Source organism: Paenibacillus campinasensis (genome assembly GCF_002272015.1).
Classification (GTDB): Bacteria; Bacillota; Bacilli; order Paenibacillales; family Paenibacillaceae; genus Paenibacillus_AQ; species Paenibacillus_AQ campinasensis.
In genome coordinates this window covers 57672-170768 of the sequence record NZ_NPBY01000027.1, presented here as the reverse complement: position 1 = coordinate 170768, position 113097 = coordinate 57672, and the positions used below count along the sequence as shown (strand labels likewise).

The window sequence follows — 113097 nt, the reverse complement described above, 5'->3', positions numbered from 1 at the left end:
CATGGTTAAACACACACCTCCTACCTTGTAGTTTACCCGAGAAAGGGACTACTTGTAAAAAGAGTGGTTTCCAATTTGTTTAACAAATGTTCTTGAATGATGCACCGTCAAATCCTGGGCCAATTTCAGCGACAGGAAAAAGTACGTATCGTCAGCGACTTCCTTGTGACCGCGCAGGGCCGCCTCCACTGACCGGATCGTCTCTTCATTCGGCGTAACACGCTTAAGACGCCCGTTGGCAACCGGACTGAATTGGTGCTTTTGATAGATCACATCAGTAATAGTATTGGGAAAATTGGCTGACCGCAGCCGGTTTAAGACAACATTGGCAACTGCCACTTTGCCTTCGTACGGTTCGCCTTCCGCCTCTGCCATGACAATCTTCTCTAGCAGAAGCCGTTCTTCAGCTGACACCTCGTAGGTCCAGGTCGCCTGATCTTTCTCGGCCTGGGTTAACGTTTGGGTTCTTGTGAAGAACAAGGTTGTGGGGGGGTTATGGCTTTCAGCTTGCGCTTTGACAGCTTGGTTCCCCTGCTTATTCTCTGTTTCTCCCCCTACTGCTTGCTTGGCATCTGTCTCTTTGCTCTCCAAGGCAGCAGCTTTGGTCTTATTGTGAGAAGGCAGGTTTTCCGCTTCAGCTGAATCGTCTTCCTTCAGGTTGAGAAGAGATACAATCTCACCTTCTGGTACATTCCAAGGCTGGAAAACAATTGAAGTTAAAAGTTCGATAGATTCCCCGTCATTCGTACTCCTCGCAGCTTCTTCTGTTTTGTTCAGCGCATGGACCGGGTCTGGAGCGGCTGCTTTAAAGCTTGGCATCTCCCGCTGTTCTTCCCCTGTCGTTGCAGTTGTTGTTTGCATTCCAAACATACTTATAAGAGACAAACTCACCAGCAGCACTCCGATCAAAAGAGCGATCCAGCGATTTTGCCTTAACATTCTGATAACCATATTTTTCCTCCTATGATGTCGGCACATTCCTACACTATGTAACCACATTTTTAGGCGGTGAAAACATGGTAATTTTATGAACATTTAAATCCCTTTATTTGGAATGTCCGTGAAGCCGCGCCACATCTAGCTTTTCGTACATTGGGCTATGTCCCAAACGCGTTCGAAATAATGTTAGTTCATCAACCTTCCACTGGATGGGATTGGGTCCAGACCCAAGCAAATCCATCATGAACGGGAATTTCCCTTCGAATTTGCGGGCTACCGTAATATGCGGACGATATGGCCTTGATTCCGGTACATACCCGAAGGCCTCCATCGAGGATACAACCGACCGATGAAGCGCAGACAATGCCTTGATATCTCCGTTCAAGCCTGCCCACAAAATTCTCGGCGAAGCATTCGTTCCGAACACGCCGGCATTCGAGACACCCAGCATAAACGGGGCATGAGCGGACGCAGCGGTTTGCAGCGCCTGAACAATCTCCGGAATACGACCAGCTGGCGTATCTCCCAGAAACTGCACCGTCACATGATAATCGGCAGGATGCACCCATTTTCGAAAGGACGCTTGTCCGGATAATTTCTCTGCCCATTCCCTTATGTTCGCCGATGCCTCTTCAGGAAGATGCACCGCAATAAATAATCGCTCCATCGATTCGCCAAAGCCGCTCATAAGCCACGCTTCCTTCCACATGAAAATATCATCTAAATTTCATCGTTCATTCCGATCTGCCGCGTTAAGGACATCATGTTGGCTCTCAGATGAACATGTCTTCGTTAGTCTGAACCATTGTACAACAATTTACTATGGCGACCAAAAATTGAGGGCGCGTATGCGCACAAGACTGAAATTTGATAAACTATTTCCAAAGAAAGATCGTTCCAAGGCTGCCATCAGCCTGAATTCACGCCCAGGAGGTAGTTTCATGCCCAAAATTTTAGCACTGCATGAGTTGACAACCGAACACAAGAACATGATCCAGGCCGCCGCCCCCGGCTTCGAACTGATCACATCCAAGATCGGCGAGCTTGCTCCCGGCATGGTCCGGGAAGCCGAGATCTTGCTTGGCTGGTCCAGCAAGGTAGAGGGCGAGGCTGTCGCTCCTGACAGCCATACGAAATGGGTTCAGGTATGGTCGGCCGGCGTTGATAAGCTGCCGCTTGACGCTTTTCGGCAAAAAGGAATCTGGCTGACCAATGCCAGCGGCGTACATAGCATTCCGATTACGGAGCATATTTTTGCCATGATTCTCGGCTTTGTCCGCAATTTGCATCACGCCGTCAGACAGCAGACGAACCGCCATTGGGACACGGCAGGCACCTTTACCGAGCTTGCCGGCAAAACCATCGTCATTGTCGGCGTTGGGCAAATCGGAAGGCAGACTGCCCAGGTGGCCAAGGCCTTCGGGATGCGCACGATTGGCGTCCGGAATTCCGGCGAGCCGAGCCCGCACATCGATGTGATGTATAAGGTTGATGAATTGACGAAAGCCCTGTCCGAGGGTGATTATATCGTCAATATTCTTCCTCTGACCCCATTAACAACCCATATCTTTGACCGCGACAAATTTGCAGCCATGAAGGATTCCGCCTTTTTCGTTAATGTGGGCAGAGGACAATCGGTTGTTACAGACGCCATGGTCGAGGCGCTCCAAGCCGGCAAGCTGGCCGGAGCCGGGCTTGACGTATTCGAGAAGGAGCCTCTCCCTCAGGACCATCCGCTGTGGAGTATGGACAATGTGATCATTACGCCCCATAAAGCCGGGGATACAGATCAATATGCCGAGCGGGTCATAGATATTTTCCTGGACAATCTCAAGGCCTATACCCAGGGCCGCCCACTCCACCGGAATGTAATTGATTACGATAAATCGTATTAGTTCTAAATCATGTCACGCATTGGAGGGACTACACTTGCAGCCCTTTACCCGGCGGGTCATCGAAATTATTAAAGCCATTCCGGAAGGATCTGTCATGACTTACGGACAGATTGCCAGGCAGGCCGGAAGCCCGCGCGCGGCCCGGCAGGTCGTTCGAATTCTTCATTCCATGAGCCGGGCCCACCAGCTGCCGTGGCATCGCGTAGTCAACGCGAAAGGAGAGATTGCTCTCCAGGAGCCTGAGTCCAAACTGATGCAGGAGTTGTTCTTGCGTGAGGAAGGAATCGAGCTTACTGCCGACGGCCGCATCGATCTTGGCAAGTACCGCCATGAACCCGGCTTCGATGACCCATAATAACGTCCTGATGATCGCATTATCGTCTGTAACCGCAACAAGGCAGCCCGCAGGATCACATCCTGCAGGGCTGTCTTTCATATCTGACATGATTCGCATGCAACAGCATACCATGAATGTTCGGATTCGCCAAGTCCATGTCCGATTTCTTAGGGATATCTTGCATGTTATACAGAGCAGGTTCAGTAGTCATTACGGTTCTTTAGATGCTCATATCAGGAATCCGCACTTGACTTCCAGAACGGTTTACCGCTCCGGGAAATGGGAGACTTCCGATCGCTCTAGCCCCAGATTGTTAAGTCAACGCCTTAGCCATTGAAAATCGGAGACAAAGGCGAACGCTTCGTTCTCCAGCCCCTCTTCTTCCCCGTAATGAAGTCAATCACATAGCTTAAATTAAGCATCTTTAGAATCATATTTCCGACTTATAAATTCGTATTCACGCAAATTCAGCCGCGATTTTCCCGGATTTTCCGAACTTCCATCCCCGTCCATCCCTTATGATGACAAGCGAAATCCCCAGTACAAAGCCTGCAATGGTAATTCGGTTGTCGCATCCGTTCTGCTTCGGTCCGGGTCTGTTCAGTTCCGTTATTATGGTTATTCACACAGCCACACTTCCCGAACGAAGGAGCCTTTGGTCGTAATCGCCCGACCCAATACGTTCCATCCGGCAAGTCTCAGCTGCTCCTCCAGTGGCTCGGTGCTGACAATCACCGCCCGGCGTGCCAGACGCCGCAGGCTGCGCAGCATTTGAAGCCTGTCCTCCTCCGGCAGAACAGAGCATACATTGTAGGGCAAGTCAAGAATGGACGCTTCGTAGCTGCCGGACAGCTCATTCATATCCTGAATCGATACCAGCTGATCATCATATCCGTAATGGCGAAGATTCACTCTGGCTCCTCGGATCGCCAGCGGGTTGATGTCCGATCCTTGTACCTGAATCCCCATCGACAGAGCCTCGATCAGCACATTGCCCATTCCGCAGCATGGGTCGAGAAGCACAGTATTGTCCGGCTCCGGTACCGCCATGTTCACAAGCGCGCGGGCAACCCGGGAGCTGAGACCGGTCGAATAGTTGTATGGCTTCTGCTTATGCGTGAGCCACGCCCGTTCCGGTTCATGGAGCTCTCCTAGGCTCCAGATTCCTTCCGTTCGGATCAAGCCCAGCGTCACCTCCGGCGATTTCATCTGCGCCGTCCCCTTGATATGCCGACCTACCTGGCGCTCAACATCTCTTCTTTCCTCATACGTAAAAGGATCACCAGCTTTCAGGCACACCACCTTGAAGGTAGCTCCCGATAGCTGTATTTGCCCGGCCTGTGCAGCAATCGCCTCCACCGAATCACCGCTCAGCCCAACCTCCAGCCGTGCTGACACAAAGGGGCTTCGGTCGGGGTCTACCCGGCGGCTCGTCTGCAGCCAATCCTCACCCGACTTCAAGGGAGTCCCTAATAATTGGGCCAGCTCCAAATGGCATAGCTCCCGTTCAGTTTCATGACAGGCGAATGTATATACATATTGCGGCTTGTCCGATGTAGACGGATACAAGTGCCTAGCCGTTCGGCTTGAATTCGACATAGCTTCAACATCTTTCTTCTATAATATAGGTGCAGACTCCCCCGCTAATAGCCGGTAGCAGTTCAGCCTCTCTTCGTAGTCGGCAACCGGAACCGTAACCAAAAATTCATCATTTCCATACCGCTCCTTCATCTCCAGCAGCTGTTCTCTGACAGCGGATGGCGTGCCTGTAATGACATGTTTCAACATGCCCTGTCCTTGAGGAACCGATAGCGCTGACTGCGAACTCGGCATACCATGACGTTCTTTGGAGTCACATTGTTCGTTACGTTTGCGCTGCTCATTGGGTTCATGCTGGTTGTTGGATTCATGCTGGTTCTTGGGTTCATGCTGGTTGCTGGATTCACGCCCCGTCGTGCCACGGGTTGCTTGAGCTTGCATTGCCAGCTCTTGCGCACGCCGCTCGGTGTCTCCACAGATGATGCTGACTGCGACCATGCTGTGCGGCTCGCGCATGGCAGCTGAGGGGCGGAAATGCTCCCGGTAAGACTTCAATACATCCGCCCCGTCCACCTCACTCATAAAGTGTCCGAAAACAAAGCCGGCCCCGAATTCAGCTGCAAAGCCGGAACTCTTCGTGTTGGTGCCGAGCATCCACATCACCGGGGGCTTCGCCGGGACTGGACGTGCAGCTACGGGAACGTCCTCGTAACGATAACGATCCTCCAGCAGCTCCGTCAGCGCCCGGATCCGGTTCGGCAGATCGGCCACATGGCCGAGATAGTTACCGCTCAGCGCCATGCTCGTATGGGCAGAGCCGCCCGGGGCCCGCCCGATCCCGAGGTCGATGCGGCCGGGATACAGCGCGGCAAGCATCCGGAAATTCTCCGCTACCTTGAGCGGGCTGTAATGCGGAAGCAGCACGGCTCCCGACCCCAGCCGGATGCGCGTGGTCTGCGCCCCGATATGGGCCAGCAGAACTTCCGGGGAGGCGCAGGACAAGTGCTCCAGGTCATGATGCTCGGCAGCCCAATAGCGTTTATAGCCCCAAGCTTCCCCGTGTCTCGCCAATCTTCCCGCCTGCCGCAGCGCCTCTTCATAGGTGCTTTCGCCGAGGCGAGGCACCAGATCCAGCATGCTTAACGTATACGATGATGCCGTCATTCAGAACCAGAGCCCCTTTCTACTTTACGGAGCGACAGAATTCGGATTTCTTGTGTCCCGATTATCCGCCGCTGTTCCCGTGCGCACTCACACGCGGCCTTCTCAATCCAGATCATAGATCGACCCTACCTTCAGGCCATATAATTCGTTATAGATTTTCTCCGCGAACGCATCGGTCATCCCGGCGATGTAATCGATCACCATATGTTCCCATGTCCAGATCGGCCGCGCGCGCTTCTGATCTGCCTCATAACGCTGCAGCCAGTCCGAAGGAATAATCGCTTTCGAAGCCACCGGATCCAGAAAAGCGTCCCACAGACGTTTAATGATCCATTCACTTCGTTTCTGAAGCCGCTGCACTCTCAGGTCACGGATCATCGTCACCCAGGCGAAGCTTTTCAGAACGCTGACCGTACGCAGCATATCCTCGTCCTCGGCTCCGTCCTTAACGAACGTTACCTTCTTCCATCCATCACCATCGATAACGCCAAGACTGCCTACAAACAAGCTGACCCAATACGCCTTTACCTCGCGCCGTGTCCGGGAATAATCAAACTCGCAGGTCGGCATCTTCTCATTCCATACGCGCAGGAACTCTCCAAGCACGGCCTCCACCTTCGGATAGATGCGGTCCTCGGTCCATCCCTTCCACACCTCGTCCTCCAGGGTCATGATCTTCTGGACGATCAGCTTGTTCAGGTAACTGTCTCTAAGAAAATGCTCATGTACCTCGATCTTTCCAGCCTTGATGCCATCCTCCAGATCATGCGCCGAATAAGCAATGTCATCACACAGGTCCATCAGCTGAGCTTCCAGCGTTTTATGCCCCTCCGGAATTCCCCATGCCTCGCGGATATGCGATATATATTCCCACTCATGGCGGTACATCCCCTTCGGGTTAACGAGCCCGGGGAAGGGATATTTATTAATGCCGAGCAGCACCGCATCGGACAGGTTCAGGCCGTTCACATTTTCCCGCTTCTCCAGATACATGATCAGGCGAAAATTATGTGCGTTCCCTTCGAAATGCTCATACTTCTGCCTCATTTCCTCCCGAATCCCCGCTGCCTCTAGCGGTGTTGGCGTATAGGGCAGACTGGATATGATCTGCTCCGCTTTGCTGTCTATCAGCTTCTCCAGAATGCCCTGCAGCACTTCCTCGCCCTTGTGACCGAACGGAGGATGGCCAAAATCATGCGCGATCGCCGCACATTCCACCACCTCGGGATCAATAATCAGACCGGCGTTCTCCGCCGCCTCCGGCATCACTTCCGGATAGCTGCGGCTCAAGCTCCGCGCCGCCTCTCTGGCAATCTGGGCAACTTCAAGGGAGTGTGTCAGCCGCGTCCGGTAATAGTCTCCGGTGCCTGCGCCGAATACCTGCGATTTCCCCTGCAGCCTGCGAAAGGTCGGCGAATGAATGAGGCGGGAATAGTCCCGCTCATATGCCGCCCGGGAAGCATCCGACTTCGTCTGTTCCGGGTATTGGCGATGCTCTCTAAGCTCCTTCAGCGTCATAGCTCTCCACCCCTGTGCTTATGTCTTTATTCTCATTATTATATGCCATCTGGTGTTTCAAAGGAAAATGCCAGCAGGGACAAGAAGCTTGTCCACTACGGCGAGCACATAAGGAAGCTTGGTATGGAAGAGAGCCGTCACTGGTGCAGAGATAGACATCTTATAACCGGAGAAAAGCATGAGCTCCCTCGGCTTTTTAGCTTTATTTTGGAATAAGGCCCATCCGGTGCATCAATGTCACCGTCCGATAAAAATCATAACTGCCCGCAGGATCGTTAAGGATCTCCGCCTCCTGCGCCGCCTTCACCGCCGCTTCCGCCCAAACCGGAATGTTCTCAGGGTGAAGACTTTCCAGCTTCTTGAGCCGTTTGTTCAGCTCACGGATCGTATGCTCCTGTTCGGTTGTTGTTTTCAAAACCGTCGCGAGACTGGTGTTCAACTGCTGAATCTGCTTTCTCGCATCCTTCAGCTCGGCAGTCAGCTGCTCCATGTTCACGCGCTCCACCTCCTTCGGATTCGGGACATCATATTGATACAGTGAATGCTGCTCGATAACAGCAATCAGCTTGTTCGGATAGTTGGGGTCTGTGGCGTACCCGCCTTTCCAGATTTCGGTTGCCGCTGTTTTGTAATCCGCCCACAGGACACCGTGGTAACGGTTCGGCTTGTCTTTCGTGCCGTTAAGGATCAGCTTCGTATGATCAGCCACCGATTCCTGCCAGTTGTTGTATTTGCGGAATTGGGCGTTCGTTCGATAGGGAGTCTGTCCCCGGTACTCGGTCGTCTGCATCGTTACGCTGCCCGCCGGTCCGGTGCCCTTGATGCCAAACAGATTGTTCGCCTGCTGCGTCAGCCCGCTCTTCCCCCAGTTCGATTCCAGAATCGCCTGCGCGAGCGTCAACGAGGCCGGAACCCCGTAGCGCCGCATATCCTCGGTAGCAATCGGAGCCAGCTTGTCAATAAAATCACGCGGATTCATCCTTCTTCCCTCCTTTAGGTGCGGGGCCCTGTTCCCCTTCTTCCGATTTGATCTGGAAAAGTTGTACTACATTACGCAGCGATTGTGGAATCGGTATCCCCATGCGCCCGACATTCTCAATAATAGACAACAATTCATTCGCCAGATAAAAGAATATCACCGTGTTCTGAAAATAATTCATCTCTCCCAGCACCCGGTCAACCAGATGCATCAAAGCGATGAGAAGGAAAATGGTGATTTTCCGGGCAATGCCCTTGTAGCCGATCCGGCTCCGCAGCTCGCCGTTCATCCAGGCCGCCCCCCATCCGGTCAGCCAATCAATCACCACGAGCCACAACAACAGATGAAGCGGAAGCGACCACCCGCCCCATACATACACAGTCACGGACCCCGCGCCCGCCACCAGCAGCTTAAACAGTTGACCGATGTGCTCATACATGCGTCTCTCCTCCTTTAAGTGTATGAAGATTTAAAAAGCCCCCGGGAATGCCGGGGGCTGAAAAACAAAACGGTAATGCATTGTAACTATGGTTGACTCATGAACGGAAACTCCGTTCTTGTCTAACGGGTCATTAATCCGTGGAATTAAAACGCCTCTCCCGTAATCAACTCGTATTCCTCTGGTGTGATGACACCGTAGCCGACATATTGACGCAGTTGGGGCTTCTGAGCCCATTTTTTCTCGTAATAATATTTCAGTCGCTCATAATCGTTCTCAAACATAAGTCCCCTCTCCTTCCGATGAATTGGTCTCCAGTGACAGCATCCGTAATTCCAGGCCTACAACCTGAGCGCCCAGCGCTTCATTCTGCCGGCGAAGCTCCAACGCTTCCAGTTCCCGGGCCACCAATTCAGCCCCCAGCCGATCAACTTCAGCAGGCACTGCCGGTTGTGGCTTGGTCAACTCCTCGATCTCCTCGGGAGACAATCCCTCTTCCCACAATTCAGGCAGCGAGGGCCACAACAGCACGGGCTGCTGGCCCCGCTCCTCTTGCGGAAGCTGATGCCAGCTGTTAAGCGCTTGCTGATATTCAGCCTGTGCAGCAGCCAGCGCTTCCTGGTACGCAAGCCAGCCAACAAGATCAAACCTCGGATGGAACAATCCTGGGGAAACCGGAATGCCTACCATGTAACCGGCGACCTCCGCTTCAGGCCGCTGGCCTTCGTCCTCATCTTCACTGTCCGTTGCATGAGACGCCGCTCCATCCAAGACAGCCGGTTGTAACGGCTCGTTATAAAAAGGGACGACACCACTAAAGGCATCGTCCACAAGGACGTCCTCCATATAGAGGCCGTCTGTATTTACTTTCGGTACAGCTTTCATGTGATACCTCCTTTACCTTTCTGCTAGGAAGTGAACTCCATCAAGCGAAAACCAGCTATTCCCGCCTGAGTTAAAAATCACACTCCCAGTACTGGTGACATCCAACCTAGCTAAGACATTTTGACTACCGTTATTCGAAGATACTGGAAAGATCATAACTGCATTCGGCCGGTACCCTTCCGGAAGCGTAAATAATAATGTCCCAGCAACTGCTGTGCCAAACTTTATTAGCCCCTTTAGATGTACTATCCCAGCAGAATCTTTATAATATCCTGCTTTCGTAAAAGAACCTCCATAGTTCTCCCATCCATTCAATAGCGTTGGCGCAATCCATCCGGGCGCGTCCTTCTCGACTTTCTTCTGCTCCACGACAGATACTCGATGCAGAGCTTCGGCTACTCCCGTTATCAGGTCGCTAACTTGTGCCTTCTCGTTTGCGGCAAGTGTGCCGGTAATCGGCTGGATCGGAGATTTATCAAGCTTGAGATAGGTGACGGAGTAGGGCACAGATGGATCGTAGGTACTTCGCTCGGCTTCCATCACCGCCTTCATCCGTCCATACGTATACTCTGCGTTCGTGTAAAATGTCCACGCGCTAGTATCAGGAAGGCCGCTCTTATACACGCTCAAAAGCCTGTACACCATATACTTCGCTTTTGAATTTTCTTCTCCCTGATACGTAGAGTTAATAATAGTTCTTCCATTAGAACCATAAAACGGTTTTACAACCTCTCTAAGGACAATTCCCGTTCCCACCTCGACGTGATTCTTACCCTCATTTAGTACCAAACAGCCTTCCGACACAACGGGCTCTACGGTCGGGGCGCTGAGCCGATATACGAGCTGGTATGGCGTCCAGTTTGGCGCTTGAGTTGTAGGTACCGAATTATCAACTCTCCCCAACCAATCCGAAATTCTTACCCAGGCCTTATATGCATTATCAGTACGGTTGTATAGTGCGGATGCGCCTACAGTTCCGTCAAACATCCTCCACCCCATAAAATACGCCTTAATCTCGTCTTGCGTCGGCCTGTAGTTGTCTCCCCATCCACTGTCAACGTTATTAATAGAAATAAACAGTGTACCAGCGGGGCTAATATTCACCACATCACACGCAGTAAATTCCCCTACATCCTGAGTAGTTAGTACCTTGCCGTCGTATTTTACCCCCCTTTCTCCAATCGAGAGGACATTGAGTGCAAACATATCAACTGCAACAACCTTAGCAGCAACTATTGAAGTTCCTGCGACCCTCCAATTTAAACTCCCGTCCAGTTCTACCTTTTTCCACCTCGCCAGCTTGAAATACTGCCCCTCACGCTCAAATAGCACATCCGGATCGCTGCCGTCGTCCGGGTTGGCATGGAGCTCCGTCTGGAATGCGAGCATGGAATCCTCATGCGGCTTGAAAGGTTGGGACCCGGTGCCAATAACAAGCATCGGATTTTTGAAGACAAACTTTCCTGTGCCTGTGTCGGTGTTTACAAGAACCCGAATATATGCTGTTTCTTCGGTTGCGGTGAATGTTCCGGATCGGCGCTGCCCGTCTAAATTTTGCTTTTCTCGGTCACAAAGGAAGGCGTACAACTTAGACTCATCGCTTGCTTCCCCGCTGAGAGTATACGAGACATTAGGTAGGGCGGGAGCAAAATATTGATACCACCTTCCCCCATTTTCAAGCCCTTCGATGGAGCATTCGTAAGGGGACTTGATGCGCCCAAATCCGCCAGTTCGATCTTCCCATTCATAAAACGGAGGCAACAGATTCTCCCCATATCGAATCACGTATGGGTTTTGTACCGATTGGAGACTATTTACATACGGATATTTTGCTATCTTTTGCGGCTCGGAAAGAAATGGTAGTTCGTCATAATCATCCTTTGAAATTTCGTGTAAACTCACGTTTTTAACATCAAAGTTTGCTGCTGCAAATCCTTCTTGCGCGTAACATGTTCCGACAAGAATGCTAAAAGTCGTATCAGCCGAAAGAGTAAATCCGTAACTTACCCGCTGCCAAACTCCCATCTTGGTTTTATCGACAGTAGCTGCACCAACTGCCGGGGCGCCTGAGCCACCTACTTTAATATTGCCACTACCTGTGACGTGGTTTAATTTTACATCCGCGAATATCGCGTAATATTTTCCAGCATATGCAACAAAGTCCCTACCGTCTACTTGTCTAAATACAATGTAACCTTCATCCGTATTTGTTACGTCCACATTTATAATCTCTGTGTTACTTCCCGTTGTTCCAAGTCCAACACTAATAGTTGTTGTTTTAGTATCATTTACAGTTCTATTAGTTTGCCGTCCTGCCAGATTCACCAACGTCCGTCCCTTAATCCCACTCAGTGAAAAAGGTGCAGTACGCTCTGCATGCACAACCTGCAATCCCGGCTGGAGCACAACCTCTCTGCGTTCCTCGGTATCCAATCTCGAGGCGAGAGAATCGAGGGATTGCTTCGTCTCACCAGCAAACTGATCGACCACATCCGCGTTCTGATCAATATATTTCTCCAGATCAAAATACGTCGTTGACGGTGATGTTCGGTCAATTTTATTCAACCCGATATTCGGTGTAACCGGATTTGTCATCAGGCTCCTCCTCCCAACAATCGATCTTGTGTAGTTCCTTCGACCTGATCCAATGTCATACTTTCCACCTCGGCTATCGTTAAGTAACGAAGCGCATATTCCACCATCATGTGTGCGGGTTTAATCTCCTCCATCGCTGCCTTCAAATCCCCCAGATTAGGCGGAAGACCTACGGTATCGCGAAAATGTATCGTCACCTTATACTCCGCAGGCTGGACGGTCACTTCGATACTCCCGCGTTCGTATGCCTGCGCTACATTTTTCAGCATGCTGGCCGATACTTTTCCGCTGCCGCGCATCTTGGAGATCACAACTGATCGTCGCTGTTCAAGCGGCTTGGACAGGTGGACCGGAATGTTCAGGTCCTGTTCATATCGGGAAAGCGACCAGGTTGCCGTCTCGGGATAATACTGATCGATCAGATCCTCCATATCCCGAGTCAGTTGGTCCAGTTCTGCTCCCTCGGTGTTGGCAATGGCTTTCATCTCCCGAATCCCATGGTAATAGGAAGGGAGATAATTCAGCCAAGCTTCGGCTTTGCTCATCGGACGGTCACCGTCCCCAGAACGGCTACCGCCTCCGGATCGATGGGGATGCTCTCCGTCCCCCCATTAACCGTGAGAACCTCATAGTCGATAACTGAAGGAATGTCCAGAATCACATTCGCAATCCGGTTATACCGGACAAGCGGATCCAGCATCGCCAGATCTTTCAAATACTGCCGCACTCCAGCTTCGATAGCTTCTTGAACGCCATCCATACCTGCTCCGTCCAGCAGCGTAACCTGTACATCAACATCAATCGGCACCTCTACGGCCGCGACCACCGTCACCACAGCACCGACAGGGGCTGTTCCTTCCCCTCTTCCATCCATGGTCGGATCAATATGCTGCTGCACCGCCTCCACAATGGAAGGTGCCGGCGCTCTCATTTCGTTACCCAGCAGCACCACCTTGACCGTGCCCGCTCCATCCCATAGCGGAAATGCTCGAGCCTTGCCAACCCCGGGCATCTCTCTTGCCCACAATTCGTATTGATTCCGGTTCGCGCTCGTAATAGGACGGGATATTTTCTCCCGATAGCGGTCATACAAGGCCTCGTCAGATTCCGTATCTTCACCTGGAACCCTGAGCTCAATCAGCTCAGCGGTGACCAAACCTTCAATATATTCAAGCGGGAGCAGTGAACCAAAACGCCGGTTTCCTTCTCTGCCGCTCGTTTCACATTCCAGCAAGTAGAGACCTTCATCCTCGCGGGCAACCACCGAATAATTCAAGGAATCCAAGGAATAGCGGCTGCCAATGGGAACCTCCAGCGGAGCGCCGCCGTTTCCGGTGAATCGTCCCAGAAGCAATGCATGGGTCGCCTCCTTGCGTGTAATTCCCGACCAGGCAATGCTCCGATCCAGGTACTCTCCAGACGCTGTGGCCGCGAATTTATATTGAATAGAGTAGCCCAGCTCGATATACATCTGAGCAAGCTCGGCAGCGGCCGGGGCCAGCGCGTCATAGATAATGCTGCCCTCTCTTTTGTCCATCCCATCCGGAACGCGGTCCAGCATCCGTCCGAGAATGGCTTCAAACGTCTGCTCTTCATACATCCTCCCTCACCTCCCTGGTCATATCAAATGCGCCGAATATGCAGCGAACGGTAAATTCAACCCGCCCCTGATCGCCTGTAAATGTCATGTTCATATTCTCCACCGCCACAATCCGATCATCCTGCAGCAGCGCTTCCTTGATGTGCCGCTCGATTTCAGCGTATGCCCACAGCGGGTCACGCCCGATGACCGAGTGCAGCTCATGACCGTAATCGCTGCTGTAGATGAGATGTGCAAAACGACGGGTTTGCAGGATTTTGCTCACTGCCTGCTTGACCGCCTCCAGTCCATCGATGTGCCCGGATATCGTTCCGGCTTCATGGTCCAGCCTATACGTCAGGCTTGGTTGATCCATAATCTCTACGGTCTCACCGTCCGGTATCATCATGCCGCCTTGCGGGATCATGACGACTTCACCAGCCGATCCAGGACAAGATAAGTCTGGCCGCCTTGGTATCGAAGGAGCACCACGGTATCCCCGGTTTGCAGCCCCTTTCGTATCACCACTTCTTCTCCGGCAATGTTCCGCTTATATTCAGTCAAAGACTCGCCCACAACTAAAAAATCCTCCGTCAGGCTGAAACGCTGATCCACGTTCACCTCCAGAGGATGGGTATTGGTTACCGTGCCGTACAGCACCGTTACCGGATTCGTGCTTCCGACGGCGCTGAGGCTAGCTTTTTTAATAATATCCAGCATTGTTCTTACACCACCTTCATTTTCAGAGACATCGTATGGGCACCGCCGGACAAGCTATGCGAACACTCATCAATCAGATAAGGCTTCAGCCCTTCACCTGGAAGGTTCACGTAAATCGTATATCCAGCCCGAACCCGGGCATCCCCGATTGCATCAATGCTCAGGGTCTGCTCCTCCCGGTTCTTCAGAGCAAGCAGATTGCTCGCCAGCTGATTCAGTTGGGCGGGGTTCATGTTCTCATCGGCAACTTCGTAGAGCTGAAGCAGCCCCCATTTGGCAATGGACTGCCCATCCTTGTGAATGTACACGTCTCGCTTGCCAGTCTCCTTATTGTCGCGGACCACCTTAATCCGGTTATACGTTTCGTTATCAATGCTTGTCTTATACGAGAAATCCGTCATCAGACTTTCTTCCCCAACCGCAAAGTTCAGCCGCATTTCGTTGATGTTCTTCAAGGTAAGGGCACCAAAATGGTCATAAAACATATAATATTGTTTTGTCGCCATCAGCGTTGCATCAAGCGCCTTACTGATCATATCGATCAGCTTCGTATCCGCCTCAAGCAACGCTGGTATCGTATGACCGGTATTCGCCAGCTGCCCTACCTTCAATTGATAATCCTTGGCGATTTTGCGGATGATGTCTTCGACCCTCGTATTGGTGAACCGGTACGTATCTTTATTAGAAAGATAACGGAGCTGGTCATAAGCCAGCAGTTTCATCTGGCCGTCCGCCCCCCATTCCTTGGAGAACACATAACCGTAGAACAAATTCTGTCCATCCTTCCGGAACCGTACGATATCTCCGTTGTTAACTGCGAACGTTGTGCTCTGTGCCAAGCCGTCATTCACAATGGTAAAGTCGAGGCTTGCAGGCTTCGCCTGGCGGGTTGTCTTCCAGGTTATGTCCGTTACAATCTGCCCGATATCCCAGACGTTTCCGTTTTTGTTATCCACCATGAACTCGATCATCAGGATAGGCCTCCTCGTTATGGAATTCGGAGCACTCGTCCGATGGCCAGCTTGCGGACTTCATGGTCCTTGATTCCATTCAGCTTCTGGATTTCCGTATGGCGTGAGCCGCTGCCCAGCAGCTTTTGCGCAATGCTCCAGAGTGTGTCGCCTTTGACAACCGTATAGGTAGCAGGCTTTTGGCGATCATCTGGACGGCTGTTCGTTTTTGCGGCTGCGGGCTGGGCATTCTTGACTGGCACTACCTTCTTGGCTCCATAGAATCTATAACGCTTAAGCGTGATCGAGAACTCCACATCCTCCGGCGAGCCGGACATCGTATTCCAATCAAAGCTCTCGATGGACGCCGCCATGTTGAGGGCGAAGGTCTTCGTTCCGTCCGCCTGTGTACCGCCCGCTGCCTGGGCCGGATCAGGAACAAGGCCGGTCACAACCAACCGCACGGGCCTGCGCGTCTCCATCCAGCCTTTAATCGTATTGATGTAATCGATCGGAGGCAGCAGCTCATCTGTATGGACAAAAGGGTACATGCGACCGGGAAAAAAGCTTTTAAACGAAATTTCCGTCAGCTTTGGATACAGGATCGTATTGATCTCGCCCAGACCGACAATCGTATACCCCTTCCCGTTTCCGCCTTCCTTCACTTCAATCCGCTCCGGATTGACAGGAAAACGAAAAACCTCCTCCTGATTGTTAAAGCTCAGAAACAACCCATACTCACTCATGCTACAGATACACCCCTTCCGCACTGGAGACAAATTCTTCTTCCAGCGTCCGGTTAATTCTGGAGATAATCGTATCCAGATCGGCACCTGAGTTAATATCGCCTGTTGTCATTTGAACTGTCGGCGTCAGTGTAATCATATTGCTGATCGCTTGAATCTCGGCCAAATCTCGCATAACCTTCAGATCCTCGCTCGCCACGTCCACCGTTTTGTTCACTTTGTCGACCGTATCAATGCTGCCTCCCATAGGCGCTACCGGCATCGGCGTCGTCGGCATGGACGGCATGGAAGGAGAGGGAGATGGTGCGGAATAGGCGACATCTAGCCCTGTAGTGCCCATATTATGCTGATTGAGAATATCTTCGAAATCGTTCCCAGCATCAGGGATGAATTGCTGCTTGAAATTGTCCATTGAGAAATTCTCAATAAAGTCCTGTCCCTTATTTCTAAAATCGGTAAAATCCGCCCTGTACTCGATCTCGGCAATCTCCTTGGTGTCCACGCCCAGAATACGGCCAAAGAAGCCGGCTACCGCATTAACTCCCTTAATAATTCCGTTAATGAGGCCGATGACGGCGTTCACTGTGCTCTGCGCGAGATCCACGATGAATCCGAAGACGTTGCTGAATACCTGCTTGAGATCCTGGGTAGCCAGAACCCACATACCGAAGGCCGATATGGCCACTGTAATCAAACTAATAATACGTGTTAGCGGACTAGCCTGAAGTACCATATTCCAGATTCTCGTCGCACCTGCAGCAAGCTTAGTTGCAGCTGCAACGGCATTAGTACCAATAGCCGCTAGTGTCTGAGAAGCCGCGTATCCCCAAGCAGCCATTTTCCCAAAAATAAATCCGGCGTTTAGTGTTGCTATCAATACCCCCACAAGGATCAATATCGGCAATAATCCTAAGAACATGCTAATCAGATTCCAGATCACCGTACCCACGCCTATAATTGTGCCTTTAATAATCTCCCATGCCGGCGGGACCATTTGCGTAACCCATAGAAATAACTCAGAGATGAACATCAGTCCAATAGATAAAGCATCAATAAAAGGCTGAAAGGTCCCGTTCTGAAAAGCCTCATTCAGCATCTGCAGGATCGGGGTCAGCGCCGCAAGTGCTCCGGTTCCGATCTGGATGAATGAGTTATTCACATTGCCAAGCAGCGTCTGCCATTGATTGACTGGTGAGTCCAGCATTGTGTTCAACCCTTCCTGGGTCATGCCTGTCCGATTCAACAGCTCATCCATCGAGGCCAGGAAGGACTCAAAATTGCCTTTAGCACCGACAATCTCGCTGTTGAATTGTGCAATTTCTTCTGCAGGGATATGAAAGTCCTTCGCCAACGAATCGGTGTTCCCTCGCATAGCATTCATAATGGCTGCAGCGGCATCGGCCGAGCTTTTCCCACCCGGCGACAGTGTGCTAAGCCTTGCTGCAAAATTGTTCAGCTCCGCAATCTGATCAGAGTTTTGCGTCATGGACATAAAGGATAGAGCATTGTTTAACGATTGGGTAACATCCGTACCCGTTCTCAACGCTTCTTGTTTAACTTGCTTGAATATGGCTGAACCTACTTGGACATCGCCAACACGGACTTTAAACAATTCTTCCAGCTCATTTTCCTTCGCAGCTGGAACAATTGTCATTGCAGCCACAAGCTTTCCTTTTTCATACATGGATTTAGCAAGCTGAAATGCGTTTGCAAGTTTCTCCGCCTTTTTGCTTCCTTCATCCACTTTTTCATTGAGTTTGTTCTGTTCCTCGGCAGCTTTGGCGATTTTCAGGGTAGTCTGCTCGAAGCCTTCTTCAAATTTCAAAAACTGCTCAACAATCATTCTGTTGGCGTAATCTTCAAATTTCTTGTACATGGCTTGAGATTTCGCTAAAGAACCTAGTAGATTGATCATCCCTTCACCCCCTTTTGCATCAAAATCATCTCGGCTTCCGAACTCGCTCCCGCTTCTCCTTCTCCACCCGCAGTGCAATCATGGCATAGATGGCGGCCCGTTCCCGGACCGACATCGCCATGAGCTGGTGTGGAAGAATGTGCAGCTCGTGGAGGGCGTAGTAAGCGAAATTCGCTTCACCATCGCCCTCTTTAATCAGTTTTTTACTTCATCAACCAATTCGTTGATGTCACGGTCGAATCCGTTCAGTGCTTGCACACGCTCACCCAGTGCAGCAAATTCGCCGGGGAGGAGCATTTTTCGAAGCAGAGCTTCTGCACCCAGCACGCCGTAGGATTTTTGCAGCTCGCTGTTCTTCAGATCCGGATAGATCACACTGGCCACCATCAGCTTGGACATGTACTCATTCGCGTCAATTTCAGGAGTGAACACGCCGTTCTTGCCTTTGATTTTACGGGTGGCTGCTTTGCGGCATTCCTGGTTCTCCTCCTCCGTAATGCTGCGGAGCTTCCATGGTACAGGATGACCTTCGGCATCCTTAAAACGAACAGAGACCACGAATTCCTCCGTGATCTCCGCAGTCGAATGTTCTGCAAAAAACATACTAAAATCGCTCATTGTTGATCCTCCTCTTTATTACTCAGATAATTAAGCCAGCGGACTAAACGGTGTCTCCATCCGCACATTCTCAAACGTAAAGGCCACTTCTTCCTCCAGCGCCTCCGCTTCAGTGTCGAGAGACGCCATAATCACACTGTCCAGGTTAACCCCTTCCAAAATCACCGTTTGGCGTCCGGCATCCGAGCCCGGATCCTCGTTGCGTACTTCAATCATGAAATAAGCATCCTTGCCGGTCTGCATATATTCCAGCATCAGTTCACGGAAAAGGGATGTCACATAATAGATGGTCATCGTGCCGGTGCCCTTCCATCCGATCGCTTTATGCTGAACACCGCGATGGCCCATCGTTTTAAGCTCAGCCTTCTCTTTTTCCACCGTAGCTTCCAAGGTTTTAATATAGAACATTTCTTCCATGCGATCGCCGATCTTGATGAATGCCTTGCCCTCTTGTCCGGAAATGGTGTCACTTGCGCGCAAAAATGCCATCTTAGACCACCTTCACTTTCATGTATACTTTTTCAATTGCATCGACAGGCTGAACCTGGATATCCACGAACAGCACATCGCCTTCCGTACCAGGTGTCACCACAATATCCTCATTCGCATCAAAATTCTGAATTGCCCCGATATTCTGGAGCGATGCAAAATAGGCTGCACACTCCGCCCAAAACAGGGTACGGCCATCCACATTGTTGTCTACTTTGCCGATGTAGGACTGCTCGAAGATCAGCTTCAGATCATTGGCGATGCCATCCAGGACACGGACGACACGGTTTTTGGAAAAATGGCGCGCCTTGGCCGGCTCAAACGACGTAAAGCTGTTAATATCCTGCTCCACGATCGCTTTGCTGCCGCTGAAGCTGAACAGAAACTCACCGTTGGTGAGCGCGGCCTCAATCTCGGAATGACTCAGTCGAACATCGGTATCCACCGCTTCGTCATAAGCGGTATAGGTGAGGGACTCATTCACGTTAGCTGCAGCCGTCGCCCCTGCTACCCAGGCAACTGCTTGAACCTTGTCCACCACGGTGCCATTAGCCAGAACCACACCATTCTTCACACTGATGATGCCTTCATAATCCGCCGCCGGGTAATCAGCCAGCACAGCTTGCACCTTCTTGCCCTCCTGCTCGCGAAGGCGTTTGATGAATGCGGTATACAGCGATTTCAGTGTTGGATCCGCAGACAGAAGCCCGACGGTCTGGAAGTTATGCACCTCAAGCGCTGCCAGGAAATCAACATGATCCTGGTTCGTGACTGTACCGTTCGCACCACCTGATAGTGCAAAACCAGCAGTAGCTGCCAGATCATCTGCATCTGGAGCAAAGGTCACATAAAGATTCGGCTTCAGCTCCTGTGCATCGGATACCAGTTGTTTGTCTACCGATCTACCACTCAGCAGTGTGCTGACCTCGAATTTGCCCGGCTCATCCACCGAGTCTTCAATAACAATCTGAATGTCATTTCCCCGCTCACCGCCATAGCGGGCGGTAACGTTAAGTCCAGCTGCATGACCCGCTGCCTTCACGCCGCTGTTCAACCGGTACAGCAGCAGTGTGCCTGCGCGCTTTAGGGCTTCTTTTACAGACAGCAGCTCCGGTGCAGTGATGTCATAACCCAGTACCTCAACCAGATTGGTTCCCGGGGTTACGGTTAGAATGCGATGCGGGTCGCCCCATGGAAGCGACAAACCGAGTGCTGCGATCCCTCGCTCCCCGACGCGCCCTAGCGGCTGCTCCTGAGATGAGATTTGTGTGTATACGCCTGGTCTGATTTTGTTAGGTGTTGTCCAAGTTCCTCCGGCCATGTTACATGACCTCCTTTTTCAAAAATGTGGTTAGCAGTTCAACTGCTTGTTCTTTCGTGTATTGCTTGTCTTCTTGCAGGATCGCCTTCAGCACATCCTTCTCTTGATTGGAGAACTGCTTGGACTCCATCAGCTGATGTTTACTGAACGCAGGTGCGGCGTTTTTTGCCTTCTTGCTCATTTCAAATGGCCTCCTTGTTGTAAAATTTGCATCTTCACGCCTTCTTCTGTTTGTTCGTTTAACAGTTGAAGAACGTATTCGGCGCGAAAATATCCTTCCCGCTCCGTGCCCCCCTCTTCCTCCGGCCGCTCCCAGGCAACGGATACAGCTCTGCAGGGCCGGCCATCCACTGCCAGCACGGTGAGTGCCTCCAGCATCTCGTCCATGATCTCTGCCACGGACTGACCCGCAGCAGGCACATAGACGATGCGGAAACGAAAACGAGCCGCATATCGTCGCTGCGATACGGGCTCGATTTCGGCTAGCGTTAGCTCGGTATGGAAGTAGGGTGGTGCTGATATAGGAACGGCATCCTCCTTGAATATAAGGGGGATGCCGGGGAAGGAGCTGTTTAGTCGGAATGCCAGAGCATCCGTGATGTATTGGGTGGGCATGGTGGGCTCCTTTCTGAGTACAAAAAAAGTCAAAATCTCATTCTAAAGCAGTATAGGTCAGCAGTTTTTTTGCCCATATTCTCGATAAATACATTAATATACTCAGTTATTCAATTGCTGTCCAAGTTATGGTGAACCTATAATCCATGGCCCTTCCAGTAGCACTAGCTGTCGCTGTAAACCCCCCGTTAAACATAGAAACATTAGAAACGACGAAATATTCCATAACCTCACCTGGTTGTATCCCACCTCCACATAAATTAACATGTGGATTATTACCATCAATAAATACAGACCCACCAATTTGGTATCCAAAGGAAGAATTGTTTACCGTAAATATTAATTTACTTGGAGTGAAATTTAAGTTGCTAATGTTAAAATTAAAGACTTTACTATATTCAGTGGTAACTGTACCTGACGCCTGTTTACTTTTTGGAACCAATGTTCCTACAATTTTATGACCTTTAACATACGCTGACTTTCCCGTGATAAGATCCGTAGAAGATGCAGTAGCATCTGACGTGAAAGTCCCTTCTACCCCGTCTATTTTTATTCCATATTTTATATTATTTGGTATTTTATTTTGATCACCTTTTATTACAATATCACTGGAATAATATCCAGAAAGCTTAACAATATCTCTAGTTCCGATTACTACAGTGCCACCTTCTCCACGAACTGGAATTTCCCCAATAATTTCCCCATATTGGTTTGAGGCTATCTTTCCTGCTAACACATCACCCGGAGTCGCATTCCCCGTCGCCCTAATAACCCCAGCCATTTTCGCCACCAGCTGCGACCAGGTTTCACTCGCGGATGCCGCTACTCCGATGGAGTTGAGCGCGGCAACCACATTCGCTTTCTGCTCAACTCCAAGCTGCTTTCCCGCGAGCGCCTCGTCATACGCCGCCTTGACAGCCTTCTCGGTTGCGGCCACATCCTCCCGCGTCCCGTTCGTGGCATTTGATAACTGCACGATCCCTTTCTCCCTCAGGGATGCATCCGGAATGTCCACATTGACATTCGCCAGTTCCTCTCGTACCTGCCCCACTGCTTCATCGATCTTGTCCCAGTTATCATTCAGCATCGTCTCAATGTTAAAGGTCTCGTTGCCATCGGCAAGCGGGTCTTTCTTCAACAGTCCTAAATTGGGTGTGTTTTCAGCCAACTTCAGCACCTCCTGCAAATTTGTTTAGTTGTATTTGTCCAAGCTCATTCAGTGTCATGGCACCGTGAACCTCGCGAATAAGCAAGTATTTGAACGCATACTCCACCAACATATGAGCCGGCTTGATTTCCTCAATCGCCGCCTTCAAATCCTCCAGGTTGGGAGGGATACCAAGCGTGTCCACAAAACGAACGGTGAAGCTCCACTCCTCCGGTTGGAAGGTGACATCGACGGTGCCGCCATCATAAGCCTCGGCTACACTCTTCACAAGGCGGCCCGAGAAGTTCCCTGCCCCGCGGAGCTTTGACTCGATCACGGCCCGGCGCTGCCCTATGGGCTTTGATCGGTCTGTCGGAATACCGAGCTCGGCTTCCCAGCGGTCCAGTCCCCAAGTCGCTGTACGGACAAAGAACTGATCAGCAGCAGCATTCAGTGCCTCATACAGCGCATCCAGTTCGCTTCCTTTCGCATCCATATCCGAACGCATCACCCGGGAGGCTTCATAATAGGAGGGAAGATAAGAGAACAGCTCACGTCCCCGCAAGCTGTTCATATTCGGCTTATTCACTTACGCTCACCGTCCCTAGAACCGCCACCTGACCAGAGCCAATCTCGATGTTTTGCTGCTCGGCGCTTCCGTTGATGATTAGATCCGAATAGTCCACAATAATCGGAATATCCAACAGCACAGAAGCAATTCGCGTATACCGAACGAGCGGATCCTTTCGGTTAAAGGCGATCTGCTGCAGATAGACACGCACGCCATCTTCGATCAGCGTTCGGATTTCCTCCAGCGTAGACGGCTGCTCCTGGGTGCGCTGCACCTTGACCGAGATATGGATCTCGACCTCTTCAGCCGGCATCACCGTAACGACCGGACCTGCCGGAGCCATGCCCTCTCCCTGCCCATCCTGGGTAGGATCAATATGCTGCTGCACTGCTTCCACAATCTCCGGGCTCGCTGCGCGTTTGTCCGTATCGATCAGATACAACCCGACGGTTCCCGGACCCTGCCATAAAGGAACAACCTCAACACCGCCAACGCCGGCAATTTCATTCGCCCATTGCATATATTGGGACTTATTCCCGCTGGTTCCCTGACTGCGAACCTTCGCATAGAATCGCTCCAGCAAGGACTGGTCCGTCTCCGTGTCTGCACCGCTGCGCGTTGGCTCCGGATTGGTCACTGACATAACACCACCGATGGAAGACATCATCAGTTGAATGACATCGGCGGGTACATTGCCTTGCTTCCCGGGCACAACAGCCCGAATAGGTGCAGTTCCTGTGCCCGAATCCGAGAGTGTTACGGCAGCTGTCGTTACATACTCCACCGAGGACTCACCAGAGACTTCATCTGCAGGTGTAGCCACCGTGGTGCCGGCGGGGATTACGGTTCCCGGTCTGCCCGTAAACAAGATTGTGCCTGAGGAAGCCACAGCCGCACGTCTTGTAACTCCGTGCTCAGCTGCTCTCAGGTCCAGCTCTGGAGAACGGATATCGGCCACATCACTCGCCGCCGTGCTGGCGAAACCGCGCCGCAGCAGCTCCTGCGCCCATAAGGCCGCTTCGGACAGCATAAATGCCACCGGCGCCTGCGCATCCCAAATAAAAGAACCTTCGGATTTGTCGATATCCGAAGGCACCTTCGCTAACATGCGATTCATAATGTTCTCTTCTGTCTGTTCCTGCAAATACATCGGCACATCGGCCATCAGGTCATCACCACACTTTCAATCAATTCCGTTTCATCCCGAACACTCGTAATCCGGCAGCTGAATCGGCAGGCCTCGCCTTCCCATTCAAACTGGAACTGGTCCACACTCTCCGTCCGCGCATCCGCCATCAATGCTTCGGTCACCATCCGCCGAATTTCGCTTTCCAGCAGCGGGCGCCCATGCCCCTTGCCGATCAGGTCCTCAAGCTCGCTGCCATAGTCTCGAGAATATATGAGATGACGGTAGCGCGGAGTGCGAATCGTTTTCTCACACCAGGTCACCCATGCCTCCTTCTCATCCGAGACAGCCAATTTCCGGGTAGGGGTCATCACGAACTCACCCGCTTCATAATCAAACCGCCAGCTTCGCCCAAATAAAGCCCCGCGATCTTCGTTCGTGTCAAGCTCACCCGCCTCTTCCCAGATCATATCTTCCGTTTCTGGAAACAGATTAGCCATGTGCACTCACCACCTTACACACCACCACAACGTCATTGCCGCCGTTGACACGGACTGCCAGCACACGATCACCAGGTTGTAGTCCTTGATTCAGCTTCAGTAGGGTATCCTCCAGCTCCGCTTCCTCCAATTCCAGAGAGACTGCTGACTGTCCACCCTCCCAGCTCATGGCCCCTTCTACGGTTCGGCGGGAGAGCGATAACAGACCCGGAAGTTCAGCCACCATATACTCCTGCAGTTCATGCTTGAAATCATCCAGCTTAAGTCCCGTTGAGGTTATCGTGCCAAGTACGGCTCCTACCCCGCCGAGCGCTTGACGGGTTTGCTTATGGAAAGAAGAGAACAGGGAAGACGCCAATTGTCCATAGGGGTCTTTATTCAAGATAAAACCTCCTTTTCACATCGTCATAAGTCCCAAGCTCCAGCGTCATGCTTCCAGGATTGCCAAGCTCCCGGCTAACCGAAATAACAAGCAGCTTCATCGAACCAAGCTGGACCGCATCTCCTGCACGTATTGTATTGATATCCGGGGCGTTTACGGTGATCGTCTCCTGGACTCCCCGAAGCTTGCTTCGAGCCAGCTCACGGGCTGCCGCTGGAGATTTCACTTCATCATCCTGAATGATGGCTTGCAGCTGTCCATACTTGGCAACGTCCTTCTCCTCAATGGCCATGACCTTCGAAGGAACTTCCTTCCCGCTCTCGCTGGCCGATGTCGCCAGCACCTTCACCTTGGTAGCCGCTCCCTCCAGCGTCCGCCGCTGAGTCGTGTCCGTTAAAGTCTCCAGGACATACACTTCACGATTCGTCCCAAGTTCATACAGCTCCAGTCCCGCAGGGAGCATGCGCGGATGGTATAGCTTGCCGCCAACCTTGGCCGTTTCCCGCAAATCAGCGAACATGCTGGCATAAATCGACTGCGTCCGGTAAACGGAGCGGCCAAGCTGCTTTTCGGTATCGGGCAAGTGTGCAATCTTGATATTCCAGTCGGCAGCATACCTTTTAAACCGCTGTGTTGCTGTCTGTTTCGCCGGAAACAAATATTCCTCCTCAGACTTATCCAGATATACAGTTCGGTCATAAAGAGTCAGTGTCATCTTCTTCACACCATTGTTCGCAGTTTCGACTTCCCACACGACGGCTGGATGCAGCAAGGGAACATAATCCTTCATTCCATAAGGAATGCCGCTGATCCGAATCGCCATGCCTGGCGAGAGCGGAGGCAAGTCCGGTGTCACGACAAGATTCACCGTGCCTTGATAAGCTACCTGTTCCAACGAATCCCTTAAACTAATAGACTCCACTAAAGGCGATAAATCGTACTTATCTTGCAAAATTACTTTATAGCTCATGGCAGCACCAGCTTCTGACCGGGTCTAATGGCATTCGGATTGTTGCCGATCACCTGCCGGTTGAGCTTGTAGATCTGGCTCCATTTCGAGCTGTCCCCGAGCTCCAGCTTGGCAATTTTGGAGAGAGAGTCCCCCTGTTTGACCATGTATGACTTGTTCTTCTCCTTCAGATCGACCCGAGGGTTTTTATTGATTCCCGTAGCACCGGCGGTTCTCGCTACTTTCATCTCGCGCCACGTCCTAAGAGTCAGGTCAAAATATACATCCCCGTTCTCCCCGCCGCGAAACGTTGTCTGGTGAGAGGCCACAAACACCGGCACATTGACAGCCGTCTCCGTAATGATAAATTGAAGCGGCGTTTGGGATACCAGAAACTGATTGAGCATATTCATGGCTGTTTGCGGTTTCGGATGTGTATCCTTGCTGCCTTTACAGTACGAATCATCGAACGCTTTCGGGAAAAAAGAAGAGAAGGAAATTTCTTTGATTTTGTCTCCCTGCGGGAAATCAAACTCACCAAAGGTTAGAACCGTCGCGGTTTCATACCCCTTTTGGCGCGAGATCGTCACTTCCTCGGGATTGACCGGGAATAGAAACTCCTTCCCTTTGCCGCTTTTCAACACAAACTCCATCGTCGGCCCCTCCTCTCCGTTTAAAATACGGTAAAGCTCTAGAAGTTTTAATATTTCCAAGTATTAATACGGCATTGCTTGATTCGGCTTCCGGTTCTGAGCCGCTCTATGGAATTCAGTCCTCAGTCGCTGCCCGATCTGTAATATTAATCCTTCCACATCGACCGGGTGATGTTCATGCACCGTCACCTGAACGGCTCCCGACGGCAGATTATAGTTGGTGGTTGTCTCCATTTGGATATCCCTGAAATATCCCGACAATACATTCATCTGCTCTGGACTAATCTGAACGACCTGCGGAGACAGCTGATTGCCGGAATACGCCTGGGTGCGGGCAGGATCGCTGAAGGCCGGAGGACCGAACGATCCCCTGCTTCCGGAATACGAATGGCCGCCAGGCGTGGCATTCCCGTATATTGGAGCGCCGGGACTGGCGAGCGCATAGCTCGGTGGAGGTGCCGGTACCACGGGCTTCGGAACAGGAGGAGGCTGGGCGATATCCTTTTCTTTTTTGCCAAAGGAGAAGGTTTTGGAGAACCATTTCGTTACATTCTCCTTGCCTGCCTTGAACGTCTCCGTTATCCCGGTGACAGCCCCGCCAATTTTCTCGCCTACGTAGCTTCCAACGGCACCGCCTGCAACCGAGCCAACCAAAGTGCCTGCGCCTGGAATAACGGAACCGACCATCCCGCCGATGGTTGCGCCAATGCCTCCGCCGATTGCCGAGCCAATCGCCTTATTACGCTCTATGCCAGGCTCTGCCTGTGCAATCGCTTTGGCGTCCGCCAAAAAGCTCAACGGACCCAGGAGGCGTTTGCTGGCACCTTTCAATAGACCAGAAGCTCCCCCGCTTTTGACCGCGGTCTTTGCCGGATTGACCGCTGTCTTAGCGGCACCCGTATTACCGGCAACTACGCCAAGTCCACCGCCGCCGCCACCAAAGAGATTGGAGCCAATCTCCCACGTTTTTTTAGCCACGGTGAGACCTGCCTTTGTCAGATTGCCTACAGTTTCAAGGAAGTCCCCGCCAACCGCCATTCTGCGCAAAGTTTTTCCTTTCCCGACTGGTTTCTTCGGCGTGGTACTAGGGACTTTGTCATTGGTTGGGGTACCTTTGCTTTGGGTTTGCGCGGCTTTGCTTTCAGTTTGTGCGGCTTTATTTTGGGTTTGTGCAGCTTTTTTGGGGTTGGACTTACCTTGCCCACCGGTGCCATTATTCAAATCCGGCTTAGCATCGGGGGTATTGCCTTTCTGCGATGGTTTTCTCTTTCCTGGCAGCACTTCCCGAAGAGACTTCGTTTTATCCTTGATCTCACCTATCCCTTTCATCGCAACTGCAGCAAATAAAACACTTTCAACACCGTTCAACGCTTTATCCATGAATGAGCTGGACTCCTGTCCTCCTCCAATTTGCAGGTTCCCAAGTGCATCGGACAGCCCATGCAAGGCATCGGTGTTCGCCTGAAGAGCATTAACGACAGGGTTAAAGTCCAGTCCCTGAACGACATGGAGGAAGTTCACATTTACAAGGGTGTCAATCTGTCTGTGAACATGAAGTTTCACACTGGCCGAGGCGTCAATCACCTCAGATTTCACGCGTTTGATTTTCTCCAGCAGGCCATCCAGCGCTTTCGAAGCACTATCCTTCAGCACGATCTCCGGCGCCATCCGGGTTCTGCCGATCCGCATCACTCGCCCTTCGATGCGTTCGAAGTATCGCTCCATTGCTCTGAGCCCACTGTTCGCCTTCACCACATTTTTCGGATCGATGACAAGATTCATCCGATAGCTCAATGATTCAGCCATGAATCATTCACCTCCTTTTCAACTTCTGGTTTGACCTGCAGCTGCCAGCTGATCCAATTCCGTCTCGGAAAAGGCCAGCAGCAGCAGTCGTTCGCCCCGTGGCAGACGCCAAAAATCTCCGGGACGGAGATGGTGCCGCGCCCACATGTGGTACAGCATCGTGGTCATTCCCCCGGAGTTGATCAGTTTTTTAGGTCGGAAATCTCAACACCGAAACCGGACAGCTCTAGCACTTTATCGCCGACGGCATCCAGTTCCCCTGCCAGCAGCATGCGGCGAACCGCCTGCTCTCCGCCCGACAGCTTCAACCGGCTGGTAATGCGCGGATCGCCCCATCCGTTCAGCGTCAGTCCTTTCACGGTCAAGCTGCCCGTCGCTTCGGAAATCAGGAGCGCATTAAACGTCTCCGTGTCCACCTTCTCCTCTACCGAGCCCTTCACGCTCCGGCGGACCGTGCAGCGTTCACGAATGCTGTCCACCTTGCTTGAAGTTAATCCATGCAGCGTAATCTGCATGTCCAGCCGCTGGATGCGAACGGTTTCCTCCGGCAGCTTCTCCGCTGCCTCGAACAACTGATCCAGAATTTGTTCTTCGCTTAAATGCTCAAGTTGACTCATGTCTCACTGCTCCTTATGAAAAATATAGAGTTCTTTTATCTGCCTATAGACCCGAGTGACTGTCGTCCCTCATCCGACTGAAGAGAGACGACAACCGCCGGTTAGGGTTCCCCATTTTATGCGTTGAACTGCCTAATTCGCTACAATCGGATCAAGCAGCTCATACCCTTCAAAAGTAAAAGTTGTTTCCTCCTGTATCTCTTCACCAGCGGTCCAATTGGCCAGCTGGATTTTATCCGGCATGCAGCGGATCAGGCGAACGCGTTCATGACCGTATGCTTCCGGGTCGTCCAGCTTCGAAATAATATCGAATTTCGTGAAGCCACGGGCGATCATATCCGAAGTAACCTTGTAACCGCTCATCGTCCCCGTTCCCTTTTTGGAGCCGTTCTTATGCACCGTCCATTCCTGACCGACCAGCTTCAGTTCGCGCTTCTCCAGCTCCACACTGGCCTCCAAGTGATTGATATGCGTCTGCCAGACCCCATCGATATATGCCTGGCCATATGTCCCCGAAATGACTCTTGAAGCATCCAACATGTTGTTTCCTCCTCTACGAAATTAAATATTATTGAACGTAAAAAGTACCGTACAGCTGCTCCATCACATCGGTCAGCTTCACATTCCATTGCAGGAATACCTGATCCGGATCCGGTGTGTTCACAGCCGAGTCGCCATAATACGCCGGGTCAAGAATAACGTCATATCCGTCCGTTTCAATCACCTGACTTAGCGACAATTGACCCAAATACTCCTTGACAGCACCAATAAGCGCTAGTCTTCCTTCTTCCGTATTGTTCACCTTGCCGATATAGGTTTGCTCCGCTGCCTGCTGAAGATCAGCCTGAATCGCATCCATGACGCGAATGGAACGGATTTTTTTCCAAGCGTTGTTTTGGCCTTCGGCCGGGCTAACCAGCGTGTTGATCCCGCGCAGCGCCTTAACTTGGCGTCCGTCAAAGAAGAGCAAGAATACCCCGTTATTCACGGCCGACTCCTGCTCCGAGCGAGTCCAGCGACGGGTAACATCCTCGAATGGTGTCACGGCATACGTTGCTGATTGATTCAAACGCTGCCCTGCAATCAGTCCTGCAACATACGCAGCTGTCAGAGCCGAGCTGTAATCATTTCCGGCTAGACGCACGCCTGTGCCGACATTAATAATTCCTTCATGATTGAGTGCCAGGGATCTAGCTGCTGCCAAATCAGCTGCATCCTTGGCTGTATCGTCCGCTTTGCTTCCGCCAAAAACAGCCATCACGCCGCGGCCTTCACCACGAAGACGCTTCACCCAAGCGGAAAAGCTCTGCAGCAGAGCCATGTCGGCAGCATAGTCAAGTGCAAGCACGTTAAACTCCTGACCTTCCGCTGCATCCTGCATGGCAATATAATCAGCATTGGTCAATCCGCTAATGCCGCTTTCCCCACCGGACAGTCCAGCGCCGCTTACCTCCTCGAGGGACGTGTTGCCGTCCCCTACGACCGAGGCCGTAATCCACTGGTTATTGCTGTCACGATTAACCTGTTCGGCAAGCGATGCGGCTGTACCGTCCGTGCCAGTGTAGGTCCCAAGAAGTTTAGCTCCTTCATATAGCCGAAGCTCCTGTACGGATGGATCAGCCAGCGATGGCTGGATGGTTACTGAGAATTGATTTCCTCTTCTTCCAGGGTACTTCGCCTCCAGCTTGAGTGTATCCTCAGGTTGGCTGGCACTGTTCTGAAGCGTAACGGAAGCCGGGGCTGCGCTGCTGTCTGCAAGACGGTAAGCAAGCAGCTTCTTAGGTCCGCCCAGCAATGCCAGATACAAAGCGTCATAAGCGGTAACACCATTCTCCCTACTGAGGGAATACCTGTCGTCAATCGCCTGCTCGTTTCCAATTTCCACAAACTCCCGCACCGGCCCCCAATCGGCCTTCACGGGTATGATCACTGTACCGCGCGCGCCTCCTTGAATTGCTGAAGCAGCCTGCGCTTTGAAATTCATATACAATCCCGGCAGTACCGGTTTATTAGTGCTTTCCCATGTTCCTCCCGCCATGCTTAGACCACCTTCACTTTCATGAATTGATTAATTTTTTCTTTGACTTCTGCTACCGTATAACGTTCATTGCCGCTCCCATATAGAGCGCCATCTACAACCTCCGGCCGAACGCCAAACAACGCCTTTGCATGCGCCTTCAGTTCCGCGACCTCATAACGGGCATTCAGGGTATCCGATTTCGATTTCACTGTTTTCTTGATCGCCACTCCATGTCCACCTCACTTCATATTGGGATGAATGTGTACACGGCGAATCCACGCCGCATCCTCTACAGCGCGCATTTTTCGCTGCATTAGCTTAAGCTTTACTTGTCCGTCCAGGACAGGATCAGCTTGCAGATTGGCCGTCACGTCCACGACCGTCATATACCGGCGCTCCCCGGCGTCGATCGGAATCATCGCCTTGTCACCAAGCTCCCCGGCGAGCGCTATGGCAGTTTGAAGCTCCATATCCGCCGTGGGCGAAACAACATGGCCAGTAAAGCTTTTTCTCACTTCAACCATGGAGGCTGACGAATTTAACACTTCACAGTCAGTCAACCGCCACATTACCGCATACTCTTCCCGAGATGATGGCCAGCGGGATTGATAGATCTGCCATCGGCTTCCTAGGAATTGTCCTGTCCAAGCCGCCAAATGGCTGAGCCATTCATCCGGCTCCTCGTCAGCCCCTCCCCCATTTACCTCCGGTAAATAGATGCCAAAACGGAGCAATCGAGCAGTTTTCCCCGTCATCGGATCCACCTTGTCTGCCTCCGGCACCCCCAGATAATGAAGTGTGAATGCCTTTCCCTCATCGCTAACGATCCGGCGTCGATGCAGCTCTTGGATCAGCTGTTCAGACCACATATCAAGCTCGTGGAGCATCGGTCTATCCGTATAGAGCAGTAAGCGAATCACTTGCCGATACCCCGCCCAAGCGGATTTCCACACTTCTTCCCCGAGCATGATGACAGCATAATTGCTCTCCACTGTCCCTGCGGGCGGATGCAGATCATACACATGCCCTTCAAGCTCCGGGATGATGCTCGATACCATCTGGCTAATTGCACGTCTCATGGACCCAGCAGCCGAATGATGGTTGCCTCCACGATTTCCCCATACAACCTCGGCCCCTCCTTTCTCTCCGATATTGGAACCGGGAATGACCAACAGGCTTGACCGCATGAAAAAACCGGCCCTCTTGGCCGGCTGACAGTTCATTACTGTGTTGTTCGGTGCCTCTTGCTTCATTCCCGATGCTATAATCTTACCTTGTTTAAACCCAAGCGGAGACGGTGAAAGGGAGAGGATTCTGCGAAGTTCGGGATGATTATGGGCGGTAAAAAGACGAGTGCCTGATTTCAGCGTGCAGTAACTGCCGTGATGGGCTTGCTGACTGCACAAGGAAGCGAATTGTTCCTGACCCTACCTATGGGACATTCTCTCCGAATGGCTATGATCCGAAGCCGGATTCGTCACCGGAGGCCATTTCCTGTGATTCCATCTCAGTCAGTGCCTGAATACTCTCCATGACAAGTTCCGGGTGCAGCTGCGGAATCATGTGGCCAACTCCCGGATAGAGAATCAGCCTGGAGTGAGGAAGGTCCCGATGCAGCCATGTGCTGTGCACCAGGGTCGGGAAGGGATCCGCTTCACCGGCAGCGATGACGACAGGGGCTGCTACTTCGCCATATCGGCTCGATATTTCATCGCAAGCCGGAGCGAACTGGAGCACATCCTCCCGGTTCGCCCGGAATTGTCCGGGCCTGAACCACAAGGCTCGAACCGCTCGGCCGTAAGCCTCGGGAACCCGTTCAGGAGTGAAGGTCGCGTGCATCATGCTTCGGGAGGCTAGATAAGCAAACGGAACGAGAAGCGTATGCAGAAGCAGACTTCCGAGGATCGGCATCGTTACCAGGCGGGACAATCCATCCCCATCGGCAGCAGGATAATTGTCCCTGTACATTCCCCCGCCCACGGTAACCAAGCCTGACACGTCCTCGGGATAGTCCAGCGCATAGGTCAGTGCCAACACCCCGCTCCATGAGTGGGCAACCACTATCGGACGCTCGATGCCAAGCTTCCGCAGTGCACCGTGCAGCAGCCTTGCCTGGTCTCGCGGCGACATGTTCCGACTCGGCAATCTTTCACTGTATCCATATCCCGGCCGATCAAAGGCCCATGCCCGATAGCCTTGCTTGGCTGCCAATGTCATGACTTCTTTAAAATCCCCACCCCACAGCACCCCGCCATGAAGCAATACAACCGGTCTGCCCTCTCCTTCATCTTGATAATGCAGCCGAATTCCATCCACCTCGACAAACGATCCGGAAGACGGGTACTTCTTCTCCGCACGACGCACTGCGATATCACTGCATATATATAGAAGAAACACAACTGCTGCTATCCCCAGCACAACCTCCATTGGGACAACCCCTCCATTCTAATAAGTATTACTTTCGCGTACTATTTAGTATGTCAATTGCAAAAGAAAAACGCCAATCGACGTTTCTCCCAGCCTCCAGAGCATAGGCAACTTCTACAGGATATTCGTTCATTCGTTACTCTCCCCTCGGTTCCTCTGCAGGACGAGGATACAGGCCGTTCCACAGCATGCTTGCCACATCGTCCATCATCACATCCAGCTTAATCTCCTCCCGATGAATGACCGACGTCACCAGCATGCCATGCATGACCGATTGAATGTACACCGATATCGCCTTTGCATCCGGCTCGCCCCACAATCGCCCGCTGCATTGAAGCTCTGCCAGCATCAGTGCTACCTGATGGTGCAGTTCCTCGAACAGCCCCGCCAGCTTGGACCGGATCCCCGGCTCACGGCTGGATACCAGAAACTCCAGAAACAGAAGCGCGGCATCGGGATTCTCCAGACAGGATGCGCACTGGCCCCGCAGCCAGGAAGAAAGCGCGCGAACCGGATCATCCGCCTCCAGCACGGCCTGGGCCTGCTGTGGAATGAGCCGCTTCTGGGCCGACATATTGGACTCAAGCAGCGCCACATATAGGTCCTGCTTGCTGGCAAAGTGCCAATACACGGCCCCTTTGGTCATGCCGGCCTCCGCTGCCACTTGGTCGAGCGAGGCTCCGCTGTAACCGAGTCGTGCGAACACCGTACGTGCTGCCTCGATTATTTTGGAGCGGGTATCCCCATGGGCCGGCTCCTTCCCCCGATCCCGCATCCATTCTGCAATGTGCGTTCTCATGCGCTCCTTGCTTCCCAGATGGCGTCTGACCGTCGTCCAGTGCACACCCGCCGCGTCCGCAATATCAGCGTAATTGATTTTATCGAGAGGCATCTGCTCGGCTAGCTTTAGCGCCACCTCCATCATTTTCGATTTGGAATCCATAAGGGCCACCATCCTTGATTGTATGATGCAATGTAATAATTACATACTAATAGGTACGCATATATAATATAATTTAGGTCTGGCTTATGTCAATCCGAGGCTGCGATTATCGCCTTATCCGAGTGACAGGAACTGAATTGAAAGGGCAAGATGAGCAGCCCCATCATTGACCTGCCCCTACTGCCTGGGCTTCCTCACTCTTTTTCAAGCGGGTGATTGGCTTAACGAGTGTGTCAAGGGACAGCAGTCCGAGCTCGGCCAACACCAGCGCCAGCTTGTAGAATGCCTTGCTTCGAATTTTCACATAGGTGTCCTTGCTTACCGGCGGATCGAAAATATAATTGTACACTTTGTAGTCAAACACATCATCCTGCTTCATATACCGCTCCCGGATGAGCAGCTGCTCGCGCTCCCCGAGCCGCTCTACAATCGACTCGATCATCTCGCAGTACCGCTGTCTGGCTGCCGGCATGTCTACATTATAGACAGCCACCTGTGCAGTCTGATCCGAGGTTACATTCGTCGGACCATGGAAACGCTCGGTATAGGATGCCGTGATGCTGGCTTCCCTAACCTCGAACGTAATCGTTTTGTAGATCCGGTATTTTTCAAATATCGCTTCAACGGCACGCTGGGTTTTTCGACGGTCCAGTTCTGGCAACACATGATTCATACGACTTCACTCTCCTGTTCATCATTTGCAGTACAACTACCAAGCCCTATTCTTGTCCATCAGCAGTGTTTGTTCCCATTTGGCATCGTTGTCTTTCATGTTTCGTTCGTATGTTTGTTCGTATTTTTCATTAATATACCACTATTTGGTGAAAGGCGTAAAACTCCGTCTCCATCAATTTTGGGTCATATTTCGGAGTCTAGCTTCAATTTCCTTGCCTTTTGGCAATATAACTCTTTTTTGTTTTACCTGTTGGCAAAGACAGGAATTCTGTTTATACTTGAAGCATAGAGGATTTCAGACGGACAAAATGGTGAGGAGTGGCCGGACCGTGGACCAGGAATTTGGTGTATATCTGAAGCAGATCAGGGAAGAGAAGGGCTGGAGCATCAGCAGGCTGGCACAGGCTGCTGAGATCAGCGGCTCCCAAATTTCCAGAATTGAAAACGGGTTAAGAGGCGTGCCCAAGCCGCAAACCCTTCGTAAAATCGCGGATGCGCTGGACGTTCCTTACGAGGAATTGATGAGCCAGGCGGGATATCTGGAAACTGAAGCCGTCCCTGCAGCGGAACTGTCCGTTCCGGTCTGGGCAACGGCCAAGGACAAGCGGGATTTCAAAAAAATGCTGGAGGATGACGGAGAGCTGATGTTTGACGGCATTCCACTCAATCAGGAGGACAAGCAGCGAATTAAGGATGTGCTGACCGGCCTGTTCTGGGAAGCCAAGAAGATGAATAAACGGAAGAAGTAAACCGATGACATTATTGCAAAATTCCGATGCTAAAGGAGCTTTCCGAGCGATTATTAGAATCAATCAACCAATATCATTATTGCAGGTGAACCGGCATGGATGATTATGTACAGGCTTTAATCCGCAAGCTGATCCGAAAATATCTTACCAACTGCCCGTTTGAGTTAGCATCCTCTCTGGGAATACATATCCGTTTTGCCGATTTGGGGCAGACGACCAAAGGGCTCTATTTTCGCAAGCTGAGACGGAGATTTATCGTGATCCATAATCAGCTTCCAGCGGAATGGCAGCGTTTTGTGTGCGCCCATGAACTCGGACATGATCGTTTGCACAAAGGAATCAGCCGATTCTTTTTGGAGGAACACTCCTATTTTAGTCCAGGCAAGCTGGAGAGGCAGGCCAATCGCTTCGCCATTGCTCTCTTGACCGCCGACCTTGCAGCATCACCGGGTGAATCCTTGCATGAGTACTACCGACGCGCCGGGGTTCCGCAGGAAATGCTATATTTTTTTCGAAATTAACAGAACATACGTTCCTGTATAGCTGTTATAATCTGGGGATTGGAAGGCTGGCGCGGTCTCCAGCCTGTTCTATGGATGTATCAGCCCTTCGGCTCGAGAATCGCCACCTGTCTTTTGCCCACCTTGAACCCTTGTATTTTGGTGAAGCGGTCATGTCTTAATTTCTGACTTTTATCGGCGATGACCGCTACTACGGCACGGCCAGGCTCCAGTAAACGATAGACATGCTCAAAAAAATCATGCACAGGATCCGCGCTATCCCCGTTCCAGCTGACGATCTGTCCATAAGGAAGGTCGGTCAGCACAAGGTTTGCCTTAAGGTCAAATGGCTCCTGCCAATTCGTAATATCCCCTTGAAAGCAGCGGACCTCCTCAATGGCTGACCGATCCAGCAGCTGCTCCAGGCGGGCAACACTTTGAAGCGCTTCATGGTGCGAGGGCTTATCATAGAGCTGGATCAGCTCCTTGATCTGCTTCTCGCGTCGCTGCATGCCTTCGGGCGTAAGCAAGGACAGATTGTTCCCCGCCAATTCCAGCACGCCGGCGTTCACATCTGAGCCGATGACCTGCTTGAAGCGCTGGCCGTGCAGCAGCCCCGCGACCGTCAACAGGTAGCCGCCCCCGCAGCATGGATCGAATAAGGTATAGGGACCCTCGTTCCCCCTGTCTTCAAGCATGCGTAAACAGCGCTGCACAATCTCGCTGGCAAGCCTCACCGGAAACGAGGTCGTTCCGCGCGCATTATACAGCACCCGGCCGCTCGCGAAATCCTCGTAGCTGCGCTGTGCCGATTCATATATGTATTCCATTGCCGTTACCTGCCTTTTGTTGATAGTGGATGAATATTGATCCATTGCCGTTTAGATCTGTCTTTACCATTAGTATTATATCCGAGCCGCATATCGCGAGCCAAACAGAAGAAGCAGAAAGCCCGCCCCCACAGGACTGGCTTTCTGCTTCTCACTTAATTGAACCGGACATCGCCGATGCCAAACCACGGATAATAGCTTGCCCCCGCATAAGCACAGCAGACGGCCGCAGCCAGCAAGCCGACCGTCAGCACATCATACCGGGAATACTGAGACGGATAGTAGTACGTTCGCGCCTGACTCCGGTCCCCGTCGAACTGCTTCGCCTCCATCGCCGCAGCCACGCGGTGAGCCCGGCGAATGCTTTGCGCCAGCAGCGGAACTACATATAATCCGGCGCGCACGACCAGCCTGCGCGGGCCGCGAGCCGGCTGTACCCCGCGCACCTTCAGCGCCTGCCGACGAATAAGGAATTCCTCCCACACCATCGGCAGCAGACGGATGGATGCCATGAAGCTGTACGCATACTTGGGCCGAAGCTTAAGCTTCTGCATTAACGCATAGAACAAGTCGACCGATTGCGTTGTGGTTACAAGCAGCAGGCCTTCGGCTGCGAAGGCGATGCCTTTGAACCCGAGGTGCAGACCGCGGTAGAAGCTTTCCTCCGATATTTTGAACAGGCCCCATTGCCACCAGATGGTATCCCCTTTACCAAACAGCATCATCGATGAAGCAGAAGCGAGGAACGCCATCATGAACGGAATGAGAAACAGCAGCATTTTCCAGGGCTGAATGCCGCTTAGAAGCAGCAAGCAAACCGTGAAGATCATCGCTTGATAGATGATGACATCAAGATCATGAGTGAGCACGGTCATGAAGAACAACAGACAGATGACACCCAGCTTCACAACCGGATTCGTCCGATGCAGCCAGGTGTGACGGACAGGTCCCCAGAAGCTCATGAACTCACCTCCGCCAAGGCCATGTCCGATTCTGCCGCATGTAATCTTGGCGACACCTTCTGGGACACCACCCTGCCCTCGCGGATCTCCCATATATGCGTGGCGGCCATCTCAGCGATCTGCAGCTCATGTGTCACCATCAGGATCGCGGTTCCGCTGCGCCGAAGCTGCTCGCACATCTCCAGGATCGCAAACGTATTGCGGGCATCCTGCCCGAAGGTGGGTTCATCCAGCAGCAGAACCGAAGGCTGTCTCGCCATGGCCGTAGCGACACTGAGCCTGCGCTTCTGACCGGTTGACAGCTGATACGGATGCCTTCCTTCCAGCCCATGCAGACCGAAGCGCTCCAGAATGCTGCGAGATGCTTCCTCCGCTTCACTGGCAGGCATACCGTCCACCAGCAAGGAATAAGCAACCTCATCTCCCACACGCTCCGTGACAAACTGAAGCTCCGGATTCTGGAACACAAACCCGATCTGGCGAAGCTGCTGTTCCCTGCGTTTGCGAAGCTTCTTCCGCTTTCCCTTAACCACATGCTCGCCGCCAAGAATGTAGGTCCCTTCAGATGGCAGTAAGCCCATCAGGCTTAGCAGAAGCGAGCTTTTGCCAGCTCCGTTCGGGCCGAGGATCGCCACATAATCACCCGGGAATACCTCCGCATGATCCAATGCGATCACAGGCTGACTGCGCCGCTGGCCTGCGAAGCTCTGCAGCGTGATCTGCGGCTCACGGCTGCAGCGATTCGCGTTCACGCTCGCGTTCGGATTCACGACTTCATTCTCCTGATCCGGACGCCCCCTCCCTTCACCGGAGGAGGCCACCACCGGTTCCAGGGAGGATAACGATCCAGCCGCGCTGCTCGAAGCGATGCGGGGGAACCACTGCTGCCCCGCGCGCGAAGCTGCATAGTCCTCCCACACGCCGGGATACCAGATGCCGTAGGACTTCAGCTCCGATTCATAACGAGCGAACACTTCCTTCGGCGGGCCTTCGCCCAATATCACGCCATCCGGTCCGAACAGCACGATCCGGTCCACATAGTCTGCCATCTCTTCGATCCGGTGCTCCACGATGATCAGGGTACGTCCGGCGGACACTCGCTTCACCGCTTCCCAGATCTGACGCCGGCCTTCCGGATCAAGCAGAGCCGAAGGCTCATCCAGGAACAGCACCTCCGGTTCCAGCAGCAGTGCCGATGCCAGTGCCAGCCGTTGCTTCATTCCTTGTGACAAGTGGCTGATCGGCATATGCAGCTCCTTGAGATGCAGGCCGACCGCATCCAGCGCTTCGCGCATTCTCGCTTTCATCTCGTCCCGGGGGACCGCAAGATTCTCCAGAACGAAAGCCAGCTCCTCATCCACATACGGCATGCAAAACTGCGTGTCCGGATCCTGGAACACGTAAGCCCATGAACGGGGAAGCTGCCGGTTCTCACATTTCATCGGCACCTCGGTCGCCTTCGGAATCATGCCGCTGAGCACCTGCAGCAGCGTCGATTTTCCGCATCCGCTCGGCCCGAGCAGCAGCACTTTTTCACCCGGCGCGGCCTTAAAGGATACATCCTTGAACGTCAGCCGCTCTTCCCCGGGGTATTTCAGCCGGAGCCCCTCCACGGATACTGCCTGCTCCCTAGGCTCTCGAAGCCCTTCCGCCGCCATCGGCTCCCAAGCGGCACTGCGCCCAGTTCCCTGATCAGCCATGGCGCGGATCGTCCAATGCTTCGTAATCCTTCGATGAAGCCGGGCGGAGCAGCGCCGTTACGCCTGTACGCTCAAGCGCCTTCGCCAGCAGCACCATGAGCAGACCGGCGATGACCGCGCCGCTGAGGATACGCATGCCGTATTTGGCAATGAACAGCCAGGATTCCAAATCATCCGTGTAGCTGTAGTAGAAATCGAGCACCATCGAGCCAAGCGCTGCCACAGCTCCTGCCGCTGCAGCAACCCACACGCTGTAGTTCCGGTAGCGGAATGCCGCAAAGACCAGCTCGGCTCCAAGTCCTTGAATCAGCCCGTACATAAGCAGGGTCAGACCCCAGCCGCTGCCAAACAGCACTTCCACGTGCGCGGCCGCCAACTCTGCAATAATCGCGACGCCCGGCTTACGGATCAGCAGAAAAGCAAGCGTTGCCGCTGCAAACCACATCCCGTACAGCAGCTCATCCGCCTGAAACGGCTTGAGCAAGCTATATACCGATCCCCAAAAGTGATACACAATCCCAAACACCAGTGACACCAATACGGTAACCAAAATATCGCTGACTCGCAGTCCTTTCCGGGACTGTAATTCCAAATTTTCTTTAACTGGAACTCCCATAAACCTTCATACCCCTCTCAACCTTTATTTCGTGGCGAACAGGATTGGCAAGATTCGCGCCGGCCGGCTGCTCATTCATTCCAAATCCACACAACAAAAAACCGTCTGGAAAAATGCGCAGACGGAAAATAGGCCCTAGTATAGGCAGGGTCGGATATTCTCTACGCTGGCATTACCCAGTTCAGATTAACGGTCAGCAGCGGGATAACAGCTGCAATCTCAGCCTGATTCACTCAAGCCCCCGTACTCCCTATTCGGTTTTATGCTAATCTAAAAATACACAGCCCATCGCAAATTTGCAAGAACCATTTTACAAATTGACCGATTTATTGATTTCGAATCAAAACTGTGTCAATATCAGATTGTACTTACCATGCGTCTATCAACCGGTGATATGAAACCGCCATCAAGATCCTATAGACACATGCAGGAAAAGGAGAATTTCATGGCTAAACATTTGCTGCGGCTAATGACCGAACTGTCTTCCCGAAAGTGGCTTTCCAAGCTGATGGGGCGCTTCTCTCACAGTGGAGTCAGCCGTTATCTTATACCGACATTCATTCGGGTATATCAAATTCCCGCCCACGAAGCGGAGAAGGAAATTCACGAATACCGCTCGCTGAACGAGTTCTTCTCCCGCAGACTGAAAATCGGCATGCGCTCCATCGATGATACACAGAGCGCCATGGTCAGTCCGGTCGATGCCACCATTACCGCGCAGGGTTTGATTCAGGCAGGCACCATTGTCAATGTGAAGGGGCAAGACTACACGATAGCCGAGCTGCTGAACCACTCCCCGCGAATTGAGCATTATATCAACGGGTATGTATTTGTGCTGTATCTAAGTCCGACGGATTACCACCGCATTCACTCCCCGGTTACCGGCGTGCAGACGGAAAGCGAGCATCTGAAGGGCAAGGTGTACCCGGTCAATGATTTTGCAATGACCCATATCCGGTCCGTGCTGAGCCGGAACGAACGGCTGATTACATACATTGCGCATGAATTCGGCGAGGTCGCTGTTGTGAAGGTTGGCGCGATGAACGTCAGCAGCATTCAATATGTGAGCGACGAGGTCAAGCAGTGGCAGATCGGCGATGAGCTGGCTTACTTCGAATTCGGCTCCACCGTCGTGCTTCTGACCGAAAGCGGCACATTCACGCCACGCGGAGATTTAGAGACCGGCTCAAGGGTCAAAATGGGCGAGCTTCTGGGAGTCCTTCATCCGAATGAAAAAGCAAACTAGTCCCCTGTTCTTGCGTCAGCGTTATTCCCTGCCTGCGTCCTTCTGACGCAGCAGCCTCATGACGATGCGCTGGAACAGCCGGTCCGGCAGCAGAAGCTTCATCCAGGCCGACCACTGGGTCGAACGGGGCAGCCGATAACGAAATTTCGGTTTACGCATAGTGGCAATCCGTGCCACCAGCCTGGCGACCTCCATCGGGTCTCCGGCCTGCTCGGCTGTCCGCTTGGAATAGGCCAGCACGCCGGTTAATACCTCGCGGTACGGGGAATGCTCCCCGCTCTGGATCGCCCCGAAGCTCTTGCGCCAGATCGGGGTGCCATAAGCGCCCGGCTGGACCAGCACCACATCGACACCCCAAGGGGCCAGCTCCATCGACAGGCTTTCACTGAACCCTTCTACCGCGAATTTGGATGCGGCATACGGCCCGTATCCCGGAAAGCCAACCACACCGCTGATGCTGCTCAGCATGATGATTTTGGCGCGCCCGGTTGTACGCAGCAGAGGAAGCATCGCCTGTGTCACCGCCAGCGTGCCGAAGAAGTTCGTCTCCATCTGTCTTCTCCAATCCGCAAGCGGCACTTCCTCCACCATGCCCCCGACCGCTTCACCGGCGTTGTTCACCAGCACGTCGAGACGGCCGTAGGTATCTTCGATGTATGCCGAGGCCTGCTCAATGTGCTCCGGGCGGCAAATGTCCAGCCGAAGCGGATGAATCAACCCTCGAGCCCCTTCCTGTTCCGCACGCAAACGCAGCTCATCTTCTGCCTCCGGCCTCCGGACACCCGCAACTACAATGTATCCGGCTTGGGCCAGCGCCAGGCTGATCAGCATGCCGAAGCCGCTGGAAGCACCTGTGACCAGGGCCACCCGCTGTTCCTCTATCTTTGTCATTCCCCTTCCTCCTTTTGGTTACAGCCAAAAAAAGCGCAGATGATCCCGCAACCGGGTTCAGTCCGGAGCAGGGTGGAATCTGCGCTTTCTGATGCCATGAATCTCTGACTGCGAACGGTGTCGGCGCTTCGTTTAAGCGGTTCAAGCGGAGCAGAGCCCGCAACTCAGCGACGCCTCGCTCCACCCAGTGCACAAGGACGCCCCAGTGCGCGGGATCCGCACTTCGCCTTATGGCGAAATGACCGATCGGAATGTTCGAAACTGACGCATCAGCGGATTTCGGAAGGGCTTTTCCCCGTGTACTGCTTAAACTGCCGACTGAAGAAAAAGATGTCCCGGTAGCCCAGCGCATCAGCCACCTCGGTCACATTCATCCCCTGATGCAGCAGCAAATGCTGCGCCCGCTCAATGCGCATCCGGATAATATACGACTGCACTGGCGTCCCGATCAGTTCTTTGAACTTGATGGAGAAGTAGCGCGGTGACAATCCGGCTCTGGCAGCCAGATCCTCCACCCGATGCGGGATGCCTGGATGCTGGCGGACATAATTGGCGATTTCGTGGATGGCTTCCGATAGCTGATTGCTCGCTTTTTTGACAATCGGCTCAGCCAGATCGGCACGCAGAAGATGAATCATCAGCTGTTTCAGAATCAGCTGTCCCTCTTCCTCCCCCCCGAAGGGCTTGTCCAGATAAAGCCTGACGTACCTTGCCAGCAAATTCTCGAACTCCATCGTCTCGGAAAGCTGCCGGTATGAAGCGGGAACCTCCGTTACCGGCTCCGTAACGTCAAAATGGATATATGTCAAAACCAACGGCTTTTGCGGATTATGCGTCGCGCTCGTATGATCGCCCGGACGAAACAGGAAGCAGCTCCCTTTCCCGACCGTATATGGCTCATCATTCAGCTCGACAATCCCTTCCCCGCTCCAGACATAAAACAAATCGTAATTCTCCATCGGTTTTTCACGCTTTTGCCACTTCCATCCCGGTTCGCAGACGATCTTCGCCAGCGCGGGCTTGATTACAAAAGAAGACGGCGATGCGTTCAGCATCACTCATTCCCCCTCATCTATGTCAAAAAATTGATCCTCCACCATCATACCTGTTTTTCAGCATGTCTGTCCACGCAGCAGCCAGCCGGCGAACCCCCTCTTCAATCTGGCTGTCGTTCAGATGGGCAAATGCAAAGCAGGCCGCCGGAGGAGCGAAAGTATAATGATACACGGACGCATTGCGGAACACAACCCCGCGGTCGCGCGCCGCCTGTCTGAACCTGTCATAGGCCTCGCCGGATTTCAGCCAGCTCGCGTATACGAGCAGTCCGGAATCCCCTCGTTCGAGACGAAACACTTCCGGAACCTGCCGGTTCATATGCTCGCAAAAGGCTTCGTACCTCGCCCCGAACACCTTCGTCATTCGCCGCAGATGACGCGCATACCCGCCCGTCTGCATAAACCGGGCCAGCGCCCGCTGCTCCAGGGAAGCCGGGGATATCGGCTCATAGATCGCTTTAGCCGCCACGACGGGCGATACCAAGGCTGGAGGCAGCACGGCATAGCCTAGCCGAAGGCTGTTAAACATCGTTTTCGAGAACGAACCGATGTAGATGACCCTCTGCTCGTGATCCAGCACCTTCAGCGGCTCAATCGGCCGCCCTCTCCAGCGGAATTCGCTGTCATAGTCATCCTCAATGACCCAGGCATTGCGTCTGCCAGCCCAGTTCAGGAGCGCCCTTCTTCGTTCAAGTGGCAGCACCTTTCCCGTGGGGTATTGGCGGCTGGGTGATACGACAAGCAGTTTAGCCTCCCATTCTGAAGGCACGAGGCCCTGTGCATCCACAGGCGAAGGCAGCGGAATGCCGCCGCTGGCAGATACCGCTTGATAGATGCCCGGGAATCCGGGATCCTCAAGCACAACAGGCTCCCCCTCATCAACCAGAAGCTGGAATAACAGCATCAGGCCCTGCATCGAGCCGCTGAACACAACGATCTGCTCCGGGTCGGCTTCAATGCCGCGTTTGAATCGCAGATGACCGGCGATCGCCTTTCGCAGTTCCATGTCTCCGGCAGGAGGTGGCCCGCTTTCCAGCAATCGGCCGCCGATGCCGCCTGCAAAGGCTAAAGCGCTGCGCCACTCCGCATAAGGAAACAGCTCCATCGGGATATTCACACTTGTAAAAGAGATCGTCCCCTCTTCAAGCCGGTCAGCATCCCCGCTCTCATTCTCATTGTCCCCTGCAGGGATGGCATCCATAAGCCGCTTCCCCCAGGCCGATAACACCGGCTCCCGGGAGGTGGGCAGCTTGTCAGGGCGTTTCGTCATCCCTTGGGCGACATACGTTCCGCTGCCAACCCGGGTCTCCACATAGCCTTCTGACAGCAGCATGTCGTAGCTCTGGGCGGCCGCTCCCCTCGATATGCCGTACATCCTGGCGAGCTCGCGCGTAGCCGGAAGACGGACACCTGCCGGCAGATTTCCGCTCAGAATGGCTTCGCGTAGAGCCTGGTAGAGCGCCAGGTACTTGTATTTATATTTTGCTACATAGGTTTCAAACGGCAGCCCCAGTTCCATCGAACCCCTCCTGTATCCACAACTGAAATTGGCCTATATAAATCACTGTAAATTGGCGCTTTTGATGTGTCAATCTCAAGCGTATGCTGTTCACATGGGATGAAATCATATATGAGGTGATACGAATGAGAAGAGATGAATTTATGATGGACGACCCGGCGGAGATTGAAGCCTTTATGCATCAGGCGAGCTTCGGCTTTCTCGGCACGGTAGGTGAAGACGGCATTCCACGGGTGACCCCGCTGAACTTTGTGTATGCGAACCAGGCCTTTTATTTTCATGGCAGCCGCATGGGCGAGAAGATGGAGCATCTTCGGCGCACCTCCGCGGTCTGCTTTACTGTGGCGGATGAATATTCTCTGATTCCGTCCTATTATTCCGATCCGGTCCTGGCCTGTCCCGCAACCGCATATTTCAAAAGCGTAACCGCTGTCGGGGAAGCGGTGCTCGTAGATGACCTCGAAGAAAAAGCGCTGGCAATGGAAGCGCTGATGCGTAAGCTTCAGCCGGAAGGCGGCTATGCCACGATTGATGCACAGGACCCGAAGTATGCCAAAAGGCTGAAAGGGGTCGCCGTCATCAAGCTGGTGCCCCATCGGCTGAGCGCAAAATTCAAATTCGGGCAAAATCTGACACCGGAGCGTCTGGAGAGCATCGCGCAGGCGCTCGAAAGCCGGGATCAGGAGCAGGATCGCGAAACCGCAAAACTAATGCGAAAATATTTCACGGGATCGCATTAAAGCGACGCGAATTGATCGTGACGGTTGATGTGCAAGGTGGTATAATGTTAGGCAATGAATCGGAGACATTACATCCAATGTCGTCATAATATCCAATAGAATTGCGGAAGGAAGGAGCCAATTCATGAACCCATTGGCCGGACAATTGAATGAGAAGCTGCAAGCCGGTAACCCGCATGTATTTGACATGCTCTCCACACTCGGCAAGGAGCTCTATTTCCCGAAGGAAGGCATTCTGAGCCAATCCGCTGAGGCAGCAGCCCATGCGAAAAAATATAATGCAACGATTGGAATCGCAACCGAAGGCGGCATTCCTATGCATCTGGGGGTCATTCAGGAGAAGCTGTCGGCTTTCGCGCCGAAGGACCTGTACCCGTACGCCCCTCCAGCCGGCAAGCCGGAGCTGCGCTCTCTATGGCGGGACAAGATGCTGGAAGAGAACCCTTCACTGCAAGGGAAGAGCTTCGGCAATCCGATTGCAACCAATGCACTGACCCATGGTCTCAGCATCGTCGCTGACCTGTTCGTAGATGAAGGCGATGCCGTCATCTATCCCGACAAGAACTGGGAAAACTATGACCTGACATTCGGCGTCCGCCGCCATGGGGTGAACGTGAATTTCCCTCTTTTCACATCGGAGATGACCTTTAATGCCGCAGGTTTGCGCGACGCCCTTCTGGCCCAGAAGGATAGGGGGAAAGCCGTGGTTATCCTCAACTTCCCGAACAACCCGACAGGCTACACACCTGGGGCAGCCGAGGGAGACGCCATCGTCGCAGCGATCAAGGATGCGGCCGAAGCGGGAATCAATGTCGTTGTGGTTACGGATGATGCGTATTTCGGCCTGTTCTTTGAAGATTCGCTCAAGGAATCGCTGTTTGGCCGCCTGGCCGATCTGCATCCGCGCGTGCTGGCGGTGAAGGTGGATGGAGCCACGAAGGAGGAATTCGTCTGGGGATTCCGTGTCGGCTTCATTACCTATGCTTCGGAGAACAAGGACGTGCTGGATGCCCTGGAGCAGAAGACGCTCGGCATCATCCGCGCAACCATCTCCAGCGGTCCCCACCCTTCGCAGACCTTTGTACTGGATGCTTTGAAGGCACCGGGATTCAAGGAGCAGAAGGAAGAGAAGCTTCAGATTATGAAAGGCCGCGCCAATAAAGTGAAGGACATTCTGGACAGCGGCAAATATAGCGAAGCATGGGACTACTACCCGTTCAACTCCGGATACTTCATGTGTCTGAAGCTCAAGACGGTCCAGGCTGAAGCGCTCCGCTCCCATCTAATTCACGAGTACGGGATCGGCACCATTGCTTTGGGCGAACATGATCTGCGGATCGCATTCTCTTGCATTGAGGAGCCATATTTGGAGGATCTGTTTGATTTGATTCACCAGGGTGTTCAGGATCTGCAGCAGGCGTAATTACGCAGTGACCGGACACACGCGGTGATGATCGATAGGAGAAGCCGCTCTCTACAAGCCTTGTAGAGAGCGGCTTTCTTGTATATCTGGGACAGGCTCAGGCATTTCACCTAATTTCTTCCGTCAAAAATCAACGCTCGCCCATACCTAAAAACCATTGCATACATACAATACCGTGTACCAACCAACAAGTGAAAGGGGAATGAACAATGGGTGCAGTTGAAGAAGTAAGAGGTTGCGGTGGATACGGTGGCGGCTTCGGATACGGTCATGGCGTAGGAGCCATTCTGGTTCTGTTTATCCTGCTCGTTATCATCACTCGTTCTTTCTGGGTGTAATTGAATCTGCCCATCCGGCCTTTGCCGGCAGATGCATCGCGATGGCATCACGGTCACGCGACTGACGCACAGCGGATGCAGACGGCTGCCTGCAAAGGTAAGGCCGGAACGCTAACGTCCCGGCCTGTCGATACCATAATGTAACGATCAATCTTCATCTTCGTCTTCCCGGCGGTCCCTTCGCAGCGCAGCATGACGAAACATCCACACGAGCGCGAACCCGGCCACGGCCGTACCGAGTGTCAGACCCGGGGCCGCCGCAACGGAAGCGAGCATAGGGAGCCACATCACGAGCGCCCACAGCAGTTGAACCCGAAACAGCAGATATGCTTCATTCAGGCGCCGGGTTCCTTCCGGAAGCGGATATACATGAAGCCAGAACGATTCCCGATGCATTTTCCGGAGCGAGGAAAGCTGCAGCCCCACGATCATCAGACTGGCTAAATATACGACCGTGCCGACCAGACTGTCTCGGCTGATCCATACAAGGAACGTCCCAAGTACACCCACCCGCATCAGAATGCCGAGCATATCACTTCGAGCCAGACTTTTGATCAGCAAGTAGCGGTAGGCTGCGTCTTTCCTCCACGGAACTCCTTTGCCCCAGCTTGATAACCATTTCCGTGCATGAACCCGCTGTTCAAGCTGCGGCACATTGACGAACCAGCTCAGGATCTGCATTACGCGGCTTGCCTGACGGCGCTCGACAGCGATGAGCCGCTCCCAGGGAACTAGATGTCTGACCGGATAAGCCGCTGCTGCAGCGTAGGTCAGTCCAATCAGGGCGATGAATATGAGACCGCGGCCTGCCGGCTGCCACAGCCATGCGGCAAGCGCGAGTGCGACCACGCCCCAGCGAAGGCACCGGAAGCATGCCGCCATGCTCCTGGACACCATCTCCTGCTCTCTCCAGCTGCCATAGCTGGCCAGCAGCTTCAGCCCCGCCAGCACCACGATGGTGAGCAAGAGCGGTTTCGCAGCAGCATCGCTGCGTACATATAGCGGCCACAAAATCATCAAGGCGATCATTAAGCCGATGATTTTGTAAATGACGCCGCGAATCCAGCCCTGGACGAAGTAGCGGCTCATCCTTGCTTCCTGTGGAAGCAGAAACACGGTATCCGCTGGCCTTAGATAAGTGCGAACACTGCTGTTGATGACCAGCGGCGCGAGCACGGCCAGCATGATCCAGCGAATCGGCAGATCCGGCGGCAGATTCATGATGAAGCTTGTGTACCAGGCGGCAAACACAATTAATAAAAACAGAAACACAAACGCTACGCCGCTCTGGATCACATAGCCAAAATAAGGGACAACCTCTCCCCAAAATTGATTGCGCCTCTTGAGATACAGCTCCCGTAAATTCATGCCTGATTCCCGCCTTGGATCAGGATATTAAACAGCTCCTCCAGCGATTTGCCCGGTTGCCCGGCCTGTTCTCCAATCTGCTGCAGCGTCCCTTGAGCTACCACCCTGCCGCGATTCATCACAATAAAGCGGTCGCAGTAATTCTCGATCGTCGACAGAATATGAGAGCTGAGCAGCACCGAAGAACCGGCTGCCTTGACCTCCAGCATGAAATCCAGCAGGGAGCGAATGCCGAGCGGGTCGAGCCCCAAGAACGGCTCGTCAATGATATACAGCCCCGGTCTGGCTACAAAAGCACACATGATCATCACCTTTTGCCGCATCCCCTTGGACAGATGGATGGACAGGCTGTCCATCTTCTCCTCCATCCGGAACAGACGGGACAGATGAGCAGCTCTCGCCTCATAATCTTCTCGGGACACGCCGTAGGAGCGGGCGGCAAACTCCACATGCTCGCGGACGGTCATCTCGTCATAGAGCAGCGGCGACTCGGGCACAAACGCCAGGGAGCTGTGATACAGCTCTGTATCCTCCTCCCGGCGTTTGCCCTGCACCTTGATTTCCCCTTTCTGGGGATGCATCAGCCCCAGAATATGCTTCATAGTCGTACTCTTCCCTGCCCCGTTCAGACCGATCAGACCGACCAGCTCGCCAGGCTGAACCTGAAAGGAGATATCGTGCAGCACCGGCCGGTTAATGCTGTAACCGCCGCTCAAGTCCTGAACAGAAAGTACCGGTTGTTCACTCATTATCTTCACCTCTTGTCTTCATTCCTGCGGTATGCCCGGGCCGTGCCGGGCTTATAGACCTGGAAACATCGAATGAAATGCCGCCTATTCGCGCGACTTGTCCTTTAACCACCGCGGCGCACCCTTATTCTTTCTCGTGCGCTCCCGTTCACTTTGCCGCTCTGCGGTCGCCTTGCCGGTGCTCGCCCGGCCCTTGCCGCTGACCGCTGCCGGCTTGCGAGCCTGGCGGGCTTTCCCTGAACCCGAGCCGCTGCCTCCTGAACGCTGCGGTGAACCTGATGCAGTTCTGGGCGCTCTTACCTTCCCGGCGTAGAAAGCCCGCTCCTCAATCGTAATTCCAAGCTCCCGATTGAACTTGCGCATAATAAAGGTCTGGCGATCTGTAATCAGTGAGATGACCATCCCGCTTCGTCCCATCCGTCCTGTCCGTCCGGCCCGGTGCGTGTAATGTTCCGCATCCAGCGGCGGGTCGAAGTTGATCACCATGCCCAGCCCCTCGATATCAAGTCCCCTTGCGGCTACGTCACTGGCCACAAGCAGGCGCGTCCGGCCTTCGCGGAAGGCATTCAGCACCCGGCTGCGTGTCAGCTTGTCCGCATCGCCGTAGATTGCGGCAGCATTCAGGCCGAGATAATTCAGCTTCGCCTCCACCTCGCCAAGATCGTCCGTATTGTTCACAAATACGATAGCCCGCTCCGGGTTATAGTGGCGAACGACTCGGCGGAGCATGTCCAGCTTGTCACGCTCCTCGGACACAAAATAATAGTGCTCCAGTGAGGACGGCGTTTTCATGTCAGGATCAATGCCCACCTCAACCGGGCGATCCATCTCCTGCTTGACGAGATCCGCCGTCTGCTGGCTGACGGTGGCCGATAGAAAGACAAGCTGCCGGTCGCGCAGGGCGCTTTTCAGTATCCGGTCAACATCACCGCCCGCGCCAAGCTGGAACACCTGATCCACTTCGTCAATGACAATCGTTTTGACCAAATGCATTTTCAGCTTGCGGACCTCGATCAGTTCCCGGATGCGGCCTGGCGTTCCGATCACCAGCTCCGGATGCTGCTTCAGCTTCTCGATCTGGCGCTTAACCGCAGCCCCCCCGATCAGTCCGAGAACGCCGATGCCGCGAGGCTCTCCGTATCGCTCCGCCTCGCGAACGATCTGCAGCGCCAGCTCCTGGGTCGGTGCCAGAATGACCTTCTGCGTCCCTTTCACCTCCGGATCAATCGTTTGGAGAACAGGCAGCAAATAAGCCAGCGTTTTTCCCGTTCCGGTCTGGGAAGTGGCCAGCACATCCCTGCCCTCAAGGATGTGGGGGATGGCTTCGCTCTGAACTGGTGACGGAGACTCGATGCCAAATTCAGCCAACCTTTCGGTGAAGTCCTGTGCGATTCCTAATGTATGGAAATTGGTTGCGTTCATAGATTTCGTCCATCCTTTGTTATTCGTGTATGGTTCACTCTTCCCATTATATGCGAAAACAGGAGCCCTCACCAAATACAACCTGGAGAACGATGACCGGGTTACATAACCTTACGATATTCAGGGGATTAAAATTGGGAATGTTACAGTGTGTGGAGAGAGGTATGAAGGATGTATTCATCTTATACATCTATCGGTTTGTGGAAGCTGAGGCTGCCCGCGCCAAACGGACCGAACGACAGAACCTGTTCACGTCTCGGTACATTTGGCGCGTCTCGTACAGGTGATTCCTTCGCCGAGGAATCGGCTGATGTCACACGCCTCCGCTGTTACTTTTTGTTCATCCATCTGTGCAATGCCCGATCCAGAAACCGGGGGCACAGCTGATAGAGCTTGATGCCAAATGCGGCCAGACGCGGCAGGTTCAGCTCCTCCTTGCGTTTAAGCACAAGGGTCACCACCCGCCGCGCCACATCATCCGGCTTCAGCATCAGCGCACCCAGATTTTTCATGTATCCGCCTGACGGATCGGCAATCTCCAGAAACGGGGTGTCTATCGGGCCCGGATTTACCGTCGAAATCGTAATTCCGGTGCGGTGGAGCTCCTGCCTCAGCGAATTGCTGAAGCCCAGCAGGGCATGCTTGGTCGCGGAATACGCCGTGGACTTGGCGGTTCCGATTTTACCGGCCATTGAAGCGACGTTGACGATTTGCCCGTCTCCCTGCTCCAGCATGCTTGGAAGAACGGCCTGCGTGCAGCGTACAACCCCTAGATAATTGACATTCATCATATCTTCGAACTCGGTTAACGACATATCCAAAAAAGGGCTGAACTTGCCGTAGCCGGCATTGTTAATCAGTACGTCGATTTTGCCGTGCTTGGCTAGAGCCGCCTTAAATATCGCCTGGACCTGTTCATCATCCCGGACATCCATCATCGCAATCTCATGCGGCCCGGGCATGCGCTTGCTTACCTCCTGCAGCCGCTCCTCCGAGCGTCCGATAAGGATCACATACGCGCCTTCCGCCGACAACCGTTCCGCAATCAACGCTCCGATTCCGCTTGAAGCGCCCGTAACGGCAACGATTTTGTGTTGTAACATGATTCGGACTCCCTCCATGGTTCCCCTTCATCGGTGTTCGATCTGATTCCTTCTTGTACCAGGTACCACCAGATCAAGGGCCGCTGAACGGATAAATAGATCGTATGTATCTATTTTATGAAATCATGACTTGAATATCCAGTTCTCCGATGCCATCCATGTGGAGTGGAATGCTCAGCGCTTTTTTCTGAATGAGATCCGATGCACTGTCGGCCTTCACGACCTTCGGCGGCGTAATATCAACACTGACACCTTGTCCGGCCAAAATCGTGCTTGCATTGCCGCTGATCATATTGCCCAGCTCGGAGATGGCGCTCTGCCCCATTTCATTCATTTCAGTGAGCACGTAGCCTCCCATCATGACGGACACCAGCCGCAGGGCAACCTCCTCTTGGATACCGAATACAATTTCACCGTTCATCTGTCCGGTCATGCCGATCAGAATCCAGATATGATTCTCCAGATAGCCGATCTCCTTGACGCCCAGATTGCCTGTAGAAGGTGAAACCTGTACCACTTGTTGAATCACGTTTCTTGCGGACTCTAAGAAAGGATTAATAACCTCCGCCTTCATTGTCTAATCGCGCCCCTTTCGCCGGGTTATTGGGCAAGGGTTCCTTAAAGCCTGAGAAGTTCATCCCCACTTATGGATACCCCGCACTGAATCATCGTAAAATAACTTGTATGCTTGCTTATTATCCAGACATCATGATAGGTAAGATTTATAAGGTCCTTCATTTCATATGGTCGAATAATTCAGGCCTTTAGTCTTATTCATTTCCATGTCTACTTTACTATTATCGGATGCATTCGCAATCTTTTAATAATAATTATTTGGAAATCGTGATGTTTTTGCTCATTTTGCTGCAAAATCCTCGGTTTCAGGCGATTGATTGCCCCCTTCGGAAGAATAACCTATAATTTAAACAATAAGAGGCACACAACCATAGCGCGGAAGAACGAAATCATGTCAGGAGGAAGGCTATGAATATCAGCCAGTTGGAAACGCTTATCACCATCTCCAAAACGATGAGCTTTCGCAAAGCGGGGGAGCTCCTTAATCTGACGCAGCCGGCCGTATCCGCACAGATCAAAAGTCTGGAGGATGAGTTCAAGACCGTGCTCGTCGACCGCAGCCAGCCGGTCACCCTCACAGATCGGGGCCAGGTGTTTGTGGAACATGCCGAACAAATTCTGAGCATCGTGGATGAGCTGAAGCAGCGGCTGTCAGACCTCGACCAGACGCCGCAGGGACATATTCAATTAGGAACAACCACTTCGATTGCGATTCAAATTTTGCCTCGGGTTCTATCCTATTTTCAAGATCAGTTCCCACATATCAAAACCACTATCCAGTCCATGGCTTCTTCGCAAATTTATCACAGTGTAGAGAACGGCCTGATCGATATCGGCATCGGCTATCTCATTGAACGAAACCCTAACCTGAGCACATCCATACTGTACTACGACACCTTTGAACTCGTGGTGTCTCCGCAGCATCCGCTGGCCAGCATGCCGAAGGTAAACATCAACTCACTGGGCGGCATTCCGCTCATCCTGCTCACCCGGGATACGGTCGGCCGAAGATTCGCCGATGACGTCATGCGGGCGCACGGCATCGAGCCGCAAGTGGTGATGGAGCTGTCGAGCAGCGAGGAGATCAAACGAATGGTCGAGATCAATCTGGGCGCGGCCATTATCTCCAAGCAATCGGTCGCCCCCGAACTGCGCAATGGCACGCTGCAGATCGTCCCGCTTCCGGAGCTGGAGGTCAGCCATCCGGTGGGCGTGATATACAAGAACAGCCGCTATGTCAGCTCCGCCATGAGACAATTTATCAGTGACCTGAAGGGAATGCCGGAAACCCAGTTTATCAGCAGTGAATGAGCTTTAGACCAGCCCCTCGGGGGTTGTCCGGCGCATCCGATAGATCAAAGAAAGAGAAAACCATACGATTTAAGGAGGAACACATGAAATTCGATATGCACACTCACCATTTCCGCTGCGGGCATGCCGACGGCACGATCCGGGACTACATCGAAGCCGGCATTGATGCGGGCCTGCAGGTGATCGGCATCTCCGATCACACGCCATACTTTGGCATCCCGGAGGAACAGCCTTTCCCGGGGATCGCCATGGCCAAGTCGGAGATCGCAGGTTATGTGGACGAAGTTCTCCGCCTGAAAAAAGAATATGAAGGAAAGATCAAGGTGCTGCTCGGCATCGAGTCCGATTTCTTCCCCGAAGTCGCCGAGGTGTACCGGAAAGCGCTGGCCGCCTATCCGTTCGATTATATAATCGGCTCGGTCCATCAGGTGAACGGTGTCAGCATCTTCAACAAGAACCGCTGGAACAAACTGTCCCCGGCACAGAAGGTAGCCGATAAGGAAGCCTACTTCGATTTAATCCGGCAGTCTGCCAGAAGCGGAATGTTCCAGATTATCGGACATATGGACGCCATGAAGGGAAATTATCCTGCCTTTTCGGAGATTATCGCCGATGAAGCAATTGAGGAGACCTTGAAGGTCATTGCCGAGTGTGGGCTGGCCATCGAGATTAACACTTCAGGCAAAACGAAGCTTTGCGGAGGCTGGTACCCGTCCAACGCCATACTGGAAGTAGCGCATTTCCATGGCGTCCAGGTTACCTTTGGCTCGGATGCTCATAAGCCGTCACGTGTGGGTGACGAGTTTGAGGAAGTGTCCCGAGTGCTGAAGGAGATCGGTTATACCGAGTGGGTATACTTTGAACAGAAGCAAAAAGTGGCGGTCCCTCTCTGATTGTTTTTGCAGGGAGGATTTTGTTACAAAAATGAAATATATCTGTTATGAAACTCTAACAGCGGCAGGTTACACTTATCACATGACCCCCTTTTGAGAATATATATATGGTGTTGGGACCCGGAAGCTCGGGTCCTCTTTTTTTTTTTACCTAGCTGTGTTCTTCAGATGAAGATTTCTTCTCGTTGCCTGACTCGGATTCCTCTTCCGCTCGCTTGTTCACCTGGTCCTCTCCGCGAGTTTCCAGCTCTTCATCGGAGCCGGGACTCATCATCAGCCGCAGCGTACCCAGCATGGACAAGGCATAGCCTACTGTAACAAAACTGAAAGCCATCTGCATGATGACTACGAGCCGCGCCGTATTATCCACCGCTACAATGTCGCCGTAGCCCACCATCACAAATGTGGCCACACTGAAATACAGAAAGGCAACCCCCTGGCTCAGCAGGTCATCACCGATCGGTGAGCCTGAGAACGAGCTGTTGCCAAACAATTTATAGATCGACGTATAGACGACGGCAAAAAACAAAACGCACATCACCGCTGCCATGCTGATCCGCTCCACGACCGTTCTGAGCCGGACCTCCTGGTGGGCAGATTCGGAAATCTTCTTGAATATGTACAGGACATAGAACACCACCGAGCCGAGCGAGAACAATACAATCGTTGCCCGAAGTCCTCCTGGCCCGTGAAATACAGCTGTCAGATCAATCCATTCCAGCAAATCCTCCACCGATATGAGCACATAAATCAGCAGCGGTGCAAGCAGTAGAGGTCTGCTGGACCACGCTTTATCCGCTTTGTAAAAAAGATATACCAGCACTGCCAGCCCGGCGATATTAAGGCACCACATCCACCAAGTCACATTGATTCCCTCCTCAAGCGGGCCATCCCGGGCCCACTCCTTACGGGGTTATTACCCGTTGACGGGGGATGATGTAACCGGGAGATATTCCTAGATTCGATATCGGGAGCCACGCTAACCAATCAAATCCTCCCACCGGACGGATGATAGCACGGTGATACGAAGGCTTGATGCACCAGCATCGGCGGCGGGAATGCCCCGGCTCCCGGACATGCAGCTTGCGAACAGAGAGACATGCGGGGGTACTCCCAGCTACGGTGTAGGCCGCTCGGCCTTCCGATGCGCCTTCAACCAATTCACGGCATAATCAACCATCTTCGGCTGCGCAGCCAGCAAACTTGGGGCGTTTCCAATCTGACCCCGGGACCAGGCATCCGGATATGCGGCCTCGAAAGCCATACCCAGCTGCTCAAAATCATCGGAATAAAAGTTGATATCTTCAAATGTGACCCATTCCGTCCTTTCCCCTGCTCTTCGGATCGGAGCGCAGGAGGTAATGACCTTCTTGCCCTCCCAGTCGGCTCTGTATTCAGCCAGGTGGAACGATGTATTCGTGGCATGCCCCGTTCCGAGATGAAGCACGTAAGCACCTGTTTCATATAACCGGGCAAGCGGGGACGGATCCCCCAGCCCGAAATCCAGCTCATGTGGACACATGAGCTGCTTAGCCAGAGGGCCGCGCGCGGCAAAGGATAGTTGCGGATGGCTGCTGCGAACAACGCCAGCCTGTTTACGAAACGTCTCCGCAATGACGCCCATGCCAGTTGTCACCGTTAAATCGGGATCATATGGCGGCATTTCATCCCGGATGAGCTGCCACCACGCCTCGGCAGCCGGCGGGTTTCTCCACGTTGCCGGGTCCGTCAAGTTGGACGATTGAGTCGGCATGACCAATGTACCCTCCCGGCCGATCGCCTCCTCCAGCGCCAGAATGACCGCCTCGGGGCCGCCCGGAATCCACCCCCCTATGCTTTTCAGAGAAGAATGCACCAATAGCGTCATTCCCTCCGTCACCCCGAGCACCTTCAGATCACGCACCATATCGTTCATAGTAATGGGTCTCTCGATAATCAATCCGATTCCTCCTCCCTCATCATGCGACAAGCACCCGACCAGTCAGAAGCCCGGTCGGGTGCTTGAAGAATACGCTACTATAGCAGCGATTATAGGTTCGGTTCGCGGGCTGGCAGCCTCGTTATACGCTGAGCCAGCGTTTGAACATGTGCTTGGTTGTTTCCTTGTTCATCTCGGCGATGGAGGTGGTCAGCGGAATGCCTTTCGGGCAGGCACGCACACAGTTCTGCGAGTTGCCGCAGCCCTCGATGCCGCCATCCTGCATCAACGCCTCCAGACGCTCTTCCTTGTTCATCTCGCCTGTTGGGTGCGCGTTGAACAAACGCACCTGGGAGATTGCTGCCGGACCGATGAAATCCGTCTTTTCGTTAACGTTCGGGCAAGCCTCCAGGCACACCCCGCAGGTCATGCACTTGGACAGCTCGTAGGCCCACTGACGCTTGCTCTCAGCCATCCTCGGCCCCGGACCAAGGTCATAGGTGCCGTCGATCGGAATCCATGCTTTTACGCGCTTCAACGCCGTGAACATGCGGCTGCGGTCGATGATCAGGTCGCGCACAACCGGGAACGTCTTCATCGGCTGAATGCGAATCGGCTGCTCCAGCTTGTCAATCAAGGCAGCGCACGCTTGACGAGGCTTGCCGTTGATGACCATCGAGCATGCGCCGCATACTTCCTCCAGACAGTTGGAGTCCCAGCATACCGGAGCCGTTGTCTGGCCTTGCGCATTTTTCGGATTGCGCTGAATTTCCATCAGCGCGCTGATTACGTTCATACCCGGACGGTAGGGAACCTCAAACTCCTCGGTGTACGATTTGGATTCCGGGCTGTCCTGGCGGGTTATAATAAACTTCACGCTCTTAGACGCGGTTGCTGTTTGAGCCATGTTAAATCCCCCTTTACTTATCTTTCGAATAGTCGCGAACACGCGGCGGGATTAGGGAAACATCCACTTCTTCATATGAGATTTCCGGTCCGTCCGGCGTCCATTTCGCCTTCGTTGTTTTCAGGAAATTCTCGTCATCCCGGTTCGGGAACTCTGGTTTATAATGAGCGCCGCGGCTTTCATCGCGGAGCAGTGCGCCCAGCGTCATGGCCTCAGCGAGCTCCAGCATGTTCCACAGCTGTCTCGTAAACGCCACACCCTGGTTGTTCCAGCGGGATGTATCGGTCATGTTGATGTTGCGGTAGCGCTGCTTCAGCTCTTTAATTTTGTCAATCGTAGCCTGGAGCTTGTCATTGTAGCGAACAACGGTCATGTTGTTGGTCATCCACTCGCCGAGCTCCTTGTGAATCACATAGGCATTTTCGGTGCCTTCCATCTTGAGCAGATCCTCATACTTGGTGGTTTGCTCTTTCGCGAACCGATCGAATACGGAGGAGGAAATGTCCTCGGAGGATTTCTTCAATCCCTTCACATATTCAATCGCTTTCGGTCCAGCGACCATGCCGCCATAGATGGCGGATACAAGCGAGTTCGCGCCCAGACGGTTCGCACCATGATATTGGTACTCACACTCGCCGGCTGCAAACAGCCCCGGAATGTTCGTCATCTGATTGTAATCTACCCACATGCCGCCCATGGAGTAATGAACCGCCGGGAAGATTTTCATCGGAATTTTGCGCGGGTCATCGCCCATGAACTTCTCGTAAATTTCGATGATGCCGCCGAGCTTGACGTCCAGCTCCTTCGGATCCTTGTGGGACAGGTCGAGGTATACCATGTTCTCGCCGTTAATACCAAGCCCCATATCGACGCAGACGGAGAAGATTTCTCGCGTCGCGATATCGCGTGGAACAAGGTTTCCGTAAGCCGGATATTTCTCCTCAAGGAAATACCAAGGCTTGCCGTCTTTATAAGTCCAGATCCGTCCGCCCTCACCGCGTGCCGATTCAGACATCAGACGCAGCTTGTCGTCACCCGGAATGGCAGTAGGGTGAATCTGGATGAACTCGCCGTTGGCGTAGTGTACCCCTTGCTGGTATACGGCGCTGGCTGCCGTTCCTGTATTAATAACGGAGTTGGTCGTTTTGCCAAAAATAATGCCCGGGCCGCCGCTGGCCAGAATGACCGCCTCGGCCTTGAACGCGCGAATCTCCATCGTGCGCAGATCCTGGGCAGTAATGCCCCGGCACACGCCCTCATCATCGATGATGGCCTGGAGGAATTCCCAGTTCTCGTATTTGGTAACGAGACCGGCCGTTTCCCACCGGCGCACCTGCTCATCGAGTGCATACAGCAGCTGCTGGCCTGTCGTTGCTCCGGCAAAGGCCGTACGGTGACGCTTCGTACCGCCGAAACGACGGAAGTCAAGCAGCCCCTCAGGCGTCCGGTTAAACATAACGCCCATGCGGTCCATCAGGTGGATAATGCCCGGAGCCGCTTCACACATCGCTTTCACCGGCGGCTGATTCGCCAGGAAGTCCCCGCCGTACACGGTATCGTCAAAGTGCTCCCAAGGAGAGTCGCCCTCCCCTTTGGTATTTACTGCTCCGTTAATGCCGCCTTGTGCGCAGACGGAGTGAGAACGTTTTACGGGTACAAGTGAGAACAGATGAACATGGGCTCCTGCTTCCGCCGCCTTGATGGTTGCCATCAAGCCTGCAAGACCGCCGCCCACTACAATAATATTAGATGCCATAATAGGTTCACTCCCTTTAACTCAAGACTGTCTTAGCTATATCGATCACGGCGTTTGCCGCTTGGAACTCGGCGTCTCTGAATCCGGTCATAGCCAGAATGAACATGACGCTCATTACAACGAACAAGCCCATGCAGATGTACGTCGATATGCGTTGAGCACGCGGACCGACGGTGATGCCCCAGCTGACCAGGAATGCCCACAGACCGTTTGCAAAGTGGAACGTAGCGGATAACACGCCGACCACATACAGCGCGAACAGTACTGGATTGCTGACGATCCCGTGCATAACGGCTCCCAGCTCATCATGCGTGATCTTGCCGATCATGATCTGGAAGCGCGTATCGTACATATGCCAGATTACGAATACAAACGTAATGACGCCGGTGATCCGCTGAATCATGAAGCGAATGTTGCGCTCATAATTGAAATTGCCTACGTTATTGTTCGCCTGGTAAGCGATATACAGTCCATAGACGCCGTGGTACAACAGCGGCAGCCAGATCAGAAACAGCTCCAGGAAGAAGACGAGCGGCATGCTGTTCAGGAAATGCACCGCCCCCATAAAGCCTTCCTTTCCACCCTCGAAAGCCTTATAGTTGGATATCATATGGCTGATCAGGAATCCTCCAAGCGGTATGACACCAAGTAATGAATGCAGCTTTCTGGAATAATACCCTTTCATCAGTTGACGTTCCCCTTTCCGATGTACAGCGTTTTCAATTTCATACTTTCGAACGAATTCATTTCATTTGGAACTGCTTACGCAATACATTGAAACTCGCGTTTTTTCAACGACAAATTGTTCTCTATTTCCCTAATCTGTGAACAACCTGTGTCACATTTCATGTTACTCCTTTTTTTCTTATAATGGAATTGCAATATAATTATTAAACGTTATAATTTATACGCATAAGCAAAATGTCCGGTATGGTTGCCTGTGCAGATCGGCCGCAGCTTCGCGGAAGTGATCTCACCTTACGAGCCGGACAGGCTTGGCGCATAGCCGCAAACTTGCGTTTCTTCAGCAAATCTTCATATTCACTACCTAATATACACTACCATATAACAGGAGGATGTAGCCATGTTCGAAGAGCTGGACGTCTTTGCCGTCGTCGTTGAGCAATCCAGCATCAACAAAGCTTCCAAGCTGCTCAACCTGTCCCAGCCGGCGGTCTCCCGCAAAATCGCCAAGCTGGAGGACGAGCTTGGGCTGCAGCTGTTCAACCGTCGGGGCAAGCGACTGGAGCTGACCTCGATCGGACAGATCGTTTATACCTTCGCCCTGGAGCAGCGGCAGCAGCAGTTGAAGTTTATGCAGACGCTGGCGCATTACCGCGAAGGCGAGCAAATCTCCATTACGCTTGGCGCCAGTCTGACCACGCTGCAGACGACGCTGCCTCCGCTTGTGAATGCTTTTATGGAGAAGCATCCGGCGGCGGAAATTAAGCTGGTCACTGGCAAGACTCATGAAATCGTATCTTATGTAAGGGAACGACGCGTGGATATCGGCATCGTTGCCTCCTCCATCAATCAGCCGGGGCTAAAATGCATTCCGCTCTTTGACGATCATCTTGAGCTGGTCATCCCGCTCGGCCATCCGCTGGCGGAGCTTGAAGCGGTCAGCATCGAGCATCTGCAAGGACTGCCGATGATTATTTTCTCCACCGGCACCTGGTACCGCAAGCTGACCGATGATCTGTTTCATCGCTGGGGCATTATGCCCGACATCCGGATGGAGATCGATTCCTTCGAGGCGATCGTCCGCCTCATTCCAACCTGCAAAGCGGCGGCGCTGCTGCCCAAATCCTATTTGCGCCCGCAGCTGCTGTCCGATAACGGTCTGCTCGACATCCATATCCCCGCTTTGATAGAGACCCGGCGGACCACTTCGCTCGTCTATGACGAGTCCTCGGATTTGAGCAGTGCGGCCAGACGCTGGATCGCCGAGACCGAGGTGCTGTTCACTGAGCTGCGCAAGCTGAAGGCATAGGGGCTGGCTTGCAACCCACAGTAGCCGCCTAGCCTTATGACAACAAAGCGATCATCTATACACCGCATGTTCCGTGTACGCATGATCGCTTCTTCCTATTATATAAGTGCGGATTAACCTTCCTGCGAGTTGACAACCTCATTCTCAAATCGTTCCACGTTCTCATTCGAACCGATAACCACCATAATGTCACCGGCATGCAGCACATCCATCGCCGTTGGCGCCACAATGATGCCGGAAGGCTTGTTGACCGCCACGACGGTAACCCCATAACGAACCCGCGTGTTAAGCTCGCTTAATGTTTTTCCATCCATGCAGTCCGTCACCGTCAGCTCAACGACCAGATAGTCTTTGGACAGCTCGATATAATCGAGAAGGTTAGGGGTAACGAGCTGATGAGCCACACGAATGCCCATATCTCTTTCCGGGAAGATCACCCGGTCTACGCCCAGCTTCTCCAGCGCTCTGCCGTGCAGCACCGATATCGCTTTGGCCACGACCGTGCCCACACCAAGCTCCTTCAGCAATATAGCTGAAAGAATGCTCATCTGGATATCGTCGCCGATCGCCACAATGCCGCAGTCGAAGTTGCGGACGCCAAGCGACTTCAGCACTCCCTCATCCGTAGCATCCGCCACGACGGTATGCGTCAGCAGCTCGCTCATATCCTCCACAACCTCTTCGTCCCGGTCGATGCCCAGAACTTCATACCCCTGCTCCATCAGTTCAATGGCGAGGCTCGATCCGAACCGCCCTAGACCGATCACTACAAACTGTTTTGGTTTCATGTTTCCCGTCATGCTCCTTACCCAATAATCATTTTGCCTTCCGGATAACGGTACAATTCTTTGTTTTTATTCGGACCCAGCGCATACACGAGCGTCAGCAGTCCAAGCCGTCCCGCAAACATCGTGAAACAGATCAGCACCTTGCCGAAGGCCGTCAAATGAGGTGTCAGCCCCATCGACAGCCCAACGGTGCCGAAGGCCGATGTCGCCTCAAACAAGATCTCCAGAAAATGTCCATCCTCCGTAGTAGATAAAATCATCGCAACGGTCAGCACAAGCAGCACCGCGAGCAAAGCAATCGTCAATGCCTTCAGAATCCGCTCCTGAGCCAGCCGGTAGTGGAACAGCACAATGTCCTGACGTCCGCGCATCATGGCGACCACCGCCCCGATCATCACCGTAAAAGTCGTCGTTTTGATCCCGCCCCCGGTCGATCCCGGAGAGGCGCCGATAAACATCAGAATGACGATGAAAAATTGTGTCGCCTGCCTCATTCCCGTAATGTCAATCGTGTTCACTCCGGCCGTTCGGGGCGTGACCGACTGGAGCAGGGCCGCCAGCGTTTTGCCGCCGCCATCCAGGGCACCGAGCGTTCTCGGATTCGTGAACTCGAACACCATAATGACAACGGCTCCGACCAATATGAGCGCTCCGCTCATGGACAGAACGACCTTCGAATGCAGGGACAGCTTCCGTTTCTGGCGAAAATCAATCAGATCCGACAATACCACAAATCCAAGTCCCCCGGAAACGATTAAAAATATGGAAACGATGTTGATCAGCGGGTCACTCACGTACCCCGTAAAGCTGTGAAATTGTCCAAACAGATCAAAGCCCGCGTTATTAAACAGCGATATGGCATGAAAAATCCCGAAATAAACGGCCTGCCCGGCCGGCATGTCAAACGCCCAGCGTATCGAGAACAACGTGGCACATACGGCTTCAATAACAAATGTATAAATAATTACCCTCCTGATCAGCCGTACAATCCCTTCCACTGATGTCTGGTTCATGGCCTCCTGCAGCACCAGCCGGTCCTTGAACGAGATGCGCCGCTTGAACATCAGCGCGAACAGCGTTGCCATCGTCATAAAGCCTAATCCGCTAATCTGGATGAGCAGCATGATCACAAGCTCGCCAAAGGTGCTGTAAGTTGTCGCCGTATCAACGACGACTAGACCTGTCAGACATACAGCCGATGTCGCGGTAAACAAGGCGTCAATCGCTCCAAGCGGCTCCCTGCTGGTTGTTGCCACCGGCAACATCAGCAGCATTGTCCCGATCCCGATGAGCGCTGCGAAGCCAAGCGTCAGGATTTGCGGCGGGGACAACTTGAGCCAAAATAATTTCGGGTTCAACTTGTTCACCTTCTGTTGATAAAAGTCAAAGAAAAAAAGACACTGGAAATCCAATGCCCCTTTCTGTTCTGGTTCCTGTGCTGCAGCCTACGAGGTTAGCTGACGGGTTCGGGCTTTCACAGGTTGCCCTATTCCTCCTCATTCATGATGAATCATGAATGACTTAGGAAATTCACCCCAATTACATGGTTCCCCCATTTTCTGGTCGAAATTCGGCTGTCTTATTTTCTTTGCTGAAAGCATGATGTGATTATAACGCAATCGCCTCACGAACCCAATGCTGTTTTTGCTGCAAAATATCTTTAAAAACGTCCGATTTGGGCATATTCAAGAATACGAGCACCTGCTTCTCTTGCATTTTCGTAAGCTTTCATTCGTTTTCATCGATTATTTAAAAAAATGACAGAGGGATAAGCTCCGTGAAGGGCACATATCTATGTTATATTGACTTATAGTTGTTTGAACTCTTCCACATCCGATACTTTCATACTGACGATAGGTATCTAATTTGCAGCAGTTATCCATCTCGAGGAGGAATTTCATGAATCGAATTCAAGAACCGCTGAAACTCAAAGCTAATTTCAGAACATTAATGATTCCAGCCATCGTCGGCCTCGTCTTGTTTCTGCTTCTGCAGATCGTGCTGCCCACCGCCGCCGATCCGGAGCTTCAGACGTCTGTTGTGATCACCAAGGAGGAAGCCTCACAGGCTGCCTCGGAATTTGCCAAGGACCAGTTAGGCTTCCCTGTAGAAGAAGCGACAGAAACGCTGGTGACTTATCAGTCGAATTCTGCGTTGTATGGATATTTGACCAAAGAGAAGAAGCTCGACGAGTACAATAAAACCTATGAGCAACAATATCCTTATGACGTATTCCGTGTTCGCTTCACGCTTCCGGGCTTGGACGCGCTGCTGGTGGATGTACATATGCAGACCGCGGCGGTTATCAGCTATACCCTTGATGCCGCGCACTCGAGCTATGACCGGATTGAGCTGAATACCGGCGCGGTACGGCGGGAAATGCTGCTGCTAGCCGAAGGCAACATGACCTTGTCCGAGAAACAAGCACTGGCAGAGCCCTGGCTCCAAAGGTCCGGCTATGATCCAGCCAGCCTGGAACTGCTTACGCAGGAGGGCGAGCCCAAGCTGGAATATGCCGATCCGTCAAAATCCGTTCTGGATGCTCAGCTGAAACTGGAGTTCACGTTCGAAGACCGCCAGCTGCGCTCGTATCAGCAGGCCTTCGATGTTCCGGAGCAGCATACCGCCTATGTGGAGAAGCAAACGCAAAACGCGCTTATGCTTACGCTGATCGGGTACGGTTTGTTCACCCTCGTGCTCGGAATTCTCGCGATTGTATACAGCGTGAAAACACGTGCCCACACTTCTTTTAAACGCGGAGTGTTTCTGGCGCTGCTGCTGTTTGTCATCCAGATGCTGAACACCTACAATTTGATGCCTGTGTTCAAAGCCCAGGGGATGTCCAGTTTCGGAATTGCATTCATGATGATCTTTTATGTAATATATTCCCTCGTCTTCTCGGCCCTTCTGTACTTCTCGCTGGTGGGCGGAGACGGGCTGTGGCGTAAGGAGGACGGGCTCAATGTGTGGCCGCGGGCGAAGGAACCGGGTTATGGGCCTTATGTGCTCGACAGCATGAAGCTCGGCTATCTGTGGGCATTCATCTTGCTTGGCATTCAGTCGATCATCTTCATCATACTGAGCCTTACGCTGAATACCTGGGCAACGACGGATTCGGAGCAATCGCCATACAACATGCTGTATCCGTGGCTGTTTCCTTTGATGGCCTGGTTCGCTGGCATATCGGAAGAGGCCGTTTACCGGCTGTTCGGGATTAAAATGGTCAAAAAAATCGTGCGCAGCACCTTTGTCGCCAGCTTGATCACTTCGATCATTTGGGCTCTCGGACATACGCTGTATCCGATCTATCCGATTATTTCCCGGCCCATCGAGCTGGTAATCATCGGCCTGCTGTTCAGTTATATCTTCCTGCGATACGGTTATTTGACCGCCATGTTCGCCCACGTCATCTTCAACAGCACCCTGATGGGAATCAGCCTGATCCTGCTGAGAGACGCAACCAACGTGGTGATGGGGGCCTTCTATATCGCGCTTCCAGCACTGGTCGCATACGTCATTTACCGATTTAACCCGCAAAAAAAGGAGAAGCCGTATACTACGACTCCTCCCGAAGCGCTTTAAGAATATCATTCGCTAATTTTTCACCGATAGAAAGGGGCCGGAAGTCTTCGACACTGGCCTCTTTTATTTTTTTGACCGAGCCAAAATGCTTGAGCAGCATCTTCCGGCGCTTCTCCCCGATGCCCGGAATAGCGTCCAGCTTGGAGGAAACCATCGATTTGCCCCGCTGCTCGCGGTGGAACGAAATGGCGAACCGGTGCACTTCATCCTGTATGCGCTGAAGCAGGTAGAATTCCTGGCTGTCCCTTGGCAGCGCCACCGGCTCAGGCGGATCGCCGACCATGAGCTGCGCCGTCCGGTGCTTGGCGTCCTTCACCAGGCCGCAGACCGGGATGAACAGTCCCAGCTCGTTCTCCAGCACATCGACCGCTGCCGAGATTTGGCCGCGTCCGCCGTCGACCACGATCAGATCCGGCAGCGGCAGGTTCTCCTTGAGCACCCGCTCATACCGGCGGCGAATAACCTCGCGCATCGTCTCATAATCATCCGGCCCCGATACGGACCGGATTTTATATTTGCGGTATTCCTTCTTGTCCGGCTTGCCATCGGTAAATACCACCATTGCCGATACCGGGTTGCTTCCTTGAATGTTGGAGTTGTCAAATGCCTCAATCCGGTGCAAAGACTCCAGACCGATAATCTCGCCCAGATTAGCTGCCGCAATCGAGGTGCGCTCTTCATCGCGTTCAATCAGGCGGAACTTCTCATCAAGCGACACTTTGGCATTATCGGAAGCCATGCCAACCATCTGTCGCTTCAAGCCCCGACGCGGAACCAGAACCTTGATACCGAGCCACTCCTGCAGCGCCTCCGCTCCGCCTGCCGCATCAACGAGCCCGGCCGCTTCAGCCGCTGCTTCGGCCTTCGCCTCAGCCGCAGTAGGTTCGGCACTGTCTGTCAGAACAGTTGGCTCGGTCGTTGCCACATCTGCACCAGCAGGCGGCTTGGCTGCGGCTTCACCAGCTTCCTCGCTGTCCGCATCGGCTGCTGCGCCGGACAACTGCGGGCCCGGCAGCAGAATTTCCTGCGGCAGCGCCGGATTGCTGCTGTAATACTGTGCGACAAAGGACAGAAAGTCGCTGTGGGGGTCGCCGTAGAACGGAAATACGGAGGCGTTGCGCTGCACCATTTTTCCCTGGCGCATATATAGAATCTGCACGCACATCCAGCCCTTGTCCACCGCATAACCGAACACGTCCCGGTCCTTCTTGTCGGTAGTCGTGATCTTCTGCTTCTCCATCAGAGCGTCAATATGCATGATCTGATCACGCAGCTCCTTGGCCCGCTCAAAATAGAGCTCCTCCGCAGCCTCGTGCATTTTCCGCTCGAGCTCCTTCCGGATCTCCTCATGCCCGCCGCTGAGGAATGACTGGATTTCGCTCGTAATCTGCTCATAGTCCTCCCGGGGAACCTCCTTCACACAAGGGGCCAGACATTGCCCGATGTGATAATAGAGGCAGACCTCCTTCGGCATGACACCGCATTTGCGCAGCGGATACATGCGATCCAGCAGCTTCTTCGTTTGCTGGGCGGCCGAGGCGTTCGGATACGGGCCAAAGTATTTCGCTTTATCTTTCAGCACCCGCCGGGTCACTTCCAGCCGGGGATGCTCTTCATTCGTTATTTTTATATATGGATACGTTTTATCGTCTTTCAGCAATACATTGAAGCGAGGCTGATGGGTTTTGATCAGGTTGCACTCCAGAATGAGCGCCTCCATATTGCTGCCGGTCACAATATATTCAAAATCACGGATTTCGGAAACCATCAGCTGGGTCTTGCCATTGTGGCTTCCCGTAAAGTAAGAGCGTACCCGGTTCTTCAGCACCTTGGCCTTGCCGACGTAGATGATGGTGCCTTCCCCGTTCTTCATCAGGTAGCAGCCCGGCTGATCAGGCAGCAGCGCCAGCTTGTGCCGGATATTCTCCAGAGCCTTCTCCTGCTCCTGAACCCGCTTGGCGAAATCGTTCATACCCTTCCCCCTCTCCTAGGAGACATTATACTACGAATAAACCGCACAAAGCGCCCCCGGATTATTCCGAAGGCGCTTATAACGTTGCTTGCTGCTTGGAGCGTCAAGCTTGAATTATTGATGTTTCGCAATGATGCCCTTCAAGGCTTCTTTGGAATTCAAACCAACCACTTTGTCGACAGGCTGGCCGTCTTTAAAGAAGATCATTGTCGGGATGCTCATAACGCCGAAACGAGCTGCAGACTCAGGATTCTCGTCCACATTCACCTTAGCGATTTTCACATCATCGCCCACTTCCTGAGCCAGTTCGTCCAGGATTGGCGCAAGCATTTTGCAAGGTCCGCACCAAGGCGCCCAGAAATCAACAACAACCGTTCCTGTGCTTTCCACTTCGTTAGCAAAGGTTTGGTCGGTAACATTTACAATTGCCATATTGTATTCTCCTCCTTACAGGATAAGTATATCTTTAACAAAGATGCCGATTTTAATGTCGACGAAAATAGTATACCACATTTTTCAGGAAAAAGTGAAATATACTCACCTAAAGAAAGGTAGTAATTCACCTCCCTTATTCTTTACAAATGATTTGCCAATTGGGTATACTACTAATAACAAGTCCGGTGAATGTCAAGGAAATGGATCACAGGCATGTTCACCTTTTAGGAGGCTAGCACCATGGATGTAAACGTTCACGTTAACGATCCACGGGAGCACGTGAATGAAGAACCGCGGAATGACTTTGGCGATTTGATGGCTGGCTTTATCGGCATGTTCGGTTTCATGACCATCATTTTCTTCGGCTTTGTCATTATCAAGTATCTGGTCGGTTAATCGGCGGCTCCTTGAGCTCTAACATGAAAAGTCTGATCCTGTTCACAGCTTAAGCTGCGATCGGGATCAGACTTTTTCTATTGTCATCTTCCGTTTCACTAATCAGAACTTGCCCCGCTGATTCTCCCCGAACAGCTGCACCACATCGACAAAAGGCGCAATCCGGTTCATCAGCCGCTGCCCCTTGTGAAGCTCCTCCCCATCCTTGCTCGTAAAGCTCAGATGGCGCTCCAGCCCGTCCAGCGGATAATTGGAGGTATAGAAGGTCGGTTTGCGATTCATCCGGTAGTTCAGAATCGAGCCGAGGACGTGATCCCGAACCCAGGGATTCAGGTTCTCAGCACCGATATCATCAAAGATGAGCAGGTCGCATTCCTTCATCGTCTCCGTCATTTCCTTCAGCTTCTGCCCTTCCTGCATCATCGATTTCAGATCCTCGACGAAGTCCGGCATGTACACGATGACGCCGGTATAGCCAACCATCGCCAGCTCATGCAGCAGATAGCACATCAAATATGTCTTTCCCGTCCCGAATGCCCCAGTTAAATACAGGCCGCGCGGTGACAGACCATTCTCCTTGACGTCCTGAATATAACGGAAGATCTGATGAACAGCGGGAGCGCGCAGCCTGTCCTTGGCCATAATCTCCATGTTGTTATAACCTTCGTTAAGCGCGTGATCATCCACGTAGAAGCTGCGGATCCGTTTGCGGATCATCTCTGCGTTGGTCTTAGCCACCTGCAGATGACAAGGCGCTTTCCGTTCATAGATCTCCACGGTCCCGTTCACACGCTCGATATCAAGCTTGCTGAAATGTCCCTGGAAATCATTTGGGCAATGCTCCAGCCCCGGGCATTGCTCACAGTGCTTATGGTCTCCGGCATACTGATACAGCTTGCTCAGATTCAGCCGGATCACCCGATCATCGATCTCGGGGTATTCGCTGCGGAGTGCGCGAATTAACGGATTCTGCAGCAGTTCCTCTGTAATGCTCTCCGTCCGGCGGCGAATATCCGGATTCTTCAAATGGTCCAGCAGCTGACCCAGCGATTCCATCGCGATCTCCCCCTCCCTCTTGATATGTTCAACGATTCGTGCAGGCATCATTGCCTGCTACCATCATTCATCCGATCATTCATTCGTTAACATAGCGGGCATTACCCGCCCTTCTTCTTGCTGGCCTGCATCTCGGCGGCAAACCTTAACATCTCTTCAAATTCTTCATCGGACACGGCCTGTCCTGACGCATTCCCCTGGGCCACCGGAATGTCCGGCTTCACCTTGCCGCCCTTGGCGTATGTACGCGCCCGCGAAGCCGCCTTCTGTTTGCCTTTCATTTTGGCCTGATCGCGAATGTATTGAACCGCCTTCTCATAGGTATCCACCTGCTTCAGCAGCATGTTGGAGGCGATCGCCTCCACGAAATTGCGATTGATCCGCTGCTCTCCATCCTCGGCGATCAAGGTCATCAAATAATGAATGAGCACATTGATTACCTCTTCAGGCAGCTTGTAGCTCAAGTCGATCTTCTCGAACATATCCATAAACGGCGACGGAATCGTCCCCGGAAAAAATGTCTGCAGCAGCTTCGTATACGGCTCATTGCGAAGCATCATATTATATTGGTGAATATCACATTTCGATTGAAACTGTAGCGGAACTTCCACATAATATTCCATCTGCACCGGATGCTCCTGTGCCGGCTCGTCCGGCTCGCCTTCCAGCTCCTGCCGCAGCGCCACGACCTTGCCTGCCGTGATCTCGCGCTTCTCCTGCAGCTTCATGCCCTGCCGGAAATGAAGGCTGGCCTTATGTTGCAGATCATCAAGCACAATCTCTCCCTGGGAGGTAAATATACCATCCTCATCGAGCAAACGGCATAAATCCTGCACGCTGAGGTTGTATTTCCGAACGACATAATTGACGATCCCCATCTGTTCATGATCATAGCGAAGCCGCTCGACAAACACCCGGTTGCGCGACTCGCGCGGGAAGCGAAGGATAATGTCCGCATAATTCAGCCCGCCGCTATCCTGGTCAGAAGAAAGGGACCGGACTGGCTTGCTCCCGGCAGACACCTCTTCCAGCGCCTGTTCCAGCTCATAATCGATGACATGGGTGTTCAGCTCAAATATATCGTAAAAGGGTACCGAAATATTCTCCTTGTTCAAGGATATCCCAGACCACTCCTGCGGCTCCTTGCTCCACAGCTCCTCGCGCAGCGAGAGCACAGCGAACTTGCCCACCTTGTCCCGAAGCAGCAGCGTCAAGTGCTGTGTCTTGAAGAACTCGGCCGGCGACAGCGGTGCCTGCAGCTCATATTCATAGATGTAATCATCGGTCTCGGCCACTACCATGCGGCTCGTCTGGAGCAGTCCAACCGCTTCCAGCTTCGAGGTCTGCTCAATTAGATACCGCCGCCCCTTCTCGCTTGGCTCAAGCCCGAGTGTCAGGAACAATCTGCGCTGCTGCTCAATGGCCGAATATCCTACCTTCTCTAGCGGAATATGCGAGACAAGCAGACGGTATAAACTGATGGCGAACGCACCGACCATCGGCTGATAGATCGAACTGAGCATTTTGTCGTCCAGGACGCTCACACAGAAGTCACGGTATACGCAGTAACGGTGATTCTCGGTAAAATGTAAGAAATTTGTCATGCGCATCGTTATCTGCTCCCCCTGCCTCACAAAAATAGACTGCCTCTATTCTATCATAAATCATGTCCCTGCAAGCCAGTTCCTCGCATCAAAAATTTCTGGCATTTTCATCCCCGCCTGGTCAAAAGAAAAACGGCCTTCCAAACCGGAAGAGCCGCCGCGGTTCTCTGATCTCCATCCGCTCAGGGTAGAGATTTCAGCCAAGCGATTAGAACATTTTAAAGCCTTTGATGCGAAGCGTGCGGATTGTCCACCCGCTCATATAAGCTCCTATAAGCCCAGCGACACCGGTCAAATAATCAACCAGCTGGAACGAGCCCACGTGGGTCCAGAACGGAACTTCTCCCCGATCCCACAGGCTGTATACAACAACCGGCAGGATGACAATCACAAATAAAAAGCACGGGAACCAGGTTGTCTTCATCAGCATATTCAAGATGAAGCCGATTCCAAACATCATAACAAAGAACAAAATCATCAGTACTAGTACAGGAATAATGGAAAGCATAATCGCTGTTTCACCTCGACTTTATCGCTTCAGCTGGACGTTCTCCACTCTAATAGGTAAGAAGTGTATGTCGCCCGCGCTTCAGCCCGTTGTTAGTTTACTAAAAAAATGATGACAGATCAACGAACATTCCATGAATCTATATCCGAATCGTTTGCCCTGTGTCCATCGCTTGCAGTACAATGGATGAAGAGTGCGGCGCCCTTAAGGCGCGGCAAGCATTACGACATATGATGTTTAGGAGTGATCTCATGAACGAAGCCGCCATGACGCTGGAAGGCTGGTATGCTCTACACGATTTTCGCACCATTGATTGGTCGGCCTGGAAAGCGGCAGACGATGAAAAGCGCGCCTTCGCGCTTGAAGAGCTGAATGCTTTTCTGGCAGAATGGGAAGCTGTCGATGCCTCCAAGCAAGGAAGCACGGCTGTATACACCATTGTAGGCCAAAAAGCCGATTTTGTATTTATGCACCTGCGTGAAACGCTGGAGGAATTGAACGCCATCGAGAATGCTTTTAACAAAACAGCGTTCGCCCAATATACAATCAAAGCTTATTCCTATGTCAGCATCGTAGAGCTCAGCAATTACCTTGCCGGCTCCTCCGATGAAGATCCGATGCAAAATCCGCATGTGATCGCACGGCTCAAGCCTTCGCTGCCGAAATCGAAGCACATCTGCTTCTATCCGATGAACAAAAAGCGCGATCTGTCGGATAACTGGTATATGCTCAGCATGGAAGAGCGCCGCAACATGATGAAGAGTCATGGTTTGATCGGCCGCGGCTATGCCGGCAAAGTGAAGCAGATCATTACCGGCTCGGTCGGCTTTGACGATTGGGAATGGGGTGTTACCCTGTTCTCCGACGATGCCCTTCAATTCAAGAAGCTGGTGTATGAAATGCGCTTTGATGAAGTGAGCGCCCGTTTCGGGGAATTCGGCCCGTTCTACGTCGGCAATCTGCTGGACAAGACCTCGTTCACGGAATTGATGAAGGTATAACTATAACGATCCCCTTGTACAAAAAGGTATGCTCCCGGTTAAGCTATCCGGAAGAGCATACCTTTTTTTGCTTATCGAGGTCAGACTTGCTCGTCGTCCTCCTGCTTGTTCAAGGATTCCAGAAACTCCGCTGTAGCGCGATCGCGCGCCCGCCCTTTATCCTTCAGCCGCTCAATTGCCGGCATGATGAGAATGTCCACTTCCTTCTGAACCGTATAGGCCAGGTCATACTTTTCCTGCGATTCCAGATAAGCGCCAACCTCCATCAATGCATTGTAACGGTCCAGCTCATCCCGGGTCAGCAGTCCGCGGACTTGAACGCTGCAATGTCTCATTACAGAAACCTTCCTTTTTTGAGCACGAGCGGAATGCCTCCAATAATGAAGAGATACCGCAAGTCAACTAGTTTCTTCAATTGTGCGGCTTTCCAGCCCTGATATTTCTTGTCCCCCACAACCGCAATGCCTTCACCCTTGCCGAGAGAAGCCACGGTTCCTTTATTGTGGAACTCAAACGTCTTCATCGGTTTGTTCCGGATGGAAGCTACGATATTCTGGGCACAGCATACACCCTGCTGCATCGCAATTTGGGCGGTTGGCGGATAAGGTCGTCCCTCATCATTAAAAATAAGCGAGTTATCGCCGATAATATAAATGTTCTCATATCCAGGCGCACGCAAATATTCATCTACCTTAACACGGCCGCGCATCGTTTCGAATCCTGCGGCTTCAACCAGACGATTGCCGCGAATACCGCCTGTCCATACGATCGTTGCGGCTTTAATCTCTTCGCCGCTGCTCAGTATGACGCCGCCCGGCAGACATTCCTGGATCGCAGTTCCGAACTTGAAGGTGACGCCCTTCTTCTCCAGCGTCTTGATGGCATAATCCACAAGCTCCGGGGCGAAGCCCGGCAGTGCAGATGGAGCCGCCTCGATGTTGTAGATGTTGACAAGTGTAGGGTCCACATCAAACTCTTTGCACAGCTTCGGAATCCGGTCAGCCAGCTCGGCCACAAATTCGATGCCGCTAAAGCCTGCGCCGCCGACGATGAAGTTGATTCGTTCCTGCGGTCTGCGCTCGTTCTTGAATAATGCAAACTGGTATTCGATATGCTCGCGGATCAGACGAACCGAATTGATGCTCCGGATCGTCATCGCATGCTCCGCCAATCCCGGGATGCCGAACGTTTCCGGCTCGCCGCCGAGTCCAATGACCAGGTAGTCGTAGGACAAGGTGCCGTCCTCAAGGATGACCTTTTTATCGTGAAGACGAATTTCCTGCACTGAGGATTTGACCAAATCGATTTTGAATTCATCAATCAGTTTGGAAATCGATACCCGCGTATTTTCGATGCTGTCTGTTCCCGCTGCCGGCATATGCAAATGGGTCGTTATATAATGGTAGTCATGGCGATTGACCAAGGTAACGTCCGCCTCGTTATAATTCAGCTCTTTTTGCAGCCGCTGCGCTGTCAATATGCCACCGTAACCCGCGCCGAGGATTACGATCTTCGGTATGCTGCTCATTCTACTGCTCCTTCCAGCTTACTCTTTATCTGTTATCTGTACAGTATGGTATAAAGATGTTAACAATTTGTGAAAAACGTGCAGAAAAAGAGATGAGCCCCTTCATCAGAGCCCACTCACACGGTTTTGACCCGATTGTCTTTATGCTGTCCACACGTCAAGAATGATAAGCGTGCAGTACATATTCAACATGAAGCTAACACTCAATGAACACAAGTTATCAACGTTAATAATATGCATAAACCTTACAAATATCAAGTTTTTTTTGAGGTATTGTCCACAGGAAAAGTACGGATAGTTCCGATGTCCTCCGTCATTAAAACGACATCATCTGACCTTGCTTGGACCTTCAGCATATATCTTGTCTTTTCAGTGTCGTCCCGGAGGATTATAATAGTTAAGGTATATCGAAATGAATCAGTCCGATCCCAGAGGCGAGCATTCGTCTGTCTGATTCGAATATAAATTCAATGATGGAGGTGCTTACCGCATGACCACGGTGCAACAAGAGAACGGCATGACCGATCTGATCATTATCGGGGGCGGCCCTGCAGGTATGTTTGCCGCTTTTTACGGAGGAATGCGTCAAGCTTCGGTCAAGCTCATTGAGAGCATGCCTCAGCTTGGTGGCCAGCTGGCCGCGCTATATCCTGAAAAATACATTTATGATGTGGCCGGCTTCCCTAAAGTAACCGCTCAAGAGCTGGTGAACAACCTGTCCAAGCAGATGGAGCTCTTCAACACCGACATCCGGCTGGAAGAGAAGGTCCTTTCGGTCAAGAAGCTGGAGGAACGCCATTTTGTTGTGACAACAAACCTGGGCGAGCATCATGCCAAGGCAATCATTATTACAGCCGGCGTTGGAGCATTCCAGCCGCGCCGTCTCGAGCTTGAAGAAGCCGAGAAGTTTGAAAAACGCAATCTGCACTACTTCGTGAACGATTTAAGCCAGTTTAAAGGCAAGAAAGTGCTGATCAGCGGCGGGGGCGACTCTGCGGTCGACTGGGCGCTGATGCTGGAGCCGATCGCCGAGCAGGTGACACTCGTGCACCGTCGCGACAAATTCCGTGCTCATGAGCACAGTGTCGAGCAATTGATGGCGTCCAAGGTGAACATTATCACCCCGACGGAGATTAGCGCACTTCATGGCGAGGAGACGATTACCAAAGTGACGCTCTCCCACATCAAGACCCAAGAAACCCAAGAGATTGAAGTGGACGATGTAATTGTCAACTTCGGTTTTGTATCATCGCTCGGACCGATTTCCGAGTGGGGCATCAACATCGAAAGCAATTCGATTGTCGTAGATTCCCGAATGGAAACCAGCATTCCGGGGATTTTCGCAGCAGGCGACATCACAACCTATCCAGGCAAGGTCAAGCTGATCGCCGTCGGCTTCGGTGAAGCCCCGACAGCTGTGAACAACGCCAAGGTGTACATCGATCCGGATGCGCGTCTGGCTCCTGGACACAGCAGCAACATGAAGCTGTAGATCCGCTCGCATCTGCCAGAATAATACAAACAAAAAAAGGTATCTCCATCCCGCTGTCCGGTGGGGTTGGCAGATACCTTTTCTATTTGTGTAGAGCAGCAAGCTTCAAATACGGTGGATAATTGCTAACAGATCCAATGCTTCGTCATGCTGTTCCTTGGACATTTATCTCATCTATCGTTCATCAGCCTATACTAGTGCAAAACATTGCCGGAATTGGTGTCCAAGTTCCGTTTTTGAATTTCGGCCAGCAGGAGAGTGATAAACTCTCGTTCCAACTTTAACTCTACAGCCATATGATAGGAATCGAGCAGCATCTCATCCGACAACATAGCCATCTCTTATACACCCCTTCCTCTTTTTTCCTGGGTCTATCATAGCAAACATTAAATAGTGGAACAACTGTTCGCTTATCCACACCCAACTGTGGAAATCCTGTGTATAATTTGTTGGTAAGTATTAAAAATGTGCTCGTATCAACGTGGATTATGGGGATAAATGTTATACACAGGTGAGAAGCCAAATCTACTATAAAAAAAATTAATCACCTATTATATCGGTTTTTTTGTGTCAATTATTAAATACCCTATTAAATTTTCATATAAACGCTTAGATTTGGTCTCATTGGATAATCTTAGGGAGGAAGGGCATCCTATAAGAGATCAGCTCGGACGCGTATTAACTTCCAGAATCCAGATCTTCCCTTCTTGATCGATGCCGTAATCAAAACCGAGCTGTGCGATTCCCGGGAATTTGGATTCCAGGAGCGCAATGCAGTGCCGGGTGAGGCCGCGCATCTCCCGTCGTTTCTCCCTTACTTTCACACGCGGCAGGGATAACACCATCGCCTGGGTTCCTCTCAGCAGACTTCCGCCTTTGCAAATATTCGTGACAATCAGTCCCGGACTGGCAAGCCGGCCGACCATAGCCTTAAACCGCCAAGCGCCTCTTTCCTTGACCACCTTCACCCGATAATCCAGCGGACGGCCTCGTATTTTGGCCAAATGTATCCCTTGCTGAATCATGTATTCCCTTTTTAATTTCATGCGTGCAAGTACCCTCATAAGGGCATCCATCGTTTCCACATGAACCGTGCGTCTTTTGTAGGTAACCATGTAACCCGTACCGCTTTTGAGAATGCGTATGACACCATTGCCGCCAGTCCCGATAATCGGCTTGATGACAACCATGCCATGCTCCTCCAGCATCGAGGTCAGAGCCTCGGTCCCAAAAGCCTGGGTGGCCGGAATGTAGGGAGCAACCTGCGGATCAGACAGCAATGCCTCGGTTTTGAGCCATTTGCTGGCCAATTGTCTTCCCGCCATAGCTGCTTTCGCCTCCTTTATTCATGACATATCATATAGTACTCTCTAACGCACTGTCCCTCTTGGATGATTGTCCGGTATGGGATGCCTAATAATTGGCGGGCACCGCCCGTTCTGAAGCGCTATTCCAAATCAAGCCGACATGTCGTATAGTAAGTACAAGGCATACAACGACGTACACAAGCTAAACGGAGTATAATGAGGAGGATTCTTACCTTGGAACAATTATTTGAAATATTGTACTGGGTGGCAATCGTGGGGATGTCTGTCGCTCTTGCAGCGGTCACGGTCCTTATATTTGCCATCGGCTTCAAATTTATTAAGAGCAACCGCAAGGGACTCGGCGTGGGCTGCATTGCGTTCTCCCTTGTCGCAGCCGGGATGATTGTGCTCATGCTTAATGACACCTTTTTCTTCCCTGCCTGATGTTGCCATATCCCATGCGATTGCGATCAGCCATGCAGCTGTCCACTCTATACCAGAGGAGGCAACTGCATTTTTTGTTTGAACCGCGTTTTGCTCACATATAAAAAGCCCCCAATCAAACGCTCCTCCGTAACCATCGCTGACGGAAGTCGATTATGTGCTGCATGAATGGACATGTCATTTCTGTGCACTGCAGTGTTCCCTGCCATGACTACATCCCCAAAAACACTTATTGAAAAATAATCCTTAAGTCAGGTATAATTGGGCAATATTACCCATGATATTGAAACTTTTAACCATTCTGGTTGTCGCTGCTTTATTGGTATCAGGCTGTGCGTACTCATCAGATTCAAAATCCGATCCACCCCCCGCTTCTTCAGTTAACAACGAAGTCACACCTGCGGACGAATTGCTTGCGAGGGGGAAGGCCAAGCAAGAAGAAGGGGATGATAAAGCGGCAAGGAGAACCTTCCGATCTGTCATTAGAAATCATCCTGATTCAGCAGAAGCCGCCGAGGCTCAGTTGCTGATCGATCAAATAGACGAGAAAGCGGCCAAGGAAAAAGAAGAAGCCGAAGCTGCGGTTTTGAGAGAAATAGAGGAGGCCGAGGCTGCTGCACTGAAGGAACAAGAGGAAGCCGAGGCCGCTGCAAAACAAAAAGAAGAAGAACGTGCTGTAAAAATAAAGCAGACGCTCTCTGCCTTCCGCAAGAAGGTTGACGAGATCAAGGAGATTGAGTGGTATTACGATCACGCTACATCTGAATACATCAATACGAATGACATTCACTTATACATAGGAGTCCCTAAACATGGCGATCCATTCTTACGGCTCCGCATTCGCTACACTGCGGACAACTGGTTATTCATAGAGAAATACATCATCAAGGCCGACGATTCTAAATACACCATGCTTCCAGGCTACTTCAACGTCCAGCGCGATAACAGCGGCGGGGAGATATGGGAGTGGTACGATACCAGCCCTACCTCGAACGAAATCGAGATGATTCGATCTATTATTGAATCCGAACAGACGACGCTCCGGCACGAAGGATCGCAATACTACAATGACCGCACCATCACCAATTCGGAAAAAAGAGCGTTAAAAAACGTGTTGGATGCGTATGAACTCATAACCGCCACGAATCCTTAATACCTAGCCCTCAATGGAGCAATCCTGCGAGGGCTCATTTTTTTATCCTTCTCTAGCGGTCCTTGTCCCATATAGCCAATCCAATTGCTTGATCAGCCCCGGCGTCTTCAGCACCGTGTACTTCAACTGCTCAAACGCAAACATATAAAAAAGCCTCTACAGCGAAAAACACGCTATAGAGGCTCTAACCGACAATCCTTAACGGTACCAGAATGGCTGGTATGGGATTATCGTTCATATTACAGGAATCTAAGCTTGTATGAGCATTATCCGCTTAGCACGGCTCCTCGCTTGGCTTGCCGGCATCGGTAGCCGTACGGAAGGAAGCCCCGCAGCCGCAAGTAACGGTCGCATTCGGGTTGTGGATTGTAAACCCTCCGGTCATGCCCGATTCCTCAAAATCAATTTCCAAACCGTTCAGGTATTTGATGTCATCCTTCTCCACAACAATTCTCAAATCCTGAACATCCATATATACATCAGCTTCCGTCTCTTGGTCGTCAAAGCCCATGGCATACGAAAAACCGCTGCAGCCGCCGGCAGTTACCCCCAAACGAAGGAACATATTTGGTGCTTCCTGTTCGGACAGCATTTCTTTTAAACGTTCTGCTGCCGTTTCACTGATTGTGATCATAGGTCATCCTCCTTTCGCTCATCTTTTAGTATACTCCTCTCTTCTCAATCCCTCAAGCATCATTCCCCCTGCCCGCCGCCATATATTTCCCTTCAGGCGGGGAAAATATGGCGATCGCCCCGTTAAAGTACGTTTTGACGGTCTTCTTTGCGTTATCGCTTTTCCCCAATAGTATTGCCCCTCCGAAATGTGAGGTTTATAATAGGGAAGGAACCCGGGCGGCAACGCACCGGATGGATCGTTTGTTCCGCCGGCCTCGCAGCCGCCGGAAGCGATGGGATTATTATTGTATATTTTTTCACAAAACGATCGTGCCTCGGCACGCAAACAAGAGGACCGTTCCCGCTTGGGAATGATCCATTTTAGCACCTCGATTCTCTGATACAGAGAATGGAAGGTGTGAAGAGGAGGATGGAGCATGTCCACAATCGTTACCCCCTACACCGACCATAGAATGGCGGAAATCGCCGATAAGGTACGCAATGGCGTTCGTCTTTCTCTTGAAGACGGTGTATATCTGTACGAAACCGATGACCTGCTGACCCTGGGGCAGCTGGCCAATGAAGTGAATCTGCGCAAGAACGGGAAAAAGGTTTATTTTATTGAAAATATGAGCCTTTATTTCACCAATGTATGTGAATCCCACTGCGCTTTTTGTAATTTTAGAAAAGATCAGGGCGAGGAAGGCGCGTACACCCTTTCCGGTCAGGAAATGATTGAATATGTTGAGCAGCATATCCATCCGGGTGTTCGGGAATTTCATATTGTCGGCGGACATAATAATCATGTGCCGTTTCAATATTATGTGGACTCGCTGAAGGCGCTGAACGAGCGCTTCCCTGATGTTACACTGAAGGCTTACACAGCGGCAGAAATCGAATTCTTCACCCGCATCAGCGGTCTCAGCACGAAGGAAGTGCTAGAGGAGCTGCGCAAAGCGGGCCTGAAGACGCTCACCGGCGGCGGGGCTGAAATTCTGTCGGATCAATACCGTCAGAAAATGAAAGTCGATAAAGCCAATGTCGATCAATACCTGGACGTGCACCGCACCGCGCATCAGCTCGGCATGAAGACGCATACGACCATGCTGTACGGCGCGATCGAAAGTCATGAAGACCGGATTCGCCATATGATCCAAATCCGGGATCTGCAAGATGAAACCGGAGGCTTCCTCGTCTTCATTCCGCTGTCGATGCAGCCGAAGAGCAAGAATGCCAGCATTATGCGCCGCAACTCGGCTTATGAAGACCTGAAGACCATCGCCATCAGCCGTTTGATGCTGGACAATTTTGACCATATCAAGGCCTATTTCATTAATATCGGTCCACAGCTGACCCAGGTTGCTCTGAGCTTCGGAGCCTCTGATGTGCACGGCACCATTCTGAAGGAAAGAATCAGCCATGCTGCCGGAGCATTGACACCGGAAGGACTGACGCGCAAAGAGCTCGTCTGGCTGATCAAGGGTGCAGGACGCATTCCTGTGGAGCGCGATACGTTCTATAACGAAATTAAAGTATACGAATAAGAAGTATAACAAGCCAGCCTAGACCAGACCGAATCAAGCCTATACAGATACAGAATGTTCCCGATAGCGGAAATTCGGTTAAAGTGATCATATAGGGTGGAAATCCATAAGCCGCTTATAGCGGCGTTTTTCTTGCGAAAGCGGATTCAAGAATCACATTCATACGCATTTTCTCTCAAGAAAGGAAGAAATCTATGAAAAAGCTCGTCATTCTCGGTGGAGGCTATGGCGGCCTCGCTTTGATTCAAGAATTGTTCAGCGGCTATCTTCCTCCAGATGTAGAAGTTATTCTCGTCGACCGCATGCCCTACCAGGGCTTGAAGACCGAATATTACGCTCTGGCTGCCGGAACCGTCTCCGATGTATCGGTACGCGTGAAATTCCCTCAATATGAAGGATTGCGCATCCTGTACGGCGAGGTGACAGAGATTGATCTGGAGAACAAGCGGGTGCTTATGCTGAACGATGATCCGATAGAATATGACCAGCTGGCCATCGCGCTCGGGTGTACAGACCGGTACCACGGCGTTCCGGGAGCCGAAGAATACACTTGCAGTCTGCAGTCATTTGCAGCGGCCAGAGAAACGTACGTCCGTCTGAACAACCTCAGACCGTACAGCCGGGTTCATATTATCGGCGGCGGCTTGAGCGGGATCGAGCTTGCAGCCGATCTGCGGGAGAGCCGGCCTGACTTGAATATCGCCATCCTCGATCGGGGACAACGGGTCCTTTCTTCTTTTCCGAATCGTTTGTCTGCTTATATTCACCGCTGGTTTGAGGATCACAATGTGGAAATCCATAACGGCGTGTCTGTCTCCCGGGTGGAGCAGGATGCGGTATTCAACCTTGAAGAACCTATCGAAACCGACATCGCGGTCTGGACGGCCGGCATTCAGCCGGTCAAGGTCGTTCAGGAGCTCGATCTGCCCAAAGACCGCAGCGGCCGTATCCTGCTGAATGAATGGTATCAGGTGCCCTCTCACCCTGAGGTATACGTCATCGGCGATTGCGCCAGCCTTCCGTTCGTGCCGAGTGCCCAGGCTGCAGGCGCGCAGGCGGAGCAGGTCGGCAACGTGCTGAAGGCGCTGTGGAGAAATGATACCCCTAAAGTCCATCCGTTGAAGCTGAAAGGGACGCTCGGTTCCCTTGGCAAGCATGCCGGCTTCGGATTGATGGGGAGCACTTCGGTCATCGGACGCGTACCGCGCATCCTGAAAAGCGGTGTCCTGTGGAAGTCGAAGCGGAATTATTAGCCCTTCTCATTCTCCTGCTCTAGAAGCTCAAGCTTCTGTGAAATAAGGGCGAACAGTTCTTCGGACGTGACGGCTTCCACCCGGTCGCCATCCACATAGGCAAAAGGCGCCAGGTAACATTGCCCGCAGTCGGTCAAGCAGCCATATTCAATAATTTGGCAATCAAACCGCTCGGCAAGCGGCTGAAGCGCCTGATCCGTTCCGAAATAGCTGTTACTCGTGCAAAATTCAATCATAATGGACATAAGTCAAGAACCTGCCTTATAAGTTTGCCATTTTATTTTGGCGGTTTATGTACTATAATAAAGAAAGGAAAGGAGTTGAACAAGATGAGCGATAACGCACAAATCACCATGTATGATGAAGTGGCTGAAGTGCTTGATAAGCTTCGTCCGTTCCTGCAGCGCGACGGCGGTGACGTGGAATTGGTCGACGTTGAAGACGGCATCGTTAAGCTGAAGCTGATGGGTGCTTGCGGAAGCTGCCCAAGCTCCACCATTACACTGAAGGCAGGAATTGAACGCGCCCTCGTTGAAGAAGTGGAAGGCGTTCAAGAAGTAGTACAAGTATTCTAATCATGGTTTATTATAAAAGAAAGTCTTGGTTCTTCTCCGAACCAAGACTCTTTTTTTTGCTGTCATTCCATACAGAATCGTTCACTTCAAGCAGTCGAGTCATTCCGGTTTAATCCGTGAACGGATCGGATCAAGCCCGCCGGACACATTGATCATGTTGCCGGTTAGGAAATCCGATCGATCCTGGCACAGAAACTCAATCACCCGGGCTACATCTTCCCCGCTTCCGGAGCGCCCTCGCGGTGTCAGCCCGTCATCGACGCCGGTCACTTCTTCAATCGTCTTCTCCTTGTTCGCTCCCCGAATATCACCGGGACACACCATATTGACCGTAATCCCGTGCGGCGCTTCCTCAATCGCAAGCGTCTTCGTGAACGACACCAGCCCGACCTTGGCCGCGGCATATACGGCCCGATGCGGCCAGGCCCGCGCCTCCACTGCATGCCCGAAGCCGAAATGAATAATTCGTCCCCACTTCTTCTCCCGCATAGCCGGCAGCACGCGATGATCCAGAAGCATAACCCCGGTTAGATTCCCGTTGACGAGACGAACAATCTCATCTCTGGAATAGTCGGCAAACAACCGCCGCTCATGAATATATGGCCCTGCATTGTTAACAAGAATATCCACCGTTCCAAGCTGCTGCTCCGTTGTATCCACAAGCGAGTACAACTGCTGCTCATCGGTTATATCCGCCTGAACCGATATCGATGACACGCCAAACTTCTGTATCTCTCGGCAAAGCGACTCTGCCTGCGCTTGACTGTTCACATAGTTAACGGCAATATGGCATCCCTGACGTGCAAGCGACAATGCAGTCATCTTGCCGAGTCCCGTCGCACTGCCTGTAATCAGCGCCACCTTCCCCTTCAAGGCTTTCCCTCCTCCAAGTGGATGTCCTGTCCTCAGTATAATGGATGGGATGGCCTTCAAACAACCTGAGACGTCACACCGCCGACCGCAGCCATGCTAGGCTGGCCTTCCTCCGTCCGTTACTACTCTCATCGCCTCTGTCTTCGTTTGCCCTTATAACACCGATTCTAGCCGTACTAAAAAAGCGAACAGGTGCGATAAATTCGCACCTGTTCGCTTATTCTGTCACAGTATGCTGTCTGTTCCGCTGCAATATTAGAATGCTGGAACGACCGCGCCTCCGAATTCCTGTTCGATAAAGCTTCTCACATCTTCCGTAGTCAACGCTTTAGCCAGTTTCTGAATGGCGTCGGAATCTTTGTTGTCCGGACGAGCCACCAGCAGGTTGGCATACGGGTTGTCTTTATCCTCAAGCAGCAGGGAGTCCTTGGTTGGATCCAGGTCTGCTTCAAGTGCGTAGTTCGTGTTGATCACCGCAAGATCCATTTCATCCAGCATGCGCGGCAGCATCGCTGCATCTACATCCTGGAATTTCAGATTTTTCGGATTTTCCACGATATCCCGGGTGGTCGCTTCCAGCTTGTTCTCATCCTCCAGCTTGATCACGCCGTTCTTGGACAGCAGGGACAGCGCACGGCCCAGGTTGGTTGGGTCGTTTGGAATCGCCACGACCGCGCCATCTTTAAGCTCGTCAATGGAAGTAATCGTTCTGGAATATACGCCAAGCGGCTCAATGTGAACGGCAATAACCGGTTCAAGTTCCAGACCGCGTGCATTGATTTCTCCGTCCAAGTAAGGCTGATGCTGGAAGAAGTTCGCATCCAGCTCTTTGGAATCTACTTGTGTATTCGGCATTTGATAATCGGTGAACTCGACAATTTCCAGGTTAACGCCCTCTTCGGCAAGAGCCGGCTTGATATGCTCCAGAATTTGGGCATGCGGTACCGGTGTTGCGCCAACCTTGATGGTAACTGCTTCAGGAGCAGACTCGCTTCCACCCTCCGGCTGGGATGCATTATTGTTGTCTGTGCCTCCGCCGCCGCAAGCCGCGAGAGCCCCAACCAATGCTAAACTGATGAATCCGGATAACCATTTTTTCATTTCTTAACCCCTCCACAAATGTAATATCATCTCTATATGTGAAATCCCTTGCTGCCTTCTTCAAAAACTTACTTTCTCGTAAAACGCCGCACCAGCCGGTCACCGGCCATCTGCAACAACTGTACCAATACAATCATGGCAATAACGGCAATAATCATAATCTCGGTATCATAACGATAATAGCCGTATTGGATCGCCAAGTTACCAAGACCGCCGCCGCCGACCTGGCCGGACATCGCCGTATAGGAGACCAGCGTAACGATAGTGATGGTCATCGCTGCGAGCAGACCCGGCCGCGCCTCCGGCAGCAGTACCCGAAAGATAATGTGCCGTGTCGAGGAGCCCATCGCCTGAGCCGCTTCAATCACGCCCTTATCCACTTCATTCAGCGCAGTTTCCACCAGCCTTGCAAAGAACGGGGCCGCCCCGACAACCAGCGGCGGAATCGTTCCAATCACTCCGTAGGATACACCGACAATCGATTTCGTAATCGGAATCATCGCCACGATCAGAATGATGTACGGAATAGAACGCAGAATATTAACGATAAAGGAAAGAATTCCATATCCGAATCTAACCCAGCCCGACGTCGACCTGGCGGCCATATACAGTATTACCCCGATCGGCAAACCGAGAATAAAGCTGAATAATGCCGATAGCCCCAGCATCCGCAGTGTATCAAGCGAAGCGGTCCCGATTTCATTCCAGTTTACCTGAGAAAAGTCCAAACCCAGCATCAACGAATCACCTCCACGTCGAGCCCTTGCTCAAGCAGCTTCTTTATTGTCTCGTCCGTGGCAATTTCGTCACCTTCGAACCGGACGATCAGCTGACCGTACGGCGTTTCCTTGATCGTTGAAATTGTCCCCTGCAGAATAGCAAAATTCACGCCGGTCTCATGCACAATGCGGGACAGAATCGACTCATACGTCTTGGTGCCAAGGAACGTAATCTTCACCGCGCGCGATGGACCGGAAGCAGCACCTGCAATCGCCAGACGCAGCGCTTCGCCGCTATCGGTTTCCTGGCGGATGAATTCCTTTGTAACCTCATGCTGCGGCTTGAGGAACACCTCCGCTACCGGCCCCTGCTCCACGATGCCGCCCTGGTGAATGACAGCAACCTTGTCGCAGATGCTTTGGATGACGTGCATCTCATGCGTAATCAGCACAATCGTCAAGTTGAACCGCTTGTTGATATCCAGAAGCAGCTTCAGGATGGAATCCGTCGTCTGCGGATCGAGCGCCGAAGTTGCTTCGTCGCACAGCAGCACCTCCGGGTCGCTTGCGAGCGCTCTTGCTATGCCAACCCGCTGCTTCTGTCCGCCGGACAGCTGTGCAGGATATTTATGGCTGTGCGCCTCAAGTCCGACCAGGCTCAGCATCTCCTTCACCTTGCGCTCGATTTCCGCCTTGGGCGTCTTCGTCAGTCGCAGCGGATACGCGATATTGTCAAACACGGTCGCCGAGGACAGCAGATTGAAATGCTGAAAAATCATACCGATCTTGCGCCGCTGGGCCTGCAGCTCGGTCTTGCCGAGGCGCGTCAGGTTGACGCCGCCAACCCATACCTCGCCCGACGTCGGCCGCTCCAGCAGATTGATGCAGCGGATCAAGGTACTCTTCCCGGCTCCGGAATGTCCGATAACGCCAAATATTTCTCCTTTGTCAATTGACAGATTCAATCCGGACAAAGCGGTAGTTACATTGCCGCCCGTGCCGTACTGCTTCGTCAATTGTTTGATCTGTATCAAATCTTGAGCCTCCCTTTCCCTAGCCTTTGGCACATCTATTGTCCATAAAGAAAAGAGCCTCTCTTTGTCAGAATCAAAAAGGGCTCTCTTTACGTAAAGTCAATGCCTTTTCTCATCTGTCAAAACTTCGGATAGATTCCAAAGTCTTGAAGGAATTAGCACCATGACACTCCAGACGTCTGCGGTGATCCGCTTAACGTCAGGAATCGGTTGCCGGGCTTCATCGGGCCTGTCCCTCCGCCGCTCTCGATAAGAAATAAATGTGTTATGAAATTATCGTTTTCATGAGGAATTTCATCGAATGCAATTGTTAGTATAGTTTTTTTTCAGCTTTTTGTCAAAAGGAATTTCATAGTAGCTTCCCCATCAGGTCAGTTTTCAAGCTGAATTCCTTGGGTCGTCCAGATCTGATTCGTATACCGGAACGACGCTGCGAGCGTCTGGCATACCATATCCAGTCCTTGCTTCAGATCATCCAGATGCGCATCCAGATCCTCCAGCTCAAGCTTCGTATCATGCCCCTGCATCCTCTGCCACAGATCATCCTGCATTTCAGCGTTCATGTAATGAATCTCGGCATTACGCCGTTTGCGCAGCGTCCCCATCGGCACCTTGTACTTGGCTTTGATCCCTTCAAGCTCCTCGGACAGCGAATCATGAATTTTCAGAAATTTAAACTGCCGCAGTACGGTAAAATAGGAAAAATGCACTTTTACCTTGGATGTGTGCAAATTGAACAGCTCATCAAGCACAGTGCCCAGCTTATCCAGAATGGCAAACACACGGATGAATCCATTCTTATAAAAATACACATACCTGGCGTACTCTTCCTTCTCCTGAAGCGACATATCATCAATGAAGCCGGACGTCACCGATTTGCGAAAATGGCAGGCTGCATACCAGCTCTGCTCCAGTTCATCCAGCGATACAATCAGCCCGCGTATCCAGATTTCCAGCTTGCGGTGGTCATGGGTCGGATCCGGATGTTTCTTGATCTCCTCCCGCAGCAGCTGTACGGTCTTCGTCATCGATTCCACCGCAGCTTTAAGATATCCATCATTATGTCGGGGCTGCTCCCCTAACAAGGTCCGAAGCATGCCATCCCTCCCTGTTCACAAGTTGTTCACCATTCGCCGCCATAGTTTCCCGCATACTTCTACTTCAACATCTCCAGAGCAACCAAATACAGCTAACGCGAATGTCCCGATTACTTGGCAAAATACTCATTCCAGCGCTCATCCACCATGTTGACGATATCCTCACGCGGGAACAGCTCAGCAGGATAATCCGGCTTCATGCGCGCGTCTATAACAATCGGCAGCCGGTACGACAGGTGATGATGCTGAACATTCGCCGCAGCGAACAGGTCGGTCGCTGGATTGAAGCGGGTAAATACCGTCCACAGGAAGGAGGTTTGGGTCGCTGCCGCCTGCTGTGCATTATCCACAACGATAACGAGCGGCCACGACGTGTCCCGCGATTTCAGATGCTCCATCACGCGCAGGGCGAGATCGGAATCTTTGTCATAGGATGCCCCGGAAACGACAAGACAACCGCCGCAATACGCAACAACGTTGTCAATGCCCGGGATGTCGCCTTCCTCATAGCTGCGCGGAAGCTCGCGAATTGGATGGCCAACGCCGATGAGCACAGCCTTGCTGCCATGATTCAGTTTTTCACCTGTATAATCGAGCGTATCCTGGGATGTTTTGTTGAAAATATACAGGTCTGTGGACGGGTCGAAGCGCTCAAGCACCGCCTCCAGCGTCTCGTTGAAATCGGTCAGATCCACCGGGCGGCTTGTCAGCATCAGAAACTTCGTCAGCGACAGCTGCCCTTCTCCCAAGATGCGGAAGGCCGATACGAGCGCTTCACGCGAATAGCTTTCCCGAACCACCGCGGCCGTCAGTGCATGGAATCCGGTCTCAGCATAAGTCCAGAGCGAGCGGACCGATGGCATTACCATCGGAAACGCCGGCGACAGCAGGCGCTGCAGGAAATCGCCCAGATAATAATCCTCCTGTCTCGGTTTGCCTACAATTGTAGCCGGATAGATGGCATCCTTGCGATGCCACATATGGTTCACATGCAGCACCGGATACTCGTGCGCCAGAGAATAATAGCCGTAATGATCGCCAAACGGCCCTTCAAGACGGCGCTCATGCGGCGGCACATAACCGCTGATCGCAAATTCGGCCTCCGCCGGAATGCGATGTCCGCCCAGCGGGTTGTCCGTCATCGGCAGACGCCCGCCCATGATCAGCGAGGCCAGAAGCAGCTCAGGCAGATGCTCCGGAACGGGAGCGATCGCTGCAGCGATCAGCGCCGGAGGGCCGCCGATAAAGATCGACACCGGCAGCGGCTGGTTCTGCTGCTCCGCTTCAAAGTAATGGAACCCGCCGCCCTTATGAATCTGCCAGTGAATCCCGGTCGTGTTATTGTCGTAGATCTGGATGCGATACATACCCAAATTGTGGTGCTTTGACCTGGAAGGGCTCTCTGTGTAGACGAGCGGAAGCGTAATGAACGGACCTCCGTCCTCCTGCCAGCTTGTCAGTCTTGGCAAATGTTTCAGCGGCTCCTCCGTCACCTTTACGCCCATGATCGGGGCTTCCTGCGGGACGACACGCTTCATGCCAACCTTGAGCATATCCTTGATCAGTCCGCGCTCGTTCCAAATGGCCGGCAATGTCGGCGGAATCAGCGTTCCCGTCGCTTCAACCAGCGACTTCATCAGCTGCTCAGGCCGAGGACCAAAAGCCATATCCACCCGCCGCGGCGTGCCGAACAGATTCGTTGCTACCGGGAACGGCGTGCCCTTTACATTCGTAAAGAGCAGCGCAGGCCCTCCCTCCTCAATGACACGGCGATGAATTTCAGCAAGCTCCAGGTACGGATCCACCGGTGCTTCGATGACGGTCAGATCATTTTCCTTGCGAAGCGTTTCCAGCCATTGGCGTAAGTTTTGATAGATCAACGAGCCCACTCCTTCAATAGCAGCATAGTCCTCGTACAATTGTCCGGGGACTATGCCTGCGTTTCCATATGATGCTCATCGTTGGACTTCCACAGCCTGACGGCTGCCTCTAAACGATATGTTTCTGATCCCGGGCCTGGTCGGATGTCTGCTGCAGCGAGGCTGGTCTGCTCAGCTGCCACACTCTGACACTCATATAACTAAGGACGCCGAACAATATGGAGATCAGCAAGGTATGTCCCAATGCCGAGAACACATAGACTTCCTCGTTGTGGATCGTTGCCATAATAATCCCGCCGCTGATCACCTGCAGCACGCACAGAATCGTTGCAGCAACGCCCAGCATCTGAATCTCCCGGTTGTTCCGGTTGCGCCAGTATGCAAAATGTCCCATAACGGCCACCAGTACCAGTAGCAGCAGCGCCGCCACCCTGTGCATAAAGGCGATGCCTACGCCTCCGCTCAGCTCCGGAATCACCTCGCCGTTACACAGCGGCCAGCCTGAACAGCCTTCCCTGGAATCGGTATGACTGACAAACGCCCCGATGTAAACGACGATATAGGTATAAATAGCCGTCGCCCAGACGAGCCAACGAAACGCTGGCGTAACCCGGGGCTGGGGCTTGTCGTTGGCCATGCCCCCCGACTTCTCCACCCTTCGCATGCCCAGCGCAAGCATGGCCGAGCTGGCAAACGCAATAAGCGAAAAGCCGAAATGCAGGGCCATGACAGCTGCCGACTGCCGGTTCACCACCGCAAAAGCTCCCATAATGGCTTGTACGATGACAAAGATGGAAGTCATGATGACATACGCCATCAAGTCCCGGCGATCCCGCTTATATTTCCAGAAGGCGATCAAGGATGCGAGCGCAGCTAGACCTGCAAGTCCGCTCACCGCCCGATGCGAGTATTCAATCATCGACGCCACGGTGTAAGCGGGAACAAATCTGCCGTTACACAGCGGCCACTCTTCCCCGCACCCAAGTCCTGACCCTGTCTTGGTCACGACCATGCCGCCGAAGGTTGCGCAGAACATGATCACACATGTTGCGTAGCTAAGCCATTTCAATTGTTTATCATTCACTAATCTCACCTGCTGCCCCGTAATGATCTATCCCACAAGCCGAACATTACCTTCTATGTACAATCCACATTCCATTATACCTGATTCCGCTGTCAAGGTCATGAAGCGTTTGTGACAAAATAGATGAAAACGCGTTCAATAGTAGCACGACCGAGCATTCGCTACAAAAAATACCGCCGAATCGGCGCTTCCCAATTCGGCGGCATCTGCACTGCCTGTTGCTCTTCGGTCGCTGTTCACCTTTCCGAACATCAGCCTTACTTGTGGATCGTCTCGTATACGTCCACGGCACGCTGCAGGAAATCTTCAATCTCCTCGCGCGATTTGCGATATTTATTCACGAAGCGAACGAGCTCGCGCCCATCTGAATAGGCCACAAAGCTCGGAATGCCCAAAATGTTCTGCTGCTGGCTGACATCCCCGACTGCGTCCACATCCACTTCAACCAGAGTGAGCTGATTGGAGAACTTGGTCTCCACTTCCGGCATGAACGGATCGATGAACTTGCAATCTCCGCACCAGTCCGCTTTAAAAACAGCGACCGTCAGTCGTGGCGACTGGATCGCAACCTGGAATTCCGCTTCAGATGTAATCTTTTGCATGTGGGTATCTCCCCTTTCTGACGAATCTGTCACCCTTAGTGAATCAAATTGAAGAGTGGAAGTCAAATTTTCGAGCCATACTGACAATAAACGATGTGAACGTCCGACAGTCAAGGATAAGGAAGGTGTTCATCACATGGGCGATTCTCACGGCTTCAAGGCCGGCACCCGGCATCTGTGGTCCAGGCTGGCCTCGTTGCCGAGAGCGGCGGGGGCAGCCTTGAGCGGTTATACAGCAGCCTGGCTGGATTCCAGCGAGCTCAGACGCTCCCCGCAAGATCTCCATTGGAACGAGAGTGCAGTCCAGAGCATTTTAGAAATATTAAACAAAACCGCCGCGATTCGACGCATGGAGCACACCGGGGGCCATCCGGGGCCGACAGGCGCCTCCCATATTCCCCCCATCCAGGGCTATGCTCCGGCACCGTCGGAGCTTTCCAGCCGGGACCACCTGCTGCTGCAGCGCATCCGTGAAAATGTTCAGGATGCCAACAAAAGCAACATTACCCGGACCCGGGCTTACTTACAATTTTATGAGGCGTTCCCCGAGGTGCACTGGGCGCTGCTCGCCCATATGGTATCGCGCAATGCCGGCTGGAATATGACCGATCTGAAGAGCGGGCTTATGTCCGATCTTGTAAAGGATCCGTTTAAGGACCGGCTGTATCGCTTTCTGGAACGCTGCAATGCGCTTATTTTTCAGGACGCTTATCCGCAGCTGCTGCTGTATCAATACAGCCGCGAACAGGGGAGAAGCTGCTTTCATTTGCTTCCCCACTTTCATATCTCATCGTTCATGACTCCGTTCTGGGAACGATTCTGGCTGGACCGGAGCAGCAGCCCGGTATTAACGGTTGCACTCATTATCAATGAGCAGAACTATATTGAAGGGCGGGTCGTCCAGAACCCGATGTTTCGCCAAAATGTACTGGATCATCCCTCGATGAAATTATTTGACATCGCCAGGCTGAACCAGATTCTGTTTCCGCTCGGGAGCCCGAACTGCCGCCACGATCTGTTCCGTGAATCCATCCTGCCTCTGCGTCCGCTGGCCGGATTGACCATGCGGCAGTTCAAGGACGTTGCTGCACGGATCAGGACAGGGAAGGCGTTATACGCCATGCTGTTCGGCTATAAGGATATTTACGAGGGTGTGATGCATTTTGCCCGCTGCACGGATCATCACGGCTCGCGCTCCGAATATTGGCCAGCGCTGTTTACATCCCGGAAGCAGGCGGCCATGGCGGGTGAGGATGCCAGCCTGGAGCTGCTCGAATCCGAATGGAGAACTTACGGTGATCGGCTATACAGCCCACGGCTCGAAGATGTTTGGTACGATAACGAGTACGAGCCGATTCCGAGGTACGACTGGTTTCAGTCCACAGAGCGGCTTAGCCACCTGAAGCGGCCTTCCCGCCCGCTCCTGATCGACATGACCCATGCTCACCGGTTTGCACTGGAGCGAATTGCCTTCGCTCACGATGCCGAAGAACAGTTCTAGTCACCTAGAATCATAAAAAAAAGCCAGGCCGCCTCCCATACCAAGGGAGACGAGCCTGGCGCTTCATACACACTTCCTGCAGCCGGAGATACTCGCAGCGCACTTTCCTGGTACGCCATCCGACCTGCATGAAGCTTTCGGCAAGCGACTCCGATCGAATAAGATCGGACATGCCTGGACACATAACACACGGGGCTTGTCTTCACCCCTCACATCAAACGATGTGGACAGCCTGTTATCCCCGCTCGCGAAGACGTGCAGGCTGCAGTCTCATCAGCGGACGGAACAGCTTCTGCAACGGACGCGGATAGCTGGCAAGCTCGGATTGACGCAGCACGCCAAACATCACCATGAGCACCAAATACACCACCACCACGGCTACGCCGACGATGAGGCAGGTTATCAGGAATGCCAAGCGGCTCGGCATCACATGCACCAGCTGAATGCCCGCCTGGTTGAGGCCGTAGCCGACCAGCCCGGAGGCCAGCACCGTCAGCGCGAAGCCGACCCAGCGTTTTCCGAGCATGGAGAACGCAACAATCGCTTTGATCGAGCGAAGATTAAGTGCTGTGATCACGAGGAAGCATATCGCGGTGCCGCCGATAATGCCGTAAATGCCAAACAGCGGGGCCAGCAGGAAGCTTGCGGCCAGCTTGACCACCACTCCAATCATGACATGGACCATGGATAGCTTCGCTTTGCCGATGCCAAGCAGAATCGAGTTCGTGGTCATCATCGTGATCTGAAGGATGGTGCCAAATGTCAGAAACGCAATGATACCGGTTCCCTCCAGATTACTGAACAGAAGACCGTTAATGGAGTATGCTGCCGTACACAGCGCAATCACAACCGGCATGCCGGTCATGATCGCGACCCGCATCGCCATCGTCACCTGCTGCTCCAGATGCTCCTGATCCTTTCGCGCATACGCTGCGGAGATGATCGGAATGAGCGAGGTGCTTAGGGCGATGGCCAGAATCGGCGGAATGCCGGCCACGCTCTGTGCCCGCGTGCCGAGCACCGCCAGCGCTGCCGTTGCCGCTTCCGCACCAATCGGCCCGGTAAGCAGCGGCTTGACGATGGAATTGTCGATGAAATTGACCGCTGGCACCGCCATCGATGACAGCACAATCGGAATGGACAAGGTGAATATCGCCTTGTAGATTCCCCTCAGCGGGATCGAGCGGTCAGCCGGCGGCATATGGGCCTCCCGGTCCGTGCGGCGGAGCTTGGCTGCAAAATACAACATGACCGCAAACGCCCCGATGCTGCCCAGCACGCCCCCGAAGGATGCCCCAGCCGCAACCCACTTGTCATCATACCCCATGCGAAGCAAAATGTAAGCCAGACCGATAGCGGTAACGACCCGCGCAATCTGCTCCACGATCTGCGACAGCCCGCCGGCCGTCATATTGTTGCGGCCCTGGAAGTAGCCGCGCATCATCGCGATCGCCGGGAACAGCAGCAGCGCCGGCGCCAGCGCCTGAATCGCCGGGGCCGCTTCCGGAAGCTCGGCCACATAAGTGGCGTAATACGGCGCTGCGAAATAGAGCAGCACCGTGATGATCACGCCTGCTGCGGCTGCGAACAAAAGCGCAGCCTGATATACCCGCCGGGCCTCGGCAGGCTTGTTCAAGGCGTGGCGCTCGGAAATCATTTTGCTGAGCGTGCTCGGTATGCCCGCTGTAGCTACAGTTAACAGCATCAAATATAACGTATTGGCAAAATTGAATGAGGCCTGTCCCACATCGTTCAGCATGTGCTCAAGCGGCACGCGCTGCGCGATGCCCAGCACGCGCGCCACCAGAGCAGCCACGGCCAGAATGATGGTTCCTTTAATAAACGTTTCCTTCTTCGACAAGTGTCTACCCTTCTTTCCCCAAAAAAGCATCCCGTCAGCTCAGCAACCATGCGCCGATCATCTGCCACCCGTTCTAAAGCAAAGTGTGACCATGCCGTTCTTCAATCAATTGCCGGCCCTAAGGGACTGTTATTTAGAAAACCCAGATAAAGAAAATAATAATCATCGCCAGCTGCAAGATCACCTTCACCAGCACGCTGCTGAACAGTCCCAGTACAGAGCCCATTCCAACCTTGAGCGACTTGCCCGGCGAGGAACCGGTCAGCATCTCCCCGATCAGCGCCCCCAGAAACGGGCCGATGATCAGACCGAACGCCGGAATGACAAACGGCCCGATAATGAGTCCGATCGTACTGCCCCATATGGAGGCCTTCGAGCCGCCAAGCTTCTTGACACCCCAGGCATTCACCGCATAATCAGCGATAAACAGCACGACCAGAATCAAGGTCTGGATGATCCAGAACCATAACGTGTAATCTGCAAACGAGAAGAACCACCCGTACACAAACAGTGCAAAATAGATGGCGAGCACCCCGGGCAATATTGGATAGATCGCTCCGGCCATACCGATGACAAACAGAGCGATCACGATAAACCAGCCTAATATGTCCATAACCTCACCCTTCGATCAAAATATGATCCCGGATCACCTCGACAATGCCGTCCTCGTTGTTGCTGGACACGACCAGATCCGCCTCATCCTTCACGGTCTGTTGGGCATTGCCCATCGCCACACCGAGTCCGGCCTGCTGTATCACCGCCAGATCGTTCAAGCTGTCGCCAACGGCAACGACCTGGGACATCTCAATGCCCAGCAGCTCGCACACCTGCCTGATGCCCGTCGCTTTGTTGACGCCCATCGGGTTAATCTCCAGGTTATACGGCGAGGAATTGGTGATTTCCAGTCCGCCCATATCCTGCAAGGACATCAGAATCCGATGCCGGACCTCATCATCCTCGGTCGTATACCCAAACTTCAGCCATTCCTGGCCCTCCACATCATCAATCCAGTGAGTGTCATTGTAAAGCCGGTCAACGGTGTAGGCCCAGAACCATGCGCCCGTCTCCACTGCCAGCTCATGCATCTGCTTCACCAGCTTGCTGTCGAGCAGCGCACGGCGGTGAAGCTCATACGGCGCCCGCCATACTTCGCTCCCGTTCACCGTCACCATCGGCGTCATCAGCTCCAGCTGTTTCGCGTAAGGATATGCATCCTTGAACGGCCGGCCGGTGGACAGGCATACATAGATGCCGCGGCGGACCGCCTCCTTGATCCATTTCACCGTCTCGTCAGAGATTTCATGATTGTCCTGAAGCAGTGTTCCATCCATGTCCAAGGCCAGCAGCCGGTATTTATAATCCATGGTTCATCCCCCTTGGTTTCTCCAAACATGATCTGGTGCGTTCGATCCCACACCTTTTATAGCTCACGCATAAACATAACGACATTTTACCACAAATAAATAGGAAGCAAAAAAGATCGGCAGACATCCCCAGCAGGCAGTCTCAGTCATACCTTGTGCATATACGTTCCGGAGGTGTATTTCGTTTCACCATAACAAAAGACAGGCCACAGGGATAGGCTCCCCACGGCCTGTCTATTCAGCACAGAGGCGGCGGGAGCTCCCCCGATTATGGCTTACTGGTTCTCCCCGCCCTCACCCTGCTCTCCATCCTCCTGCTCCGTTTCTAGGTCTTGCTTCGGATGCGGTGTTCCGTCGAGCCCGTAGATTTCATCATAGGCGTCGAATATTTTGCGCGCGATCGGCGCAGCGCTCTGGGAGCCGAATCCGCCCTCCGGTATAACTACAGCTACCGCCAGCTTCGGATTCTCACGCGGTGCAAAAGCGATAAACACACCGTTATCCACCCGTTTGCGCGTTCCATTAATGTAAATATCCTGCTCGGACGTACCGGTTTTTCTGGCAAAATCGTACCTGAAATCATCAAATGCCCGCAGACCCTGCGTGTTCATGCCTTTAATGACCGCATCCCAGTGTTCCTTCGAAAATTCCATCTTGTTCAGAACTTCCCGTTCGAACTTCTTCACGACATTGCCGTTATGGTCAACAATCTCCGTCGCCAGCTGCGGCTTGATCCGCTCGCCTCGGTTTGCCAGAGTTGCGGCGTATTGAGCCAGCTGCAGCGTGGTATACTTGCCCCCTTGACCGAAGGATGAGAAGGCCAGCGACGCCAGCGAGCTACCCATCTGCTCTACATTGTTGTATTCCTTCCGGCCCAGGAACTCATTCGGAAGACCAGAGCCTGTCGAGACGCCAAGGCCAAAGGCTTCCATATAGTCATTCCATACATCAAGACCTTTGGAACCGTATTTGCCAAACAGCCGTTCTGCCACCATATCGATCATATAGGCATTAGAGGAGTTCTGAATGGCGGTTATTGCATTCAGCGAACCGAACGCCCGGCTTCCCGAGTTTCGGATTTGACGCGGGTCTTTCCCGATCTGGGCATATCCGATGTCCGGATAGTATTCATTCACGCCAAACAGATTCTCGTTCAATCCAATCAGCACGCTGAGCGGCTTGACGGTGGAACCGAGCAGCAGCACAGATTCCAGATTATTGCCTGATCTGCCGGAGCTGTATGGCGAAATCGTACCGTTGCGGTAATACTTCATGACCGACTCCCAATCGTCCGATCCGTTCTCCCACACGTTCGGATCATAGTCCGGCATGCTTGCCATCGCCACGATGTTTCCGGTATCGACCTCCATAGCGACTGCGTAACCGGTCAGCGCATCCCTGTGAAGCTTGCCGGAGACCGGATTGGTGTGCAGCCATTGCAGCTGCTCCAGGATCGCCTCCTGTGCTGCCAGCTGAATATCCTTGTGGATCGTAGAGTGGACATTGTAGCCTTTCTCCGGCGGCACCATCGTTGGCACGCCTTCCGCCATATTTTGCGGATTGATCGGAATGCTGATGTAGCCATTCTTACCGCGAAGCTCCTCCTGGAACATCATTTCGAGTCCATCTACACCGACCTTCTCCTGCTCGGTATAGATCAGCCCCGGATCCTCCTGGGTTCGGTTCTGCTCATCGATCTCCTTATATTTGTTCAGATCCTTAGTCCCTTTAAACTCCCGTAAATAACCGATGGTCTGTACCGCAATGCGGTCCGTATTGTAATGGCGCGAGCTTTCTTCCACTACCTCTACGCCAGCAAATATATTTTTGTGCTCCAGAAAATACGCCACTTCCTCAGGCGTCAGATTGCTCTTGATCCGTCGCGGCTCATACCCGGGCTGCTTGTTAAACTCCAGGTCCATCGCTTTGATGACATCATCAACGGTCATCTGCTCCCCATCCGGGTCCCCGTACTCATCAAATACCTTGACCATTTGCTCGGCCACTTCTTCGATCTCAGGCCGATTCTGCTGCCCTCTCTCCGAAGAACTGTAATCCTTCAGCAGCGTAATATACAGCGATTGAGAAGCTGTCGAATAAGCAAGCGGCGTACCGGAGGCATCCACGATGCTTCCCCGGATCGGCTGAAGCGGGAAGCTTCTTGACTGGCCGCCGGTTTCCTGTCCCTGAAGCTGAGGCCCCTCTACAAATTGGAGAATCGCCAATCGAACGATAATGATACAAAATAGAATGAATGTACTGAAGAAAAACACATTGATCCGCAAATTAAACTGATTGCTGGATTCCCCTTCGTTCTGTTTGTTGTCCGGCTTAAACCCTTTCACTTTAAGCTTCTCCCCTTTATCCCAATCACATAAATTCATATTAACACAAAATGATAAGCCGCTTCATCCGGAGAACCTAGGAAAGGCGGACTTTCACCCGAAAGCCCGCCTCTAAAGCTTAATGATTAACGAAGCCTCGGCCCTCTAGAAGACCTGCTCCTTGATATGCGTTTCGTTGAAGCGCGGCGGGTTGAACCAGTCACCGCTCTGTGCCCAGGTAGGATCAAGCGGAACCCATCGTCCTTCCTCGCTGAGGTATACTTCATTCCAGGCGTGCGGGCCATAGCCGCCCTGACCATTATACCCCCGCCCGGTCACAACTCGCACATCCAAATCCTGCGAGCGGGCCATCATGGCGTACAGGCGGGCATAATCGATGCAGACACCAAGCCGGGTATTGTAGGTATCCTCCGGTGTCTGTTCCTTCCAGATGCGATGCTCTTCGTACAAGCGCACCTTCTCATGATCATAAGCGATGCGGGTGCCGACCCAGTCATACAGCCTGCGCGCTTTCTCCTCATCGGTCTCAGCTCCCTCCACGATATGGGAAGCCGTTTGCTCAATGCCCTCCGGTATCTGGTGATCGATGACCTCATACTTCCGCTGAATGATTCCGTTCAGCTCTTCCTGAACCGATTGCGTGAAGACCGGCAATCTCTCGCGGACGATCGTCCCTGACAGAGGCTCAATCACCGCTTGCGCTCCCTGCTTGTAGACCGGGGAGGCCTCGACATAACGGCTGAAGCCGTTGTCGGGATTCAAGCTGACCCAAATGAACAAAATCGCAATCAGGATGATGCTGCGAGCGGCTCCGATGACGCCCCCGATGCCCGCTCCGGCCAATCGGCTGAGCAGCGATGCGGAAGAATCCCGTCCCGGGCCGAACAAGCTGATCCGGCTGCCAAGCGTCATCGCAGCCAGCAGACGGAGCATGAAGCCGACCAGCCCGTAACCGATGATGAACAGCAGTGCAAACCGAAGCAGCGGGAAGTCCGCGATCGATCTTACTGCCGTATAGTACATCTGCTCCCACAGCTTCAACTCCCGGTCTGGTAGCGAGCTGCCAAGCTTCGTAAGCCAGTCCCCGGCTTTCGGGGACAGCCACAACGTAAACGGCACAGAGATAGCGAGCGCAATCAAACGAAGAAGCGCATCCCCCACAAAATGAACGAGCTTTCCGGCTGATCGCGAAGCGCCGCGATTCCAGCCCTGAAATATCGAGAACAATATAACCAGGAGCAACAGAACCGTAATCCCGTTGCCCTCTTTCAAACTATTCAACCATTCTGTCATCATGGGCATAATCCTCCCCTCCCGGATGATGTCATTGTTGGTATACGAGGAAGAGTTCTGCACCTAGTCGATCGTTGCCATTCAAGCCGAGACGAACCATCTTCCGTATTTCTGTCAGCCTTGATTGGACCCGGTGTTATTTCTGGCGCTGTCAATATAGCTGCGAATGGTGTCATTCATTTCCCATTTGCCCACAGGAACCCCTCTGAAAGTCACTTCAACTTCATTGGAGCCGGACTCCCCCTTAAGCTGCAAATTCGGGGCCGTAATGGAGAAGCTGCCGTCGCCGTTGCTAACATACGTAGCTTCTTGCGCTTCTTTCATCATCATATTCAGTGCCTCCGTCTTCACGGTGTCGATGGTCTCATCGGTCACCGTAGACACGACATCCTTGATCTGATCAAGCGAAATGCCGCTGTAAATCAGCAAACCTGCAATGATCAGCACAGCGAGGGCCCATTTGACAACCGTCCTCACCACATTGAGAACAACAAACAATACGATCAGGGCGATGACAATGACGAGCCAGTTTTGCTTCAGAAACTCTATCCACACTTCCGTATTCATAATCCTTCACTCCCGTAGACTCTTCAGACAGCTCACACGGGCCGCCCTTGTTAATTATACATGATTCCCAGTTGCTCTGTCAGCCAACCCTCCCGGACATTGAAAAGGTATAAGCTTGCCCATTCCAACGTACAAGTAGTAACATAACATCTTTTGCCGGGTTGGAGGTGCCGTCTTGAAAACTGCATTATGGCTCTATATGTTTTTGTTCCTGGCCTTTTTTGATCTTCACGCACAGTATCCCGTATTGACGCCGTTCGCCATATCCCTTGGCGCAGCGCCGGCCTTTATCGGATGGATGATGGGCATCTATGCACTCACCCATCTGCCGGGCAATCTGATTGCCGGCGGCCTCATTGACCGCCATGGCAGCAGACGCTACATCATCTTCAGCCTGACAGCGGCCGGCATTGTGCTTCTGCTGCAGGCACATGTCCAGTGGCCCTGGCAGCTCCTCGTCCTGCGTTCCATCAGCGGCTTTGTGCTCGCCTTCCTGTCGCCGGCCTGTCTTGCGCTCCTGGCCTCCCTGTCCCGGGATCCGGTAACGCAGGGCAAGTACATGTCCGGCCACGGCGTCATCCATACGCTGGCCTCTGTGCTCTCCCCTGCTGCAGGCGCCTTTATCGTAGCCAACACCGGCTTCTCCGGCACCTTTCAAAGCCTCGGCTGGCTGCTGATCCTCACCGGACTTATGGCTTATCTAAGCCTGCCGAAGAGAGCCCCCGTTCCAGCCAACTCGGCCAGCCCCGAAACCGGGGACAAGAAGGAGACTGATGCGCGTCTTCCCTTCAGTCTTCGTCTATATTTGCTCCCTTTTGCCATCGCTTGCTCTCAGGGCATCCTCTTTTTTGAAATTCCGCTGCGAGAGAGCGGGAAAGCGAGCATTCTGTCCACCGGCCTTCTGTTCTCGGTTGTCAGCCTCGGAGCGCTGATCACGCTGTGCATGCTGTTTCTGAACCGGTATGAGCCTTATCCCCGTGTCGCTTTCGGCATGCTTGGGTTCGCGCTGTGCTTCTATGCCTTGGCCGGTATCGGGCAGATCCCGCTTACAGCTATCCTGTTCATTCTCGGCCTTTGCAAAGGCATCTTGTTTCCGGCACTATCCTCACTCTTTATTGAGCTTAGCGGCGGGACGAGGCTCGGCCGTGTCTTCTCGTATCAATCGATTGCGATGTCACTTGGATCGTTTGCCGGTCCGATTGCAGCCGGTCAGCTGCGCGCATTCATCTCTCCTTATTTCATCGCCTTCGTCCTGCTTATGGTTGTGCTGATGCTGCTGCCGAACCAGCGGCGCCCGGTAGAGCGCATTCGCCCGGCTGATCAGCCGATTTCGACCTAGGCAGCGGACCATATTTCGGAGCTTCGCCCGCAGACAGACCATAACTTCAAGCGCAGCATCCTGAACATGTGCCCAAAACGCCTGATTTGGGCCGATGCACAATCGTTGCGGGACATTTGACATAAGATACAGTGTGGCAAATGACCACGGACATCAGACCTAAGGGGTGAACATGGATGAGTCATGTGCATAAGCATCATCACCATAAATCTCCGGTAGGCGGAGGATATTCTGTAGGCGCGATTCTGGTGCTGTATATATTGCTCGTTATCATTCTTAGCGGCTACTATTATTAATCCCCAGTTCGTATCCTTCCCTCATGGCTCCCGCAGGTCCTATAGACCGATGGGGGCTTTTTCACATGCTCAAGCCTGTGTAGCAGCTCGGCTGTCCCTCTTGTACTATCGCTTCGGTTTTTTGCATGAATCAGGGAATCCAAGTTACACTAGTGACATACCCAAAACGTCTGTAACCTGACCGAGGTGAGTTGATGTCGATTTATATGATCGTGGAAGGAAAAAATGACCGCAGCCGCCTTCGCAGGCTGCTAACGTCCGACATTACCATTCTATGTACGTTCGGCACCCTGAACACCGCCAAGCTGGAATCGCTTCGCAAACAGGTCAGGGATCATGAAGTCTACCTGTTTATGGACAACGACAGCTCCGGCAAGAAAATCCGGGCCATTCTGCGCGATGCGTTTCCAGACGCTGTTCAATTGTACACCCGGCGCGGCTATGCGGGCGTTGAAGGAACGCCCGATGAATATTTGATCGCTCAACTGGAAAAAGCCGGACTTGAAGAGTTCATTATATATCCTCCCCCGGAGCACGAACCGGGCCTTTCCGGTTACAGCGGTACAATTGAGCACCGCCTTCCAAGAAGGCCCTGACCGATAGGCTGCCCCATCCAGCAACCACCAACCACCAGCTGCGCATTCTCCGCCACGCCTCCGCCAATAGACACAACAAAGCGCCCGCCACACAAGTGGACAGGCGCTTTGCTGTCATGCGCATCTATTCGTTGATCAAGTTGTATATATCTTTCACCACTTCATCGATCTCCACATCCTGCGGAATAGCCGCATTATACATCTTGCGGATGTTGTTGTCCCTGTCCACGAGCGCGATGTAATTGCCGTGGGTATAGTTGGTGGCATCGTTTCCGAGCAGAGGGATTTTGAACGAATCCCGCATCAGTGTCCGCGTCTCCTCTTGATCCCCCCGAAGGAAGTACCAGCCGTCGTAATCCGCATAGAACCGGTCGCCAAACTCCTTGATCTTCTCCCGGGTATCCGTTTCCGGATCAAACGAGATGGATACGAAGGATACCTTCTCGCCGAAAACACCTTCCTCCTTCTTCAGCTCGTCCTGAATTTGGGACAGCAGGAAGGTCGTCACCGGACACACATCCGGGCAGCTCGTAAAGTAGAAATACATCAGCCGGACTTGACCGGCCGTATCATCCCGCGAGACCGTAGCACCGTCTACATTCTCCATGGTGAAGTCCCCGACTTCGCGAATGACCGGCAGCTTCTCCTTGCCGAAATCAAGCGCATTATATACCAGATAGACTGCCGCGATCATACAGACAACCAGCAGCAGCCAGCTCCATTTATGTTGTTTCAATCCGTTCATCTTATAAGTCTCCCTTCATCTCATCAGCCTTGCATGACTCGCCGCTAGCCAGCTTCGAGCACCGTCTTAGAAAGACGTGTTCAGGATGAGAACGATCAGGCTCAAGGTCAAATAGTTGATCGAGAATAGGAACACTTTTTTGGACCAAGCTTCGTCATCCTTGGCTCGAAAGCCTTGCAGCGCCGTATAGAGCCATCCGATCGCCAGCAGAAGGCCGATGACCAGGAAAAACACGCCTGCATATCCGTAGGTGTACATCAATATTGGCAGCGGTACCAACAACACCAGATACGGAATCATTTGAAACTTCGTGCGCCGAATGCCCTTCACTACCGGCAGCAACGGAAAACCGGCCGCCCGATATTCTTCCACACGCCGGATGCCAAGCGCCCAGAAATGCGGCGGCTGCCACAGAAACAGCATCGCAAACAGCAGAATAGCCCCCATATCGACGCGATGGGTAACAGCTACATAACCGATGACGGGCGGCATCGCTCCCGAGATCGCCCCGACCGACGTGCTCCAGGTCGATGAGCGCTTAAGCCACAACGTGTAAATGACCACGTACACAAACATCCCGACAACGCCGAAGATGCCTGCGAGCAGCCCTGAGAACAGGAACAATATCGAGAGGCCGGCGATGCCCAGTATGATCGCATACCACAGCACGACCTTCGGGCTCAAACGTCCCGTTGGCAGCGAGCGATCCCGGGTCCGCTCCATCTTCATGTCAAGCTCCCGGTCGAAGTAGTTATTGAACACGCAGGAGGATGCCATGACAAGTACGGTTCCCAGCAGTGTGGAGACCAACAGTCCGAACTGGATGTCCCACTTGGAAGCAAGCCAAAATCCGGCAAAAGCTGCTATTAAATTAGACCGGAGAATTCCGGGTTTCGTCACAGTGATAAAATCTTTCCATGTTCCCGCTGGCTGATCTGCGGGTGCAGCGGACGCGAGGGCCGCCGATTCTGAAGGAGACTGGTATCTCAAGCGATTGTCCACGTGTACAATATTCCTCCTTGTTCTTTCGTTGATGGAGGAAGTGCCGCCTCCGCTATAAAGTTTATCATATCATTCCAAAAAAGTGTTGAGCAATCCCGCGCAATTGTTCGGATCTGTATGACAATTCGGTGAATTTTGCCAGGCCTCAATCTTGACGCCAGACCTTTCTTTAAGGCACAATTTCAGTTAGACGTTCTGACCTCGATCCACAGCATAAAAAGCCCGGTGCATAGAAGCACCAGGCCAGTGATCGCTTATTGGTTAAGAAACAAATTTACAGTGTACGGCCAGACCCGGAGAGGGACTGCTCGGCCAGTTGAACCAGACGTTTAGTAATATATCCACCCAGGGAGCCGGTTTCCCGAGAAGTATAGTTACCGTAGTAACCATCCTGCGGAATCGTCACTCCAAGCTCACGGGCAGCCTCCATTTTCAGTTGCTGAAGAGCGGCTGTTGCTTGCGGCACTACCAGATTGTTGCTAGAACGTCCTCTTGCCATATTATTGTCTCCCTTCACTGAATGTCTGATGTTCCAGTGCAAGCTTGCAAACTTATTATGGCTCTTTATCGCAACGTTATTCGTATTTTTTTAGTTTACACTTCCCGGGAGGTAATCTTGATATGAGCAAAGGCTTATCCTTATGGTTTGCAATCTCGTCCATTGCCCTGCTTAGCGCTTCAGCCATGACGATCAGTTATAACGGATGGCTTGCTGCCATGCTTGGCGTGCTGTCCATTCTGAACATCGGCTGGGGATTCGTCATTAAATCCAAACGCAGGCGCTCCTGACCCAGCAACAGGCCGCAAGCGGATTTATTTCGGAGCCAGAAATCCCATCTTCTCCTTCACATCGCGAAGCGTTGCAGCGGCGGTTTGACGAGCCTGCTCTCGGCCCCGGGCCAGAATATCATGAATTTCCCCGGTTTGGCGGATTTCGAAATATCTAGTTTGGAGCGGCTCCAGCGCAGCCACAACGACTTCGCCAAGCTCCTTTTTGAAAGCTCCGTACATCTTTCCTTCGAAACGATCCTGAACCTCTCGGAGCGAGACTCCCGCGCATTCGGAATAGATGCTCATCAGATTGCTGATCTCAGGCTTCGCTTTCGGATCATAAACCACTTCTGTGCCGGAATCCGTTGTCGCCCGGCTTATTTTTTTGCGAATCTGATCGGGAGAGTCGAGCAGCTTAATATAACTGCCTTCAACCGGACTGCTTTTGCTCATTTTTTTCGATGCATCGTCCAGCGACATGATTCGTGCGCCCACTTCCGGAATGTATGGCTCCGGGATGGTGAAATATTCACCGAAGCGGTGATTAAAGCGCGCCGCCAGGTCGCGGGTCAGCTCCAGATGCTGCTTCTGATCATCGCCTACCGGCACAAGATCGGCGTTGTACAGCAGAATATCTGCCGCCATCAGCGCCGGATAAGTAAACAGGCCGGCACCCACGGACTCTTTGCCCGCCGACTTGTCCTTGAACTGCGTCATCCGCTCCAGCTCTCCCATGTGAACAAGCGTGGTCATGAGCCATCCTAGCTCCGCATGCTCCGGTACATGGGACTGAAGGAAGACATTGGAGCTGGACGGGTCGATGCCCGCCGCCACGAACAGGGAAGCGACCGCCTCCGATTGCTCCCTGAGCGCGGCCGGCTCCTGAGGAACCGTGATCGCATGCAGGTCCACCACCATGAAATAGCACTGTGATTCATGCTGCAGCTTGACGAAATTTTTCATCGCGCCGATATAGTTGCCGAGTGTCAGGCTTCCGCTTGGTTGAATGCCGGAAAGTACCTTTTTCATATCGTTTAACCTCCCTATTGAATATCCATGAAATACAAAAAGGCCCTCATCCGCTAAAGGGACGAGAGACCGTGGTGCCACCCTAATTCGCTGCAACAGGACCATGATGTCGCACATCATTGCCGCAGCCTTGGATTCTTATAACGGAGAATAACCGGCCCGCATAGTAAGGAGGGAGCATGAGGCTTCTTCCTGTTCTGCCCAAGGCACTCCAAGGTCCATTCAGCAAAGCGGCTTCACCGATTCGCATCACCCATCGGCTTTCTGAAGAATGACCGCGCCTGCCTACTTGTCCTTGTCATCGTGTTTAAAGTCATTGAGAACTTGTTACAAGCAAATGATAAATCCCCGAACTTCCCTTGTCAATTCCATTTTGACCGAACTTGTCCTTATGTTTCGAAGCTTTTCTTTTACGTACACTGCAAAAATCTGTTATGATGTGGTTAATCGTCAAGACATTGATTTCTGTTAGTAAAGGAGCATCGATATGAATCAAGTGACCAAAGGTCAATGGAATGGTTACGACACTTATACTCTTAACAGCGGCCGTCTTGAAGTGACACTCCTTCCCCGTTTAGGCAACAATGTTATTGAAATCAAGGACAAAGACAACCATCGCCAAGTTCTTCGGAAGCCGGATGAAACCGAGCTGGCCTTCTATTTGCAGAAGCCGTATCATTTCGGGATTCCGATGCTCATTCCGCCCGGCCGGATTGATAAAGGACGGTTTGAATACGGCGGTGTTGAATACCAATTCGAACAGAACACTGCCAATGATAATCATATTCACGGTTTGCATCGCACCCAAGCGTGGTGCGTCAGCGATATTGAAGAAGACGATGAAGGATGTGCCGTCACTACGGAATTTGTCACCTCGGACGATCCGAAATGGATCGCGCAGTTTCCAGAACCTTTGAAGCTTGAAATGAATTTTCGACTCCAGAACAACCAGTTCATCCAGACCCTTCGTGTGCATCATATGGGAAAGCAGCCGATCCCGTTCGGCCTTGGGTACCATACGTGGTTTTTGCTGGACGGACAGCCGCAGAACTGGACGCTTCAGCTGCCGGTCGAGGCGATCTACACGCTGAACAGCGAGCTGCTTCCTACAGGCGACACCGCTTCCCTGGGGCATCTCCAGCCGCTGAACAGCGGCATGAATCTGAAGGAGGCCGATCTGGATACGATTCTGAAAATTCCGGAAGGACAGCCTGCCGAAGCGGTGCTCACCCGGAATGACGGTTATCAAATCCGTTATTCTGCCGACCGTGCCTATTTCAAGCACTGGGTACTGTATACCAAGGGCATCGCGGATCAGTTCCTGTGCATAGAGCCATATACATGGCTTCCGAATGCTCCGAATCTGGATTTGCCAGATTCCGAAACCGGTTTGATCCGGCTTGAACCTGAAAGCATGGTGGAGCTGCGGACCAAGCTGACCATCTCGAGCCCTGAATCAGAGGCCTGAGCTGCAAGGCTCCTGCCAGAAGGTCGCAATCGACACTGTCAGCTGCTCCTCCTTACAGTCATTTCCCCCGACTGGCGGGACTATACGAAAGCGCGAGTAAACGGATGTATTTCCGTCTGTACTCGCGCTTTTTCATATGGATAAACCACGGAATAGCTTGTCGTAAAAACCCGAAAGATGACATATAAAAACTTGCATGAACTAATCATTCATGCAATATTAGGGATTATTACCCAATTGTGTTGAATATTGTTGATCAGACAATATGTTTGTCATATAATGAGTCACAAGCCCTAGTAAATATAGGGAATAAGTATTGTTGAGGAGGTGTTTGGAATGATTCAATTGGACCAGCTTTCGCTAGCCCGACAATTGGACATTGTCTTTAAAGAATTAGAGGAGGAGTTGGCAGGACTTAACTCCGGCACGGTATTTGTTCAAATACGAAATAATGTCATTGGCAAATTCGGAATTCGACATAATCCGGTACAAGGGCGCAACGGTTTCCTTGATTCTCAGGAGCCGGGACTTAATGAAGCTCAGCAATTATCATTTCGAGCCATGGCACTGGAAAGTCTCAAGCACAAGCGACGCTGGACACACGGTGAAATCAGTTACGAATTTATGGTAAGACAAGGCACGATTGTCGTTGATGCTATACTTGAATCCAACTATAATATGGCGAATCTAATGATACGTTATCCCCGACATACATATGCCGAGACGGTGTCAGAATCCTAATATTCCACGAACTTATTATGTATACCTTATTTATAACATAGTGAAAGAGGCGATCTTTGGGGAGAAGATCGCCTCTTTCTATTCCGGCTGGAGGGAAGAGATGCGATTACAGGTTCGAACGACCCGATAATTGCTGCTCAGCCAATTGAACCAGACGTTTCGTAATGTAACCACCCAAAGAACCGGTTTCACGGGAAGTGTAGTTCCCCATGTAACCATCTTGAGGAAGAGTCACACCCAGTTCTTGAGCTGCTTCAGCTTTCAGTTGTTGAAGAGCTGCGCTAGCTTGAGGAACGACAAGATTGTTAGAACGGTTGCGTCCTTGACCTTGACCTGCGAATCCCATGTATGTCACCTCCTTTGATGTTGTATGAGGTTATTATGGTTGAAAGAAGCCTTTCTCATTCGCGCAATCGAAAGTGTAGTATTGGTAATATTAGCCGTTTGCTAAAATCCCGCCGTTATTACGGTTTCCTGACACACAAATAGGGCTGTTCCCCAAGGTATAAACCTATAGAGAACAGCCCGCCTCATGGCTCAATAAACGAAGATACAGGCATCCCGAAGCAAGGGATTAAACCAGATGATCCGTCATTTTCAAAAATTGCTTCACATCCGAGATGCACAGATCAGCCGCACTTTGCCAGAAATCGCGCTGGGTCAAATCGACATCCAGATGCTTCTTGGCCAGGTTCTCGACCGTCATCACACCTGTATCGCGCAGCAGCGCATCGTACTTGTCCGCAAACGAGCTGCCTTCCTCCATGGCGCGTACATACAGTCCCGTGCTGAACATATATCCGAACGTATAAGGGAAGTTGTAGAACGGAACCCGGGTGATGTAGAAATGCAGCTTGGAAGCCCAGAAATGCGGATGATAGGAAGAAAGCGCTCCGAGATAAGCTTCTTTCTGTGCCTCTACCATCAAGTCAGAAATTTCCGACGCGCTGAGCAGACTTGTTTTCCGCTGTTCATAGAACCGGGTTTCAAACAGGAACCGTGCATGAATGTTCATGAAGAAAGCAACGTTTCTCTGCACTTTCTCCTCCAGCAGCGCCAGCTTCTCCTGCTCATCGGCAGCCCCCTTCACGAGCGCATCAAACACAATCATCTCCGCGAAGGTCGAGGCCGTCTCGGCAACGTTCATCGCATACCGTTGATTTAATACCGGCACGCCGTCCATCACATGCTGATGATATGCATGCCCGAGCTCATGGGCGAGTGTCGACACGTTTGAAGCCGTTCCGCCAAAGGTCATGAACACGCGAGTCTGTTTGCTGTTCGGGAAGGAAGTACAGAAGGCGCCCGGACGTTTGCCAGAACGATCTTCAGCCTCCACCCAGCCTTTATCAAATGCCATCTGGGCGAACTCGGCCATCTTCGGATTGAATTTTCCGAACTGCTCAACCACGCTTGCTGCCGCTTCTTCATACGGAATTTTGGCTGCCGATGTCCGGATCGGAGCGTCTACATCCGTCCAGTCCAGCGCTTCCAGACCCAGCAGTTTGGCTTTGCGGTTCAAATACTCAACCAGCACCGGCTTCGTATCCTGAATAACCCCCCACATCGTATCCAGCGTTTCCTTGGTCATTCTTCCGATAGCGAGCGGCTCCTTCAGCACATCGTCCCAGCCGCGCTTCTCATACAGCTTGAGGCGGAAGCCCGACAGATGATTCAGCGTATCGGCACAGTAATCAGCGGAAGCGGACCATGCATTCTCCCACTTCTCAAACAGTTCCTGACGAACCTCACGCCGAGGATCATGCAGCTTGTTGAACGCTTGTCCGGCCGACAGCATCTCGGTCTTTCCATTTTCCTCATAAGGAATTTTGATTTTGCTGACGATCGTATCGTACATGTCGGACCATCCATGATAGCCATCAACCCCCAGTGCCAGGGCAAGACTCTCCAGCTCGGGGCTCATTTTCTCCTTCGCCTGATCGCGGCTTTCATTCAGAACGAAATTATACTCCGCAACCTTCTCGCTCTTGATCCAGTCTGCCCACAGCTCATCATTCATGCCGCGAAGCAGATTGTCGAACTGTGTCTTTACGCTCTGCAGGACGGCAGACAGTGACATCACGCGTCCTGAAATTTGCGAAGCTTTTTTATCATTTACGTTTTGGGCCGTCAAACAGCTTACAAACGCAGACGCCTCACGGATACGTGCAAAACAGCTGCCGTACAGCTCAATTATGTTCTGAGTGGCGGATACTTCGTCCAGGCTTGCAGGAACCTTCGCCCCCTTAACCTCTTGATCAAGCTGCTGAATATCCTGCTGAAGAGCCTCCAGAAAAGAGGACAGCTCAGCCGAGTCCGCGCCTCCAGGGAATACCGAATCCAAATTCCAGGTCTGTTGAAGTGACATACTTGGGGTCAACACCTTTCATAATAATGTGATAGGATAGCAGTAAGCATTTGTGTGGCTTTTGGGAAAAGTGTATAACTATATATAACAACAAATTACTGCTGGAGGTACACATCCATGAGACCTTTGCAAATATCTGCGGAGACAGCGATTGCGTTGTCCAAGCAGCTTGGCGTGCCGATTGAGCAGCTGATGCATATGCCGCAGCACATTCTGATGCAAAAGATCGCCGAACTTGCCAAATCGGACAATGCCCCTGCTTCGGGCAAGGATGAGCAACCGCCGTCCCAACAGGAGAACTGATGATTCCTTTTTCAAACACCTGGCCGTATGACATTGTTCAGAATGATGTATATGTACAAGACTGCCCGTTTTGCGGAAGCCGTAATGTACTGCTGCCCATGAAGCCGAAAGAGCTGGTCAGCGTCCGCGAAGGGAAAAAGAAGCTGCTCGTTTTCCCCTGCTGTCATAACCGGGTCACTGTTCTGGACAGCGATCCGGATTATATCCTCACGGATCAGAAGCTCCGTTAAATCGACTATGGCGGTTACACGGAGCGTAGCAAGAGGCGTGTCCCTTCCCGGGAACGCCTCTTTCGCTTTGCGGGCGATCCGGCCGCCATCACGAGAGACCGGCTTCCTTGCCCTGCTCTTCCATCTGCTGACGAATAAGCTGCCATTGTTCTCTCGAAGCCCGAATCATGGCTGCATCCATGATCTTCTCATCCCTGACCACTCTGGAGAACCATTGCACCGCTTCGTTGAAACGTCCCAGCCGCCGGTTAATCTCCCCGATCAGGTAAAGCAGACGCGCATCGTTCGCACCGACGCCTTCATACTCAAACACACGGATATAGGAATCCAGCGAGTAGGCGAGAAAACGCTGCTCCTGTGCGGTGTTGTTCTGGTATCTATACAGCCAGGCAATGTGATGCAGCAAGCTCGCAATCAGGCGATCCCGCTCCCCGATCACCTGCGCGCACAACAGCGCCAGCTTGTACACCTCAATGGCATCTTCCAGACTTCGTTTGCCGCTGAAGTCACGCCCTACCCAGCGGCTTCCGATCTGTGATCTGAAGTCCTCCCGCTGCTTGTCTGTCAGCTTATTGACAGAATGCTCCGTTGAGGCAAACCCGCATTTCGGACATACTCTAACCACGTAGAAATCCGGATTCTCCGCTTTGTAATAAGCACAGAAATCCGTATCCGTCCGAATCGGCTTCTTGAAGCTGGGCCGGACGCGGGATGTAGCGTACTCGGTACCGCATTGGACACACGTTACGTTAATCGAATACAAGGGCTCTAGTTTCACAGGATCTCCATCTCCTCTTGACGTCCACAAAACGTATTCAGGCACATCCAGCACCCGTTACTCTGGTGTGTTCACAAAATGATTAGCCGGTCCAGACAGTCTCTGAATGACAAATTCGCGGAGCGTTTCATCGACACCGATATCCTGAAGTGCCGCCGACATACATTTCAACCATTCCTGCGCATGACTTGGCGTGATGGGAAACTTCAAATGCCTCGCCCGCATCATCGGATGCCCGTAAGCTTCCGAGAACAGGGCCGGCCCTCCAAAAAATTGGCTTAAAAACATATACTGCTTCTCCATCACCGGATCGATATCCTCCGGAAACAGCGGAGCAAGCAGCGCATTCTTCTGAACTCTGGGATAAAAAGCCTCAACCAATGAGCGAATGCCATCAGCTCCGCCCAGATTGTCGTAAATGCTTAAGTTCGGATTCATGGTCGTATGCTCTCCCATCTAATTTGGATGTGCAATCTTATTATAGCAAAAAACAACAAAAAAAGGCGCTAAACGACAGTTTAGCCCCTTGAACTCCTTTAATAACTGCGCCAATCCTCTTCACCCTGGACGAGAGAAGCACGTATGACATAAACGAAGGCGCATACCAATATACCCGCGACTATGCTCATCATCATCACTCCATCCACACTTAATCCCGTTAACCGTTACGATTAGTGGTTTTATTATAACACAAGATTCTTAAAAAGGAAGCTTTTTTGCAAGCGCTTACCCCAAGTTTTTATACTGTTTGTCCGCTCTCAGGCATACATTTTTATCAATATGGACGTGTTGCCTACACTGACCTTCAACGAATCCGGGAGTTGATCATAATCATGACCCAGAAAATCGCGAGTTTGCTCCTCATAACCGGGGCGCTGTTAAGCGTAGTTGCCCTAATGACTGTTTTCCCGGAGGCCGCGCTTGAATCGTCGCTGCGAGGACTGGCGATCTGGTGGGACGTGCTGTTCCCTTCGCTCTTCCCCTTCTTTGTCATATCCGAAGTGCTGCTCGGCTTCGGTGTCGTTCATCTGATCGGGACGCTGCTCGATCCACTGATGAAGCCGCTGTTCCGCATCCCCGGAAGCGGCGGATTTGTGGCCGCCATGGGCTACGTATCCGGCTATCCGGTCGGTGCGAAGCTGACCGCCAAACTGTGGGAACAGAACATGCTGAGCCGGGATGAAGGAGAGCGTCTTGTGGCCTTCACCACTTCTTCAGACCCGATCTTCCTGA

Annotated in this window: 121 protein-coding genes, 3 riboswitches and 1 other annotated feature (2 of these 125 running past the window's edge); of the genes, 29 read left to right on the top strand and 92 right to left on the bottom strand. The window is 52.5% G+C overall.

Features of this window, described 5'->3' with window-relative positions; genetic code table 11:
- From CHH67_RS08555 to thpR, 3 genes are all read right to left on the bottom strand, one after another.
- A protein-coding gene (locus CHH67_RS08555) for a metal-dependent hydrolase (RefSeq protein WP_095264745.1) crosses the window boundary here: on the bottom strand, positions 1-3 show its beginning. Its footprint begins 681 nt before the window's first position; the window shows 3 of its 684 coding nt (coding positions 1-3); it begins with the start codon at positions 1-3; its stop codon lies beyond the left edge, outside the window.
- Between the two features lie 45 nt (positions 4-48).
- Positions 49-951, bottom strand: coding sequence for a cell wall hydrolase (locus CHH67_RS08550; protein WP_095264744.1), 903 nt, complete (start codon positions 949-951; stop codon positions 49-51).
- A 94-nt stretch (positions 952-1045) separates the two neighbouring features.
- Entirely contained in the window at positions 1046-1648 is a 603-nt protein-coding gene (thpR, locus tag CHH67_RS08545) for an RNA 2',3'-cyclic phosphodiesterase (protein WP_244908127.1), read from the bottom strand.
- Between the two features lie 232 nt (positions 1649-1880).
- On the opposite strand from thpR, the gene CHH67_RS08540 reads away from it, so the two are divergent.
- The gene (locus CHH67_RS08540) at positions 1881-2834 is read left to right on the top strand and encodes a D-2-hydroxyacid dehydrogenase (RefSeq protein WP_095264742.1); all 954 of its coding nucleotides are present in this window, start codon (positions 1881-1883) and stop codon (positions 2832-2834) included.
- Positions 2835-2868: 34 nt separating this feature from the next.
- Positions 2869-3189 carry an MGMT family protein gene (locus tag CHH67_RS08535; RefSeq protein ID WP_095264741.1) on the top strand — a complete coding sequence of 107 codons (321 nt, stop codon included), beginning with the start codon at positions 2869-2871 and terminating at the stop codon, positions 3187-3189.
- 600 nt (positions 3190-3789) lie between these two features.
- Here CHH67_RS08535 and CHH67_RS08530 read toward each other — a convergent pair.
- The 37 genes from CHH67_RS08530 to CHH67_RS08355 form a co-directional block, all read right to left on the bottom strand.
- A complete protein-coding gene (locus CHH67_RS08530) occupies positions 3790-4770 on the bottom strand; it encodes a TRM11 family SAM-dependent methyltransferase (protein WP_095264740.1) in 981 nt (326 codons plus the stop codon).
- 18 nt (positions 4771-4788) lie between these two features.
- Positions 4789-5874, bottom strand: a complete 1086-nt coding sequence (locus CHH67_RS08525) for an MsnO8 family LLM class oxidoreductase (RefSeq protein WP_095264739.1) — start codon at positions 5872-5874, stop codon at positions 4789-4791.
- A gap of 102 nt (positions 5875-5976) precedes the next feature.
- Complete coding sequence (locus CHH67_RS08520; RefSeq protein ID WP_095264738.1) at positions 5977-7392, bottom strand: deoxyguanosinetriphosphate triphosphohydrolase family protein; 1416 nt, start codon at positions 7390-7392, stop codon at positions 5977-5979.
- Positions 7393-7594: 202 nt separating this feature from the next.
- Complete coding sequence (locus tag CHH67_RS08515; protein WP_095264737.1) at positions 7595-8371, bottom strand: glycoside hydrolase family 73 protein; 777 nt, start codon at positions 8369-8371, stop codon at positions 7595-7597.
- A complete protein-coding gene (locus CHH67_RS08510) occupies positions 8358-8810 on the bottom strand; it encodes a phage holin family protein (protein WP_095264736.1) in 453 nt (150 codons plus the stop codon). The genes CHH67_RS08515 and CHH67_RS08510 overlap by 14 nt, the downstream gene beginning before the upstream one ends.
- Before the next feature lie 146 nt (positions 8811-8956).
- A complete protein-coding gene (locus CHH67_RS08505; RefSeq protein ID WP_095264735.1) occupies positions 8957-9094 on the bottom strand; it encodes an XkdX family protein in 138 nt (45 codons plus the stop codon).
- Complete coding sequence (locus CHH67_RS08500; RefSeq protein ID WP_095264734.1) at positions 9087-9695, bottom strand: hypothetical protein; 609 nt, start codon at positions 9693-9695, stop codon at positions 9087-9089. Before CHH67_RS08500 ends, CHH67_RS08505 begins: the two co-directional genes overlap by 8 nt.
- 12 nt (positions 9696-9707) lie before the next feature.
- The gene (locus CHH67_RS08495; RefSeq protein ID WP_095264733.1) at positions 9708-12290 is read right to left on the bottom strand and encodes a hypothetical protein; all 2583 of its coding nucleotides are present in this window, start codon (positions 12288-12290) and stop codon (positions 9708-9710) included.
- Positions 12290-12835 (bottom strand): YmfQ family protein, encoded by a 546-nt coding sequence (locus CHH67_RS08490; RefSeq protein ID WP_095264732.1) that lies wholly within the window; start codon positions 12833-12835, stop codon positions 12290-12292. The genes CHH67_RS08495 and CHH67_RS08490 overlap by 1 nt, the downstream gene beginning before the upstream one ends.
- Positions 12832-13890, bottom strand: a complete 1059-nt coding sequence (locus CHH67_RS08485) for a baseplate J/gp47 family protein (RefSeq protein WP_095264731.1) — start codon at positions 13888-13890, stop codon at positions 12832-12834. Before CHH67_RS08485 ends, CHH67_RS08490 begins: the two co-directional genes overlap by 4 nt.
- Entirely contained in the window at positions 13883-14296 is a 414-nt protein-coding gene (locus CHH67_RS08480) for a DUF2634 domain-containing protein (protein ID WP_095264730.1), read from the bottom strand. Before CHH67_RS08480 ends, CHH67_RS08485 begins: the two co-directional genes overlap by 8 nt.
- Positions 14293-14589, bottom strand: a complete 297-nt coding sequence (locus CHH67_RS08475; protein WP_095264729.1) for a DUF2577 domain-containing protein — start codon at positions 14587-14589, stop codon at positions 14293-14295. The genes CHH67_RS08480 and CHH67_RS08475 overlap by 4 nt, the downstream gene beginning before the upstream one ends.
- A gap of 5 nt (positions 14590-14594) precedes the next feature.
- Positions 14595-15560, bottom strand: coding sequence for an XkdQ/YqbQ family protein (locus tag CHH67_RS08470; protein WP_095264728.1), 966 nt, complete (start codon positions 15558-15560; stop codon positions 14595-14597).
- A 17-nt stretch (positions 15561-15577) separates the two neighbouring features.
- Positions 15578-16285, bottom strand: a complete 708-nt coding sequence (locus tag CHH67_RS08465) for a LysM peptidoglycan-binding domain-containing protein (RefSeq protein WP_095264727.1) — start codon at positions 16283-16285, stop codon at positions 15578-15580.
- Between the two features lies 1 nt (position 16286).
- Complete coding sequence (locus CHH67_RS08460; protein ID WP_244908126.1) at positions 16287-18200, bottom strand: phage tail family protein; 1914 nt, start codon at positions 18198-18200, stop codon at positions 16287-16289.
- Between the two features lie 195 nt (positions 18201-18395).
- Entirely contained in the window at positions 18396-18818 is a 423-nt protein-coding gene (locus CHH67_RS08455) for a phage tail assembly chaperone (protein WP_095264726.1), read from the bottom strand.
- A gap of 30 nt (positions 18819-18848) precedes the next feature.
- Positions 18849-19307, bottom strand: a complete 459-nt coding sequence (locus CHH67_RS08450; protein ID WP_095264725.1) for a phage tail tube protein — start codon at positions 19305-19307, stop codon at positions 18849-18851.
- A gap of 1 nt (position 19308) precedes the next feature.
- Positions 19309-20628 (bottom strand): phage tail sheath family protein, encoded by a 1320-nt coding sequence (locus CHH67_RS08445; protein WP_095264724.1) that lies wholly within the window; start codon positions 20626-20628, stop codon positions 19309-19311.
- 1 nt (position 20629) lies between these two features.
- Positions 20630-20809, bottom strand: coding sequence for a hypothetical protein (locus CHH67_RS08440; protein ID WP_095264723.1), 180 nt, complete (start codon positions 20807-20809; stop codon positions 20630-20632).
- Positions 20806-21243, bottom strand: coding sequence for a phage tail terminator family protein (locus tag CHH67_RS08435; RefSeq protein ID WP_095264722.1), 438 nt, complete (start codon positions 21241-21243; stop codon positions 20806-20808). The genes CHH67_RS08440 and CHH67_RS08435 overlap by 4 nt, the downstream gene beginning before the upstream one ends.
- Before the next feature lie 106 nt (positions 21244-21349).
- Positions 21350-22411: a tail fiber protein gene (locus tag CHH67_RS08430; protein WP_244908125.1), complete on the bottom strand. Its 1062-nt coding sequence runs from the start codon at positions 22409-22411 to the stop codon at positions 21350-21352.
- A complete protein-coding gene (locus tag CHH67_RS08425; protein ID WP_095264757.1) occupies positions 22404-22964 on the bottom strand; it encodes a YmfQ family protein in 561 nt (186 codons plus the stop codon). Before CHH67_RS08425 ends, CHH67_RS08430 begins: the two co-directional genes overlap by 8 nt.
- A 7-nt stretch (positions 22965-22971) precedes the next feature.
- Entirely contained in the window at positions 22972-24126 is a 1155-nt protein-coding gene (locus CHH67_RS08420; protein WP_095264721.1) for a baseplate J/gp47 family protein, read from the bottom strand.
- Complete coding sequence (locus CHH67_RS08415) at positions 24126-24587, bottom strand: DUF2634 domain-containing protein (RefSeq protein ID WP_095264720.1); 462 nt, start codon at positions 24585-24587, stop codon at positions 24126-24128. Before CHH67_RS08415 ends, CHH67_RS08420 begins: the two co-directional genes overlap by 1 nt.
- Entirely contained in the window at positions 24580-24969 is a 390-nt protein-coding gene (locus CHH67_RS08410) for a hypothetical protein (protein WP_095264719.1), read from the bottom strand. The genes CHH67_RS08415 and CHH67_RS08410 overlap by 8 nt, the downstream gene beginning before the upstream one ends.
- Entirely contained in the window at positions 24962-25939 is a 978-nt protein-coding gene (locus CHH67_RS08405) for an XkdQ/YqbQ family protein (RefSeq protein WP_095264718.1), read from the bottom strand. Before CHH67_RS08405 ends, CHH67_RS08410 begins: the two co-directional genes overlap by 8 nt.
- A complete protein-coding gene (locus CHH67_RS08400) occupies positions 25936-26571 on the bottom strand; it encodes a LysM peptidoglycan-binding domain-containing protein (RefSeq protein ID WP_095264717.1) in 636 nt (211 codons plus the stop codon). Before CHH67_RS08400 ends, CHH67_RS08405 begins: the two co-directional genes overlap by 4 nt.
- A gap of 63 nt (positions 26572-26634) precedes the next feature.
- On the bottom strand, positions 26635-28377 hold the full coding sequence (locus CHH67_RS08395) for a hypothetical protein (RefSeq protein WP_095264716.1): 1743 nt from the start codon (positions 28375-28377) through the stop codon (positions 26635-26637).
- Between the two features lie 18 nt (positions 28378-28395).
- Entirely contained in the window at positions 28396-28536 is a 141-nt protein-coding gene (locus CHH67_RS26165) for a hypothetical protein (protein ID WP_176475526.1), read from the bottom strand.
- 23 nt (positions 28537-28559) lie between these two features.
- Entirely contained in the window at positions 28560-28994 is a 435-nt protein-coding gene (locus tag CHH67_RS08390) for a phage tail assembly chaperone (RefSeq protein ID WP_095264715.1), read from the bottom strand.
- Positions 28995-29126: 132 nt separating this feature from the next.
- Positions 29127-29534, bottom strand: coding sequence for a phage tail tube protein (locus CHH67_RS08385; protein WP_095264714.1), 408 nt, complete (start codon positions 29532-29534; stop codon positions 29127-29129).
- Positions 29535-29562: 28 nt separating this feature from the next.
- Entirely contained in the window at positions 29563-31032 is a 1470-nt protein-coding gene (locus tag CHH67_RS08380; protein ID WP_095264713.1) for a phage tail sheath family protein, read from the bottom strand.
- 2 nt (positions 31033-31034) lie between these two features.
- Complete coding sequence (locus tag CHH67_RS08375) at positions 31035-31241, bottom strand: YqzN/YkzM domain-containing protein (RefSeq protein ID WP_095264712.1); 207 nt, start codon at positions 31239-31241, stop codon at positions 31035-31037.
- Between the two features lie 12 nt (positions 31242-31253).
- Positions 31254-32093, bottom strand: a complete 840-nt coding sequence (locus tag CHH67_RS08370; protein WP_095264756.1) for a hypothetical protein — start codon at positions 32091-32093, stop codon at positions 31254-31256.
- 376 nt (positions 32094-32469) lie between these two features.
- A complete protein-coding gene (locus CHH67_RS08365; RefSeq protein WP_095264711.1) occupies positions 32470-33441 on the bottom strand; it encodes an alpha/beta fold hydrolase in 972 nt (323 codons plus the stop codon).
- 136 nt (positions 33442-33577) lie between these two features.
- Positions 33578-34384, bottom strand: a complete 807-nt coding sequence (locus CHH67_RS08360) for a TetR/AcrR family transcriptional regulator (protein ID WP_179292081.1) — start codon at positions 34382-34384, stop codon at positions 33578-33580.
- 163 nt (positions 34385-34547) lie between these two features.
- Positions 34548-35057, bottom strand: coding sequence for an ArpU family phage packaging/lysis transcriptional regulator (locus tag CHH67_RS08355; RefSeq protein WP_095264709.1), 510 nt, complete (start codon positions 35055-35057; stop codon positions 34548-34550).
- 331 nt (positions 35058-35388) lie between these two features.
- Between CHH67_RS08355 and CHH67_RS08350 the strand changes: the two genes are divergently transcribed.
- Together CHH67_RS08350 and CHH67_RS08345 are read left to right on the top strand one after the other, a co-directional pair.
- Positions 35389-35808: a helix-turn-helix domain-containing protein gene (locus CHH67_RS08350; RefSeq protein WP_095264708.1), complete on the top strand. Its 420-nt coding sequence runs from the start codon at positions 35389-35391 to the stop codon at positions 35806-35808.
- Positions 35809-35903: 95 nt separating this feature from the next.
- Entirely contained in the window at positions 35904-36329 is a 426-nt protein-coding gene (locus tag CHH67_RS08345; RefSeq protein ID WP_095264707.1) for an ImmA/IrrE family metallo-endopeptidase, read from the top strand.
- An 80-nt stretch (positions 36330-36409) separates the two neighbouring features.
- Here the strand turns inward: CHH67_RS08345 and CHH67_RS08340 are convergent, their stop codons facing one another.
- From CHH67_RS08340 to CHH67_RS08325, 4 genes are all read right to left on the bottom strand, one after another.
- A complete protein-coding gene (locus CHH67_RS08340) occupies positions 36410-37138 on the bottom strand; it encodes a hypothetical protein (protein WP_095264706.1) in 729 nt (242 codons plus the stop codon).
- A gap of 155 nt (positions 37139-37293) precedes the next feature.
- Positions 37294-38100, bottom strand: coding sequence for an energy-coupling factor transporter transmembrane component T family protein (locus CHH67_RS08335; protein WP_095264705.1), 807 nt, complete (start codon positions 38098-38100; stop codon positions 37294-37296).
- A complete protein-coding gene (locus tag CHH67_RS08330; RefSeq protein WP_095264755.1) occupies positions 38097-39758 on the bottom strand; it encodes an ABC transporter ATP-binding protein in 1662 nt (553 codons plus the stop codon). Before CHH67_RS08330 ends, CHH67_RS08335 begins: the two co-directional genes overlap by 4 nt.
- A 34-nt stretch (positions 39759-39792) precedes the next feature.
- A complete protein-coding gene (locus CHH67_RS08325; protein WP_095264704.1) occupies positions 39793-40416 on the bottom strand; it encodes an ECF transporter S component in 624 nt (207 codons plus the stop codon).
- 141 nt (positions 40417-40557) lie between these two features.
- Positions 40558-40671: riboswitch (TPP riboswitch) on the bottom strand.
- Between the two features lie 190 nt (positions 40672-40861).
- On the opposite strand from CHH67_RS08325, the gene asd reads away from it, so the two are divergent.
- A complete protein-coding gene (gene asd, locus CHH67_RS08320; RefSeq protein WP_095264703.1) occupies positions 40862-41662 on the top strand; it encodes an archaetidylserine decarboxylase in 801 nt (266 codons plus the stop codon).
- A 21-nt stretch (positions 41663-41683) separates the two neighbouring features.
- On the opposite strand, the gene CHH67_RS08315 is transcribed toward asd, so the two are convergent.
- The 3 genes from CHH67_RS08315 to pdxR form a co-directional block, all read right to left on the bottom strand.
- Positions 41684-42553, bottom strand: coding sequence for an SDR family oxidoreductase (locus tag CHH67_RS08315; RefSeq protein ID WP_095264702.1), 870 nt, complete (start codon positions 42551-42553; stop codon positions 41684-41686).
- Between the two features lie 269 nt (positions 42554-42822).
- On the bottom strand, positions 42823-43608 hold the full coding sequence (locus CHH67_RS08310; RefSeq protein ID WP_095264701.1) for a helix-turn-helix domain-containing protein: 786 nt from the start codon (positions 43606-43608) through the stop codon (positions 42823-42825).
- Between the two features lie 22 nt (positions 43609-43630).
- Positions 43631-45127: a MocR-like pyridoxine biosynthesis transcription factor PdxR gene (gene pdxR / locus CHH67_RS08305; protein ID WP_095264700.1), complete on the bottom strand. Its 1497-nt coding sequence runs from the start codon at positions 45125-45127 to the stop codon at positions 43631-43633.
- A 125-nt stretch (positions 45128-45252) separates the two neighbouring features.
- Between pdxR and CHH67_RS08300 the strand changes: the two genes are divergently transcribed.
- From CHH67_RS08300 to CHH67_RS08290, 3 genes are all read left to right on the top strand, one after another.
- Positions 45253-45867, top strand: coding sequence for a pyridoxamine 5'-phosphate oxidase family protein (locus CHH67_RS08300; protein WP_095264699.1), 615 nt, complete (start codon positions 45253-45255; stop codon positions 45865-45867).
- 124 nt (positions 45868-45991) lie between these two features.
- Positions 45992-47290: an aminotransferase class I/II-fold pyridoxal phosphate-dependent enzyme gene (locus CHH67_RS08295; RefSeq protein WP_095264698.1), complete on the top strand. Its 1299-nt coding sequence runs from the start codon at positions 45992-45994 to the stop codon at positions 47288-47290.
- Between the two features lie 209 nt (positions 47291-47499).
- Positions 47500-47628, top strand: a complete 129-nt coding sequence (locus tag CHH67_RS08290; RefSeq protein ID WP_095264697.1) for a sporulation protein YjcZ — start codon at positions 47500-47502, stop codon at positions 47626-47628.
- 147 nt (positions 47629-47775) lie between these two features.
- Here the strand turns inward: CHH67_RS08290 and CHH67_RS08285 are convergent, their stop codons facing one another.
- From CHH67_RS08285 to CHH67_RS08260, 5 genes are all read right to left on the bottom strand, one after another.
- Positions 47776-48996: an ABC transporter permease gene (locus CHH67_RS08285; protein WP_095264696.1), complete on the bottom strand. Its 1221-nt coding sequence runs from the start codon at positions 48994-48996 to the stop codon at positions 47776-47778.
- Positions 48993-49745 carry an ABC transporter ATP-binding protein gene (locus CHH67_RS08280; RefSeq protein WP_095264695.1) on the bottom strand — a complete coding sequence of 251 codons (753 nt, stop codon included), beginning with the start codon at positions 49743-49745 and terminating at the stop codon, positions 48993-48995. The genes CHH67_RS08285 and CHH67_RS08280 overlap by 4 nt, the downstream gene beginning before the upstream one ends.
- Positions 49746-49829: 84 nt before the next feature.
- Positions 49830-51167 (bottom strand): DEAD/DEAH box helicase, encoded by a 1338-nt coding sequence (locus CHH67_RS08275; protein ID WP_095264694.1) that lies wholly within the window; start codon positions 51165-51167, stop codon positions 49830-49832.
- 329 nt (positions 51168-51496) lie between these two features.
- On the bottom strand, positions 51497-52270 hold the full coding sequence (locus tag CHH67_RS08265; RefSeq protein ID WP_095264692.1) for an SDR family NAD(P)-dependent oxidoreductase: 774 nt from the start codon (positions 52268-52270) through the stop codon (positions 51497-51499).
- A 115-nt stretch (positions 52271-52385) separates the two neighbouring features.
- Positions 52386-52844 carry a chemotaxis protein CheX gene (locus CHH67_RS08260; protein WP_095264691.1) on the bottom strand — a complete coding sequence of 153 codons (459 nt, stop codon included), beginning with the start codon at positions 52842-52844 and terminating at the stop codon, positions 52386-52388.
- A gap of 410 nt (positions 52845-53254) precedes the next feature.
- On the opposite strand from CHH67_RS08260, the gene CHH67_RS08255 reads away from it, so the two are divergent.
- Entirely contained in the window at positions 53255-54157 is a 903-nt protein-coding gene (locus CHH67_RS08255) for a LysR family transcriptional regulator (protein ID WP_095264690.1), read from the top strand.
- 83 nt (positions 54158-54240) lie between these two features.
- On the top strand, positions 54241-55050 hold the full coding sequence (locus CHH67_RS08250; protein ID WP_095264689.1) for a histidinol-phosphatase: 810 nt from the start codon (positions 54241-54243) through the stop codon (positions 55048-55050).
- A gap of 151 nt (positions 55051-55201) precedes the next feature.
- Here the strand turns inward: CHH67_RS08250 and CHH67_RS08245 are convergent, their stop codons facing one another.
- The 5 genes from CHH67_RS08245 to CHH67_RS08225 form a co-directional block, all read right to left on the bottom strand.
- Positions 55202-55915: a potassium channel family protein gene (locus tag CHH67_RS08245; protein ID WP_095264688.1), complete on the bottom strand. Its 714-nt coding sequence runs from the start codon at positions 55913-55915 to the stop codon at positions 55202-55204.
- 252 nt (positions 55916-56167) lie between these two features.
- The gene (locus CHH67_RS08240; protein ID WP_095264687.1) at positions 56168-56989 is read right to left on the bottom strand and encodes an AAC(3) family N-acetyltransferase; all 822 of its coding nucleotides are present in this window, start codon (positions 56987-56989) and stop codon (positions 56168-56170) included.
- 121 nt (positions 56990-57110) lie between these two features.
- Positions 57111-57875, bottom strand: a complete 765-nt coding sequence (sdhB, locus tag CHH67_RS08235) for a succinate dehydrogenase iron-sulfur subunit (RefSeq protein WP_095264686.1) — start codon at positions 57873-57875, stop codon at positions 57111-57113.
- 13 nt (positions 57876-57888) lie between these two features.
- Complete coding sequence (gene sdhA, locus CHH67_RS08230; RefSeq protein ID WP_176475536.1) at positions 57889-59634, bottom strand: succinate dehydrogenase flavoprotein subunit; 1746 nt, start codon at positions 59632-59634, stop codon at positions 57889-57891.
- Positions 59635-59647: 13 nt separating this feature from the next.
- Positions 59648-60316: a succinate dehydrogenase cytochrome b558 subunit gene (locus CHH67_RS08225; protein ID WP_095264684.1), complete on the bottom strand. Its 669-nt coding sequence runs from the start codon at positions 60314-60316 to the stop codon at positions 59648-59650.
- A gap of 399 nt (positions 60317-60715) precedes the next feature.
- Here CHH67_RS08225 and CHH67_RS08220 point away from each other — a divergent pair, with 399 nt between their 5' ends.
- Positions 60716-61624, top strand: a complete 909-nt coding sequence (locus tag CHH67_RS08220; protein ID WP_095264683.1) for a LysR family transcriptional regulator — start codon at positions 60716-60718, stop codon at positions 61622-61624.
- Positions 61625-61737: 113 nt separating this feature from the next.
- Here CHH67_RS08220 and CHH67_RS08215 read toward each other — a convergent pair whose 3' ends face one another.
- Both CHH67_RS08215 and CHH67_RS08210 read right to left on the bottom strand, forming a co-directional pair.
- The gene (locus CHH67_RS08215; RefSeq protein ID WP_095264682.1) at positions 61738-62412 is read right to left on the bottom strand and encodes a potassium channel family protein; all 675 of its coding nucleotides are present in this window, start codon (positions 62410-62412) and stop codon (positions 61738-61740) included.
- A 17-nt stretch (positions 62413-62429) separates the two neighbouring features.
- Complete coding sequence (locus CHH67_RS08210) at positions 62430-63770, bottom strand: TrkH family potassium uptake protein (protein ID WP_095264681.1); 1341 nt, start codon at positions 63768-63770, stop codon at positions 62430-62432.
- 69 nt (positions 63771-63839) lie between these two features.
- A riboswitch (cyclic di-AMP (ydaO/yuaA leader) is annotated at positions 63840-63998 on the bottom strand.
- Between the two features lie 313 nt (positions 63999-64311).
- On the opposite strand from CHH67_RS08210, the gene CHH67_RS08205 reads away from it, so the two are divergent.
- The gene (locus CHH67_RS08205) at positions 64312-65994 is read left to right on the top strand and encodes a CPBP family intramembrane glutamic endopeptidase (protein WP_095264680.1); all 1683 of its coding nucleotides are present in this window, start codon (positions 64312-64314) and stop codon (positions 65992-65994) included.
- On the opposite strand, the gene uvrC is transcribed toward CHH67_RS08205, so the two are convergent.
- Together uvrC and trxA are read right to left on the bottom strand one after the other, a co-directional pair.
- The gene (gene uvrC, locus CHH67_RS08200; protein ID WP_095264679.1) at positions 65969-67966 is read right to left on the bottom strand and encodes an excinuclease ABC subunit UvrC; all 1998 of its coding nucleotides are present in this window, start codon (positions 67964-67966) and stop codon (positions 65969-65971) included. The two genes, CHH67_RS08205 and uvrC, sit on opposite strands and share 26 nt — an antisense overlap.
- 114 nt (positions 67967-68080) lie before the next feature.
- A complete protein-coding gene (gene trxA, locus CHH67_RS08195) occupies positions 68081-68398 on the bottom strand; it encodes a thioredoxin (RefSeq protein ID WP_095264678.1) in 318 nt (105 codons plus the stop codon).
- 243 nt (positions 68399-68641) lie between these two features.
- On the opposite strand from trxA, the gene CHH67_RS08190 reads away from it, so the two are divergent.
- Entirely contained in the window at positions 68642-68797 is a 156-nt protein-coding gene (locus CHH67_RS08190) for a YqzM family protein (RefSeq protein ID WP_095264677.1), read from the top strand.
- Positions 68798-68899: 102 nt separating this feature from the next.
- Here CHH67_RS08190 and dnaI read toward each other — a convergent pair whose 3' ends face one another.
- The 3 genes from dnaI to CHH67_RS08175 all read right to left on the bottom strand — a co-directional run bounded on the left by dnaI (position 68900) and on the right by CHH67_RS08175 (position 71965).
- Positions 68900-69853: a primosomal protein DnaI gene (gene dnaI / locus CHH67_RS08185; protein WP_095264676.1), complete on the bottom strand. Its 954-nt coding sequence runs from the start codon at positions 69851-69853 to the stop codon at positions 68900-68902.
- 101 nt (positions 69854-69954) lie between these two features.
- Entirely contained in the window at positions 69955-71463 is a 1509-nt protein-coding gene (locus CHH67_RS08180) for a DnaD domain protein (RefSeq protein ID WP_095264675.1), read from the bottom strand.
- Between the two features lie 202 nt (positions 71464-71665).
- Positions 71666-71965, bottom strand: a complete 300-nt coding sequence (locus CHH67_RS08175; protein WP_095264674.1) for a YuiB family protein — start codon at positions 71963-71965, stop codon at positions 71666-71668.
- Positions 71966-72216: 251 nt separating this feature from the next.
- Between CHH67_RS08175 and hemQ the strand changes: the two genes are divergently transcribed.
- Positions 72217-72966 carry a hydrogen peroxide-dependent heme synthase gene (gene hemQ, locus CHH67_RS08170; protein ID WP_095264673.1) on the top strand — a complete coding sequence of 250 codons (750 nt, stop codon included), beginning with the start codon at positions 72217-72219 and terminating at the stop codon, positions 72964-72966.
- 80 nt (positions 72967-73046) lie between these two features.
- On the opposite strand, the gene CHH67_RS08165 is transcribed toward hemQ, so the two are convergent.
- Positions 73047-73301: a hypothetical protein gene (locus CHH67_RS08165; protein ID WP_095264672.1), complete on the bottom strand. Its 255-nt coding sequence runs from the start codon at positions 73299-73301 to the stop codon at positions 73047-73049.
- Positions 73301-74494: an NAD(P)/FAD-dependent oxidoreductase gene (locus tag CHH67_RS08160; protein WP_095264671.1), complete on the bottom strand. Its 1194-nt coding sequence runs from the start codon at positions 74492-74494 to the stop codon at positions 73301-73303. The genes CHH67_RS08165 and CHH67_RS08160 overlap by 1 nt, the downstream gene beginning before the upstream one ends.
- Before the next feature lie 490 nt (positions 74495-74984).
- Between CHH67_RS08160 and CHH67_RS08155 the strand changes: the two genes are divergently transcribed.
- Positions 74985-75986: an NAD(P)/FAD-dependent oxidoreductase gene (locus CHH67_RS08155; protein ID WP_095264670.1), complete on the top strand. Its 1002-nt coding sequence runs from the start codon at positions 74985-74987 to the stop codon at positions 75984-75986.
- A gap of 194 nt (positions 75987-76180) precedes the next feature.
- On the opposite strand, the gene sda is transcribed toward CHH67_RS08155, so the two are convergent.
- On the bottom strand, positions 76181-76324 hold the full coding sequence (gene sda, locus CHH67_RS08150; protein WP_095264669.1) for a sporulation histidine kinase inhibitor Sda: 144 nt from the start codon (positions 76322-76324) through the stop codon (positions 76181-76183).
- Between the two features lie 324 nt (positions 76325-76648).
- Complete coding sequence (locus CHH67_RS08145; RefSeq protein WP_095264668.1) at positions 76649-77311, bottom strand: YheC/YheD family protein; 663 nt, start codon at positions 77309-77311, stop codon at positions 76649-76651.
- A 216-nt stretch (positions 77312-77527) separates the two neighbouring features.
- Here CHH67_RS08145 and CHH67_RS08140 point away from each other — a divergent pair, with 216 nt between their 5' ends.
- On the top strand, positions 77528-77737 hold the full coding sequence (locus tag CHH67_RS08140; protein WP_095264667.1) for a hypothetical protein: 210 nt from the start codon (positions 77528-77530) through the stop codon (positions 77735-77737).
- Positions 77738-78014: 277 nt separating this feature from the next.
- Entirely contained in the window at positions 78015-78890 is an 876-nt protein-coding gene (locus tag CHH67_RS08135) for an outer membrane protein assembly factor BamD (protein ID WP_095264666.1), read from the top strand.
- A gap of 274 nt (positions 78891-79164) precedes the next feature.
- On the opposite strand, the gene CHH67_RS08130 is transcribed toward CHH67_RS08135, so the two are convergent.
- On the bottom strand, positions 79165-79524 hold the full coding sequence (locus tag CHH67_RS08130; protein ID WP_095264665.1) for a HesB/IscA family protein: 360 nt from the start codon (positions 79522-79524) through the stop codon (positions 79165-79167).
- A 418-nt stretch (positions 79525-79942) separates the two neighbouring features.
- Here CHH67_RS08130 and mqnE point away from each other — a divergent pair, with 418 nt between their 5' ends.
- Both mqnE and CHH67_RS08120 read left to right on the top strand, forming a co-directional pair.
- Entirely contained in the window at positions 79943-81049 is a 1107-nt protein-coding gene (gene mqnE, locus CHH67_RS08125; protein ID WP_095264664.1) for an aminofutalosine synthase MqnE, read from the top strand.
- A 194-nt stretch (positions 81050-81243) separates the two neighbouring features.
- Entirely contained in the window at positions 81244-82302 is a 1059-nt protein-coding gene (locus tag CHH67_RS08120) for an NAD(P)/FAD-dependent oxidoreductase (protein ID WP_095264663.1), read from the top strand.
- Here CHH67_RS08120 and CHH67_RS08115 read toward each other — a convergent pair.
- On the bottom strand, positions 82299-82547 hold the full coding sequence (locus tag CHH67_RS08115; RefSeq protein WP_095264662.1) for a YuzB family protein: 249 nt from the start codon (positions 82545-82547) through the stop codon (positions 82299-82301). The two genes, CHH67_RS08120 and CHH67_RS08115, sit on opposite strands and share 4 nt — an antisense overlap.
- Before the next feature lie 84 nt (positions 82548-82631).
- Between CHH67_RS08115 and CHH67_RS08110 the strand changes: the two genes are divergently transcribed.
- On the top strand, positions 82632-82877 hold the full coding sequence (locus CHH67_RS08110) for a NifU family protein (protein ID WP_095264661.1): 246 nt from the start codon (positions 82632-82634) through the stop codon (positions 82875-82877).
- Between the two features lie 99 nt (positions 82878-82976).
- Here the strand turns inward: CHH67_RS08110 and CHH67_RS08105 are convergent, their stop codons facing one another.
- The 8 genes from CHH67_RS08105 to CHH67_RS08070 all read right to left on the bottom strand — a co-directional run bounded on the left by CHH67_RS08105 (position 82977) and on the right by CHH67_RS08070 (position 91267).
- Positions 82977-83750, bottom strand: coding sequence for an SDR family oxidoreductase (locus CHH67_RS08105; protein WP_095264660.1), 774 nt, complete (start codon positions 83748-83750; stop codon positions 82977-82979).
- A gap of 255 nt (positions 83751-84005) precedes the next feature.
- Complete coding sequence (locus CHH67_RS08100; protein ID WP_095264659.1) at positions 84006-84851, bottom strand: MetQ/NlpA family ABC transporter substrate-binding protein; 846 nt, start codon at positions 84849-84851, stop codon at positions 84006-84008.
- 68 nt (positions 84852-84919) lie between these two features.
- Positions 84920-85588 carry a methionine ABC transporter permease gene (locus CHH67_RS08095; protein WP_095264658.1) on the bottom strand — a complete coding sequence of 223 codons (669 nt, stop codon included), beginning with the start codon at positions 85586-85588 and terminating at the stop codon, positions 84920-84922.
- On the bottom strand, positions 85588-86604 hold the full coding sequence (locus CHH67_RS08090; RefSeq protein ID WP_095264657.1) for a methionine ABC transporter ATP-binding protein: 1017 nt from the start codon (positions 86602-86604) through the stop codon (positions 85588-85590). Before CHH67_RS08090 ends, CHH67_RS08095 begins: the two co-directional genes overlap by 1 nt.
- A gap of 109 nt (positions 86605-86713) precedes the next feature.
- Positions 86714-86860: riboswitch (SAM riboswitch) on the bottom strand.
- A gap of 115 nt (positions 86861-86975) precedes the next feature.
- The gene (locus CHH67_RS08085) at positions 86976-87701 is read right to left on the bottom strand and encodes a Cthe_2314 family HEPN domain-containing protein (RefSeq protein WP_095264656.1); all 726 of its coding nucleotides are present in this window, start codon (positions 87699-87701) and stop codon (positions 86976-86978) included.
- A gap of 110 nt (positions 87702-87811) precedes the next feature.
- Positions 87812-89581, bottom strand: a complete 1770-nt coding sequence (locus tag CHH67_RS08080; protein ID WP_095264655.1) for a UbiD family decarboxylase — start codon at positions 89579-89581, stop codon at positions 87812-87814.
- Between the two features lie 109 nt (positions 89582-89690).
- Complete coding sequence (locus CHH67_RS08075; protein ID WP_095264654.1) at positions 89691-90665, bottom strand: COX15/CtaA family protein; 975 nt, start codon at positions 90663-90665, stop codon at positions 89691-89693.
- Positions 90666-90922: 257 nt separating this feature from the next.
- Positions 90923-91267, bottom strand: a complete 345-nt coding sequence (locus CHH67_RS08070; RefSeq protein WP_095264653.1) for a thioredoxin family protein — start codon at positions 91265-91267, stop codon at positions 90923-90925.
- Positions 91268-91403: 136 nt separating this feature from the next.
- Here CHH67_RS08070 and CHH67_RS08065 point away from each other — a divergent pair, with 136 nt between their 5' ends.
- Positions 91404-92768, top strand: a complete 1365-nt coding sequence (locus tag CHH67_RS08065; protein WP_095264652.1) for a DUF2515 family protein — start codon at positions 91404-91406, stop codon at positions 92766-92768.
- 235 nt (positions 92769-93003) lie between these two features.
- Here the strand turns inward: CHH67_RS08065 and CHH67_RS08060 are convergent, their stop codons facing one another.
- The 6 genes from CHH67_RS08060 to CHH67_RS08035 form a co-directional block, all read right to left on the bottom strand.
- Positions 93004-94629, bottom strand: a complete 1626-nt coding sequence (locus CHH67_RS08060) for a putative polysaccharide biosynthesis protein (RefSeq protein WP_095264651.1) — start codon at positions 94627-94629, stop codon at positions 93004-93006.
- Positions 94630-94762: 133 nt separating this feature from the next.
- The gene (locus CHH67_RS08055; protein ID WP_095264650.1) at positions 94763-95242 is read right to left on the bottom strand and encodes a DUF456 domain-containing protein; all 480 of its coding nucleotides are present in this window, start codon (positions 95240-95242) and stop codon (positions 94763-94765) included.
- Between the two features lie 4 nt (positions 95243-95246).
- Positions 95247-95993, bottom strand: a complete 747-nt coding sequence (locus tag CHH67_RS08050; protein ID WP_095264649.1) for a Cof-type HAD-IIB family hydrolase — start codon at positions 95991-95993, stop codon at positions 95247-95249.
- Positions 95994-96268: 275 nt separating this feature from the next.
- Positions 96269-98338 (bottom strand): peptidoglycan D,D-transpeptidase FtsI family protein, encoded by a 2070-nt coding sequence (locus CHH67_RS08045; RefSeq protein WP_095264648.1) that lies wholly within the window; start codon positions 98336-98338, stop codon positions 96269-96271.
- Positions 98339-98482: 144 nt separating this feature from the next.
- Entirely contained in the window at positions 98483-99634 is a 1152-nt protein-coding gene (locus tag CHH67_RS08040) for a transglutaminase domain-containing protein (RefSeq protein WP_095264647.1), read from the bottom strand.
- 111 nt (positions 99635-99745) lie between these two features.
- Positions 99746-100198 (bottom strand): hypothetical protein, encoded by a 453-nt coding sequence (locus CHH67_RS08035; protein ID WP_095264646.1) that lies wholly within the window; start codon positions 100196-100198, stop codon positions 99746-99748.
- Between the two features lie 175 nt (positions 100199-100373).
- Between CHH67_RS08035 and CHH67_RS08030 the strand changes: the two genes are divergently transcribed.
- Together CHH67_RS08030 and CHH67_RS08025 are read left to right on the top strand one after the other, a co-directional pair.
- Complete coding sequence (locus CHH67_RS08030; RefSeq protein WP_095264645.1) at positions 100374-101537, top strand: MFS transporter; 1164 nt, start codon at positions 100374-100376, stop codon at positions 101535-101537.
- A 490-nt stretch (positions 101538-102027) separates the two neighbouring features.
- Positions 102028-102429, top strand: coding sequence for a toprim domain-containing protein (locus tag CHH67_RS08025; protein WP_230875688.1), 402 nt, complete (start codon positions 102028-102030; stop codon positions 102427-102429).
- Between the two features lie 124 nt (positions 102430-102553).
- On the opposite strand, the gene CHH67_RS08020 is transcribed toward CHH67_RS08025, so the two are convergent.
- The 3 genes from CHH67_RS08020 to CHH67_RS08010 all read right to left on the bottom strand — a co-directional run bounded on the left by CHH67_RS08020 (position 102554) and on the right by CHH67_RS08010 (position 104675).
- The gene (locus CHH67_RS08020; protein ID WP_095264644.1) at positions 102554-103174 is read right to left on the bottom strand and encodes an SCO family protein; all 621 of its coding nucleotides are present in this window, start codon (positions 103172-103174) and stop codon (positions 102554-102556) included.
- Between the two features lie 66 nt (positions 103175-103240).
- Positions 103241-104176 (bottom strand): heme o synthase, encoded by a 936-nt coding sequence (gene cyoE, locus CHH67_RS08015; RefSeq protein WP_095264643.1) that lies wholly within the window; start codon positions 104174-104176, stop codon positions 103241-103243.
- A gap of 274 nt (positions 104177-104450) precedes the next feature.
- Positions 104451-104675, bottom strand: coding sequence for an alpha/beta-type small acid-soluble spore protein (locus CHH67_RS08010; RefSeq protein ID WP_095264642.1), 225 nt, complete (start codon positions 104673-104675; stop codon positions 104451-104453).
- A 122-nt stretch (positions 104676-104797) separates the two neighbouring features.
- Here CHH67_RS08010 and CHH67_RS26160 point away from each other — a divergent pair, with 122 nt between their 5' ends.
- A complete protein-coding gene (locus tag CHH67_RS26160) occupies positions 104798-104965 on the top strand; it encodes a hypothetical protein (protein WP_176475528.1) in 168 nt (55 codons plus the stop codon).
- A gap of 24 nt (positions 104966-104989) precedes the next feature.
- Here the strand turns inward: CHH67_RS26160 and trpS are convergent, their stop codons facing one another.
- Entirely contained in the window at positions 104990-105976 is a 987-nt protein-coding gene (trpS, locus tag CHH67_RS08005; protein ID WP_095264641.1) for a tryptophan--tRNA ligase, read from the bottom strand.
- Positions 105977-106030: 54 nt separating this feature from the next.
- Positions 106031-106287, bottom strand: a binding site (T-box leader).
- Between the two features lie 176 nt (positions 106288-106463).
- Between trpS and CHH67_RS08000 the strand changes: the two genes are divergently transcribed.
- Positions 106464-107444, top strand: coding sequence for an aldose 1-epimerase (locus CHH67_RS08000; RefSeq protein ID WP_095264640.1), 981 nt, complete (start codon positions 106464-106466; stop codon positions 107442-107444).
- A gap of 336 nt (positions 107445-107780) precedes the next feature.
- Complete coding sequence (locus CHH67_RS07995; protein ID WP_095264639.1) at positions 107781-108185, top strand: O-methyltransferase; 405 nt, start codon at positions 107781-107783, stop codon at positions 108183-108185.
- 106 nt (positions 108186-108291) lie between these two features.
- Here CHH67_RS07995 and CHH67_RS07990 read toward each other — a convergent pair whose 3' ends face one another.
- Both CHH67_RS07990 and CHH67_RS07985 read right to left on the bottom strand, forming a co-directional pair.
- Positions 108292-108531 (bottom strand): alpha/beta-type small acid-soluble spore protein, encoded by a 240-nt coding sequence (locus CHH67_RS07990; protein WP_095264638.1) that lies wholly within the window; start codon positions 108529-108531, stop codon positions 108292-108294.
- Between the two features lie 228 nt (positions 108532-108759).
- Complete coding sequence (locus tag CHH67_RS07985) at positions 108760-110553, bottom strand: M3 family oligoendopeptidase (RefSeq protein WP_095264637.1); 1794 nt, start codon at positions 110551-110553, stop codon at positions 108760-108762.
- 117 nt (positions 110554-110670) lie between these two features.
- Here CHH67_RS07985 and CHH67_RS07980 point away from each other — a divergent pair, with 117 nt between their 5' ends.
- Complete coding sequence (locus CHH67_RS07980; RefSeq protein WP_095264636.1) at positions 110671-110856, top strand: YycC family protein; 186 nt, start codon at positions 110671-110673, stop codon at positions 110854-110856.
- Complete coding sequence (locus CHH67_RS07975) at positions 110856-111086, top strand: hypothetical protein (protein WP_095264635.1); 231 nt, start codon at positions 110856-110858, stop codon at positions 111084-111086. The genes CHH67_RS07980 and CHH67_RS07975 overlap by 1 nt, the downstream gene beginning before the upstream one ends.
- A gap of 88 nt (positions 111087-111174) precedes the next feature.
- Here the strand turns inward: CHH67_RS07975 and CHH67_RS07970 are convergent, their stop codons facing one another.
- Together CHH67_RS07970 and CHH67_RS07965 are read right to left on the bottom strand one after the other, a co-directional pair.
- A complete protein-coding gene (locus tag CHH67_RS07970; RefSeq protein ID WP_095264634.1) occupies positions 111175-111864 on the bottom strand; it encodes a DUF2225 domain-containing protein in 690 nt (229 codons plus the stop codon).
- Positions 111865-111921: 57 nt separating this feature from the next.
- Positions 111922-112302: a globin domain-containing protein gene (locus tag CHH67_RS07965; RefSeq protein WP_095264633.1), complete on the bottom strand. Its 381-nt coding sequence runs from the start codon at positions 112300-112302 to the stop codon at positions 111922-111924.
- Between the two features lie 395 nt (positions 112303-112697).
- Between CHH67_RS07965 and ylbJ the strand changes: the two genes are divergently transcribed.
- Positions 112698-113097 carry the 5' end (the start) of a sporulation integral membrane protein YlbJ gene (ylbJ, locus tag CHH67_RS07960; protein WP_095264632.1) on the top strand. 827 nt of this gene lie beyond the right edge of the window, so only the first 400 of its 1227 coding nucleotides appear in the window; its start codon is at positions 112698-112700; the stop codon falls past the right edge of the window.

Excerpts from the sequence above, each read along its gene's own strand:
- CHH67_RS08360 (WP_179292081.1), bottom strand. The coding sequence starts at position 34,384 with ATGGATTCCAAATCGAAAATGATGGAGGTGGCGCTAAAGCTAGCCGAG.
- CHH67_RS08470 (WP_095264728.1), bottom strand. The coding sequence starts at position 15,560 with ATGATCGAGTTCATGGTGGATAACAAAAACGGAAACGTCTGGGATATC.
- CHH67_RS08165 (WP_095264672.1), bottom strand. The coding sequence starts at position 73,301 with ATGAGACATTGCAGCGTTCAAGTCCGCGGACTGCTGACCCGGGATGAG.
- CHH67_RS08415 (WP_095264720.1), bottom strand. The coding sequence starts at position 24,587 with ATGGCTAATCTGTTTCCAGAAACGGAAGATATGATCTGGGAAGAGGCG.
- CHH67_RS08525 (WP_095264739.1), bottom strand. The coding sequence starts at position 5,874 with ATGACGGCATCATCGTATACGTTAAGCATGCTGGATCTGGTGCCTCGC.
- CHH67_RS08460 (WP_244908126.1), bottom strand. The coding sequence starts at position 18,200 with ATGATCAATCTACTAGGTTCTTTAGCGAAATCTCAAGCCATGTACAAG.
- CHH67_RS08190 (WP_095264677.1), top strand. The coding sequence starts at position 68,642 with ATGGATGTAAACGTTCACGTTAACGATCCACGGGAGCACGTGAATGAA.
- CHH67_RS08130 (WP_095264665.1), bottom strand. The coding sequence starts at position 79,524 with ATGATCACAATCAGTGAAACGGCAGCAGAACGTTTAAAAGAAATGCTG.
- trpS (WP_095264641.1), bottom strand. The coding sequence starts at position 105,976 with ATGAAAAAGGTACTTTCCGGCATTCAACCAAGCGGAAGCCTGACACTC.
- CHH67_RS08275 (WP_095264694.1), bottom strand. The coding sequence starts at position 51,167 with ATGAACGCAACCAATTTCCATACATTAGGAATCGCACAGGACTTCACC.
- CHH67_RS08155 (WP_095264670.1), top strand. The coding sequence starts at position 74,985 with ATGACCACGGTGCAACAAGAGAACGGCATGACCGATCTGATCATTATC.
- CHH67_RS08490 (WP_095264732.1), bottom strand. The coding sequence starts at position 12,835 with ATGAGCAAAGCCGAAGCTTGGCTGAATTATCTCCCTTCCTATTACCAT.
- CHH67_RS08505 (WP_095264735.1), bottom strand. The coding sequence starts at position 9,094 with ATGTTTGAGAACGATTATGAGCGACTGAAATATTATTACGAGAAAAAA.
- CHH67_RS08500 (WP_095264734.1), bottom strand. The coding sequence starts at position 9,695 with ATGAAAGCTGTACCGAAAGTAAATACAGACGGCCTCTATATGGAGGAC.
- sda (WP_095264669.1), bottom strand. The coding sequence starts at position 76,324 with ATGGCTATGTTGTCGGATGAGATGCTGCTCGATTCCTATCATATGGCT.
- CHH67_RS08385 (WP_095264714.1), bottom strand. The coding sequence starts at position 29,534 with ATGTTGGATGCTTCAAGAGTCATTTCGGGGACATATGGCCAGGCATAT.
- CHH67_RS08335 (WP_095264705.1), bottom strand. The coding sequence starts at position 38,100 with ATGAGCTTCTGGGGACCTGTCCGTCACACCTGGCTGCATCGGACGAAT.
- CHH67_RS08035 (WP_095264646.1), bottom strand. The coding sequence starts at position 100,198 with ATGAATACGGAAGTGTGGATAGAGTTTCTGAAGCAAAACTGGCTCGTC.
- CHH67_RS08180 (WP_095264675.1), bottom strand. The coding sequence starts at position 71,463 with ATGCGCATGACAAATTTCTTACATTTTACCGAGAATCACCGTTACTGC.
- CHH67_RS08205 (WP_095264680.1), top strand. The coding sequence starts at position 64,312 with ATGAATCGAATTCAAGAACCGCTGAAACTCAAAGCTAATTTCAGAACA.
- dnaI (WP_095264676.1), bottom strand. The coding sequence starts at position 69,853 with ATGGAATCGCTGGGTCAGCTGCTGGACCATTTGAAGAATCCGGATATT.
- CHH67_RS08000 (WP_095264640.1), top strand. The coding sequence starts at position 106,464 with ATGAATCAAGTGACCAAAGGTCAATGGAATGGTTACGACACTTATACT.
- CHH67_RS08465 (WP_095264727.1), bottom strand. The coding sequence starts at position 16,285 with ATGAGTGAGTATGGGTTGTTTCTGAGCTTTAACAATCAGGAGGAGGTT.
- CHH67_RS07985 (WP_095264637.1), bottom strand. The coding sequence starts at position 110,553 with ATGTCACTTCAACAGACCTGGAATTTGGATTCGGTATTCCCTGGAGGC.
- CHH67_RS08450 (WP_095264725.1), bottom strand. The coding sequence starts at position 19,307 with ATGGCATTTTTGCGCGCAAGTGACACCATTTCCGGACAAGAGGGCAAG.
- CHH67_RS26165 (WP_176475526.1), bottom strand. The coding sequence starts at position 28,536 with ATGCTGTACCACATGTGGGCGCGGCACCATCTCCGTCCCGGAGATTTT.
- CHH67_RS08440 (WP_095264723.1), bottom strand. The coding sequence starts at position 20,809 with ATGAGCAAGAAGGCAAAAAACGCCGCACCTGCGTTCAGTAAACATCAG.
- CHH67_RS08300 (WP_095264699.1), top strand. The coding sequence starts at position 45,253 with ATGAGAAGAGATGAATTTATGATGGACGACCCGGCGGAGATTGAAGCC.
- CHH67_RS08100 (WP_095264659.1), bottom strand. The coding sequence starts at position 84,851 with ATGAAAAAATGGTTATCCGGATTCATCAGTTTAGCATTGGTTGGGGCT.
- CHH67_RS08370 (WP_095264756.1), bottom strand. The coding sequence starts at position 32,093 with ATGAGACGTGCAATTAGCCAGATGGTATCGAGCATCATCCCGGAGCTT.
- CHH67_RS08295 (WP_095264698.1), top strand. The coding sequence starts at position 45,992 with ATGAACCCATTGGCCGGACAATTGAATGAGAAGCTGCAAGCCGGTAAC.
- CHH67_RS08395 (WP_095264716.1), bottom strand. The coding sequence starts at position 28,377 with ATGGCTGAATCATTGAGCTATCGGATGAATCTTGTCATCGATCCGAAA.
- CHH67_RS08485 (WP_095264731.1), bottom strand. The coding sequence starts at position 13,890 with ATGTATGAAGAGCAGACGTTTGAAGCCATTCTCGGACGGATGCTGGAC.
- uvrC (WP_095264679.1), bottom strand. The coding sequence starts at position 67,966 with ATGAACGATTTCGCCAAGCGGGTTCAGGAGCAGGAGAAGGCTCTGGAG.
- CHH67_RS08175 (WP_095264674.1), bottom strand. The coding sequence starts at position 71,965 with ATGCTTTCCATTATTCCTGTACTAGTACTGATGATTTTGTTCTTTGTT.
- CHH67_RS07995 (WP_095264639.1), top strand. The coding sequence starts at position 107,781 with ATGATTCAATTGGACCAGCTTTCGCTAGCCCGACAATTGGACATTGTC.
- CHH67_RS08365 (WP_095264711.1), bottom strand. The coding sequence starts at position 33,441 with ATGGAGGTTGTGCTGGGGATAGCAGCAGTTGTGTTTCTTCTATATATA.
- sdhB (WP_095264686.1), bottom strand. The coding sequence starts at position 57,875 with ATGGCTCAAACAGCAACCGCGTCTAAGAGCGTGAAGTTTATTATAACC.
- hemQ (WP_095264673.1), top strand. The coding sequence starts at position 72,217 with ATGAACGAAGCCGCCATGACGCTGGAAGGCTGGTATGCTCTACACGAT.
- CHH67_RS08020 (WP_095264644.1), bottom strand. The coding sequence starts at position 103,174 with ATGAACGGATTGAAACAACATAAATGGAGCTGGCTGCTGCTGGTTGTC.
- CHH67_RS08315 (WP_095264702.1), bottom strand. The coding sequence starts at position 42,553 with ATGACAAAGATAGAGGAACAGCGGGTGGCCCTGGTCACAGGTGCTTCC.
- CHH67_RS08280 (WP_095264695.1), bottom strand. The coding sequence starts at position 49,745 with ATGAGTGAACAACCGGTACTTTCTGTTCAGGACTTGAGCGGCGGTTAC.
- asd (WP_095264703.1), top strand. The coding sequence starts at position 40,862 with ATGGCTAAACATTTGCTGCGGCTAATGACCGAACTGTCTTCCCGAAAG.
- CHH67_RS08380 (WP_095264713.1), bottom strand. The coding sequence starts at position 31,032 with ATGGCGGGAGGAACATGGGAAAGCACTAATAAACCGGTACTGCCGGGA.
- trxA (WP_095264678.1), bottom strand. The coding sequence starts at position 68,398 with ATGGCAATTGTAAATGTTACCGACCAAACCTTTGCTAACGAAGTGGAA.
- CHH67_RS08310 (WP_095264701.1), bottom strand. The coding sequence starts at position 43,608 with ATGCTGAACGCATCGCCGTCTTCTTTTGTAATCAAGCCCGCGCTGGCG.
- CHH67_RS08520 (WP_095264738.1), bottom strand. The coding sequence starts at position 7,392 with ATGACGCTGAAGGAGCTTAGAGAGCATCGCCAATACCCGGAACAGACG.
- CHH67_RS08290 (WP_095264697.1), top strand. The coding sequence starts at position 47,500 with ATGGGTGCAGTTGAAGAAGTAAGAGGTTGCGGTGGATACGGTGGCGGC.
- CHH67_RS08095 (WP_095264658.1), bottom strand. The coding sequence starts at position 85,588 with ATGCTGGGTTTGGACTTTTCTCAGGTAAACTGGAATGAAATCGGGACC.
- CHH67_RS08085 (WP_095264656.1), bottom strand. The coding sequence starts at position 87,701 with ATGCTTCGGACCTTGTTAGGGGAGCAGCCCCGACATAATGATGGATAT.
- CHH67_RS26160 (WP_176475528.1), top strand. The coding sequence starts at position 104,798 with ATGAGCAAAGGCTTATCCTTATGGTTTGCAATCTCGTCCATTGCCCTG.
- CHH67_RS08010 (WP_095264642.1), bottom strand. The coding sequence starts at position 104,675 with ATGGCAAGAGGACGTTCTAGCAACAATCTGGTAGTGCCGCAAGCAACA.
- thpR (WP_244908127.1), bottom strand. The coding sequence starts at position 1,648 with ATGTGGAAGGAAGCGTGGCTTATGAGCGGCTTTGGCGAATCGATGGAG.
- CHH67_RS08055 (WP_095264650.1), bottom strand. The coding sequence starts at position 95,242 with ATGGACATATTAGGCTGGTTTATCGTGATCGCTCTGTTTGTCATCGGT.
- CHH67_RS08400 (WP_095264717.1), bottom strand. The coding sequence starts at position 26,571 with ATGGAGTTTGTGTTGAAAAGCGGCAAAGGGAAGGAGTTTCTATTCCCG.
- CHH67_RS08120 (WP_095264663.1), top strand. The coding sequence starts at position 81,244 with ATGAAAAAGCTCGTCATTCTCGGTGGAGGCTATGGCGGCCTCGCTTTG.
- CHH67_RS08135 (WP_095264666.1), top strand. The coding sequence starts at position 78,015 with ATGATATTGAAACTTTTAACCATTCTGGTTGTCGCTGCTTTATTGGTA.
- CHH67_RS08250 (WP_095264689.1), top strand. The coding sequence starts at position 54,241 with ATGAAATTCGATATGCACACTCACCATTTCCGCTGCGGGCATGCCGAC.
- CHH67_RS07975 (WP_095264635.1), top strand. The coding sequence starts at position 110,856 with ATGATTCCTTTTTCAAACACCTGGCCGTATGACATTGTTCAGAATGAT.
- CHH67_RS08260 (WP_095264691.1), bottom strand. The coding sequence starts at position 52,844 with ATGAAGGCGGAGGTTATTAATCCTTTCTTAGAGTCCGCAAGAAACGTG.
- CHH67_RS08515 (WP_095264737.1), bottom strand. The coding sequence starts at position 8,371 with ATGAATCCGCGTGATTTTATTGACAAGCTGGCTCCGATTGCTACCGAG.
- CHH67_RS08040 (WP_095264647.1), bottom strand. The coding sequence starts at position 99,634 with ATGATGACAGAATGGTTGAATAGTTTGAAAGAGGGCAACGGGATTACG.
- CHH67_RS08160 (WP_095264671.1), bottom strand. The coding sequence starts at position 74,494 with ATGAGCAGCATACCGAAGATCGTAATCCTCGGCGCGGGTTACGGTGGC.
- CHH67_RS08495 (WP_095264733.1), bottom strand. The coding sequence starts at position 12,290 with ATGACAAATCCGGTTACACCGAATATCGGGTTGAATAAAATTGACCGA.
- CHH67_RS07990 (WP_095264638.1), bottom strand. The coding sequence starts at position 108,531 with ATGGGATTCGCAGGTCAAGGTCAAGGACGCAACCGTTCTAACAATCTT.
- CHH67_RS08345 (WP_095264707.1), top strand. The coding sequence starts at position 35,904 with ATGGATGATTATGTACAGGCTTTAATCCGCAAGCTGATCCGAAAATAT.
- CHH67_RS08420 (WP_095264721.1), bottom strand. The coding sequence starts at position 24,126 with ATGGCCGATGTGCCGATGTATTTGCAGGAACAGACAGAAGAGAACATT.
- CHH67_RS08540 (WP_095264742.1), top strand. The coding sequence starts at position 1,881 with ATGCCCAAAATTTTAGCACTGCATGAGTTGACAACCGAACACAAGAAC.
- CHH67_RS08355 (WP_095264709.1), bottom strand. The coding sequence starts at position 35,057 with ATGAATCATGTGTTGCCAGAACTGGACCGTCGAAAAACCCAGCGTGCC.
- CHH67_RS08050 (WP_095264649.1), bottom strand. The coding sequence starts at position 95,993 with ATGGATTATAAATACCGGCTGCTGGCCTTGGACATGGATGGAACACTG.
- mqnE (WP_095264664.1), top strand. The coding sequence starts at position 79,943 with ATGTCCACAATCGTTACCCCCTACACCGACCATAGAATGGCGGAAATC.
- CHH67_RS08115 (WP_095264662.1), bottom strand. The coding sequence starts at position 82,547 with ATGTCCATTATGATTGAATTTTGCACGAGTAACAGCTATTTCGGAACG.
- CHH67_RS08285 (WP_095264696.1), bottom strand. The coding sequence starts at position 48,996 with ATGAATTTACGGGAGCTGTATCTCAAGAGGCGCAATCAATTTTGGGGA.
- CHH67_RS08255 (WP_095264690.1), top strand. The coding sequence starts at position 53,255 with ATGAATATCAGCCAGTTGGAAACGCTTATCACCATCTCCAAAACGATG.
- CHH67_RS08220 (WP_095264683.1), top strand. The coding sequence starts at position 60,716 with ATGTTCGAAGAGCTGGACGTCTTTGCCGTCGTCGTTGAGCAATCCAGC.
- CHH67_RS08530 (WP_095264740.1), bottom strand. The coding sequence starts at position 4,770 with ATGTCGAATTCAAGCCGAACGGCTAGGCACTTGTATCCGTCTACATCG.
- CHH67_RS08475 (WP_095264729.1), bottom strand. The coding sequence starts at position 14,589 with ATGCTGGATATTATTAAAAAAGCTAGCCTCAGCGCCGTCGGAAGCACG.
- CHH67_RS08070 (WP_095264653.1), bottom strand. The coding sequence starts at position 91,267 with ATGCAAAAGATTACATCTGAAGCGGAATTCCAGGTTGCGATCCAGTCG.
- CHH67_RS08110 (WP_095264661.1), top strand. The coding sequence starts at position 82,632 with ATGAGCGATAACGCACAAATCACCATGTATGATGAAGTGGCTGAAGTG.
- CHH67_RS07965 (WP_095264633.1), bottom strand. The coding sequence starts at position 112,302 with ATGAATCCGAACTTAAGCATTTACGACAATCTGGGCGGAGCTGATGGC.
- CHH67_RS08390 (WP_095264715.1), bottom strand. The coding sequence starts at position 28,994 with ATGAGTCAACTTGAGCATTTAAGCGAAGAACAAATTCTGGATCAGTTG.
- CHH67_RS08330 (WP_095264755.1), bottom strand. The coding sequence starts at position 39,758 with ATGGCGGCGGAAGGGCTTCGAGAGCCTAGGGAGCAGGCAGTATCCGTG.
- CHH67_RS08480 (WP_095264730.1), bottom strand. The coding sequence starts at position 14,296 with ATGATCCCGCAAGGCGGCATGATGATACCGGACGGTGAGACCGTAGAG.
- CHH67_RS07980 (WP_095264636.1), top strand. The coding sequence starts at position 110,671 with ATGAGACCTTTGCAAATATCTGCGGAGACAGCGATTGCGTTGTCCAAG.
- CHH67_RS08215 (WP_095264682.1), bottom strand. The coding sequence starts at position 62,412 with ATGAAACCAAAACAGTTTGTAGTGATCGGTCTAGGGCGGTTCGGATCG.
- CHH67_RS08145 (WP_095264668.1), bottom strand. The coding sequence starts at position 77,311 with ATGGCGGGAAGACAATTGGCCAGCAAATGGCTCAAAACCGAGGCATTG.
- CHH67_RS08025 (WP_230875688.1), top strand. The coding sequence starts at position 102,028 with ATGTCGATTTATATGATCGTGGAAGGAAAAAATGACCGCAGCCGCCTT.
- CHH67_RS08065 (WP_095264652.1), top strand. The coding sequence starts at position 91,404 with ATGGGCGATTCTCACGGCTTCAAGGCCGGCACCCGGCATCTGTGGTCC.
- CHH67_RS08225 (WP_095264684.1), bottom strand. The coding sequence starts at position 60,316 with ATGAAAGGGTATTATTCCAGAAAGCTGCATTCATTACTTGGTGTCATA.
- CHH67_RS08455 (WP_095264726.1), bottom strand. The coding sequence starts at position 18,818 with ATGAGCGATTTTAGTATGTTTTTTGCAGAACATTCGACTGCGGAGATC.
- CHH67_RS08340 (WP_095264706.1), bottom strand. The coding sequence starts at position 37,138 with ATGGAATACATATATGAATCGGCACAGCGCAGCTACGAGGATTTCGCG.
- CHH67_RS08445 (WP_095264724.1), bottom strand. The coding sequence starts at position 20,628 with ATGGCCGGAGGAACTTGGACAACACCTAACAAAATCAGACCAGGCGTA.
- CHH67_RS08550 (WP_095264744.1), bottom strand. The coding sequence starts at position 951 with ATGGTTATCAGAATGTTAAGGCAAAATCGCTGGATCGCTCTTTTGATC.
- CHH67_RS08265 (WP_095264692.1), bottom strand. The coding sequence starts at position 52,270 with ATGTTACAACACAAAATCGTTGCCGTTACGGGCGCTTCAAGCGGAATC.
- CHH67_RS08435 (WP_095264722.1), bottom strand. The coding sequence starts at position 21,243 with ATGCCCACCCAATACATCACGGATGCTCTGGCATTCCGACTAAACAGC.
- CHH67_RS08325 (WP_095264704.1), bottom strand. The coding sequence starts at position 40,416 with ATGGGAGTTCCAGTTAAAGAAAATTTGGAATTACAGTCCCGGAAAGGA.
- CHH67_RS08425 (WP_095264757.1), bottom strand. The coding sequence starts at position 22,964 with ATGAACAGCTTGCGGGGACGTGAGCTGTTCTCTTATCTTCCCTCCTAT.
- CHH67_RS08405 (WP_095264718.1), bottom strand. The coding sequence starts at position 25,939 with ATGAGCTATAAAGTAATTTTGCAAGATAAGTACGATTTATCGCCTTTA.
- CHH67_RS08510 (WP_095264736.1), bottom strand. The coding sequence starts at position 8,810 with ATGTATGAGCACATCGGTCAACTGTTTAAGCTGCTGGTGGCGGGCGCG.
- pdxR (WP_095264700.1), bottom strand. The coding sequence starts at position 45,127 with ATGGAACTGGGGCTGCCGTTTGAAACCTATGTAGCAAAATATAAATAC.